Here is a 111,373-nt window from a genome sequence, read left to right on the forward strand (position 1 = left end):
CGATACGCCCCTCTGACAGGGGATGAGATGGCGCATGATTACGCCAAAGCCGAATTTCGGTAAAGTGGAATATTTTCGCGCGAGTGGGTTGACCCGCTGTTTGTGTGTTTTGCCCGTCGGGCAACGCAAGGTCATGTAGCCCGGATGGAGCGAAGCGTAGTCCGGGCTACGACAGCGCCGTTCCATGCAGCTCGACACGAAACACAGTTGCGTGCAAAAAAGCGGAATATCGCCGCCGTGAGGCTGGCGGAAGTCGAGTGACCACAGGGATCGACCATGGACCATATCGCTCTGACGACCTTCAGGGAAATCACGGACACCGATTTCGAGAACATGGCCGATGCGCTGATCGAGATGCAGGCTCACTATCGTGTCGCCTGTCCCGCGCGGGACGTGATCATTGACGGGCTGAGGTCGAGACCCGTGGGGGCGCGAATCCTGCTCGCATGCGAGAACGACGGCATCGCCGGTCTTGCATGTTTCAGCGCGATCTATCCCGGACCCGGCTTGACGTCAGGCTTCTTCTTGAAGGAGCTCTACGTTCGCCGCAACCGGCGCGGGACCGGATTGGGCAAACGGCTTATGGCGCGTCTGGCCGAACTGGCTCGCCGGGAGGGGCACGATCGCATCGATTGGACTGTCGATGCGGAGGACCAGCGGCTTCAGCACTTCTACGAGATGCTTGGAGGGCGGGCGTTACCCGCGAAACGTTTCTTCCGTATTGCCGGCGCCGGGCTGCGAGAACTGGCTGAGATGTAAATGACAGGCCGCGCAATTGTCGCCCGCGTCAGCGCGGCGATCGCGGCGGCCTGCGCTTGACGGCATGCCGGCGCGGCGAGCGGGTCACGCGGGGACGCAGGCGCGTTGCGGCGGCGGCGCGGCGCGGCTTGGTTTGGGCCTGAGGGCCGCGGGCAAGGTCCATCAGCATGCGCAGCGCCTCGACCACGGAACGGGCGCGCACGGCGGTGCGGCCGATCGCGCCGAAACGGTGCTCGCGATGGATGATGCGGCCATCGCGCGCGGCGGCGGCGAAATGCACGAGGCCGACCGGCTTGCCGGGCGTCGCACCGCCCGGGCCGGCGATGCCGGTGATGGCGACCGCGAGGTCGACGCCGGCACGCTCCAGCGCACCGATCGCCATGGCAGTCGCGGTCTCCTTGCTGACCGCACCGAAATTCGCCAGCGTGCTCGCCTCGACCCCGAGCATCGCGCGCTTGGCGTCGTTGGAATAAGTGACGAAGCCGCGGTCGATCACGTCGGAGGAGCCGGGGATGTCGGTCAGCGCGCCGGCAACGAGGCCGCCGGTGCAGGACTCGGCCGTGGCAATCGTCAGCTTGCGCATCCGGCACAGATCGAGCAGCGAGCGGGAGAGGGCGCGTGCGTCGCTGCCGCCCATGATCCTACACGCTCCAGGGAAGACGGATGGTGGCGCTCGCGGTCGCTGCGATGCCTTCTTCGCGGCCGGTGAAGCCGAGCCGCTCGCTGGTCGTCGCCTTCACCGCGACGCGCGCGATGTCGACGCCGGAGATCTCTGCGATGCGGGCGCGCATGGTGTCGCGCAGCGGGCCGATCTTCGGCCGCTCGCAGATCATGGTGACCTCGAGATTGGCAACACGGCCGCCGCGCGCCGTGACGCGCTCGATGGCGTATTTCAGGAACTGGTCGGAGGAGGCGCCCTTCCACTTGGCGTCGCTCGGCGGGAAGTGTGAGCCGATGTCGCCGTCGGCCAGGGCCCCGAGGATGGCATCCACCAGTGCGTGCAGGCCGACATCGCCGTCCGAATGCGCCAGAAAACCCTTGCTGTGCGGCACGCGCACGCCGCAGATCATGAGATGGTCGCCTTCGCCGAAGGCATGCACGTCGTAGCCCGTGCCGGTCCTGATGTCGCCGAGCTGGGCAGCCAGGCGCGCTTCCTCGCGCACGAAGTCTTCGGGGGTGGTGAGCTTCATGTTGGCAACATCGCCTTCAAAGGTTGCAACCGTCAATCCCGCCCATTCGGCAATCGCGGCATCGTCGGTGAAATCGCTGCGCCCGTCCTTCGCCGCGCGACGATGCGCCTCGAGGATGACGTCGAAACGAAAGGATTGCGGCGTCTGCGCGATTCGCAAACGCGCGCGGTCCGGCGTGCCCTCGACGTCGCCGGCATCGCCGGTGAGCTTGATGGTGTCGGTGACGGGGACGACGGGGATCGCAGCACCGGTGCGGCTCGCCGCACCGATCGCGCGCGAGATCACGCCTTCCGAGACGAACGGCCGCGCCGCGTCGTGGATCAGCACGATGTCGGGCTTGTGCTTGGCGAGCGCTTCGAGACCGGCAAGCACCGAGGCCTGGCGTGTGGCACCGCCATTGGTCGGCGGCTCGTGCTTCAATCCTGCGACCGCTGCCGTGAACATGGCGCTGTCGTCGGGGTTGACCACGGGCTGCACTGCAAACACGTCGGGGTGGCGGCTGAAGGCTTCCATGGCGCGATAGATCACGGGCACACCGCCGATCTCGCGATATTGCTTCGGCCCGCCGGCGCCCGCCCGCAGGCCGCGACCGGCCGCAACGAGAACGACTGCGGTGCGCTGTGATTTCGCCATATGACTCAAATACTCAGTTGCTATTGATGGAGTCGGGAATTGGGTGATTGCCGGCATGCCTCTAGCACGGCAGGCCCGCAAAAAAAGGGGGTTTCCCCGGATTGTGGGAAACAGCAATTTGCTGCACTGCACTTGAAAGATTTGCAGAACTGTCTAAACTGTAGGCATGACGCTTGACTGCACAAGAATTGTGCGCAAGATAGGTCATGGCAGGCGCGATGAGGCCCTGCCTAGTTGACGAGATCATTGTGACCGGCCCGGCAGGATCAGGCTCCAAGCCCTTGAAAATAGGCGACATTGAGGTCGCCACCCCGGTCTTCCTGGCGCCGATGTCGGGGGTCACGGACTCGCCCGTCCGCCGGCTGGTTGCCGAGCTCGGGGCCGGCATGGTCGTATCGGAAATGACCGCCAGCGATGAGCTCGCCAACGGCCACCGGATGTCGCGGTTGCGATGCGAAGCGACCGGAATCGGCCCACACGTGGTCCAGCTCGCGGGCTGCGAGGCGCACTGGATGGCCGAAGGCGCCCGGATTGCCGAAGCTGAAGGCGCCGACATCATCGATATCAACATGGGCTGTCCGGCCCGTCACGTCACCGGTGGCCAGTCCGGCTCGGCCCTGATGCGCGATCTCGACCATGCCGTCAGCCTGATCGATGCGACGATCGCGGCGGTGAAGGTGCCGGTGACGCTGAAGATGCGGCTCGGCTGGGATGACCGCAGCCGCAATGCACCGGAGCTGGCGCGGCGCGCGGAAGCCGCCGGCATCAAGCTCGTCACCGTGCATGGCCGCACCCGCTGCCAGTTCTACAAGGGCGAAGCCGATTGGGATGCGATCCGCGCCGTGCGCGAGGCGATCTCGATTCCGCTCATCGTCAATGGCGACATCACCTCCTACGAGACGGCGCTCGCAGCGCTCGAATCCTCCGGCGCCGACGCCGTGATGATCGGCCGCGGCGCACAGGGCCAGCCCTGGCTGCCCGGCCAGATCGGCCGCCGCCTCAAGGGCGGGGCGCCGGAAGCCACGCCGCCGCTCGAGACGCAGCTCCATTATGTCCGCACGCTCTACGAGGGTGTCTGCGCGCTCTATGGCCTGCGTGTCGGCCTCAGGCATGCGCGCAAGCATCTGGGCTGGGCGCTCGACGTCGCGGCCGATGTGAGCCGCGCCCCGGCCGAAAAGCTGAAATCCTGGCGCCAGACGATTCTGACTTCCGAAGATCCGCGTCTCGTTCACCGTTCACTGCAAGATGCCTTCGACGACTTCGCATGGAGCGCTGCTGCATGAGCTCAGCCGCTGAACATCGTCGGCCGCTTCCGTCCGACAGCGACGCGATTTTGGATGCCTTGCCCAATCCCGTGCTCCTGATCGGGCCGGACGGCAAGATCGTGGCCGCCAACATCGCAACCGAAGCCTTCTTCGAGATATCGACCCAATTCTTGAAGCGGCAGTCGCTGAAAGAGCTGGTGCCGTTCGGCAGCCCCCTGCTGGCGCTGATCGACCAGGTGCGCTCGTCGAACTCGCCGGTCAACGAATACAAGGTCGATCTTGGCACGCCGCGCATGGGTGGCGACCGCCAGGTCGATTTGCATGTCGCGCCGCTCACCGAGCGGCCGGGCCATATCGTGGTGATGCTCCAGGAGCGCACCATCGCCGACAAGATGGATCGCCAGCTTACCCATCGCAGCGCTGCGCGCTCGGTGATAGCGCTAGCAGCCATGCTCGCGCACGAGATCAAGAACCCGCTCTCGGGCATTCGCGGCGCGGCGCAATTGCTGGAGCAGCAGGCCTCCTCGGAAGACCGCATGCTGACGCGGCTGATCTGCGACGAGGCCGACCGCATCGTGACGCTGGTCGACCGCATGGAGGTGTTCGGCGACGAGCGCCCCGTGGTGCGCGGTCCCGTCAACATCCATTCCGTGCTCGATCACGTGAAGCGGCTGGCGCAGTCCGGCTTTGCCCGCAACATCCGCTTCATCGAGGATTACGATCCCTCGCTGCCGCCGGTGCTGGCGAACCAGGACCAGCTCATCCAGGTGTTTCTCAACCTCGTGAAGAACGCCGCCGAAGCCCTGATCGACGTTCCCGACGCCGAGATCCAGCTCACCACCGCATTCCGCCCCGGCGTGCGCCTGTCAGTCCCCGGTCAAAAATCCCGGGTATCCCTGCCGCTCGAATTCTGCGTGAGGGACAACGGACCAGGCGTGCCGGACGATCTTCTGCCCAACCTGTTCGATCCCTTCGTGACCACCAAGCAGACCGGCTCCGGTTTGGGCCTCGCGCTTGTCGCAAAGATCGTCGGCGATCACGGGGGCATCATCGAATGCGAGTCTCAGCCGCGCAAAACCACCTTCCGCGTGCTGATGCCGATGTACTCCACATCGGTCAAACATGCCGATCACAGCAGTCGCGACGGCTCTGCCGGGAAGTCGTCGTCTGCATCACAGGGGGCAAAATGAGGATTAACAATGCCCGCAGGTAGCATTCTCGTTGCAGATGACGACACCGCCATCCGCACGGTTCTCAATCAGGCTTTGTCCCGCGCCGGCTATGAGGTCAGACTCACCGGCAACGCCGCAACGCTATGGCGCTGGGTCAGCCAGGGGGAGGGCGACCTCGTCATCACCGACGTGGTGATGCCGGATGAAAACGCCTTCGACCTGCTGCCGCGGATCAAGAAGATGCGGCCGAATTTGCCCGTCATCGTCATGAGTGCGCAAAACACCTTCATGACGGCGATCCGCGCCTCCGAGCGCGGGGCGTACGAATATCTGCCAAAGCCCTTCGACCTGAAGGAGCTGATCGCCATCGTCGGCCGCGCGCTTGCCGAGCCGAAGGAGCGAACCACGACGCCGGACGAGGACGCCGAGATGGAGGCGATCCCGCTGGTCGGCCGTTCGCCGGCGATGCAGGAAATCTACCGCGTGCTGGCGCGCCTGATGCAGACCGACCTCACCGTGATGATCACGGGCGAGTCCGGCACGGGCAAGGAACTGGTGGCCCGCGCGCTGCACGATTACGGCAAACGCCGTAACGGCCCGTTCGTGGCCGTCAACATGGCGGCAATTCCGCGCGACCTGATCGAGTCCGAGCTGTTCGGTCACGAGCGCGGTGCTTTCACCGGCGCCAACACCCGCGCCTCGGGCCGGTTCGAGCAGGCCGAGGGCGGCACGCTGTTCCTCGACGAAATCGGCGACATGCCGATGGAGGCGCAGACCCGCCTGCTGCGCGTGCTCCAGCAGGGCGAATACACCACCGTCGGCGGCCGCACCCCGATCAAGACCGACGTGCGGATCGTCGCGGCCTCCAACAAGGACCTGCGTGTCCTGATCCAGCAGGGATTGTTCCGCGAAGACCTGTTCTTCCGCCTCAACGTCGTGCCACTGCGGCTGCCTCCCTTGCGCGAGCGCATCGAGGATCTGCCCGATCTCGTGCGCCACTTCTTCACGCTCGCCGAGAAGGACGGCCTGCCGCCGAAGAAGCTCGATGCGCTGGCGCTGGAACGGCTGAAGCAGCACCGCTGGCCCGGCAACGTGCGCGAGCTCGAAAATCTCGCCCGGCGTCTCGCCGCGCTCTATCCGCAGGACGTGATCACGGCCTCCGTCATCGACGGCGAGCTCGCGCCGCCCTCGGTCAGCCCGGGTGCCGCCGTCCAGCAGGGCGTCGATAATCTCGGAGGCGCCGTGGAGGCGTATCTGTCCTCGCACTTCCAGGGCTTTCCGAACGGCATGCCGCCGCCCGGCCTTTATCACCGCATCCTCAAGGAGATCGAGGTCCCGCTGCTGACGGCCGCGCTCGCCGCCACCCGCGGCAACCAGATCCGCGCAGCAGACCTGCTCGGCCTCAACCGCAACACGCTGCGGAAGAAGATCCGGGATCTGGATATCCAGGTCTATCGGAGCGGGGGCTAGTCCTCGCGACAAACGCTAAACGCGTTTGCGCGGACGACAAACGCTAACGCGTTTGCGCCGAGGTGGCTCAGCTCCCCCTACCAAAGCGGAGCTGAGCCTGTCCGGATCGCGCTGGCCTTGATGGCTGACGCGGTGAGCACAAGTCCGAATCGGTCTGAAATGTTCCGCCGGAACATTCAGATTCGTCATTCGCCCGCAGGGCGCGGCGTCGCATTTATCTGACCAGGCGGCCTGATGCCGGCAGCATGGCGACGTCCGCCGGTGCCTGCATGACCGGGCCATTGACCAGCAGGTCAGACGCCACGATCAGCAGCAGCACAGCCGAAACCATCATTGCGAGGAAGAATCTGTCCATGCCGGTCAAGCCGGAACGGCCGGATTCCGTTCCCGTCGACCGGGCATACCCCTGTGGATGTGCCGGTGCGTTGCGGCGGGGGCGCCGCGGAATTGTCGCAATTCGGCAACAATGTGGTACGAATACATCAGTATCCGCCGCCGCCGCGGACCCCGTTTTCAGCACCCATTGCCGGAATGACCAGCGCAGACACCTCGGCCGCATCTTTTGACACGGCCCCAGCTGAAGAACCCCGACGCTGGTCGCCGCGACGCTGGCTGGCGCCCTTTGCCGTGGCCCTGGCGCTGCTGTCGGGCCTGCTGACCTTCCTCGTGCTGACCGGCCTCACCCGAATCGATCCGACGCCGGAGGTGGTCCGCACGTTCTATCTGATCAATGCGGGCACGATCCTGCTGCTGGTCGGAATCATCGTCCGCGAGCTCTGGCAGCTCATCCTGGCGCGCCGGCGGGGAAGGGCGGCGGCACGACTCCATGTCCAGATCGTCAGCCTGTTCTCGATCGTGGCGGTGCTACCGGCGGTGCTGGTCTCCGTCGTCGCCAACGTCACCCTCGAGCGCGGCCTCGACCGGCTGTTCTCGGGGCCGACCAGGGAGGTCATCCAGAACTCGCTGAACATCGCACGGGCCTACATGCAGGACCACGCGCAGCTGATCCGCGGCGACATTCTCGGCATGGCCAACGACATCGCGCATGCCCGGCCGCTCTACGACCAGGATCGGCGCTCGTTTCGCGAGATGCTGACCGCCAGTGCCAGCTCCCGCAACCTGCCGGGCGCGATGATCATCGACAAGAACACCAACATCCTGGAATCCGCCGACACCGGCATGCGGCTGGCCTATTCGCCGCCGGCACCGGATTTCCTCAGCAACGTCAACGAGTCCGAGCCCGAGATCGCGGTGCTGCCGGATGCGAGCTTCGTCGCCGCGGTGATCCGCCTGCGCGCCTTCAGCGACACCTTCCTCTATGTCGCCCGGCCCCTTGATCCGAATGTCGTCAATCAGCTCAAGCAGACCGAGGTCAGCGTCGCCGAATATGCCCAGATCGAGTCGCGGCGGCTCGGCATCCAGGTCGCGTTTGCGCTGATGTTCGCGGTGATCGCGCTGACCATCCTGATGGCCTCGGTGCTGATCGGCCTCAACTTCGCCAACTCGCTGGTGTCGCCGATCCGGCGGCTGATGAATGCGGCCCACACCGTCTCGACCGGCGACCTCCATGTGAAGGTGCCGGTGCATCAGTCGGAGGGCGATCTCGCGCAGCTGGGCGAGACCTTCAACAAGATGACGCAGGAATTGCGCAGCCAGCGCGACGAGCTCGTCAACGCCAGCGATCTCATCGACAGCCGCCGCCGCTTCATCGAGGCCGTGCTGTCCTCGGCGAGCGCCGGCATCATCGGCGTCGATAGTTCGGGAAGCGTCGGCATCCTCAACCGCTCCGCCGAGAAGCTGATCGGGCACTCCGAAGCGGAGACGCTCGGCCATGCGCTCTCCGATGTCCTGCCGGAGCTCGACGAGATGATGAAGACGGCGCGGGAAGGCACCCAGCGCCTGGTGCAGGGGCAGATCACGATCACCCGCGACGGACAGGAGCGCAACCTCTCGGTCCGCGTCAGCGCCGAGAAGAACCAGCCGCACGACAGCTACATCATCACGCTCGACGACATCACCGAGCTGGTGTCGGCACAGCGCACCTCGGCCTGGGGCGACGTCGCGCGCCGCATCGCCCATGAGATCAAGAACCCGCTGACCCCGATCCAGCTCTCGGCCGAGCGCATCCGCCGCAAGTTCGGCAAGGACATCACCGAGGCCAAGGACAAGCAGATCTTCGAGCAGTGCACCGACACCATCGTGCGCCAGGTCGACGACATCAGGCGCATGGTCGACGAATTCTCGCGCTTCGCGCGGATGCCGAAACCGGTGATGGAGGGCGAGGACGTCGCCGACACCGTGCGGCAGGCGGTGTTCCTGATGAAGGTCGCCCATCCCGAGCTCGATATCGAGGCCGAGTTCAGGGAAGATCCGCTGCGCGCCCAGTTCGACCGACGGCTGATCTCGCAGGCGGTCACCAACATCATCAAGAACGCCACCGAGGCGATCGAGCAGGTCCCGCCGGAGGAGCTCGGCAAAGGCCGCATCGACGTCGTGGTGTCGCGCGAGGGTGAGGACGTGCTGATCGACGTCATCGACAACGGCATCGGCCTGCCCAAGGTGGCGCGCTCGCGGTTGCTCGAGCCGTATGTCACGACGCGCGCCAAGGGCACCGGCCTCGGGCTTGCGATCGTCGGCCGCGTGCTGGAGGACCATGGCGGGCGCATCGAGCTGAAGGACGCCTCCGACTTCCGTGAAGGCCAGCGCGGCGCCTGGATGCGGATGCGCTTTGCGATCTCCGGCGCCCCCGCGAAGACGGAGGGGACCGAGCAGCCGCCGGCCGCCAAAAAGACGACTGCGGAAACGGTCAAGGATGTGGCGAAGGAAGCGAAAGCCGCAACAGAATCCGTCAGGGACACTGAAACAAAAGGGCCGGCTGCCGAAACCAAAGAGCCGGCTGAAAAGACCAATGATTCAACGAAGATCGAAGCCTCAACAGGCAACTGAGAAGACAGGCGCGACCCATGGCAAGTGAAATTCTGATTGTCGATGATGAGGCCGATATTCGGGATCTCGTTGCAGGCATCCTCGAGGACGAGGGCTTCGTCACCCGGACCGCACGCGACAGCGACTCTGCATTGGCCGAAATCGCCAACCGCAGGCCGCACCTGGTGTTCCTCGACATCTGGCTCCAGGGCTCCAAGCTCGACGGCTTGCAGCTGCTGGAACAGGTCAAGAAGGACAATGCCGATCTGCCGGTCGTGATGATCTCCGGCCACGGCAACATCGAGACCGCGGTCGCCGCGATCAAGCGCGGCGCGTACGACTTCATCGAAAAGCCGTTCAAGGCCGACCGGCTGATCCTGGTCGCCAACCGTGCGCTCGAGAATTCGCGGCTCAAGCGCGAGGTCAAGGAGCTGAAGCAGCTCGCGCCGAGCGCAAGCTCGCTCGTCGGCCGCTCGCCCAGCATGAACCAGCTGCGCCAGACCATCGATCGCGCGGCCAAGGCCAACAGCCGCATCCTGATCGTCGGTCCCGCCGGTGCCGGCAAGGAGCTGGCTGCGCGCACGCTGCATATGGCCTCGGGCCGCGCTGATGGTCCCTTCGTCGTCATCAACGCCGCCGCGATCACGCCCGAGCGCATGGAGCACGAACTGTTCGGCATCGAGCAGTCCAATGGCGAGCAGCCTCGCAAACCGGGTGCGCTCGAAGAGGCGCATGGCGGCACGCTGTTCATCGACGAGATCGCGGACATGCCGCGCGAGACCCAGAACAAGATCCTGCGGGTGCTGGTCGAGCAGTCGTTCCAACGCGTCGGCGGCACCGCCAGGGTGCAGGTCGACGTGCGCATCATCTCCTCGACCGCGCGCAATCTCGAAGAGGAGATCGCGGCCGGCCATTTCCGCGAGGACCTCTATCATCGCCTCTCGGTGGTGCCGATCCGCGTACCCGCGTTGTCGGAGCGGCGCGAGGACATTCCGGAGCTCATCGATTACTTCATGGAGCAGATCTCGGCCGGCAGCGGCCTGCCCAAGCGGCAGATCGGGCAGGACGCGATGGCGGTGCTGCAATCGCATGTCTGGCCGGGCAATGTGCGCCAGCTTCGCAACAACGTTGAGAGAGTCATGATTCTCGCCGCGGGCGGACCCGAGGTGATCATCACCGCCGATATGCTGCCGCAGGACGTCGGCTCGATGGTGCCGGCGATGCCGACCAGCAACAATGGCGAGCACATCATGGGCCTGCCGCTGCGCGAGGCCCGCGAAGTGTTCGAGCGCGACTATTTGATTGCACAGATTAGCCGTTTTTCAGGAAATATTTCTCGTACAGCCGAGTTCGTTGGCATGGAACGCTCTGCGCTGCATCGAAAGTTGAAGGCGCTCGGCGTCGGCTGACGCTGCGACGTCGCGGTTGCAGCTCAGGAATAGGCGAGGAAAATCATCGATTTCCGTAGTTTTTCGGGGCAATACGGCGTGGGCTGGCGCGCGAAGCAGCTTGCCTAATAACCCGACCTGTCCTCTAATCGAACAGCTGTTCCTCCGAGGGGGATCTCATGAGGAGCGGCAACCGGACGAGACCCCGCATTTTCAAAAGCGGGGCTCATCCGGCGCAATAAAAAGAAACTCAAAGCGAGAAAAAAACAATGGCGGCAGACCGCGCACAAAACCTGCAGGACACCTTCCTTAATCACGTTCGCAAAACCAAGACGCCACTGACGATCTTTCTGGTCAACGGAGTAAAGCTCCAGGGCATCGTGACCTGGTTCGACAATTTCTGTTTGCTGCTTCGGCGCGACGGTCACTCGCAGCTCGTCTACAAGCATGCGATCTCGACCATCATGCCGGGCGCTCCGATCCAGCTGTTCGAAGGCGGCGAGGATCAGCCGGCTTGAGAGTGATCTGATTGGAACCCCGGAATTTCGACGGGGATGCCGACCGTCCGCGGTCAGCAGGGGCTAAGCAAACGGGGCGGGTGCTTGTCATCGGCCCCTACTTGCGTGTGCGCGCGGGCGGTGCCGACGCACAATCGGAAAGCCATGTCGTGCGAAACGCCGAGGCCCGGCTCGACGAAGCCGCCGGCCTCGCGCGCGCGATCGACCTCGTCATTGCCGATGCCATCATCGCGCCGATCAGCCAGATCCGTCCCGCCACCTATGTCGGCAAAGGCAAGGTCGAGGAGATCGCCGCGCTGGCCAAGAGCCTCGACGTCGAGCTCGTCGTGATGGATTGCGCGCTGGCGCCGATCCAGCAGCGCAATCTCGAGAAGGAGCTGCACGCCAAGGTGCTCGACCGCACCGGGCTCATCCTCGAAATCTTCGGCCGCCGCGCCAAGACCAGGGAAGGCTCACTCCAGGTCGAGCTTGCGCATCTCAACTACCAGCGCTCGCGCCTCGTGCGATCCTGGACCCATCTGGAACGCCAGCGCGGCGGTTTCGGCTTCATGGGCGGTCCCGGCGAGACGCAGATCGAGGCCGACCGTCGCCTGATCCAGGAGCGCATCTCCAAGCTCGAGGGCGAGTTGAAGAAGGTGCAGGCGACGCGGCGGCTGCACCGCGCCGGACGCCAGCGCGTGCCGTATCGCGTGGTGGCGCTGGTCGGCTACACCAATGCCGGCAAGTCGACGCTGTTCAACCGCCTGACGCGCGCCGACGTGCAGGCGGCCGACATGCTGTTTGCCACGCTCGATCCGACCCTACGCGCGCTCACTTTGCCGCATGGCGGCAAGGCAATGCTGTCGGACACCGTCGGCTTCATCTCCAACCTGCCGACCCAGCTCGTCGCCGCCTTCCGCGCCACGCTGGAAGAGGTGCTGGAGGCCGACGTCATCCTGCATGTCCGCGACATCTCGCACGAGGACGCCGAGGCCCAGCAGAGCGACGTCGACGCCGTGCTGCGCCAGCTCGGCATCAACCCTGATGATTCCGGCCGCATCATCGAGGTCTGGAACAAGATCGACCGTTACGATTCCGAGCAGCGCGAAGAGCTCCTGAACATCGCCGCGCGCCGGCCGGAGGATCATCCGGCCATGCTGGTGTCCGCCGTGACGGGCGAGGGGGTCGACGCACTGCTCGCCGCGATCGAGGAGCGGCTTGCCGCCAAACGCACCACGCTCGATCTCTCCATCGACGCCGCCGACGGCGCCGGCATCTCCTGGCTGCATCGCAATTCCGAGGTGCTGGCCAAAGAGCTCCACGACGGCCGCTTCGACATGACCGTGCGGGTGGACGAGACCAAGCGGGATATTGTGGTCAACCGCTTCGACGCGGTGCCGCATCCGATCTAGCCCGTCTGGCGGGTCAGTCGTAGTCCTCCACCCACAAGCACCCTCCGTTGGCAGGACCAATTACGAGGACACCGAGATCAATGGTGGCGTCAGTCGCGGGACTAAATTGGCAAAAGTCTGATGATCGGCAGTTTGTCAGAAATTGTACGGGTTCGTCGAACAACGCCGCGAATTGTTGCCAGAGTTCGGCTGCACGTGAGGGTTTCATCTCTTCTCCGCCAAAGGTAAGCGATGTAGTCAACACGTAGGTTACGAGAGCCGCAGCTTCATCGCTCGTGACAGCAGTATAGATTTCAACATCGTCTGAAAGTCCGAAAGCCCGTGCGACTTCCAGTGGCGTAACCGGCCCTGGAATCACGCCGCATCTTGTCTTGCCAAAGGGCCGCTCGGTCGCGATCTGGCGACAAACTTCAGGCTCAGGCACAACCATAAGAAGTTTTCCTCAACCCGGAGCGACCGGCTTCTCGTCCGCCTTCGCCGCATTCCAAAGCGCATCCATCTCCGCCAGCGAGGCCTCCTCCAGCGTCCGGCCCTGCGCAGTCAGGGCGCGTTCGATGAACGCGAACCGTCGCTCGAATTTTGCATTGGTCGCGCGTAGCGCGGCTTCCGGGTCCGCGTCGAAATGGCGCGCGAGGTTGACGAGTGCGAACATCAGGTCACCGGTTTCCTCTGCGATCTCCTGCTTGTCGTTGCGATCCAGCGCGGCCTCGATCTCGTCGGCTTCCTCGCGGATCTTTTGCAGCACCGCGCGCGGGTCGTTCCAGTCGAAGCCGACGGTCGAGGCCTTGCGCTGCAGCTCCATCGCGCGCGTCAGCGCAGGCTGGCCGGCCTTTACGCCCGACAGCAGCGATTTGTGCGGTGGCGCTTCTTCCGGCGGCCGGCGCGCGGCGCGCTCGGCCTTCTCCTCGGCCTTGATGCGGTCCCAGACTTCCTTGACGTGGGAAGAGGCGAGGTTGCCGTTCTTGTCGGCGAAGACATGGGGATGGCGCCGGATCATTTTTCGCGTGATGGCTTCCACGACATCGCCGAATGCAAAGGCGTTCTGCTCCGACGCCATCTGGGCATGGAACACGACCTGTAACAGGAGGTCTCCAAGTTCCTCGCGGAGATCATCGAGATCGCCGCGATCGATGGCGTCGACCACCTCATAGGCTTCCTCGATCGTGTAGGGCGCGATCGTCGCAAAATTCTGCTCGAGGTCCCAGGGGCAGCCGGTCACCGGCGTGCGCAGCGCCGCCATGATCTCGATCAGGTGGGAAATGTCGCGGGAAGGGGTCATTGCGGGCTGTTCTCCGGGGTCCTCCGCCTTATGCCAAAAGCGGGCCACCGATCCCAGCGTAACGGTGCGGAACGGGCCGATTTCCACCGATTGGCGGGCCTGCTCCACAGTGCTAAAGCGCGGGCCATGAGTGATGCATTTTCCTCCGAAACCGCGCTGGTGCTGTTCTCCGGCGGCCAGGATTCCACCACCTGCCTTGCCTGGGCGCTCAGCCGTTTCGCGCGCGTGGAGACGCTGGGGTTCGACTACGGCCAGCGCCACGCGGTCGAGCTGGCCTGCCGCGACCGGCTGTTCGACGGCCTCAAGGGCCTGCATAAGGACTGGGCCGCAAAGCTCGGCGAGAGCCATACGCTGTCGATCCCGACGCTGGCGGCGGTATCAGAGACGGCGCTGACCCGCGACGTCGCCATCGCGATGGGCGCCGATGGGCTACCGAACACGTTCGTGCCCGGCCGCAATCTGGTGTTCCTGACCTTCGCCGCCGCGCTGGCCTACCGGCGCGGCATCACCCACATCGTCGGCGGCATGTGCGAGACCGACTATTCCGGCTATCCCGATTGCCGCGACGACACCATCCGCGCCATGCAGGCCGCGCTCTCGCTCGGCATGGCCAGGCAATTCGAGCTGCACACGCCGCTGATGTGGATCGACAAGGCGGCGACGTGGAGGCTCGCCCATGACCTCGGCGGCGATGGCCTCGTCGATCTCATCCGCGAGCAGTCGCACACCTGTTATCTCGGCGAACGCGGCGCACAGCATGAGTGGGGATACGGGTGCGGGGAGTGCCCGGCATGCAGTCTGCGGGCGAAGGGGTGGCGGGAGTATGTGGCGGGGCGGTGAGGCGCCTGGTCAAGCCGGGCGACGATGGAGGAAAGGGCCGCGCTCTTTCAACCGTCATTGCGAGGAGCGAAGCGACGAAGCAATCCAGACTGTCGCCGCGGAAATATTCTGGATTGCTTCGCTGCGCTCGCAATGACGAGCTTGTGGCGCGAGCTTGGCTTACCGAAAATCCTCGTTCCGCAGCTCAATCGGCTTGCCGTGCGGGGTGCGATCCGCCGCGTGGTCCCAGGCGTCGCGGTAGCGGTGCAGCGTCTCCAGTGACGCCACGCCCTTGCGCGCAACGAGGCCCTCCAGCGTGGCGAGCCAGTGCAGATAGTAGGTCTCGCCCGTATCAGGATCGCCCGCCGCCTGCGCGCGCTTGATTTCGGAGGCCAGCGCGGCGGCCCACTCGGGCCAGGTGAACACGCCGCGCTCGTGAAGCGTCAGCGCCATCGCGAACGCATGCGCCTCCCAGGGCGCACGGAACACCGGGCCGTCGTCATCGCGCGGAATGCTCGGAATGGCCGCGGTCGCGGCGGCAGCAGCGCTGCTCATCACACCGGATCCAGATACGGTTCGAACGCGTCGATCGACACCTTCGAGGTCGGATCGCCATCGGCGCCCCAGAGATCGCGGCCCTCGAACACGACCGTGTAGAGCCATTGCGGATTCTCGCCGAGCTCCATCGCCGCCGAATCTGGAAACACGTGACAGCCGTGATTCAGCTCGATCACACCGACATGGCCGCGGACATAGCGCGGCAGCCGCGTGTGGGTCGCGGGATGAATATTCTTCGCGCGCACGCGGTCGCCGATCTTGAACCTGGCAGGCGCCGGAGCAGGGCGGGCGAACTTGCCGCGCACCATGATGCGCTCGACCTGGCCGAGATCGAACTTGCCGTGCTTGAGCGCCTTGGCCGGCTGCATGGCGTGGCCGGCGGCGACTTCCTCCCGGGTGAGGTAGCCCTTCTCGATCAGCATCTCCTCGAGCCCGAGGAACCATTTCTTGTAGTAGGAGCTCGACAAATAGACGTGCGGTGGGATCGTCTCGCGATAGAAGCGCGAGGTGTCGATGTTGAAGGCGCCGGCCGCGCCCATCGCGCGCACCATGGCCATCACGCGCGCTTCCCAATCTGCATGGAACACCGGCTCGTTGGGCTCGGGCTCGACCTTGCCGAACCCGTCCATGCCGCCCATGTCGTGCACGCCGTTCACGACGGCGCTCCCGGCGTTTTGGGGAAGCCGGTCCCGATCATGGAGTCACGCGTGACCAGCTCGGCGAGCTGCTCCTCGTTCCAGCCTTCGGTGCCCGCGGGCCGCATTGGCAGCACGAGGAAGCGCGTCTCGGCGGTGGAATCCCAGACCCGGATCTCCATGTTCTTCGGCAGCGTGACGTCGAAATCGGCGAGCACGCCACGCGGATCCTTCACGGCGCGCGAGCGATAGGGCGCGGCCTTGTACCAGACCGGCGGCAGTCCCAGCATTTCCCAAGGGTAGCAGGAGCACAGCGTGCACACGACCATGTTGTGGCGCTCCGGCGTGTTCTCGACCACGACGAGATGGTCACCGACCCGGCTGACATGGCCGAGCGTGCCGATGGCTTTCGAGCCATCCTCCAACAGAGCCTGCTTGAACGCCGGATCGGTCCAGGCCTTGGCAACGACGCGTGCGCCGTTGTGCGGGCCGATCTTGGTCTCGTAGGCCTGGATGATGGCGTCGAGCGCGGCCGGCTCGACATAGCCTTTCTCCGTCAAAATCGTCTCGAGCGCGCGCACGCGCAGCTCGGTCTCGGACAGCTCGGAATGGTCGTGATCGTCGTGATGATGATGCTCACTCATGGGTCAAGGATAGTCCCAGAATCCGGGCGTTGTCGAGGCGAAGACTCTGCTAACATCAGGGCATGGGATGGGCTGCACGAACCGGAATAACGACCGCAATCGCGGTCTTTGTCGCATTCGCCGCGCAGGATGCGCGCGCCGCGAATGGCGCCTATGCGGTGGATGCCGCCGATATCTCCGAGGTCGGCTCCTGCAAGGTCGAAAGCTGGATGTCGACTGCTTCCAACAAGGATTTCTCCGCTGTCGCCAATCCCTCCTGCGTCGTCGATCCCTTCCGGCCGATCGAGCTGAGCTTGCAAACCGTCCGGGCCCGCAGCGAAGGTGACTGGAGCACGACCTTGGCTCCGAAAGCCAAGATGAATTTCATCCCGACCGGGGTCGGCCGGTGGGGATTATCGGCCTATGGCGGTGGATCATTCGACGCGGCGACCGGCGAGGCGCTGTCCGCCTTTGCCGTCATCCCCGCAACTTTCCGCCTGTCCGAAACCATGCGCATCAACGTCAATGGTGGCTGGCTCTGGGATCGGACCGTGGATCGCCATTACCTGACCTATGGCATCGGCTTCGACTGGAAATTCACCGATACCTTGCAATGGACCATCGAAGCGTACGGCCAGGCCGGCGCCTCCGAGATCGCCAGCGTCGTGCAGCCGCGTTTCCAGACCGGAATCCGCTACCGGCCGAACGAAATATTTTCCGTCGATGTGATCTACGGCCGCAACATCACCGGCGAAAACGCCAACTGGATCACGCTGGGCACCACGATCCGGTTTCCGGTCCAGGGCAGTGAGCCTGAGCATCGGCGCACCGGGCATTTGTGAGCCTGCGGTCGCAAGGACAAAAGCAGCCCGGCCAACGGGCAGCACGACGCAACGACAATCGAGGGGGAGGGCCCATGGCCGCTAGTTCGCAGCCGCCTGAGGGACAAGGGTTTCGCTGGAAGCTGATCGCACCGCTCGCGGTGTGGCTGGCGATCTATCTGTGGCCGGTGCCGACGGGGCTCAACGTCAATCAGTGGCATTATTTCGCCGTGTTCGCGGCCGTCATCACCGGGCTCATCCTGGAATCGATGCCGGTCGGCGCGGTCGGGCTGATCGGGCTCACGGTTGCCGGCGTCGGCGGCTATATCGACCCCGATCCGACCAAGTCGCTGCGCTGGATGCTGGCGGGTTTTGCCGAGAGCACAGTGTGGCCGCGGCCATCGTGCCGCTGACGATCGCATCGACGCCGTTCATCGCGCGCCTCGTCGAGGCTGCGATCCGCGAAGTCGATGGCGGACTGATCGAGACCGCATCCTCGTTCGGGGCCTCTCCGATCCAGATCGTGTTCAAGGTGCTGATCCCCGAGGCGCTGCCCGGCCTGCTGCTGGCGCTGACACTCGCGGTGGTCAGCCTGCTCGGCTACTCCGCCATGGTCGGCGCCGTCGGCGGCGGGGGCTTGGGGGATCTCGGCATCCGCTACGGCTATCAGCGCTTCATGCCGGAGATGATGCTGGCCGTCGTCGTCGTGCTGATTGCCCTCGTGCAGCTCGTGCAGAGCGCGGGCGATTATCTGGCGCGGCGGGTCAATCGCCGGCTGCGGCATCGCTGACAGGCGTCAGGCCGCCAGCCTGGCGCGCCGCACCCGGTTCAGACGCATCGCGCGCGCCACAAGAGCTAGCCAGCCGGCGGGTAGTAGAGAAACTCGATCATCAGGCAGCCGTCGCGGGTGAAGAACGGCCCATGCTCGACATGGGCCGGCCGCACGGCATAGGTGCCGGCCTCCAATAGCCGCGTTTCCTGCGACGGCGTGCCGATCGACAGCGTGCCCGAAATCAGAAAGACCTCCTCGCACCAATCGTGCGAGACCGGGCGCTCCACGGATGCACCCGCGGCCCAGCGTGACAGGCGGGTCACGGCGCCCGATTGCGTCGGGTGATCGAAGCGGCCGGACAGGATCTTCTCCTCGACTCCGACATAGCCGGGAACTGCCCGCCAGCCGTCATCGGCCAGCGCGTTGAAAAATTCCCGGTGGTCCTTCATGAACCGACCGAAACCGGGCTCCGGCATGTGACTCATCTCCCGCGCCGACACTGACACGGGACGATCTTACAGCAGGTGAACAGCGTTTCCCACTTGGACCTGTCGGGCAGGGATATCCCGGAAGGACTTCACCCCACCAGTTCAGAGCCGCTTGCGGGCTCTCCGATCGACGCCGGGCCTGCAACGAGGCCGTCGAGGTCGACCAGCAACAGGTCGGCAATGTGTGTGAGCTGGTGCAGAGGGATGCTGGTCTCGCCGCGCTCGGCACGCGACACGAACTCGGGCGAGACGCCGAGATGGTTCGCGATCTGCGTCTCGGTATAGCCGCGCGCCTCGCGCGCGCTTCTGACCTGCGCGCCAATGTGCCGGCGGTGCAGAGCCTGCTCCGCTTCGGTCATCATGAGGGCCTGTTCGTCCAGGCTCGCTATGCCATCCGCGAACGCGACGCCGAGCAGTCTGCGCTTCTGCCACGCCACACGACAGGACTTTCGCAGCCCGTCGGCGAAGATCAGCGTGGCCTGTTTCGGAAACGCCAGCGACCAGTCGAGCTTCAGTCTTGCGCCCGTGCCTGATACGTCCGAGATCGTGCAGGGGATGCTGACGATGCCCCTGGCACCGTCAAACTCGATGATGCCCGTCCTTGCCGTGGATTGCCTGGTCGCAGCGCGCAATTCGCTCATGGACGTCGACCCCTGGGTGCCCCGCATGCGCCGGCACCGAACGTTGCGGTGCGTTCCGCAAAATCAATGAAGTATCTCGCCACTGATTTTACCTCCGGGGTTCCTCGGGCTCAATCGAGCTTGGCCGCCATGGTAAAGGATTCGTTCTCCGCACTTCCTTTCGACGTCGCCGGCCGTCCCGCTCGGTCGACCGTCGTTGTCCGTCTAGAAAGATTCCAGATTCGAGGACACGCACGCCGGATCGCGCATGAGCGCATTCGTCGCACATGCTGCGCACATCTCTGGAGAGATTCTAACGCTGTTCCTATCGCACTCCGAAATGGCCTGCGTTAGGGCGAGCTATCGGGCCATCGGCAAGCTGCCCTTGCCGCTGGTGAGTTCAACTGAAGTCGGTCCGGCAATGGGGGCCGGAGCTGCTTGATGAGATTCGGACGATGAGAGCGATATTCGGTCGGCTGCATCGCTGGGCGGGCCTGCTGACAGCCGGATTCCTGTTCTTCTCCGGCATTACCGGCGCGATCATCTCGTGGGACCACGAGCTCGACGACGTCCTGAACGGTCATCTGTTCGACGTCGCCAGCAAAGGCCCGGCCATTCCCTCGATCGAGCTCGCCAAGCTGATCGAGCAACGCGATCCCCGTGCGCGCGTCGTCTATCTCTTCATGACGCCGGAGGAGGGCCACTCGCTGTGGTTCTTCGTCATGCCGCGGATCGATCCTGCGACCGGTAAGCGCTATCCGCTCGACTATAATCAGATCTTCCTCGATCCCAACACCGGCGTCGAGCTCGGGCGACGCTACTGGGGCGCGGTGTGGCCGGTGACGCGGGAGAACTTCGTCTCGTTCCTCTACAAGCTTCACTACACCATGCACATCCCGGAGTTCTGGGGCAGCGACCGCTGGGGCATGCGTCTGCTCGGCATCATCGCCATCGTCTGGACCATCGACTGTTTCGTCGGATTCTATCTGACGATGCCGTCCCGGCGTGGCGCGAAGGCCGCGCGGGCGCCGCAAGTCACGCGCCAGCTCGAGCGCGGCTTCCGGGCGCGCTGGGCGCCGGCCTGGACCATCAAGACCTCGGGCAGCGCCTACCGGATCAATTTCGACATCCACCGCGCCTTCAGCCTGTGGACCTGGGGGCTTCTGTTCGTCATCGCCTTCACCGCGTTCTCGCTGAACCTGTATTTCGAGGTGTTCTCGCCGCTGATGAAGATGGTGTCGAACTACACCCCGACGCCCTATGAGCAGCGGCCCTATCGCGATCTCGACGATCCCATCGAGCCCAAGGTGACCTTTGCCGACATCGCCGCGCGCGCGGCGGCCGACGGCAAGGCGCGCGGGTGGACCACGCCGGTCGGCGCGCTCAGCTACGGCCCGGCCCACGGGGTCTATGCCGCCGCCTATTTCCATCCCGGCGACGATCACGGCGCCGGCGGCGTCGGCCCGGCGCAGCTTTACTACGACAGCGAGGATGGCCGTCCGCTCGGCGAGCGTCTGCCCTGGGTCGGCACCGCCGCCGACATCTTCGTGCAGGCGCAGTTTCCGCTGCATTCGGGCCGCATCGTCGGGCTGTTCGGCCGGATCCTGATCTCGATCATGGGGCTGGTGGTGGCGGCGCTCTCGGTCACCGGCGTCGTGATCTGGTGGCGCAAGCGCCGGGCGCGTGTCCGCGTGCGGGAGACTGCGGCGATGCGCCTGAACCGGCAACTGACACCGGCGGAGTAGGGCCGATGGCGACCCCGCCGGTGATCGCCACTTGATCGGAATCAAATACGCCTTGGGGAACCTTCGCTAGCCTCTCAGCGTGTTTAACTCGATTTGCGTCCCCAGGGCTTGATGGCTCCTGTTTGCTTTCCTCTCCGATAGGTTGGCCAAGCACGCCAGGACAGATGGACGCGAGAGGATACTGATGCTCCGCACATACTATTTCGACATGAAGGATGGCGTTCCAGCTCGGGATAAGTCAGGCTTGGCGTTTGGAAGTGATGGCGCCGCCATTGCCCACAGCAAGAGCCTTGCGGAAGAGGTTCGCACGAAAAGGCCGGGAGGCCATCCTGATCTCCGGATCGTCGTCATCGACGAGAACGGCCGGGAAGTCCATCGCCAACCGGTGTATACTAAGAACAATTGACCATCGCTGTCCGCGTGCGCCGGCGGAGCAGGGTCCCATGAAGGCGCGCGCCCACCACGGATGAACCTTTCCGCGAACGAGGGGCACAAACACCGAAGACAGCCCTTGCTTCGTGGAATCGCTATGAAGTGCCTTGCCTTGCTCTGCCTGCTCGTTTTCGCGATGCCCGCCCACGCGGCCACGCCCGAGCAGCACTATCTCGACCTGCGCGATCGCGGCATCGCAAAATTCTCCAAAGCCAAGGAGAACGACGAAACCTACAAGCAGCACGATGCGGCGCTCAACGAGCTGACCGGCGCGCTGCGCGCGCTGGTGGGGCCGGTCACGATCAAGGGACTGCCGGCAGAGGGCAAGTCGAACGCCGATACGCTGTTCAAGAGCGACGTCGGCTTCGGCCATCTCGACGGACTGAGCTTCGCCTCGGAAGGCTACAAGACGCAGGCCGTGGTGACCACGACGTCGCTGCTCAAGCACTGGCTGCGCGAGCACCGCGAGGACGGCATGCCACAGGAGATCGGCGCCGCCTTCAAGTCGGACCGGTTCTACTACAATGCGATCCAGGACGCCGCCTTCGCCATCTATGCCGAGCTGCCGATCACCAAGCCCGCAGGCGCGGGCGCCGCAGTCGCCGTGCTGGGCCTGCGCGGCAATGGCGGCCTGAAGGGGCCACCCGATGAGATCGACGTCGTCGCGCTACAGGGCGACAAGGTCTACTTCATCGCCTCGTCGGACGCCGTGAAGACGACGGAGATTCCGGCCTGCGAAAGGGTCTGGAAACAGATGATGGCCAGGAAGACCCCGCAGGATGCCGTGGCCAAGGAAGACCAGGCCATGGGCGCCTACACCAAGTGCTTCGCCAAGGAAGCGCCACGCCAGAGCTGGTTCGCGGCCGCCGTCAAGAAGGCACAGGGCCAGCTGGAGTTGCTACCGCTGCGCTAAAGCGCACTGCCGCCGGGATTCCAGCCGCGCCCACCTTCACCAAATATCTCATATCCCGTCGCGGTCACCACGACCGTGTCCTCGAGCTTGATGAAGCCGCGCCTCGGATGCTTCATCGTGGTCTCGATTGACACCACCATGCCGGGCTCGAGCGGCAATCTTGCATCGATATCATCATAGGGGACTGGCCCCGTGGCGGTCAGGCGAGGGGCCTCGTGGCTGACGAGGCCCATACCGTGGGCGAGAAAATCCGTGCAGTCGCGCTGGGTGATCTGGGTCAACCGGCGCTCAGCCGCAACGTAGATATCGCCGCCCATGGCGCCCGGCCGGACTGCGGCGAAGGCGGCGCGCTGCACCGCTTCGATCTCGGCCAGGCAATCCTTCAATTCGCCGTCGGGCTCGCCGAGCACGGCCATGCGCGCGAGGTCGCCGATATAGCCGTGATAATTGCCGCCGGAGTCGAGCGACAGCACGTCGCCTTGCTCCCAGCGCTGCGCCGACGGCGCCCGGTTGTGGCTGCTGCCGCAGGCGAGCAGGCAGTATTCGAAGGTCAGGCCGCGATTGGCTTCGGCGACGCGCAAGGCGTCCGACAATTGCTGCTTGCTGGTGCCCGGACCATGCCCCGCAATCACCTCCAGCATGGATGCGATGACGAGCTCGGATGCCGTCTTGAGTTTTGCCAGTTCTTCCGCCGACTTCACCGCGCGCAGCCGCTCCAGCACCAGCAGCGCGTCCTTGAGCTCGGCGCCGGGCAGGGCATCGGCAAGCGCCCTCCCTGCGTCCATCGGCAGGAACGCCATCTCGACCCCGACCCGCTTCATCGGCACGCCGACGTCCTTCAAGGCAGCGACGGCCCGCGTGATGGCGTCGACCGAGCCGTTGGATTCGGTCCGGACCTGCGGCACCCACGGCGGCGCCACGGCGCGCTGATGGGTCTCCAGGCGATGGCCGATATAGATCGCCTTTTCCGGCACGCCCTTGGGATAGACCAGGACTGGCAGATAGCGGCTGACGCCCATGGCATCCATGTAGTCGAAGAATATCGCGCGCTCGGCCCCGAGCAGGTACTGCACGTTGTGCTTGGAGGTCACCACGAGGACGTCGAGGCCGGCGGCCTCCATGAGACGGTCGAGCTTGGCGGCGTCGAACGGAATGGCGCGTGAGCCGCTCGCGCGGGCAACGTTCTCCTGCATGACGAAACTCCCGATTAAGACGCGGCCTCTATGTCCGCTGTCTGGCGCTTGATTGTGGGCCGGGAGAGGGGTCCTGGATAGTCCCGGAGTTGGCGACCATGACGTCCTCACCAAGGCGTGAAGCCACGATAAGGCGAACGCTCGTGCGGTTCCGCTACGCATCTGCGGCAGCGCCGCGCTCGCCTCGGATGTCACCGCACACAAAGTGAAATCAGGACATACCGTTTTGTTTTCAAATCATGCCGATAAGGCATTAGTGCTCGCGGTCGCGCTCGTCCAATGTAGCCGGCAAAAGTTGGCTCGGACTGCAATGAGTCGACAGTTTCAATGGGAAGGAACGGATGATGAAGCGCACCGGAATGCTGTCCGTTGTGGCTCTGGCAGGATTGATCGTTTCGTCCGCAATGGCCCAGACATCCGATTCCTCGATCACGGTGGAAGGCGGCAAGATCCGCGGCATCGCGTCCGATGTTGCCGATGTCACCGTCTACAAGGCGGTGCCGTTCGCCGCGCCGCCGATCGGCGCCAACAGGTGGAAAGCACCTCAGCCCGTCGTGCCATGGTCCCGCGTCAGGGACAGCAACGCGTGGCCGAACCGGTGCTACCAGCTCGCCAGCGCCAATCCGCCGGGAACGTTCTACTTCGACGAATATTATTGGGACCCATCGAAGGATCCCAAGAACAGCGAAGACTGCCTCTATCTCAACATCTGGGTCCCGGCGAAACCTGCCGGCGCGTCGCTCCCGGTGATGGTCTACTACCACGGCGGCGGTAACCGCCACGGCAACAATTCCGAGGTCGAGTTCAACGCAGCCAAGCTCGCCGCCAAGGGCATCATCGTCGTCTCGGCGGCCTATCGGCTGAACATCATGGGCTTTCTCGCTCTGCCTGGAATGACGGAGGAGGGCGCCGGAAATTTTGCGATCCTGGACGCGGTGGAAGCGCTGAAATGGGTGAACAGGAACATCGGGGCGTTCGGTGGTGATCCGGGTAAGGTGACGATTACCGGCCAGTCGGCCGGGTCGCGCAATGTCAGGAGCGTTCTGTCCACGCCGCTGGCCAAGGGCCTGTTCCAGCGCGCGATCATGCACTCCAGCCCCACCGTGATGGCGCAGCCGGGAAAGCCGAACTACGTGACGCTCGAGGCAAAGACGGCCGCGGCCGGTCCGGTGTTCCAGAAGTATTTTCCCGGCAAGACGCTGGACGATCTGAGGAAGCTTCCGGCGGAGGAGTTTTACAAGGATCCGGCAAAGATCGACGACATGTATGCCGTGACCAGCAACATGTATGCGGTCATCGACGGCAAGGTTCTGACCGCGGACTCGGTCGATCTGCTGAAAGAGGGCGCACTCAACGGCGTTGACGTCATCATCGGCACGGTCGCCGACGAGCGGACGGCGCTGGACGGCGCCCCCGACAAGGTCATGGAAATCCCGGCCTTCCATGCCTATTGGAAGAAGCTCCTCGGCGACGAGCTCTATGCCAAATATGCGTTCGAGAAGCTCTATCCGGCCTCGACCACGCGCGATGCCTACCGCCAGCACCTCAAGGCGCAGGCCGACCTGCTGCTCGAGCAAAACCGGATCGCGGGTTCACAGCTCGCCGCGAGAAACCCGTCGAGCAAGGTCTACGTGTATTACTTCGATCACCCCACGCCCGGACGCGATCGCGAGTACTACGGCGCCTGGCATTCATCGGACCTCTGGTACACCTTCAACTCGCTTCGCAACGAACCCGGTCAACGCGCGTGGACGCCCTATGATTTCGAGCTGGCGGAACAGGCCTCGTCGATGTGGGCCAATTTCGTGAGGACAGGCGACCCCAATGGAGAGGGCTTGCCGGCCTGGCCGCGGAGCAGCCGGTCCAACAACGGCACGTACTTGTCGTTCGGTGAGAAGTCGACGAGCGCGACCAGCGCCTCGCCTTATCTGGGCACGACCGCCGAGCGCCGGAACGCGCTGTTCCACGATTACCAGATGACGTTCTACGGGGTCAGCGAGTGAGCTGAAGCCCGCATGACGCCTTTCCCCGCGCCGCGCGGCTTGAGAGGCGGGATTTCCTCGGCACATCTCGGTTCGGCGAGCGGGCAGCGCGTGCGGAACCGGCAGCCGGAGAAGGGCGCCCAATTCCGTCATGAGGCCATGTCCAGTTCCGCCAGCGGGCGGTCTCGGCGAAGAGCCCGTCCATGTAGCGGATGAACTCCGCACGGCGCGTCACCGCGCGGGAATATTGCGAGCCAGTCACTTCCGAGGCCCATTCGAAGCGCGTGCGCGCATAGGGCGTAAGCTGGCTGAAGGTCGCTTCATCGCGCAGATCGGCGCCGAAGTCGGTGATGAGCTCGGCGGCGGCGCGTACCGTGCGCAGCACGTCCCGTGCCATCGGCCCGACCGCGGTACAGAACACCGCAGAGCCCAACCCGCCATGCCGCGGCACACGCCCGAAGCTCGGCAGAAAGCCGAAGATGCCGCATTGAGCCGACGGCAGACGGATCGAACCCCCGGAGTCACTGCCGATGGCCAGCGGCCCGAAGCCCGAGGCCAGGAGCGCGGCGAGGGCAGGATGTTGCGCTGGCCGCGACAGCAGCGCACGAATGCCGACCGCTCGAATGACCTGAGCTCGAACAGGGCACATGGCTGCTTCAGATCCAACCCGAGCCGACAGCCGTCTCAGGCTGCCCCATATCCATGATTCGCATAAGGTATATTATGGAATATATTTATATACAATCAGATCAGATATTTAGCTGAAATTCCTGCCACCACACCTTCGCCCCTCCGGCATTTTCGGTTCGCGCCTCGAACGTCCTCCCAGCTCTTGACGGCTACTGTGCATGGGGTTGTTTTCCGCATTTTTGAATCCGGCCCATGTGGCGAAAGCCGATATTGCCGTGGCGTTGTCCGGCTGCAATAAGCGAGGCTTCGCGAGATCGCAGATGACCTGCTGGCCGTCCGTCCGTATAGGTTTGCATCTCACAACAAAAACAAACCTTCCGAGGAAGCAGACCCATGGTCTTTTCGACGCGCTTTTCCCGACGCACGCTTCTCAAGGCCTCCGCCGCGACCGCGGTCCTGGGCGGCATTGGCGCGCCCCATGTGGCCCGCGCCCAGAGCGCCGAGTTCACCTACAAATATGCCAACAACCTGCCGGACACCCATCCGCTGAACGTGCGCGCCAAGGAGATGGCGGCGGCGATCAAGGCCGAGACCAACGGTAAGTTCGACCTCCAGATCTTCCCGAACAACCAGCTCGGTTCCGACACCGACATGCTGAGCCAGATCCGTTCCGGCGGCGTCGAGTTCTTCACGCTGTCGGGCCTGATCCTGTCGACCCTGGTGCCCGCGGCCTCCATCAACGGCATCGGCTTTGCGTTCCCGGACTATGACACGGTCTGGAAGGCCATGGACGGCGACCTCGGCGCCCATGTCCGCGGCGAGATCAAGAAGGCCGGTCTCGAGGTCATGGACAAGATCTGGGACAACGGCTTCCGTCAGACCACGTCCTCGTCCAAGCCGATCACCGGTCCTGACGATCTCAAGGGCTTCAAGATCCGCGTGCCGGTGTCGCCGCTGTGGACCTCGATGTTCAAGGCGTTCGACGCCGCGCCCGCCTCGATCAATTTCAGCGAGGTCTATTCCGCGCTCCAGACCAAGATCGTCGAGGGCCAGGAGAACCCGCTGGCGATCATCTCGACCGCAAAGCTCTACGAGGTGCAGAAATACTGCTCTTTGACCAACCACATGTGGGACGGCTTCTGGTTCCTGGCCAACCGCCGCGCCTGGAGCGCGCTGCCTGAGGACGTGCGCACCATCGTCGCCAAGAACATCAACGCCGCCGCCGTCAAGGAGCGCGAGGACACCGCCAAGCTCAATGCCAACCTCCAGCAGGAGCTCGCGGCCAAGGGCCTGACCTTCAACCAGCCCACGGTGGCGCCGTTCCGCGACAAGCTGCGGACCGCCGGCTTCTATGCCGAGTGGAAGGGCAAATATGGCGATCAGGCCTGGGACCTGCTGGAGAAGGCCGTCGGCAAGCTGTCGTAACGCGTTGGGGCCGTCATGGCTCATGTCGAGGTTGAGGTGACCGAAGTGGCGGGCGAGGTGGCTGTTCAGCCCCCTCGCCGATCCTCATTGCTGGCTTCGCTCGAACGCCTCCTCGGCCTCGCCGTCGAAATCCCCGCCGCGGCCCTGGTGGTCGCCGAGATCGTGATCCTGTTTGCCGGCGTGGTCGCGCGCTACGGCCTGCACCGGCCGCTGATCTGGTCGGACGAGCTCGCCTCGATCCTGTTCCTGTGGCTGGCCATGCTGGGCGCGGCGGTCGCATTCCGCCGCTCCGAGCACATGCGCATGACCGCGGTCGTCGCGAGTGCCAGGCCTGCGATGCGGGCCTATCTCGATCTGGTCGCCACCGCTGCGGCACTGGCGTTCCTGGCGCTGATCGTCTGGCCGTCCTGCGACTACGCCTATGAGGAAAGCTTCATCACCACGCCGGCGCTCCAGATTCCGAACATCTGGCGCGCAGCGGCGCTGCCGGCCGGCATCTGCCTGATGGCGGCATTCGCGCTGTTGCGACTGCTGCGCGCCGCCGATGTCCGGATGGTGCTGACGGCGGTGATGACGGTTGCCGTCATCGTCGGCCTGTTCTGGCTGGCGCAGCCTTATCTGCGGCCGCTCGGCAATCTCAACCTCGTCATCTTCTTCGTCGGCGTCGCCGGATTCTGCGTCTTTGCCGGCGTTCCCATTGCGTTCGGCTTTGGCCTTGCGATCTACGGCTATCTGGCGCTGACCACGCGCACGCCCGTCATGGTGCTGATCGGGCGGATGGACGAGGGCATGAGCCACCTCATCCTGCTCTCGGTGCCGCTGTTCGTGTTTTTGGGGCTATTGATTGAAATGACCGGCATGGCGCGGGCCATGGTGGCGTTCCTGGCGAGCCTGCTCGGGCATGTCCGCGGCGGCCTGCATTACGTGCTGGTCGGTGCCATGTATCTCGTCTCCGGCATCTCAGGCGCCAAGGCGGCGGATATGGCGGCCGTCGCGCCAGTGCTGTTTCCGGAGATGAAGCAGCGCGGCGCCAAGCCCGGCGACCTCGTCGCGCTGCTTGCCGCGACGGGAGCCCAGACCGAGACAATTCCGCCGAGCCTCGTGCTGATCACGATCGGCTCGGTCACCGGCGTCTCGATCGCCGCGCTGTTCACCGGCGGCCTGCTGCCTGGCGTGGTGCTCGCGATTACGCTCTGCATGCTGGTGTGGTGGCGCTACCGCCACGAGGACATGAGCCATGTCCGCCGCGCCACGGGCGGCGAGATCGGCAAGACCCTCGTCGTCGCCCTGCCCGCGCTCGCGCTGCCTTTCGTGATCCGCTACGCCGTGGTCGAGGGCATCGCCACCGCCACCGAAGTCTCCACCATCGGCATCGTCTATGGCGCCCTGGTCGGCCTCCTCGTCTACCGCCGCTTCGACTGGCGCCGCCTGTTTCCGATGCTGGTCGAGACCGCGGCGCTGTCGGGTGCGATCCTGCTGATCATCGGCACGGCCACCGGCATGGCCTGGGGCCTGACGCAATCCGGCTTCTCGCGCTCGCTGGCGGCGGCCATGACGGGATTGCCGGGCGGCTCGGCGACCTTCATCGCCGTGTCCATCCTGGCCTTCACCATTCTCGGCAGCGTGCTGGAGGGCATTCCGGCGATCGTGCTGTTCGGGCCGCTGCTGTTTCCGATCGCGCGTGCCGTCGGCGTGCACGAGGTGCACTATGCCATGGTGATCATTCTGGCCATGGGCATCGGATTATTCGCCCCGCCCTTCGGCGTCGGCTATTATGCCGCCTGCGCCATCGGACGCGTCGACCCGGCCGAAGGCATCAGGCCGATCTGGGGCTATCTGCTGGCGCTGCTGGTGGGATTGATCATCGTCGCGATCTTCCCGTGGATCTCGATCGGATTTCTTTGACGCGGTTTAAGGAGGGTGTCGATGAGCGAGCGGCAGAACCCGTACAATATCGGCCTCGACAAGACCCCCGCCAACTACGTGCCGCTGTCGCCGCTGAGCTTCCTCGCGCGCAGCGCCGCGGTCTATCCCGATCATGTCAGCACGGTCTATGAGGGCCGCAGCTTCACCTGGGCGCAGACCTACGAGCGCTGCCGGCGCTTTGCGTCCTGGCTTGCCGGCAAGGGCATCGGCGTTGGCGACACCGTTGCGGCGATGCTGCCGAACATCCCGGCGATGAACGAGGCGCACTTCGCGGTGCCGATGACCGGCGCCGTGCTCAACGCGCTCAACATCCGCCTCGATGCGCCCTCCATCGCGTTCCAGCTCGATCATGGCGGGGCGAAGATCATCCTGGTCGACCCCGAGTTTTCGGGCGTCATCACCGACGCACTGGCGCAGATGACCGGACCAAAGCCGTTCGTGATCGATGTCGACGATGCCGCCTTCAAGGGTGGCAAGCGCATCGGCGAGATCGAATATGAGGCGGCGCTCGCGCTAGGCGATCCTGATTTCACCGCGATCCCGCCGAAGGACGAATGGGACGCGATCGCGCTGAGCTACACCTCGGGCACCACAGGCAATCCCAAGGGCGTCGTCACCCATCATCGCGGCGCGTATCTCAACGCCGTCAGCAACATCCTTGCAGGCCAACTCGGTCAGCATCCGGTCTATCTCTGGACGCTGCCGATGTTCCACTGCAACGGCTGGTGCTTCCCCTGGACCATCGCGGCCGCAGCCGGCATCAATGTCTGCCTGCGCAAGGTCGAGCCGACCAAGATCTTCGAGCTGATCAAGACCCACGGCGTCACCCACATGTGCGGCGCGCCGATCGTCTACAACACGCTGATCAACGCGCCCGACGCGCCGAAGGGTAACGCCGCGCGCCGCGTCGTCGGCCTGATCGCCGGCGCGGCGCCGCCGGTCGCCGTGCTGGAAGGCGCGGAAAACATCGGCATCAAGCTGACGCATGTCTACGGCCTGACCGAGGTCTATGGCCCCGCCTCCGTCTGCGCCGAACAGCCCGGCTGGGACGAGCTGCCTGCGGCCGAACGCGCGCGCATGAAGCGCCGGCAGGGCGTGCCCTACCCGCTCGAGGAAGGCGTCACCGTCATCAATTCGCAGACCATGCAGGAGGTGCCGCGCGACGGCGAGACCATCGGCGAAGTCATGTTCCGCGGCAACATCGTGATGAAGGGTTATTTGAAGAACGAGAAGGCGACGAAGGAAGCCTTCGCGGGCGGCTGGTTTCACACCGGCGATCTGGGCGTGCTCGACGAGCACGGCTACGTCATCATCAAGGACCGCTCCAAGGATATCATCATCTCCGGCGGCGAGAACATTTCCTCGGTCGAAGTCGAGGACATCCTCTACAAGCACCCGGCCGTGCTGTTCGCCGCCGTGGTCGCAAAACCCGATCCGAAATGGGGCGAAGTGCCCTGCGCCTTCGTGGAGCTGAAGGACGGCGCCAGCGCGACCGAAGCCGAGATCATCGCCTTCTGCCGGTCGCATATGAGCGGCTTCAAGACGCCGAAGGCGGTCGTGTTCGGACCGATCCCGAAGACATCCACGGGCAAGATCCAGAAATTCCTGCTGCGCAACGAGGTCGGCTCGGCCAAGGCGATTTCGGCCTAGGCTGGCACCGGCGTTAGTCACGTAGAGACGCGGATTGACGTGTGTGGCCGCGCTCACCCTGATTCGTCCTGAAACCATTCGTGCATGCGCGATGACATCAGGACACGCCAAGAAAAGATTGGAAAACATTAGAGACACATTTACGATTCTGCGTCGTCGGATTCGCTGCTTTCACCTGATTCGCCGCGCGGGCTGCGCGGCAGGTGTCCGGCGCGGTTGGGGCGCTTCATGCGGTTTGTGTCTTGAGCGCAGACGTAGGTGTGCGTCTGGCGCTGCTGCTATTGACGGCCGGATTGCTGCTGCCGCGCGCCGCTGACGCGCAGGTCATGCGCGAGTTCGGCGCATTCGGAGGCGCCGAGAACGTTGGCCCTCCGGGCCCGAACGCGCCGGGCAACGGTTTCAATAATTTGGGCGGCGGCAACAATTTTGGCGCCATGGGTGGCCCCATGTTCGGCGGCCCGCAGACATCCGGCCTTGGTGGCGCGCCGATCGGCAGTGGCGGTGCCGGCGGCATGCAACCGAACTATGGCTGGAACAACACCGGGCCGCCGGGACTCGCCGGCGCGGCGCGGTTCGGCATGCAGCAGGCCTTTGGCGGCGGCTCCAATAGCGCATCGCAGGGCGAGACGGCGCAGGCGACGTTCCTGGCGATGACACAGTTCACGCAGACCCTGCTCGATCCCGCCGTCGACGGCCGCGGGATCGGCCCCGCCGCGCTCGACGCAGAGCTGACGGCCTACGCCGATATCGGCAATGATCCGACGCATGGCGGCATCGGCCGCGAGGCCTATGGAGCGATCTACGGCAGGCCCTCGCTGGCAGCCGAGCACTGGAACGTCTGGGCGGCCGGCTTCGGCGGTTCGCAGGTGTCGACCGGCGGCACCGGCTCGGCCAGCCGCAGTTTTGGCACCGTCGTCGGGGCCGATTATTCGCTCTCGCCGGAGACCCGCATGGGCTTTGCGCTGGCCGGCGGCGGCACCGGCTTCGCCAACAATTTTTCAAGCGGCCGCGCCGATCTCTTCCAGGCCGGCGCCTTCGTCAGGCACACGGTCGGATCAGCCTATGTTGCGACCAGTCTGGCTTACGGCTGGCAAGCCATCAGCAACGATCATCCGGTGACGCCGGCCGGCTCCGGCCAGTTCGCGGCGGCGATCAACGCCAACGCCTATTCCGGCCGCCTCGAAGGCGGCTATCGTCTTGCCACGCCCTGGCTCGGCATCACGCCCTATGCAGCGGCGCAGGTCACCACCTTCCGCCTACCCTCCTCCTATGCGCCGCAGCCACCCGACGGAGCCAATGCGGTTTCGGCCTCGCCCGGCGGCGACAGCTTCACCGACAGCCGTACCGAGCTCGGCTTGCGCACGAGCGCGTCGCTTGCCTTGCCGGGAAGCGCGGTGAACCTGCGCGGGCGACTCGCCTGGGCGCATGATTTCAGCGCAGGGCAATCGATCCCGGCAGCGTTCCAGTCCTTGCCCGGTCAAGGATCTATCGTAGGCGGCACGGCATTGGCGCCGAACGCCGTGCTGACAGGCGTTGCAATCGAGCTGCGCGCGATGAACGGCTGGTCCGCCTCGGCAAACTTCGACAGCGAAGTGTCTAGCCTGATGCGCTCCTATACCGGCAAGACCGTGCTGCGCTACGCTTGGTGACCAGGCGCACCGATGACGGCGCGCGGGCGCCCTCACCGGTTCACGCACATGGCCGTCACATCTTCTTGTAGGCGTCGACCAAGGCCTGGCCGTCGGCGCCGGCCTTCTTGAGCCAGTCGGCCGTGAGCTGCTCGCCGATCTTCTGGAAACCGGTCTTGAGCGCCGGGCTGGGCGGCTCGACGGTCATGCCCTTGGCCTTGAGCTGATCGATGTACCAATTGGCCTTCTCCTCCCAGGCCTTCCAGCCGCGCGTCTCCGCGGTGGCCGCAGCCTTGAGGATGGCCTCCTGCGTCGGCTTGTCGAGCGCCTCGAACGCGGCCTTGTTGACGAAAGTGTAGTCCTTGGGGATCCAGGCCTGCACATCGTAGAAGTACTTCAGCGACTCCCAGGCCTTGGAATCGTAGCCGGTTCCGCCCGACGACATGAACGAGTTCACCACGCCGGTCGCGAGCGCCTGCGGCAGCTCGGCCGCCTGGATGGTGACCGACTGGGCGCCGACCAGTTCGCCGATGCGCGCCGTCCCGACATTGTAGGCGCGCCACTTCAAGCCCTTCATGTCCTCGATCGAGGCCAGCGGCTTGTTGACGTAGACGCCTTGCGGCGCCCACGGCACCGCAAACAGGAGCTTGAGACCCTGCGCCTCGAGCTTCTTTGTGATCAGCGGCTTGGAGGCCTGATAGAGCTTCTTCGAGTCCGGAAAGCTGGTCGCAAGGAACGGCACGACGTCGACACCGAACACCGGGTCCTCGTTCTCGTGGATCGACAGCAGCACCTCGCCCATTTGCGCCTGTCCGGTCATGACCGCGCGCTTGATGTCGGGCGCCTTGAACAGCGAGGCCCCCGGATGAACCGTGATCTGAAGCTTGCCGGACGTGGCAGCATCGACGTCCTTGGCGAAAGCGACCAGATTCTCCGAGTGCGGATTGTCGGCAGGGTACGCCGCCGGCAGATTCCATTTGGTCTGGGCCAGGGCCGGCGTTGCGGCCAGCATGGCGCCGGCGATCAGGCCTGCGTGGATGAAACGGGACTTCATCGGACGTCTCCTCATGGTCGAATTGAGATCAGTCGGGGAAAGCGAGCTTTGGCAGCAGCAAAACGATCTGCGGATATTCCGTGATGATGAACACGGCAGCCAGCAGCAGGACGAAAAACGGGAATGCCGCCCGCGCGACGGTCAACGTATCGCGGCCGCTCATGTTCTGGAGCACGAACAGATTGAAGCCAACCGGCGGCGTGATCTGCGCCATCTCGACATGGATAATGAGATAGACGCCGAACCAGACCAGATCGAGCCCGGCCTGCTTGACCATCGGCAGCACGATGACCGCCGTCAGCACGATCATCGAGATGCCGTCGATCAGGCATCCCAGGATGATGTACATGATGCTCAGATACAGCGCGAGCATGCCCGGCGTGAGCTGCTGGCCCTGAACCCAGGTAGCAAGCGCCGCCGGAATGCCGGTATAGGCCATCGCCGCCGTGGTATAGGCCGCGCCCGCCAGGATCAGCATGATCATGCAGGTCAGGCGCGTCGCGCTCATGATGCTCTCAAGGAAGTTCTTGCGCGTCAGCGTGCCGCTCCACCACGCCAGCAGCAGTGCGCCGGCAACACCCCATGCGGCGCATTCGGTCGCGGTCGCAAAGCCGAGCACGAGCGAGAGGAACACCGCCAGGATCAGCAACAGGCAAGGCGCGAGCCTTGCCGACTCGCGCAGCTTCGCCCGGAACGGCATCGGCGGATCGCGCGGCGGAACCTTGCCCGGGTTCAGCAGCGACCAGATGATGATGTAGCCGGAATAGAGCACCATCACGAGCACGCCCGGCAGGAAGCCGCCGAGGAAGACCTGGAGCACGGAGACGTTGGCAGTGACCGCGTAGACGACCATCGGAATCGAAGGCGGGATCAACAGACCAAGCGTGCCGGAGCCCGCGAGCGAGCCGAGGCTCAAGCCCTTGTCGTAGCCGCGCTTGTCGAGTTCGGGCAGCGCGATCTTGCCGATGGTCGCGCAGGTCGCCGCCGAAGAGCCCGACACCGCCGCGAAGATGCCGCAGCCGATCACGTTCACATGCGTAAGGCGCCCGGGAAGCCACTGGACCCAGGGCGACAGGCCGCGGAACATCTCCTCGGACAATTTGGTGCGGAAGAGGATCTCGCCCATCCAGATGAACAGCGGCAGCGCGGCCAGCGTCCAGGACGAGCTTGCGCTCCAGGTGGTGGTCGCGAGCACCGAGCCGAGCGGCAGGCTCGTGGTCAGCGCCATCGCCACGAAACCGACGAGCCCGAGCGAAACCGCGATCCAGACCCCGCTTCCCAGCAGCAGGATCATGACGCCGAGCAGGATGAACGACAGCTCGATCATGCCGAGATTGGCCATGGTCAACCTCCGCCGCCCTGCGAGATGCGCTCGATGAACTCGTCCGGCGTCTCGTCGGGCGAGCCCTTCTCGTAGCTCGGCCGGTTGCCTCCGACGACGCTGATCATCTCGTCGATCAGCGCGATCGACAGGATCACAAGACCGCCGGCAAAGCCGAGCTGTGGAATCCAGAGCGGAAGCGCAACGACCCCTTGCGCCACGTCGTTGAAGCGCCAGGAATCGTACGCCATCTGCAACGCGTGTCGGGTGAAATAGAGAATGAAAGCGGTCGCAATCCCGAGCGCGACGACCTCCGCGACCTGCTTGGTACGACCGTGCAGACGCTCCAGCAGCAGGCCGACGCGGATCATCTCGCCGCGTTTGAATGTGTGGGCGAGACCCAGAAACGCCATCGCTGCCATGCACCAGGATGCGAAATCATCTCCGGCCGGAATGTTGAGTGCAAACTGCCGCCCGACCGACATCACCATCATGATGGCGAAGATCGCGACCAGGAAGGCGCCCGCGGCAAAGCCTGCGGATAGATAAAGCAGATCCAAAGTGCGTCGGACCATTCCGACAGCCTGTACATCGTCGCCGTGCCCTGCCACGCGGCCCCCATCCTCATACTGCGGCGCAATCAAACCCGGCGATAAGCTGGCCTTGCCTGATTATCGCCTCCCGCCAACGCCTGTCTTTGAGACGTTAGACCAACACGATGCGGCTCGCGAAAGCAAGGAGCATGCCGGCCCGCGGCCGATTTCCACGGGATACGCTCAGTGCGTCTCCAGCCGCAGGCCATCATACGCCGGCACCACGCCCGATGGCAGCGACTGCCGGATGACTTCGTAATCGACGTCGGCCGTCATGTTGGTGATGACCGCACGCTTCGGCTTGAAACGCTCGATCCAGGACAGCGCGTCGTTGATGCTGAAATGGCTGACATGGTTGGTGTAGCGCAGTCCGTCGACGATCCAGAGGTCGAGATTTTCCAGCGCGCCCCAGCTCTCGCGCGGGATGTCGTTGAGGTCGGGCGTGTAGGCGGCGTCCCCGATGCGATAGCCGAGCGCGGGAATGTTGCCGTGCTGAACCAGGAAGGCCGTCATGGTCACGGCGCCGCCCTTCCCCAGAACAGTCTGGCTTTCGCCCGCCTCGATCGAATGCCGCGTCAGGATCGGCGGGTAGTCGCTGCCCTCCGGCGAGATGAAGCAATAGGAGAACCGCGCCATGATGTCCTTGGCAGTCGACTGGTTGAAATAGGTCGGGATACGCCGGCGCATGTGCATGACGACCGAACGCAGATCATCCATGCCGTGGGTCTGGTCGGCGTGCTCGTGGGTCAGGAACACCGCATCGATGTGATCGACATTGGTCGAGAGCAATTGCTCGCGCAAATCCGGCGAGGTGTCGATCACGATCCGCGTGGTGCCATGCTCGGACGTCCGTTCGACCAGCAATGAGCAGCGTCGCCGGCGGTTCTTCGGATTACTCGGATCGCAGGCGCCCCAGCCGAGCGCCGGGCGCGGCACGCCGGCGGAGGAGCCGCAGCCCAGGATCGTCAGCGTCAGCGTCATGCGGATCCCAACCTCAAGCTTTCACCTTGGAGAACAGGCGGAAGAAGTTTTCTGTGGTCTGGCGTGAGATCTCGTCGAACGACACGCCGCGGGCTTCGGCAAGCACCCTGGCAACCTCGACCACATAGGCCGGCTCGTTGCGCTTGCCCCGGAACTTGCCGGGCGCAAGGTAGGGCGAGTCTGTTTCAACCAGAATACGGTCGGGCGGCAACTCCGCCGCCAGGGCGCGCAGGGCCTCCGACTTCTTGAAGGTCAGGATGCCCGTGAAGCCGATATACAGGCCGAGCGACACCGCCTTCAGCGCCAGCTCGCGCCCGCCGGTGTAGCAATGCAGCACGGCCCGAAACGATCCCTTGGCCGCCTCCTCCTCCAGGATGCGACCGCAATCCTCGTCCGCCTCGCGGGTGTGGATCACCAGCGGCAGGCCGGTCGCGCGCGCGGCCGCGATGTGGGCGCGGAAGCCCCTCGCCTGCGCCTCCGGCGAGCCGTCGTCGTAGAAATAGTCGAGCCCGGCCTCGCCGAGCGCCACGACCCTGGGATGCTGCGTCAACGCGATCAGCTCGTCCGGCGAGATGCCATCCTCCTCATCCGCGTTGTGCGGATGGGTGCCGACCGAGCAATAGACATCGTCGAAGCGCTCGGCGATGGCCAGAAGCTGCTTCAGCTTTCGCACCCGCGTCGAGATCGTGACCATGCGCCCGATGCCGGCCGCACGCGCACGCGACACGATCCCGTCGAGATCCTCCGCAAAGTCCGGAAAATCCAGGTGGCAGTGACTGTCGACCAGCATCGTGCGAACGCCTCTAGGCCGCCGGCTCGATGTAGCGCGGGAACGCCGGCGTCGGCGCAGGCAGCGTCGAGCCGGGCACGATGCGCTTGTCGCCGCCGAGCGTTGCAAAATTGCGCTCGGCTTCGGGGACACCGAGGCTGTCGAGCAGCAATCGCGAAGCGGTCGGCATCGCCGGCTGAGCCAGGATCGCGATCTGGCGCACGACCTCGGCGGTGACATAAAGCACCGTCTTCTGCCTGGCAGGATCGGTCTTGGCGAGCGCCCAGGGCGCCTCACCAGCGAAATAGCGGTTGGCTTCCGCGACCACGGCCCACACGGTGTTGAGCCAGTGATGGATCTGCTGCGTCGCCATCGCCTCGCGGCTTGCGACGAGCATACCGTCGGCCATCGCCAGAATGGCCTTGTCGTTGTCGCTGAATTCGCCCGGCTCCGGCAGCACGCCGCCGAGTTGCTTGGCGATCATCGACAGCGAGCGCTGCGCGAGATTGCCGAGATCGTTGGCGAGGTCGGCATTGATGCGCGCGACGATGGCCTCGTGGTTGTAGTTGCCGTCCTGGCCGAACGGCACCTCGCGCAGGAAGAAATAGCGCATCTGGTCGACGCCATACTGATCGGCGAGGTTGAAGGGATCGACGACATTGCCGACCGACTTCGACATCTTCTCGCCCCTGTTGAACAGGAAGCCATGGGCATAGACCCGCTTCGGCACGGGAATGCCGGCCGACATCAGGAACGCCGGCCAGTGCACCGCGTGAAAACGGATGATGTCCTTGCCGATGATGTGCACGTCCGCCGGCCAATAACGCCAATTGGCATCGGTCTCGTCCGGGAAGCCCAGGCCGGTAATATAGTTGGTGAGCGCGTCGACCCAGACATACATCACGTGCTCTTCGTCGTCCGGCACCTTGACGCCCCAGTCGAACGTCGTGCGGGAGATCGAGAGATCACGCAGGCCGCTTTTCACGAAACTCATCACCTCGTTGCGGCGCGAGTCCGGGCCGATGAAATCGGGATTATCGGTATACAGCTTGAGCAGCTTGTCCTGATAGGCGGACAGGCGGAAGAAATAGCTCTTCTCCTCGACCCATTCGACCGGCGTGCCCTGCGGACCGAGGCGCACGCCGTCGTCATTCAGGCGTGTCTCATCCTCGGCGTAATAGGCCTCGTCGCGCACCGAATACCAGCCGGAATAGCTGTCGAGATAGATGTCCCCATTGGCGGCCATGCGCCGCCAGATTTCCTGGGTGGAGCGGTGGTGCTGCTCTTCGGTCGTGCGGATGAAACGGTCGAACGACACGTTGAGCCGCTCGTCCATCGCCTTGAAGCGGGCGGCGTTGCGGGTCGCGAGCGCAGACGGCGTCAGGCCCTCATTCTGCGCGGTCTGGATCATCTTCAGACCGTGCTCGTCGGTGCCGGTCAGGAAGAACACGTCCTTGCCGTCGAGCCGTGCAAAGCGCGCCAGCGTGTCGGTGGCGATCGCCTCATAGGCGTGGCCGATATGCGGACTGCCGTTGGGATAGGCGATCGCGGTCGTGATGTAGAAGACATTGTCGCGCGCCGGCGTCGCAGCGGGCGCAGCGGCTTGCGGAGCTGCAACCGGCTTCGGCGCGCGGGGCGCCTTCGGTTTCGATACCTTGGACTTCACAGCCTTCGGCGGCGTGGCAACAGGAGCCGGCGCGGTGATCACGGCAGGCGCAGTCGCCTTTGCCTTCCTGGCCACCTTCTTCGCCGGAGCTTTGGCTAGTTTCTTGGCCGCTTTCTTCGCCGGCTTCTTGGCGACGACCTGCTTCTTCGCAGTCTTCTTGCCGGCCTTCTTTGTCGTCTTCGCAGCGCTCTTCTTCAGGCCCTTCTTGGCGGCGGCCTTCTTGGTCTTCTTGACCTTCTTGGCAGCTTTGTGCGCGAGCGCCTTCACGGCCTTCTTGGTGGCCTTCTTCGCAGCCTTCTTGCCGCTTTTGCGCTTGACGGATTTTTTAGCTCGCGTTGCCACGACGAATTCCTTTACCGGCTTCTCAAAATTTGGAAACGAACCTGCGTTAGGCTGTTGTTTTGAGCATAATCCTCTCGGAAAACCGCTACATACTTTTCCGGATCATGCCCTAGCGCGTTGCGTCCGCCAGCCAGCCGAACACCGAGAAAACCAAGGGCTTACGCTCCAGATTGTAGGTTTCGGTGTCGCGCGCGGCGCGGACGATCTTTTCCCATACCTCGGCTAGGCGCGCAAGGCGCGGCAGGTTCTGGTTGGCATTGGCCTCGTCCGCATGCAGGCGTTCCGCGATCCAGCGATCGATGCCGTCGATGAAGGCCGCAAGCGCGACGCGGTCGCTGGTGCCGAGCGAATCGCCGAGCGTGTGCAGTTCACGCGGATCGACCTGCGGCAGGCGCGCCAGCAGCGCCGCCGTGCGCTGCTGGAGTTTCAGCGCGTCACCGCCGAGCAAGGTCAGTGCCCGCGCGACGCTGCCCTCCGAGGCCTCCGCCGCTTCGCGCAATGCCAGATCGGTCGGAGCAAGACCGGCCGCTTCGGCGGCCGCACTGATCACCTCGTCCGTGCCGAGCGGCCGCAGGCGCAGCTTGCGACAGCGTGACTGAATTGTGGCGAGCACGCGCGCAGGCGCGTGGCTCACCAACAGAAACAGCGATTGCTGCGGCGGTTCCTCGAGGATCTTCAGCAGCGCGTTGGCCGCATTCGGATTGAGCTCGTCGACAGTATCGACGATGCAGACGCGCCAGCCTTCGGCGGCTGCCGTCGAGCCGAAGAACGAGATCGTCTCGCGCGTCTCGTCCACGGTGATCACGGTGCGCATCACGCCACGGTCGTTTGCCGTGCGCTCCAGTGTCAGCAGCCCGCCATGTGACTCTGCGGCAACCTGGCGCGCCACGGTGTTCTCAGGGTCGACTGCAAGGCTCTCGGCACGCTGCACGGCAGGCGAGAGCGGCTGACCGTGGGCGAGCACGAAGCGCGCCATGCGGTAGGCCAGCGTCGCCTTGCCGATCCCCTGCGGGCCGCCAATCAGCCAGGCATGCGGAATGCGCCCGCTGCGATAGGCCGCAAGCAGCGCCGTCTCGGCCTCGCAATGGCCGAACAGACGGCTGGTCTCGCGCGGGTGCGGAATGGCGCTCTCGCGCTCGGCCTGACGCGGGCTCATACCGACACCGCCGAGGCCGGCGTCGGAAGGAGACGCTCGCGCAGTGCCGTCCAGATGCGCCCTGCGACCGTATCCGGATCGGAATTGGCATCGATCAGCACGCAGCGCTCGGGCTCGTCCGCCGCGATCTTGAGATAGGCATCGCGCAGACCCTGGTGGAAGCTGAGCTGCTCGCCTTCGAACCTGTCTGGCGTGCCGCTGCCGCGACGGACGGCGGCGCGCTGGAGGCCGATCTCGACCGGCAGGTCGAGGATGATGGTGAGGTCCGGCTTGAGATCGCCGATCGTGACGCGTTGCATCGCGTTGATCAGAGCCGGCGAAACCCTGCCGAGGCTGCCCTGATAGGCGCGCGTGGAGTCGGCGAAACGGTCGCACAGCACCCAGGCGCCCTGGTTGAGCGCGGGCTGGATCACAGTGCGGACATGATCGTCGCGGGCGGCGGCGAACAACAGCGTCTCGGCCTCGGGTCCAAGCAGCTTGCCCATGCCCGACAGCACCAGATGGCGCATGATCTCGGCCCCCGGCGAGCCCCCGGGCTCACGCGTCACGAGGGTGCGCATCCTGGCAGCCTTGAGCCGATCGGCAAGCTTCTTGATCTGGGTCGACTTGCCCGCTGCCGCACCACCCTCGAAAGTAACAAACTTGCCTCGCAAGCTGCAGGGACCATATTGCGTAATACCGAGTTTGCTCATGAGCGTGTTGGTCGAGGCCCTTTCAGCAATTTGGGATAGTTCGAGGTGGTCACAACAACCAAGAACCTGTACGTATTGCTCGGAACTCTTTGCGTGAAGCGTACAAAATGGGAACGGAACGATGTTGCATGGTGGCGAGTCGGTTGCTGAGCTTCAAGCCCATATGGAGAATGTCTATAGGAAAGCCAATGGCGAGTTGGGGATAGAGGCGATTTTGGCGCGGTTGGTCGAAGCAGTATCCGACACGACCTCACCGTTCGAGATGAACGACTATCATTCGACCTTCGTGAAGGCCCTCTCTTGGTATTTCGCTTTTTGTAACCGGACCAGCATTGACGTCCAATCGTGCGTAATTGGTCGTTACCCGCAACTATGTCCCACTTGCTTGGCAGGCGTCTGCGTATGTGAGCGGACGCACAAGTTGCCCCAAAGAGCCAGCTACCTTGCCGGCAATCGGGAAGAAACACTTCGCGGTCGAGCCGACAGTCTCATTCTCAGCCAGAAGCTTGACGAGGGCAAAAGCCATCCGTTTGATCTTAATCGCTTTGCTCATATTTTTTCAGACATCTATCCCGTAAACCTAGCCCGGTGGCGCGTAAACAGATTCTTCTTCCCGGCAAAATTACTGCGCGAAACCGGAAAGCTGGCAAACGGATTTAGAAAATATCGAAATGCCAGCGAGGCGAACGCAAGCGGAGCCAAAAAGAGACTAGAAAACGACTCCGCGGACTTCTTTGCATGGCTCGTTGGATATTGGAGCTTGGTGGGATTTGAGCGCCGAGACGATGATTTGCAGCAAAAATTCACTGAAAGGTATAGGCTCGGTTGTCCTTACTGCGACCAAATTCCTTGCGCCTGTCCGCGTGAACGGAGGCTCGGCAATAGGGCTGAATTCGTCTCTTTCAACCTTTTAAATGAGTCCCCTGATCTGGCTCGAGAACTCAAAAAACGGCTAGATCAAGTGATCGACTCTTTGGGGCCACACCCCGAGCTTGCAGAAAAGTATGGACAGGAGCTGAAGAAGGAAGCAGCAGCCGGAGCTGACCCTAGAAAGACCCTCTCGAAGATCGCAGAAAAAGCCAGACAACTCGATGCCACAACCGGCAACGCCGAAAACATTGCGCGGCGAGTTAGCAGCGTTATGGAGTTGATTGAGCGGAGTATTTCTTTTTTAGGCTGAAGCGCGCGACGACGCTCTCTTCGATGGTCTGCCAAGTAAGGTCTATTCCCTTGGTCGCGTCTACAAGGTGACATCGAGAAGGCTGGAGATTTGCGATTTCTGTGAAGCCTCTACGAGCCCTTTCGTGGAATTCGGTTACAAGTTTTTCGTACCGATTTTCCAAGCCGCCGCGTTGGAGAGCACGTGTAACACCGAGATCGCTAGGAGCGTCTAAAATAAAGGTGAGATCCGGCTCAAGACCGAAAGTCACACGTTTGTTTAAGATGTCTAGAAAATCTCGATCCACGCCGTGCCCAAAGCCTTGGTACGCAACTGTCGAATCATAAAAGCGATCACAGACTACCCAAAGCCCAGCCTTCAACGCAGGCAGGATTGTTCGGTTTACATGATCTCTGCGAGCAGCAAATAATAAAAGAGTCTCGGAAAGCGAATCCCACCTATCCTCGTCTCCGGTGACGAGTAATTGCCTAATCTGATCAGCTCCATCGGAGCCGCCTGGCTCCCTCGTTACGACTGCTTCGATTCCCGCGGATCTTAAGAATTCTACGAGAAGTCCGCACTGCGTGGATTTACCCACTCCCTCCCCGCCCTCCATCGTAATGAAGCGACCGCGATCTGAAGCGGCGGGCACGAAGATGGAATCATTCTCACTCATGGTCAGAGCTTCTCGGCGCCTGCGCGGAACGTGCCGATCACGAGCTCGCTGGCGCCGTCGATGGCGCGGCGCATGGTCGAGCCGGTGCCGACCGCTTCAGCCGCATAGACCGGCGTCTCCACCGCGATATTGCCGCTGCGCCAGACCTTGACCACGCCGACCTTCTGGCCGGCTTCGACCGGGGCCCGCACCGGACCGCTATAGACGACACGCGCGATCAGCTTGTCGCTGCCGTTCTTATGCACCATCACCTTCACGGGCGTCTTGGCGACCAGCTTCACCGAACGGCTCTCGCCGCCGAACACCTTGGCATAGCCGACCTGCTGCTCAGCCGCGATCAGCGTACGGGTCTCGAAATTGCGAAAACCCCATTCCAGCATCTTCTTGGCTTCCGTGGCGCGATCGTCGGGATCTTCGAGCCCGTTGACGACGACGATCAGCCGCGTGCCGTTCTGCACCGCCGAGCCGACCATGCCGTAGCCGCCCTCCTTGGTGTAGCCGGTCTTCAGGCCGTCAGCGCCGTCCATCGAATTGAGCAGCGGATTGCGGTTGGGCTGGCGGATCTTGTTCCAGGTATACTCCTTCTCGCCGAACAGTTTGTAGAACTCCGGAAAGTCCAGAATGATGTGGCGGGCGAGGATACCGAGCTCCCGCACCGTCATCTTGTTGCCGGGGTCGGGCAAGCCGTTGGAGTTGCCGAAAGTCGACTTGGTCATGCCGAGCTCGCGGGCGCGCTTGGTCATGAAGTCGGCGGCAAAGATCTTTTCATTGCCGGCGATGCCTTCGGCCAGCGCGATGCAGGCATCGTTGCCGCTCTGGATGATCGCGCCGTGCAGGAGATCGTCGACCGAGACCTTGCTGTTGATGGCGGCGAACATGGTCGAGCCGCCCGACGGCGCCCCACCCTTGCGCCAGGCATTCTCGCTGATCCGGTATTCGTCGGTCAGCTTCATGTCGCCCTTCTTGATGGCGTTGAACACGACCTCCGCCGTCATCAGCTTCATCATGCTGGAGGGTGCGCGCAGCTCGTCGGCGTTCTTCTCGAACAGCACGCTGCCGCTGGAGGCCTCGATCAGGATCGCGGTGGGGGCATCGCCGTCAAAGCCGGAATCTTCCGCCTTCTTGGCGCCCTGGATGCTCTGGTTGGCGGCGTTGAGCGCCCCGCCCCAGCCGATGCCCGCGACCAGAGCCGCAGCGATCAGCCCGCGCACCAGCGCCCCGGCGGTGAACCGGTTGCGGTGGAGCGGAAAAAGACGAAATGCCATGGCCAAGCCCTGAGAGCGGCGTTCTAACAGTTGGAACCGGCGCGAACAACACGAGGCTGGTCGCCGCCCCCGAGATTGCACGATTCTCGTCACGCCCCTATCGTGGCACCTCATATTTCGCGACCAAACCCCTGAAACAAGGCGGAAAAGCGATGCCTTCCACCCGCGTGATCAAGGCCAACGGGATCGATCTGTTCATCCGCGAAGCCGGCCAGGGCCCCCTGGTGGTGCTGTGCCATGGCTGGCCGGAATTGTCCTATTCCTGGCGCCACCAGATTCCGGCGCTGGCAGCCGCCGGCTTTCATGTCGTCGCCCCCGACATGCGCGGTTACGGTCAGAGCGCCGCGCCGGCTGATGCGAGCGCCTATTCGATCTTCGACACGGTCGGTGACATCGTGGGCCTCGTCCAGGCGCTCGGCGAGAGCAAGGCGATGGTGGTCGGCCATGATTGGGGGGCGCCGGTTGCCTGGCATGCGGCGCTGTTTCGGCCCGACATCTTCACGGCGGTGGCGGGCTTGAGCGTGCCGCCGCCATTTCGCGGCCGCGGCAAGCCGCTCGACCTGCTGCGCCAGGGCGGCGTGACCAACTTCTACTGGCAGTATTTCCAGGCACCGGGAGTCGCCGAGGCCGAGTTCGAGCAAGACGTCGCCCGCACCATGCGCATCGTGCTCGGCGGACGCGGCCTTGCCGATCCCTCCGCGGCGATGTTCGTGCCGGAGGGCAAGGGCTTTCTCGGCCACGCGACCGTCGAGGAGCCCCTGCCCGCCTGGCTCAGCGAAGCTGACCTTGCCTATTTCACCGAGACCTTCCGCAAGTCCGGCTTCCGCGGCGGGCTGAACTGGTATCGCAACCTCGACCGCAATTGGGAACTGACGGCGCCCTGGCAGGATGCGCAGATCCACCAGCCCGCGCTGTTCATCGCCGGTTCGAAGGACGCGGTCATCACCGGCCTGATCGGCGCCAAGCGCGTCAACGAACTCGAACGCGTACTCCCAAATCTCACGCGAAGACTGATCATCGACGGCGCCGGCCATTGGGTCCAGCAGGAGCGCCCCGACGAGGTCAACGCCGCGCTGCTGAAGTTCCTGCGCGAGACGGCTGCGCGCTAGGCGAGATCTTTCCTCATTGCAATGTGGGAGCTCCCCGGCTGCCCGACCTCGGCAAATCCCTGCCGCAGGTAGAACCAGCGCGCCGGCACATTGGTCGCGAGCACCGAGAGTGTCAGCGCCACGACGTTCCGCTGCCGTGCGCCCGCTTCGAGAGCTTCGATGATCTGGGTTCCAACGCCGCGACCGCACGCGTCCGGCAGCAGCGCGATATCGACGATGTGCCAGCGCTGGCTTGCGCAATCAAGCAGCAGCCGGCCGATATCGCCCCCGTCTCGTGTGACGATCGACGAGATCGCGCCTGGAAATTGCGCGGCATAGCCGGCCGTCTGGCTGCGGAATTGTTGTTCGAGGATCTGCTCGAGGATCGGCCCAGACAACCCTGCCGCGATGAATTGTTCGCCCCTGACCTCGCGGAAGAGCCGCCACGTGAACGACGCGTCAGAGGAATTGCTTGGCCGCAGTCGCAAATCCGGATCGTTCGGAATAATGTGGAGCGACGCGCTGCCGTCAATCATGCCTACGCGTTATTGAAGCTCGGAAAGATACCGCCGGTGGCGATGCACCAGACCAAGGCCTGAGTCGGCTGCATGTTGTCGTGAGGCAGGCCCTGCCCGGTGAATGTGACGGCGTTGCCCGAAAAGGTGAGATTGCCGGGCGGATCCACGAAGCCGTTGAACACCGGATTGAGCGCGACCATGTTCATGCCCGTCCCAGGACCGGGCGCGGCATTTTGCGCGGAATTGCTGCCGAGTTGCAGCGCGTGCGTATGCATCGCCATGTTGTCGGTGGTCAAACTGACCTGGGCGCTGCCGACGGTCTCGCCGACCACGCGCGGCTGCAATCCCGGCCCGGTGCCCTGACTGACCGTGACCGAGCCGTTCAGATTTGGCAAAGCGAAGTTGGTCGTGCCGTTGCCGCCAAAGTTGGTGCCGATGAGCGCATACAGCGGGGTGAAGCCTTGAATGGCGACGAGCTGCCCGAAGCAAGGCAGCCATATATTGTTGAAGCCGCCAACCGCAAAGGCAAACGGAAACGCCTGGATTTCGCCAATGAAGGGATCTGACATGTTGCTTTCCTCGGGACGAGCGCGATACGCGGGCGGCCTAGCCCTGCGACGGAAAAATTCCGGCGAAGCAGATACAGTAGTTGGCGACGACGGTCGGCATCATGTTGTTATGTCCGATGCTGTTGCCTGCCGTGGTGACACAAGGAGCCATCGTGGAGTAGGGAGCGGCATTCATGACCGGAGCATAGAGGTTGCCGGCTGAAGACGTTGCCAGGTGCACCGTCGATCCTGGGGTTGCCGTGTCGGCGGTGGCCGTGGACGACATCAGCGAATGGCTGTGCACGGGCATTTCCGCCTCGATCAGCGTATGATTTTCCTCTCCCGCCATTTGGCCAAGCGCATAGGTGGGGAGGCCCTGTCCAGTGCCCTGGCCGATCGGAACGCGACCGCGCAGATCAGGAAGATTGAAGGTCTGCACTCCGTCGCCGCCGTAAGTCGTGCCGATTATCGTGTAAAGGACGTCGTATTGCGAGATCGGCAGCGACTGCCCGCTGCAAGCCAACCAGCCGTCCGGGACTCGCGGAAAGCCGAACAGACGTATCTCGCCGACAAACGGATCTGCCATCGCGAAACTCCCCTCTCTCTGTGCGCGCCAGGCTGATTGTGCCGATGGACAAGACGCGCGATTGGTTTGACATGTTGAAGTTTGATCTGGTCGGTGGAGACCGATCTGGGGAGTTGCTAGTTTCGCGACGGGTAGGTGCCCTGCATCGCGATCAGATAGCTGATGACGAGATAGGGTTGCATGTTGTTGTGCGGCTGGCCGCCGCCCTCGTTCACCAAATTCGTGCCGGTCGCCAGCGGGGTCTCGGCATTGCCTGCGGCCAGGAAGATGTTCTTGCCGACCGGCGCTGTGCTCGTCGCAAAAATGTTGTTGTCGGGAGTCGCACCTCGTCCCTGGCCGTTCGCAGCAGTTGCCTGGATGAGATGATTGTGCTGCGGCAGCTGGAGACCGGTCATGTTGACCGACACCGATCCGCTGATCATGCCGACCGGATATGCGCCGGTGCCGCTCGAACCAAGAATAGCGCGGCCACGCAGATCGGGAAGCGCAAACGTCCTGACTCCGTCACCGCCATAGTAGGTGCCGAGCAACGAGAACAGGGCCTGATTGTTCTGGATCGCAAGCAACGCTCCGTTGCAGAGCGCCCAATTCCTCGGAATTATCGCGCCGGCGAAAGGCATGATCTGCCCCATGACAGGCTGGTACGGCATAACCCCTCCCCCAAAAAACCAAGTGACCTGTCGTGTGACGATGCTAACGACGACGGCACGACTTAAATTAAAGAATGAATTTTGATAGGCGCACTCGCCTAGATTGTTGATCAGCCTGCGTTGACAGTCAAGCACGAGCACAACCATAAATCGCCATTCTGGCAATTGTCATGGAAGCACGCATTTGTTGCCGCAATGCAACGGTTCGCCGGAAAGTAGTGCTGATGGGTGAGGTTTCGGAGCGTTCCGGCCTGCACGTGCTTGCATTTGCTTGCGGCGTCCGATCCTTAATACACGCAAGAATATACGCGAATATTTACACAATCAGGGATTTCAGCGCGGCCGCTCGCTTGTCGAGAGCCGCCGCAGGGGGGGCCGGTGAGTCACGCGATTGCTGTGGCCGTGCCAGAAATAGCCGGGGAATGGACGGGCCCGGCTTACAGCCGCCGAAGCTGGCAGCGCCTATTGCGGGCCGTTGGGAGCGCAGCTCAACGCATTTGCCTCGCAACCATCTTGATGCTCGGCGCCATGGCGGCGGCGAATGCGGCGTGCAATTTCACGACCGGCTCGGCAAGCGGTGCAACCATCACAATCAACGGCACCGGCGGGGGTAACACGGTCGGTCTTTGCGTCACCGACAATAGCGTGGCGTGGGGTCTTTACGGCTCATCGAACGGCGCCAACCCCAACGTTGATGCCTTCAACAACTATCCGATGACCGCTGGTGGCCTCAGCCCTACGAATCTGAGCTACACGTCGAGCAAGGGAACTTACACGCTCGTTCCCGTACCGGATGGCGGTTTCACGTCGTTCCCTGAGTACGACATCACGCTCAACACGCAATCGGGCGGGGGAACCGACACGATTGTGATCTGGTACGCAAGCGCCTGCACGGTGGCCAATCAGTGCAATTTCAATCCTGAGTTTACCGACACGTCTTTTACGATCACCGTCAACCTTCCGACGCCATCTGTAACGGCTGTCTCTCCGACCTCGGGCCCGACCGCGGGCGGCAACAGCGTCGTCATCACCGGCGCGAATTTTACCGGGACGACCGGGGCCGCCGGCGTGAAGTTCGGCGCCACCAACGCAACAAGCTACACGGTCAATTCCAACACGCAGATTACCGCGGTCGCGCCGGCTGGCTCCGCCGGTACCGTCGATGTCACCGTCACCAACAATGGCGTGACGTCTGCGACATCGGCAGCCGATCAGTACACCTATGTCAGCCCACCGACGGTAACCTCGATTTCGCCGACGGCCGGTCCGCAGACGGGCGGCACCACGGTGATCATCACCGGCACGAACCTTTCCGGCGCGACCGCGGTGACGTTTGGCGCGACGGCAGCAACAGGCTTCACGGTCAATTCGGCGACCCAGATCACCGCTACATCGCCGGCCGGCACCGGCACGGTCGATGTCAGGGTCACGACCGCTGGCGGGACGTCTGCGACTTCGGCATCCGACCAATTCACCTACATTGCCGCACCGACCGTCACCTCGATTTCTCCGACCTCGGGTCCGGGCACCGGTGGCACCTCCGTGACCATCACCGGCACCAACTTCTCCGGCGCAACGGCCGTGACTTTCGGTGCGACGGCGGCGACGGGCTTCATCGTCAATTCGGCGACCCAGATCACCGCTACATCGCCGGCCGGCACCGGCACGGTCGATGTCAGGGTCACGACAACAGGCGGCACCTCGGCGACCTCGGCGGCGGACCAGTTCACCTATATCGCCGCCCCCACCGTGACCTCGATCTCGCCCACGGCGGGGCCCACGGCCGGCGGCACCTCGGTGACCATCACCGGCACCAATTTCACCGGCGTCACGGCCGTGACGTTTGGCGCAACAGCCGCGGCCGGCTTCACGTTCAATTCAGCGACGTCGATCACGGCGACAGCGCCGGCCGGGACCGGCGTCGTGGACGTCAGGGTAACAACCCCCGGCGGCACGTCCGGAACCTCAGCGGCGGACCAGTTCACCTATGTCGGCCCGCCGACCGTCACCTCGATCTCACCGACGGCAGGTCCGCAGACTGGCGGCACAACCGTCGTCGTCACGGGTACGAATTTCTCAGGCGCGACCGCGGTCACGTTCGGCGCGACGGCGGCAACCGGTTTCACCGTCAATTCGGCAACCCAGATCACCGCGACCTCGCCCGCCGGCACCGGCACGGTCGACGTCACGGTGACAACCGTGGGCGGAACATCGGCAACCTCGGCTGCCGATCAATTCACTTACGTCGCGGCACCGACCGTCACCTCGGTTTCACCGACGTCAGGTCCGGGGAACGGCGGCACCTCCGTGACCATCACCGGCACCAATCTCACGGGCGCGACGGCCGTGACGTTCGGCGCGACGGCCGCGACCGGCTTCACCGTCAATTCGGCAACCCAGATCACGGCCACTTCGCCGGCCGGAGCCGGCACGGTCGATATCAGGGTGACGACAACAGGTGGCACCTCGGCGACATCAGCGGCGGACCAGTTCACCTATATCCCCTCGCCGACCGTCACCTCGATCTCGCCGACATCGGGGCCGGCGGCGGGCGGCACCTCGGTGACCATCACAGGCACCAATTTCACCGGCGCCACCGCCGTGACGTTCGGGGCAACGGCAGCGACAGGCTTCACGGTCAATTCCGCAACGTCGATCACCGCGACATCGCCGGCCGGCGTCGGCACCGTTGACGTCAGGGTGACGACAACGGGCGGCACCTCGGCGACATCAGCGGCTGACCAGTTCACTTATTTCGGCACGCCGACCGTGACATCAATCTCGCCGACAGGCGGCCCGCTCGCCGGCGGCACGTCGGTGACAATCACCGGCACCAATTTCACCGGCGCGACGGCCGTGGTGTTCGGAGTAGCGTCGGCGACAGGCATTACGGTCGTCAACGCGACAACGATCACCGCGACCTCTCCGGCCGGGACCGGCACGGTGGACGTCACGGTCACGACACCTGGCGGAACGACGGCCACATCCGCGGCGGATCAGTTCACCTACGCCGCGACGCCGGCGGTGACATCGGTTTCGCCGAACGCGGGCCCGACGACGGGCGGAACGTCGGTCACCATCACCGGCACCGCATTGTCCGGCGCGACGACAGTCAAGTTCGGCGCGACCAACGCGACCAGCTTCACGGTCAATTCGGCGACCTCGATCACGGCAACCTCGCCGCCCGGCGCCGGCACGGTCGATATCACCGTGACCACACCGGGCGGAACATCCGCCACATCGGCATCGGATCAATTCAGCTATGTTCCCACCCCCACCGTCACTTCGATCTCGCCGACGACAGGCCCGAGCGGCGGCGGCACCAATGTCACCATCACCGGCACCAATTTCACCGGCGCGACGGCCGTTGTGTTCGGGGTGGCGTCGGCGACAGGCATTACGGTCGTCAACGCGACAACGATCACCGCGACCTCACCAGCCGGAGCCGGCACAGTTGATGTCAAGGTCACGACACCCGGCGGAACGTCCGCCACATCGGCGTCGGATCAATTCAGCTACACGCCCACAACGTCCGTCACCTCGATCTCGCCGACCTCCGGAACGGCGGTCGGCGGCACGTCCGTAGCGATCACGGGGACCGGATTTACCGGCGCCACCGCAGTGAAATTCGGCACCAACAATGCGACGAGCTTCACGGTGAACTCGGCAACATCGATCACGGCGACATCGCCGGCTGGCGCCGGCACGGTCGACGTGACCGTGACGTCGGTCGGGGGCACGTCGCCCACTTCGGCTGCAGACAGGTTCACCTATCTGTCCGCCACGACGACGACGCTCACCTCCTCGAAGAATCCGAGCAGCTACGGCGAGTCGGTGACGTTCACGGCCAATGTGCACAGCACCGGCGGGACGCCGACGGGTACGGTGACATTCTTCGACGGCACGACGCCGATCGGCACATCGACGCTTTCGGCGGGCGTCGCCACCTTTGCGATGACGACGCTCGCCGTCGGCAGCCACACGATCACGGCGACCTATAGCGGCAGCCCCTCCTTCAACGCCTCGACCTCCCCGGCCCTTAACCAGACAGTCGACATTCCCGCCGACAGCGCCAAGCTGCGCGCGCTCCAGGTCAACGTCACCAAGATCGTGGCGCAGAGCTCGGGACAGGCGATCTCCGGATCGATCGACACCGCGATCTCCGAGGGTTTTAGCGACGGCGGGCAATACATCACGCCCGGCGCGGGCGGGCTGCGCGTCAATTTCGCCGCCGCGCCCGACGGCGATGAGGACGACAAGCCCAAATCCGATCAGCAATCCGCATCTCAAGGCTCCAACGCCTATTCCGGGGGCCGCGGGCGCGGCTCCTCGCGGATCAACGAGGCCTTTGCCGCGATCGACCGGGCGGCGCCGACCAAGGCACCGGCGGCGCGCTTCAAGGAGCAAAAGGACTGGTTGTTCTGGATCGACGTGCGCGGCACCGGCATCGACCGCTGGGGCTCGTCCGGCAATATCGGTCAGGGTGCGAACCAGGCCACGCTCTACGGCCAGCAGATCAATCTCCTGTCGGGCCTGACCTACCGGGCCCGACCGGACCTGCTGGTCGGCGTCGTCGGCGGCTACGAGAATTTCAGCTATACCCAGACCGACATCAACGGAAAGCTGAAGGGCGACGGCTGGACCGTCGGCGCCTATCTCGGCTGGAAGATGATCCCGACGCTGCGCTACGACGTGGCGGTCACCTATTCCGGCATCGGCTATGACGGCACCGCCGGCACGGCCCAGGGCAATTTCAACGGCAATCGCTGGATGCTCGCGACCGGCTTCACCGGAAGCTACAATTGGGCAAACTTCAATATCGAGCCGTCGGCCAAGGTCTACGCGCTGTGGGAGCGTGAGAACGCCTATGTCGACTCGCTCGGCACTTCGCAGGCCGCCCGCACCTTCTCCAGCGGCCGCGCCTCGGCCGGCAGCAGGGTCTCCTATCCCATCCCGTGGCTCGATAGCGTGCTGCTGATGCCCTATGCCGGCGTCTATGCCGATTACTACTTCACCCAGGACGACGCAGCCGCGATCGTTGCCGCCGGCGCCGTGCCGCTCGCTTCGACGCCATTGCTCCAGGGCTGGTCGGCGCGGGTCACCGGCGGCATCGGCGCCCGGCTCGCAGGTGGCTCCACGGTCGGCTTCGGCGCCGAGCTCGGCGGCATCGGCGGCAACACGCAGATCTGGACCTTTACGGGACGCGCGCGCATCCCGTTCTGATCCGCCACCCGGCGCCGATGCGCCACTGCCAGGTTGCCTGCTGAGTTTAGTACAGGCCGCGGCCGCTCAGGATGCTGCGGGCCTCGGCGGCGCCGTCGGCCGACGGACCGCGCTCGGCGGCATAGCGGCCGTCCTCGTCATAGGACACCGCGCGCGCGTTCTGCAGCGCCCGGCCCCGGCTGCGGCTCGAGGCCGACATCTCCGAGGTCGCATTCAGCGAAGCCATGTCGGCGGAGGTGTTGCCGAGATTGAAGGGCCGCCCTTCCGGCATCGGCACCTCGCCGCGGATGGCGCCGCGGTTCGACGAAGGCAGCTCCGGCACGAAGGGCCTCGCCGAAGCGACCCGGACCATCGAGGGCGACGGCGCCGGAATGCCGGTGCGCAGCGTCGCCATCAGCTGGCGGTCGTCGGAACCTTCGAGCGGCGCCCGGCCGACATATTCGACGCGGACCTTGGCGACGCCATTGCCTTTGAATTCAAGGAGTTCGGCGGCTTTGTTCGAGACGTCGATGAGCCGGTTGCCATGATAGGGACCGCGGTCATTGACGCGGACGATCAGCGATTTGCCGTTGGAGATGTTGGTCACCCGCGCATAGGACGGCATCGGCAGGGTCGGATGTGCCGCCGTCAGCGAGGTCATGTCGAACACCTCGCCATTGGCGGTCAGCCGGCCATGAAAATCATCGCCGTACCAGGACGCCATGCCTTCGGCACGGTAGTTGACGTCCTCTTCCGGCACATAGGTCCGGCCGGCCACGACATAGGGCTTGCCGACGCGGTAGGTGCCGCCGCCCTTGGGGACCGGGTCCCCCAAAGCCACGACACGGGGGCTTGAGGACACGCCGTATTTCGGATCGACGCGGCTGGCGAATTTGCTGGAGGACGCGCAATTGGCGAGCGCGAGGCAGGTCGCGGCCGCCGCAACACCACGCGCGGCCCGCAAAACCGAATCTGACCGTCGGATCCCCATTCGCCCCAAATACCATTCCGCCGGAGGCGTGCCCAACCCGCTTAGGTTACGGGGAGCCCTATCCGGTCATCCAATCCGAGGCGGCCCACCACCGCGTCGGACGTAGTAAGGATAACGCAACCCGAACACGGCGGAAATGGGGAGCCCACAGCGAACCCGGTGGGATGGTAAACGGCGCGTTCGCTTCCCCCGTTGATCTACGGAGCGTGAGCCCCGGCTCTGTGCCACTCCCGGACTTTCTGTTGCGCCAAATCCTCACTCCACCCCCATTGTCGCGCCACGCACTGGAATTCTTTTGACTGTGCAAGGCCGCACGCGTTCTCTCGCATGCAAGGGCGGGATTTGGAATTTAACGATGATCGAGACGGTTTCGGCACTGATGGGTCTGGTAAGCGCGGGGATCTTCCTGGCCCATGCGTTTGAAGGTTACCGTACGAGGGCCTGAAGGCACTCAAGCGGACGGCAAGCATCACCTCTTTCAAGGCGGCACGTTCGGACAATTTTAATCGATCCGATCGAGCATCGAAGACGAGAGCGGCAGGTGTCCCATGCGCAACCATGACCTCGTATCCGATGGCTTCCTGGCATTGACCGCAGGCGGTCTGGTGCTGTTGTGCTCGAGCCTGGTGGCGTTGGCCTTCGCCTGATCGCAGGCAAACTCATCCCCGCTTTTCCGACCACGACCGCACCGCGCCGCAACACCGGCGTTCGCCCGGAATTGTCCTGCTCCCGTTTAGTTGATTGAATTTCCGCGTTCGGCGCCTCGACCCATTTCAAGAGGCCATCACCAACGAAGGTGACGCACATGCTTGCCGAGAAGTTCTTCCTGGTCCTGGAATCGCTGATCCGCGGCGGCCGGACCTATCCGGACGGAAGCCCCCGGGTCATCAGCACCTCCCCGCACGTCCCGGTGACGCTGCCCGACCGGAAATAGGCCGGATCGTTGTCGCCTCCCGTCACGCGCCGCTCAGCGCAGACCCAATAGCGAGCGACGATAAGAGCTGTCGCGGGCCTCGCTCAGGCAGACGAAGCTGCCGTCAAAGCCCTGGCCATATCGCTTCTGACCCTTGCGGTAATAGACGCCCTTGCTGAAATCCAGCCAGACCACCTGGTCCTGCGGACAGTGGCGCTGCGCCTGTGCCTCGTAACGAAACGGCGTGAGCGGCGTAGCCGACACTTCGCCGGCGCCAAGCATGATCGCGGCGACCAGCGCGATCCCGCCTGACAGGTTGCCAAAGCCGCTCCGCACGTCCCGCCTCCCGATCCGTGTGCCGTCGCGCGACGGCCGCTCGCAACGCTAGCACGAATCCGCCCGATGCCTGGAAGGCGGCAAGTGCACCTCGCGTCTTCCACCGGCCATCTTGTCGGGCTACATCAAGGCGAGATCGTCTCGATGCGAGGATGCTGCCCGAATGTCGGTTGAGCCTGCGCCCACGACCGAAACCCGCCCGCCCCCGCCGCGCCTCGGCCTGCTGCCGATGATCATCTTCGGCTCGCGCTGGCTGCAATTGCCGCTCTATCTCGGACTGATCGTGGCGCAGTGCGTCTATATCGCGCTGTTCCTCAAGGAACTCTGGCATCTGTCCTGGCACGCGCTCGATCTCACCGAACAGCAGATCATGATGAGCGTGCTGGCGCTGATCGACGTCGTGATGATCTCCAATCTGCTGGTGATGGTCATCGTCGGCGGCTACGAGACGTTCGTCTCGCGGCTCGATCTCCAGGGACATCCCGACGAGCCGGAATGGCTCGGCCACGTCAATGCGAGCGTCCTGAAGATCAAGCTCGCCATGGCCATCATCGGCATCTCCTCGATCGCGCTGCTGCGCACCTTCATCGAGGCCGGCAATCTCGGCTCGAACCGCGCCGGCTACAGCGAGACCGGCGTGATGTGGCAGGTGCTGATCCACCTCACCTTCGTCGTCTCGGCCATCGGGATCGCCTACGTCGACAAGCTCAGCGACTCCGGAATGCGCAAGCATGCCGAGTAGGCCCTGCCCGCTGACCTTGCGACCCGCCGCCCGGCCCGCGAGGTACCATCTCCACCACAAGCCGCGCGCCGCTCAGGCTTTTGCTTCGAGTTGCTGAACGGCCTGATGCAGGCATTCCTGAAACTTGGCGGCGACCTGCGCGCGCGCCACGCCCTTGGCGGCGAGATCGCCTGACACCTTGTCCAGCACCTCGTCGATCGTCCGGCTCTCCAGATGGTCCGTCGCCAGCGCCGTCGCATAGCTCGTCGCGGCATCGCCGCTGAGTCCGAGCTGGCCAGCGGCCCAGAGCCCGAGCAGCTTGTTGGACCGGGCCGTGGCCTTGAACATGAGCTCCTCGTCATGGGCGAATTTGGCCTCAAAGCCCTGCTCGCGCTTGTCGAACGTGGTCATGGTCGGCTCCATTGCGTTGCGCTGATGGGATGGGATTTGCCGGGAGCGAACGTCTCCGTCATTCACGTCAGTTGAGGATCATTTGAATCTTCGTCCCGGAAGGCAAACGCCGTCAAGCCTGCCGCGCGTGGCCGGCCCGGCACCGTCGCGGCAGCCATCAGCTCCGCGCCAGCCAGACCGGCTAGGGAAAGATGTTTACCCTTTGTTAAGCAGACTCGGCGCCGCATGGTGCGGGGATATCGAGAGCTGACGCATGAACAGAGAGCTGCGGGAGTTTCGACGGCTTGAACGGGTCTGCCTGGAGCAGGCCGCCCTCTCCACCATGGACCTCGCGCGAAGCGGATTGCTCGAGGTCGCCGAGGATTGCCGCATCGCAGCGGAAGCAATCGAGGCCCAATCGCCCCGGGGCGCATTGGCAGGCGCCGTCCAGACGCTCAGACTGGCGCTGAGCGCGACGCGGATCTCCAACCGGTACTAGCGCCGGCACCGCCGAACCATCGACCCAGGAGATGTTGGCGCGCCGACCGGGCTCGGTCAGCCTTTCGCCGCGGCCGCCTCACGTGCGAGCCGCTCGGCCCTCAGCCGTTCCTTGTTGGCGTAGAACTGCTTCTGCGCCTCTTCGTGGTCGCGCATGGCCTTTTCGGCCTCAATCCGGCGTGCCGCATCGCGCGCCTGGCGCTGCTCGGGGGTCAGGGGTTTGCGTCGGAAGGAAAGGTCTTCAGTCATGGCAAGACAACGCCGCAGTGAGGAAAAGGTTCCACCGGACGGACATCGAAGGAACGTGCCGAGGCAGACGGAAATGCTCGTCGGCTCAGGCTTTTAGCTCCGCGACCGCCGGGACTTCAACACCAGGTCCCGTCGCCCGGTTTCGCGCGAGCCCCTTCAAATGACCGAAAACAACCCCATGCACAGTAGCCCGAGCGTGTCGGATCAATACCTTACGCGTTCGGGCCCCCCGGCCCCGCAAAGGGGTTGATACGTCGGGCAAATCACCGGCAACATGCGATTATTCCGAACTCCATCAACGACCCGCTCGCGAAAAGGTTGCAGAAGCGGCGGTGATCGGCGCGGCTGCTGCGGTGCGGAAAAGGGAAAGCGCCGCGCCCCTGGCTGCCTTTCGGATATCGCCGCCGCCCGCAAGACATGTCGATCCCCTTGCCCCGACACTTTGCCCACCGACAGTGTGAGCAAGGTCGCTGAACTTTTTGCCCGGAAGTGCCGACCATTGCAGGTGACTTCGATCTGAAGCATGAGACGATGTGGAGCAATCCAGGATTGCAATGATCGCAGTCGAAATGGCCGCCGGGCGACCGCATCACCTGCCCTCGACGCCACCTTCGCGCGGCCAGGCGAACTGGGTAGCTCTGTCGCTTAACGAGAGCACCGACCATGGCTGCAGAGTTTTGCCCGACGGAACGACCGCTTCCTCACCGTTGCGCGGCGCGCCAGATTTTCTGTATCCTCCCGCAAAATTGCTCGCGTGCCGTTCGCTAATTTCATCGCATTAGGACATGCAACAGGATGGCGAATAATTTCGACCTCGATGCCTATCTCAGCCGTATCGACTACGTCGGTCCGCACACGCCGACCTACGAAACCCTCGCTGGAATCCTCGCGGCCCACGTCGCGAGCATCCCGTTCGAAATCTTCGACGTCCTTCTCCGCCGCCCCATCAGGCTGGATCCCGAAGGACTGCACGCCAAGCTCATCACTGCCCGGCGCGGCGGACATTGCGTCGAACACGCAACTCTCATGTACCACGCCCTGCATGCGATCGGCTTTCATCCCGTCAGGCACTCGTCCCGCGTCGTCTTCTTCAAGCCACGTCATGAGAGTGTGCGGGAACACATGTTTCTCTCGGTGACCGTTGATGGCGCCGCTTACGTGGTGGATCCCGGATTCGGCCCCTTTGCCTGCCCTCACCCGATCCCCGTTGACGGCAGGCCTGTGCCGGCCGGCGCCCCGACCCACCGGCTTGCCCACGAAGGCACCGATTGGATTCTCTACCTGCTCCGTGCCGGCGGGGAAACACGAGGATGGATCTCCAAGATGGAGGAGGAATACCCGGTCGATTTCGAGATGATGCACTACTACCTCGTCAGTCATCCGCACTCTTTCTACACGCACAACCTCGTCGCCAGCGCCGTGACGAAGGAAGGCCGGGTCAACATCACGAACCAGGACGTCAACTTCATTCGCGACGGCGTGGCTCAGCCCGCACAATTGTCCGACCGCAAGGCGTTGCGTCGGCTCGTCGCAGAGCATTTCGGGTTCGACCTTCCCGAACTGGAAATGATGAGGGTCGATGGCGTACGGGGGTGGCTCTAGAATTACGGTGACGCTGCCGCCGCGCGCGTTCCCCGATCCGTTCAGCTTCCTTTGGGAGCGGTCCGCGACTGCGCCTCGCCAAGGCCGGGATTGATGGCCAGCGACGCGCCGGCAGCGCCGCCGGCTTCATAGGCCGTCATCGACACCATCCGGCTGGCGCTGCGCTGGGTCCGGAGGTTGAGGTCGAGCTTGCCGAACTCCGCATCGACCACCGAAGTCTTGAGGACGACCAGCCCGCGGCCGGTGCTTTCGTTGACCTGGTCGCGACCGGCCTTGATTGCCACCAGCCTGTCCGCGATTGACGCCACCATGCCGAGCGCGAAGGAGGCATTGGCCAGATGCCGCTGCTGGTGCCGGAACTTGCCGTAGTCGGCCGAGGTCTTGAAGCGGCCCAGCTCGGCGCGCACGGCGCCGTCGATCAACTCGGCGAGGTAATGCGCGACCTCGACATCCGCCCCGAGACCGAAGAACACATAGATGTTTTCGCCGGCGGCGTTCTTCTCGCGCCAGACCCGGCAATCGCAGAAATGCGCGATCGCGCCGATGCAGTCGTCCAGGGGAATTCGCTTCTTGCGATGGGTCTCAAAGACCCTCCGTTCGCACGCCGAGGCGCGCAGCTCGACGTCGGAGAGCGACAGATCGTGGCGATCCAGCAGCTCGGCGACCTTGGCGGCGGCCGACAGCGCCTCGTCCTCGGTGCAGCCATTGGCGATCGTCTTGGCGCGCAACGCCTGAATGCGGAGCTTCAGCTTGTCGAGCGCGGCCGGATTGGACGTCTGGTTCATTGATCACCTGCCTGCGAAAGCCTGACCGAAAGGATGGCGGAAGGGATGTCTGTCAAACCGCGCCCATTGATGCCGCAATTGGCGCGCTGTTATGCTCGTCGCAGAACCGGGAGTTTTCTCAATGCGCAAAATCGTCGTCGCTGTCATGTTTGCCCTGATCGCACCGACCGCACTGGCGCAGGACCATGTTCCAATGTATGGCGAACAGTCCCAGGACAAATCGGAGACGCAGAAGGCGGACGACATTCGGGCTGAGCGCGCCTATCAACGCTCCCTCGGCAACGTTCCTGACCAAAAGGCCGTCGATCCGTGGGGAACTGCCCGCGGCGACGAGGCGTCGAAGAAGCAGGCTGCACCGCCTAAATCAGTAGTGAAACATTCGTCCAAGGCCAAGAGCGGCAGCACCCCCAACTAGCGAATTTTAAAGGAGGCCCGCCGGCGTGAACCGGCCGCCCTATGTTCGACCCTGCACGTTTCGGTCGAAACTGGCGGAAGGGGTGGGATTCGAACCCACGGTACCCTTGCGGGCACGCCGGTTTTCAAGACCGGTGCCTTAAACCACTCGGCCACCCTTCCAAACCCGGAACGGCTGTCGCTTAACGTAGTCGGTGGCGCAAGGCAACGCGAAGTTGGCGCCCTATCCCAAACACCCGATCTGTCAGGCGGGCGTCAGCCTGTTCCCTTACCCTATGCCCCCTCAGCAATCCCGGATACTGGCGACATCTCCCAGGGCGTCGCTGGTTGCGAGGCCCGGTTGGAGTCGCCTCCATGTCCGGGCCTCGTTTGCCGGCTGCAACGAAAAACGGCGCCCCGTGAGGAGCGCCGCTTGGAATTTGTCGTAGCTGCGCTGGCTCAGTAGCCGCAGCTCGCGCAGCCCATCTGCACCGGGGCGTAATAGGAATAGCCGGGCGAGACCATCTCGACGCGCTGGCGCGTGGCGTATTGCGGCGGGATGCGCTGGTACTGGACGCTGGGCGGAGCCACCATCACGGTCTGCGGCACCATCACGGTGCGGTACTGCGCGGGCGTGCGGTGCGCAACGGTGGCACCCGGCGACACCATCACGGTCTCGTCGACGGTGCGGTATTGCGGAGCGACGTATTGCTGCTGATAGCAGGTCGTGCACGGCGGCGGTGTGTAGCAATTGTAGCAGCCGGCGGAGGCTGCGCCCGTCATGGAAATCGCGGCGACGGCAGTCGAGAAAACGACAGCAAGAGTACGAGACATTGTGTGTGGTGCCCCAGTTGCCCGAAATGGATTTGCGAAGGTCGGCGCATCATACGCCGCAAAATCCAACTCTGCCGAAGTTCGTCGGGGCATCCTTAATGCGAACGGCCAGCTTTCGCCGGCCGTTCAGCACTTGTTGACCATGCGCGGAATCGCGCCCCGACGAAGCGAGCCGCGACCTGCCCCGTGGCCATCCTTCGAGACGCCCGCCTTCGGCGGGCCCTCAGGATGAGGTCACAGTTCGCGGCGAGACTCCGGCGCGCCTACTTCGAGCGACGCTTCACCTCGCGCACCGCGCCGCGCGCGGCGCTGGTGGTAAGCGCGGCGTAGGCCTGCAGCGCGGTCGAGACGTTGCGCTTGCGGCCGATCGCCTGCCAGGCCGTGTCGCCCTTCGCCTCTTCCGCGACGCGGCGGTTGGCGAGATCCTCGTCGGAGACCTCCAGCGTGATGCTGCGGTTCGGGATGTCGATGGCGATGATATCGCCGGTCTGCACGAGGCCGATGTTGCCGCCCTCGGCCGCTTCCGGCGACAGATGGCCGATCGACAGGCCGGACGAGCCGCCGGAGAAGCGTCCGTCGGTGACGAGCGCGCAGGCTTTGCCGAGTCCCATCGATTTCAGATAGCTGGTCGGATACAGCATCTCCTGCATGCCGGGGCCGCCGCGCGGGCCTTCATAGATGATGACCACGACCTCACCGGCGACGACCTTGCCGCCCAGGATGCCCTCGACCGCTGCGTCCTGGCTTTCGAACACGCGCGCCGGGCCGGAGAATTTCAGGATCGAGGCATCGACGCCGGCGGTCTTCACGATGCAGCCGTCCTGCGCGAGGTTGCCGTAGAGCACGGCAAGCCCGCCGTCCTTGCTGAAGGCGTGCGCGAGATTGCGGACCACGCCCTTCTCGCGATCGGTATCGAGCTCGTCGTAACGGCGCTCCTGGCTGAAGGCGACCTGGGTCGGGATGCCGCCGGGCGAGGCACGGAAGAAGGTTCTGATAGCCTCGCTCTTGGAGCGCTTGATGTCCCAGCGCTCCAGCGCGTCGTTCATGGTCGGCGCGTGCACGGTCGAGACCGAAGTGTCGATCAGGCCGGCGCGATCGAGCTCGCCCAGGATGCCCATGATGCCGCCGGCGCGATGCACGTCCTCGACATGCACGTCGGCAACTGATGGTGCGACCTTGCAGAGCACGGGCACGCGGCGTGACAGGCGGTCGATGTCCTGCATGGTGAACTTGACCTCGCCTTCATGGGCGGCGGCAAGCAGATGCAGCACCGTGTTGGTCGAGCCGCCCATGGCGATGTCGAGCGTCATCGCGTTCTCGAACGCCTTGAAGTTGGCGACGTTGCGCGGCAGCACCGAGGCATCGTCCTGCTCGTAATAGCGGCGGACGAGATCGACGATGGTGTGGCCGGCCTCGACGAACAGGCGCTTGCGATCGGCGTGGGTCGCGACCACGGTGCCGTTGCCGGGCAGCGCAAGGCCGAGCGCCTCTGTCAGGCAGTTCATGGAGTTGGCGGTGAACATGCCCGAGCAGGAGCCGCAGGTCGGGCACGCCGAGCGCTCGATCACCTTGACGTCCTCGTCGCTGACCTTGGAGTCGGCCGCGGCCACCATGGCGTCGATGAGGTCGACGGCCTTGGTCTTGCCCTGGAGCTTGACCTTGCCGGCCTCCATCGGGCCGCCCGAGACGAACACGGCGGGGATGTTGAGCCGCAGCGCGGCCATCAGCATGCCGGGCGTGATCTTGTCGCAGTTGGAGATGCAGACCATGCCGTCGGCGCAATGCGCATTGACCATGTACTCGACGCTGTCGGCGATCAGCTCGCGCGACGGCAGGCTGTAGAGCATGCCGTCATGGCCCATGGCGATGCCGTCGTCGACCGCGATGGTGTTGAACTCCTTCGCGACGCCGCCAGCCTGCTCGATCTCGCGGGCGACGAGCTGGCCGAGGTCCTTCAGATGGACATGGCCGGGCACGAACTGGGTGAAGGAGTTGACGACCGCGATGATCGGCTTGCCGAAATCGCCATCCTTCATGCCCGTCGCGCGCCAGAGGCCGCGGGCGCCCGCCATGTTGCGGCCGTGGGTGGTGGTGCGGGAGCGATAGGCTGGCATGGCGGTTTCCGTCCTCGGTTTGGCTGCCTGAGCGGGGAAATATGGTGCCGCCTCAGGCCTTTGTGGCCGGATAGCGCACGGGGTCGGCGGGTGCAACGGGAACTTGGGCCGGACAGGCCTCCCCTGCTCCCGGCGCGGGCTCTTGGCAGCCCTTCGTAGCCCGGATGGAGCGAAGCGCAATCCGGGATTCGCGCCGCGGATAAAGCGGCCCCGGATTTCGCTTCCGCTCCATCCGGGCTACGGGAGCTCACTCTGCCGCTATTGCAAGGTCGGGTCCAGCCGGTCGCGCAGCCAGTCGCCGATCACGGAAACCGCCAGCGTGGTCACGACGATCGTGGTCGCCGGTGCCAGCATGATCCAGGGGGCGCGGGTCAGGTACTCGCGGCCATAGCCGACCATGTTGCCGAGGCTGGTCATCGGCGGCTGCACGCCGAGGCCGAGGAAGGACAGGCCCGATTCCATCAGGATCACCTCGGGGAAGACCAGCGTGGTCGAGACGATCAGGGTCGAGGCGATGTTGGGCAGGATGTGCCTGAGGTAAATCCGCGACGGTGTCGCTCCCAACTGGCGGACCGCGGCGGCATAGCCTTGCGCATTGGCGGAGATGGCAAGGCCGCGCGCGATGCGGGCATAGCGCTCCCAGCCGAAAAATCCCATCAGGCCGATCAGCAGCGGCAGCGAATTGCCGAAGAAGGCGAGCACCGCGAGCGCCATGATCAGGAAGGGCATGCTGGCCTGGAAGTCGGACAGCATCAGCACCAGCTGCTCGACGGACCCGCGAAAATGCGCGGCGAGGAAGCCGAGCGTGGTGCCGACGATCGCGGAAATGGCCGTCGCGCCGAAGGCGATCAGCAGCGAGATGCGGATCGAGACGAGCAGCCGCGACAGCACGTCGCGGCCGAGCTCGTCGGTGCCGAGCCAGTGTGCGACGTTGCCGGGCGCCGAAAGCCGGTTACGCAGGTCGAGTTGGGTGTAGCCATAGGGCGCGATCTTCTCGGCGAGAGCGGCGATCACCAGCATCGCGACGATCCAGGTGACGGCGAGTGCGACCGAGACCGGAATTGCGGGAAGGCCAATGCGGCGACGGACAGTCGTGTCCTTCAATGTCGCATCGGTCATGCATGCGCTCCTTTGGCGCGCAGGCGCGGATCGAGGAAGCCGTAGAGGAAGTCGACGATCAGGTTCGACGTCACCATGGTCAGCGCCACCAGCAGCAGGATGCATTGCACGACGGCGAGGTCACGATTGGCAACCGCAACGACAAGAAGCCGCCCTACCCCCGGCCACGAAAACACGCTCTCGACCACGACGGCGCCCGCGATCAGCGTGCCCGCCATGAAGCCCAGAATCGTGACGGTCGGGATCGCCGCGTTCGGCAGCGCATGCGAGGTCACGACCTTGCGCCAGGGCACGCCTTTGGCGGAGGCGGTGCGGATATAGGGTTGGCCCAGCACCTCCAGCATCGCGCTGCGGGTGAAGCGCGCCAGCACGGCGGCGCCGCCGAGGCTCAACGTCGCGATCGGCAGGATGGCGTGACGCCAGCTGTCCTGCCCGCCCGACGGCAGCCATCCCAGTTGCACGGCGAAGACGAGCACGAGCAGCAGCGCGAGCACGAAGCTCGGCACGGTGAAGCCGGCGACCGCCGTCATCATCACGGCTCGGTCGATTCCCGAGCCCCGGTGCAGCGCGGCGTAGATGCCGGCGGGAACGCCGAGGGCGACCTTGAAGACAAAGGCCGGCAGCGTCAGCGCCAGCGTGGCCGGAATCCGTTCCAGCACGAGCTGGATCGCGGGCCTTCCGTCGCGCATGGAGCGGCCGAGCTCGCCCTTGGCGATGGCATGGAAGTAATCGAGATACTGGAACCAGATGGGATCATCGAGGCCCCACGCCTTGCGGAAGGCGGCGATGACCTCCGGCGGCGCCTCCGGTCCCAAAATCATCAACGCGGGGTCGCCTGAGAGCCGCAGCACGACGAAAGCGAAGGTGACGACGAGCACGATCGTCAGGGCCGCGCGTCCGATCCGAATGGCGAGATAACGCCCCATCACGCGGCGTCCCGCGTTGCGGCCTGCGGACCCGTCACCAGATGGCACGCCACCTGCCGGTCACCGCCAACGGCAGACAGCGCCGGCACCTCGCTCGCGCAGCGCGCGATCGCGCGCGGGCAACGCGGATGAAAGGCACAGCCTTTCGGGCGCGCGGCCGGGTTCGGCGGATCGCCTGCCAGCACGATGCGGCCGGCGCTGCGGCGGCCCGGCGCCGGCGAGGCCGAGACCAGCGCCTGCGTATAGGGATGCTCCGGCCGCGCGAACAGATCGTCGGCACTGCCGATCTCGACGATGCGGCCGAGATACATCACGGCCACGATGGTGCTGATCTGCCTGACAACGCGCAAATCGTGGCTGATGAAGAGCAGCGTGAGACCAAGCTGCGCCTGGAGATCGGCGAGCAAATTCACCACCTGCGCCTGGATCGAGACGTCGAGCGCGCTGACCGGCTCGTCGCAGACCAGAAAATCGGGCTTCGTCGCCAGCGCCCGCGCCAGCACGATGCGCTGGCGCTGGCCGCCCGAGAGCGCGCCGGGATAGCGCACGCCATGCGCCGGTGTCAGCTCGACCGCCCGCAGCAATTCGCGGACACGCTCTTCGCGCTCGACCGGCGTGCCGAGACCGTGAATGTCCAGGGGCTCGCGGATCTGGGTCGCGACCGGCAAACGTCGGTCCAGTGCGCCAAGCGGATCCTGAAAGATCATCTGCATCCGCGCCCGCTGCGCACGCCACGCGGCCGTTGCGGGCGCGGCCATCGGCCTGCCGTCAAAGCGCACCTCGCCCCGATCGGGCGGCTCGAGGCCGAGCACGATGCGGCCCGTGGTCGACTTGCCCGAACCGGACTCGCCGACGAGGCCGAGCGTTTCGCCCTTGGGGATGGCCAGCGACACGCCGTCGACGGCATGCACGGCCGCAGCTCGGCCGAACATCCCGGAGCGCATGGAATAGCTGCGTGCGATCGCGGAGACCTCGACGAGCGGCGCGCTCATTCGGCGGCGATCCCGAGCAGCGCGCGGCGCGAGGCCTCGGCGCGGATGCAGGCAACCATGCGGTCATCCGCGATCGGCGCCAGGCTCGGCGCTGCCCGGCCGCACGGCTCAGCCGCCAACGCACAGCGCGGCGCGAAGGCGCATCCATCAGGCATGCGCGCGGGATCGGGCACCGTCCCGGGAATGGCGGTGAGACGGCGGCGCGGACCATCGAGCGGCGGCAGCGCGCCGATCAGGCCCTGCGCATAGGGATGCACGGGATCGGCGAACAGCTGGTTGCTGGGTGCCTGCTCGACGATGCGGCCGGCATACATCACCGCGACGCGGTCGCAGTTTTCGGCGACGACGCCGAGATCGTGGCTGATCAGGACCATCGCCATGCCCATCTCGCGGCGGATCGACGAGAGCAGCTCCAAAATCTGCGCCTGGATGGTGGCGTCGAGCGCCGTCGTCGGCTCGTCCGCGATCAGCAGATCGGGGTTTCCGGCGAGCGCCATCGCGATCATGATGCGCTGGACCTGGCCGCCGGAGAATTCGTGCGGATAGGCCGACAGCCGCCGACCTGCGTCGGGAATGCCGACGAGATCGAGCAGCCGCTTTGCCTCGGTCCTCACCGCCTCGCCCTGGAGATCGCGATGCAGCGCCAGCGCCTCGCAAAGCTGCTTGCGGATGGTCAGCACCGGGTTGAGTGCACTCGCGGGATCCTGGAAGATCATGGCGATCCGCCCGCCCCTGACCCGGTCGAGATCGGCGGCGGGCGCGCCCAGGATTTCACGTCCGCCAAGCCGCACCGAGCCCGAGACCTTTGCATGCCGCGGCAACAGGCCGAGCGCGGCAAGCCAGGTCACCGACTTGCCGGAGCCGGACTCGCCGACGAGGCCGAGGGCCTCGCCCTTGCGCAGGGCGAGATCGACGCCGCGCAGCACCGGCACGCCGCCAAAGGCGACGCTCAGGCCTTCAATGCTGACCAGCGGCGACACCTCAGACCTCGAAATTGCCGGCGCGGAAATCCATCGCGAAGGCGGGCGCAGCCTTCCACTTGATCGATTTCGGCTTGGCCGTGAAGGTCGCGTTCTGATGCAGCACGGTGTAGGCGGGGTCCTCGCGCTCGGCGATCTCCAGCATGCGGCGGAACGCCTTCTTGCGGGCAGCACGGTCGGTCGAGGTCTCCAGGAACTCCGAGAGCGTGTTCAGCTCGGCGTTGGTCCATTCGCCGATCTGCTGCTGCTGGCCGTTCGGGCCGTGCTGGGCGACCAGCGACGACACGGGATCGTTGAAGGCGGCCGAGTTCGACCAGTCGCGAACGGCGCGGGTCGGGGCACGTTCCATGATCTGCGACCAGTTCTCCTTGGTCTCGATCTGGACGTTGAGGCCGACCGACTTCCACATCTCGACCAGCACCTGCGCGGTCGCGACCTGGTTGGTGTAGTAGTTGTTGAGCAGACGATACGGAATCGGATCGCCCTTGTAATTGGCCTGCTTCAGCAGGTCCTGCGCAACCTTCGGATCATAGGCCGGCACGCTCCAGTCGGCGTTGAACATGTCGCCATAGAATTCCCACTGAAGCCCCTTCGGCACGCGGGTGCGGCCGGCCCACAGGCTGTCGACGATGGCCTGGCGGTCGATCGCATGGGTGAAGGCGCGGCGCACCAGCGGATTGGCGAGCACGGCATGGTTCTTGTCGAACACCGTCAGGCGGTGATTGAGGATGGTGCCGCCCTGGACCTCGAACGCCGCATTCTTCTCGATGCCGGCGATCTGGTCCGGCGGGATGTCGCAGGCGAACTGGTATTCGCCCGACAAGAGGCCGTTGATGCGGCTCGCGACTTCAGGCACTTCGAGGAAGCGGATGCGCTTGAGCGGCGGACGGCCGCCCCAATAATCGTCGTGGGCTTCCAGCGTCAGCGACACGTCGGGCTTGAGCTCGACGACCTTGTAGGGACCGGTCGTCACCGGCTTGCGGGCCCAGTCGAGATAGCTTGCGGATTCGTCCCAGGCGCGGCGGTTCATGATGTCGGAGCCGTAGCGCGACAGGCGGCCCTCGATGGTGACGTCGGGCGTCGCGTTGTAGAAGCGCACGGTGTACTTGTCGACGGCGTCGACGCGCACGAGGTCCGGCCAGATGCGCCGTGCGACCGCGGGCACGTCAGGCGGCAATTCCTTGCCCGGACGCGGCGTCGGAATCTTCTCGAAGGCCTGGATGGTGGAGCGGCTCTTGGCCTCGGTCTCGCCGAACATGCGTTCGCGGCTGAAGCTGAAGACCACGTCCTCGGCGGTGAGCTCGTCACCATTGTGGAACTTGACGCCCTGGCGCAGCTTCACCTCGACGGTCTGGTCGTCGATGCGGCGCCACTCGGTGGCAAGCCCGGGCACGGCCTCGAGGCTGCCGCGCCAGTTCTTGGAGATCAGGCCTTCCCAGATCGAGGAGAAGAACACGCGCTCGCCGACATTGGACTGCTCGCGCAGCACGTCGAGCACGTTCGAATTCGTCACCTTCTGCACGGCGATGGTGACTGAGGGACGGTTATCGGCCTGTCCGATCGCAAAGCGCGGCAGCAGCAGCGTGCCCGCGGCCGCGGTGCCGGATTTCAGGATGGTACGACGGGTGAATTTGCTCATGGCGATAAGCCCTGCCCTTGATGAGGTCGGTTATTCAGCGAGGCCGAGCGCGGCGAGATGGGCTGCGCCGGCGCGGACGTGGTCGTGGTTGCGCAGTTCGAGGATCAGCCGCGGGTTCGAGGTCAGCCGGCCCAGCGCGCGGAACACGGCGACCCACGGGATATTGCCTTCGCCCGGCGCCCAGTGCCGGTCGGCGAAACCGTCGGTGTCCTGGAGATGCACATGCGTCAGCATGTCGCCGGCAGTCTCGACGTAGTAGTCGACCGGCGGCGCACCGGTGGAGATGTGGGCGTAATTGGCGTGACCGGTGTCGAGAGAAACGCGGACCTTATTGCTTTCGAGCGCCCTGGCGAGGCGCACGCGGTCGCGCGGATCCTTGTCCTCGATGTTCTCGATGACGATCTCGCAGCCGATCGTCTCGGCGCGTGCGATGACCTCGGCCAGCGTCGCCTTGACGCGCTCGACGATATTGCCGCGATTATCCGGATAGAGATCGAGATTGTTGTGGTCCCAGGTCGTAAACGGCGAATGGATCACCATCTGCGTCGCGCCGAGAAACTCGGCCGCTTCGAGGCCTTGGAGCAGGCGCTTGGTCACCGCCTGGCGGATCATGGGATCATGGCTGTCGATCTTGAAGCCCCAGAACGGCCCGTGAATGCCGAGGCGACCGGTGTGGCCCGCGAGCATCTGCTTGATCTCGCCGGCCGCACTGCGCCAGTCGCCGTCGAGCAGATCGGCGCGAAAGAAATCCTGGATCTCCAGATCGCGCTGCCGTTCCAGAAGCCAGTCACGATGCGCGGGGATCGATTTGATGGACAATGCGGCGCCCAACACCGGCTTCGACATGGCTTGCTCCTTGACCGTCAACGATGACGGGAGCAGCGCTAGACCAGTTCAATGACAGGCCGGTGAAATCGAAGTTTCGCAGCACTGAAGAGATGTGGACATCTTCCCGATCGCGTGCTGCGGATCGGGCGACAGTGATCCTGCGGCTGATGCCGAACGAACACATGGCAAGCGGTATTCGTGTCCGTAGTGATCCGGAATGGAATCCTATTCTGATGTCGCGTACATCGCTGGACATCGATCGGCGGCCACTTCCACGGGCATCACCCTCTGATCGCGCTACCCTTGGGGTTGGGGGACCACATGGGGCGGGGGATTGAAGGCTGGGGCAAGGTGACGAGGTCCGGACTCCTAGGCACTCCGGACCTCGAAACTTTCTAGATTGAACGCAACTTCGCGCCGTCCGGCTGGGGCATCCGGGCGGCGCGTTGTCGTTTCAGCCCTATCGTCGATCGAGGCTCTCAGCGCGCTTGCGGCTTGCCTTGCGACCGCGCGCGGACAGACCGCGCCGCGCTCACATCGCGTCCTTCAGCGTCAGCCGTGCCGTGAACGTCACGCTGATCTTGCCGACCAGCGCCATGCCTTCGACTTCCGCGCCGCCGGGGAAATAATCGCCGGAAAAGCCGCAGGTGACCTCCCTGCCCCCGAACACCAGAGTCCGGCCGACCGCTTCCGTGTGCTGATTGACGATCATGTCGCCGCGCCACTTCCCGTTCCGGAACGTGTAGCTGCCGGTGTAGTAGAAATAGCTGTCGCCGCCCATGATGCGACCATCGCTGAGCACGACCACGCCCCTCGCCTGCCCGCGCTTGCCGTCCCGCATTTCGATGTCGAAGATATAGAGGCCGTTGACGACGCTGGCCTCTTCACCCGCTTCTGAACCTTCCCCGGCCGACATCAGATCGTCTCCCCGGCAACGTCGATCCGCCGCGCCAATCAGTTTGGTACGTTCCGCTCGAGATCCTCGAGCCATGCTGCGGCGCTCGAATCCGACGGCGCGCGCCAGTCGCCGCGCGGCGACAATGAGCCGCCGGCCGAAACCTTCGGGCCGTTCGGCATCGCCGAGCGCTTGAACTGGCTGAAGGCGAAGAAGCGGCGCAGGAACACCTCGAGCCAGCGCCGAATCTCCTTGAGATCATAGGCCCTGCGCTTGTCGGGCGGGAACGCCGGCGGCCATTCGCCCTTGGCGACGTCCTTCCACGCCTGGAGCGCCATGAAGGCGATCTTGGACGGCCGCATGCCGAAGCGGAGCGTATAGAACAGGTTGAAATCCTGCAGCTCGTAGGGGCCGACGGACGCTTCCGTGCTCTGCGGCTTCTCGCCGGGCTTGACGGGAACCAGCTCGGGCGAGATTTCGGCCGACAGGATCGAGGCCAGCGTCCGGTTGACGTCGTCGCTGAATTGTTTAGAGGCGATCACCCAGCGGATCAGGTGCTGGATCAGCGTCTTCGGCACGCCGGCATTGACGTTGTAATGCGCCATCTGGTCGCCGACGCCGTAGGTGCACCAGCCCAGCGCGAGCTCGGAGAGATCTCCGGTTCCGATGACGATGCCGCCGTGATGATTGGCAAGGCGGAACAGGTAGTCCGTGCGCAGACCCGCTTGCACGTTCTCGAAGGTGACGTCGTAGACCTTCTCACCCTTGCCGAAGGGATGGCCGATATCCTTCAGCATCTGGGTTGCCGTGGTGCGGATATCGAGTTCCTGCCAATTCGTCTGCAACGCCTTCATCAGCGCCAGCGCATTGGTCTTGCTCTCGCTGCCGGTGGCAAAGCCCGGCATCGTGTAGGCGAGGATGTTTTCACGGGGCAGGCCGAGCAGGTCGACGGCCTTGGCGGCGACGATCAGCGCGTGGGTGGAATCGAGCCCGCCCGAGACGCCGATGACGACGCGCTTGGTGCCGGTGGCGCGCATGCGCTGCACGAGGCCGGCGACCTGGATATTGTAGGCCTCGTAGCAATCCTGCTCGAGCAGGCTCTCGTCGCTGGGCACGAACGGAAAACGCTCGACCTTGCGCAGGAAGCCGATGTCGGCGGCCGGCGGCTTCAGGGCGAACGTCACCTTGCGGAAGAACGCCTCGCGCTGCCGGCGGTTGTCGTCGAACGTCCCCATCAAGGCGCGCTCCTGCCTGAGCAGGTCGAGATCGATGTCGGCGAACGTGATCTGGCCACCCTGGCGGAATCGCTCGCCCTCAGCCAGCAACACGCCGTTTTCGTAGATCGAGGTCTGGCCGTCCCAGGCCAGATCCGTGGTCGATTCCCCTGCCCCGGCGGCCGAATAGACGTAGGCCGCGAGGCACCGCGCCGAGGTCGATTGGCACAGCAGCGCGCGCGAACGGGCGCGGCCAATCGTGATCGGGCTGCCCGAGAGGTTGATCAGCACGCCGGCGCCTGCGAGCGCGAGCTCCGAGGCCGGCGTCACCGGGATCCACATGTCCTCGCAGATCTCTACGCCGATGGTCAGGCCCGGAACATCCTCTGCGGCAAACAGCAGATCGGTGCCGAACGGCGCGTGGAGCCCACCGAACGCGATCGTCTCCCCGGCGATCCCGGCACCGGAGGCGAAATGGCGTCCCTCGTAGAACTCGCGATAGGTCGGCAGGTAGCTCTTGGGCACCACGCCCAGCACGTGGCCGCGATGGACGACGACGGCGCAATTGTAGATTCGATGGCCAAAGCGCAGCGGCGCACCGACGATCAGGACGGTCATCAGCGCCGAAGAGGCCTCGACGATCGCGCCCAGCCCCCGCTCGACCGCATCGAGCAGCGGGTCCTGTTTCACCAGATCCTCGATCGCATAGCCGGACAGGCACAGCTCGGGAAACACGGCGACCGCCGCCGACTGCTCGTGACAGGCACTGGCCGCCGCCAGGATGGCCTTGGCATTGGCCGAGGGATCGGCAACGTGGGAGGTGGTCACGCAAGCGGCCACGCGCGCAAATCCGTGGGCGTAGATCGAGTGGAAAGTCATCGCGCGCAGTACCTCTAGTCTCGTCCCGGCCGGCCGCAGCCGTCAGCTCCCCACCTATGTAGCCCATCGATCCGGCCCCGTGCAGGCCATCCGCCGTCATGCATAACGGATTTGCGCTTTGCCCGGGACGGGTAGCTCAGGCGCTGCGGGCCAGGACGCCGGTCAGATCGTCCCGCAGCCACTCGGCGATCCGGGGCCAGGCATGCGCGTGGGTCCGCGCACCCATGAACAGGCCGAGATGATTGCTCGGCTCGGAGGCCGCCGCAATGAAGGCGGGCGGCGTGCCGACTAGCCTGGCCGTCGCAAGCGCCTGTGTTGCCGGCACGACATCGTCGTCGAGCCCAGCCAGCAGGAAGATCGGCGCCTTGACGTCCTTCAGGTCGATCCGGCGGCCGAGTGCGACGAAATTGCCGCCGGCAATCCGGTTCTCCCGGAAAATCCGGTTGACGATTTCGAGATAGTAAGTGCCGGGCAGATCGAGCGTCTCCACATTCCACTGGTCGAAGCGCGCGAGCAGCGCCGCGCCCTCGTCGTCTGAGAGCTCCTTCTGCAGGGCGGCTGCGATATCCTCCCGGCTTGGCGTCTTCGACCAGAAGCGCAGCATCTCCCCGCCGCTGACATTGCCGCCGCCGCGCGCGACGAGCTGGTCATAAACCATCTCGGGCGCATTGCGGGCCAGCCGGGAGAGCGAGGAATCAATCGACAGATCCACGGGAGCGCCTACCAGCACAAGCCGCCGCACCTTGTCCGGAAAGCGCGCCGCGTAGAGCAGCGACAGCCAACCGCCCTGGCACAGGCCGACGAGATCGACCGGCGCACCGATCTCGTCGATCGCGACGTTGAGATCGGACAGATAGCTGTCGATCGAGAGATAGCGCATGTCCGGGGAGGCTGAGCGCCAGTCAGTGAGATAGACCCGGTCCACGCCGCCATTTTGCAGCGACTGCACCACGCTGTGACCGGACGCGAAGTCGGCGATCAAGGCCCGATGCAGCGCATAGGGCGCGCAGACCAGCGCCGGCTGGCCGGACCGCGTCCGAGAACAATCGCGCAGGCGCATGGTCGCAAGCTCCAGCGCGACCGTGCTCGGCGTCGTCCACGGCAGGCTGCTGTCAGCCGGCTCGGCCGGCGCGCGCTCCATCCACCAGAAGCAGGCGTCCATGGCGAGGCGCGCCGCCGCGAACGGCCACAGCAGCGGGTCGTCAGCGTGATCCGCTCCGCGCGGCGGTTTGCCTGTCCGCTCCACCATGGCTATCTCGCGGTTCTCACAGGAATGCCTCGAAGCTGATCACGGAAATGCCGAGCTCGCCAAAACTCTTGTGGGCCGCGGCCACCGAGCCCTCAAGGTCAATGCCACGGCAGGCGTCCTCGATCACCACGACATCGAACCCCGCCTTGCGGGCATCCTCCGCCGAGAAGCGGACACAGAAGTCCAGCGCCAGACCGGCGACGAACACGGTCCGCAACTCGCGCTCGCGCAAATAGCCGAGCAGGCCGGTCGGCGTCCTGTGGTCGTTCTCGAACAGCGCCGAATAGGAATCGATACCGCGCCGGAAGCCCTTGCGCACCACAAGGCTCGCGCGGGTGATATCCAGCTCCGCGTGGAATTCGGCGCCTGCCATGCCCTGCACGCAATGCGTCGGCCAGAGCACCTGGGTGCCGTAGTCCAGTTCGATGGACTGGAACGGCTGCCTGCCCGGATGGTTCGGCGCGAAGGAGACGTGGTCCATCGGATGCCAGTCCTGGGTCAGCACCACATTGGCGAATTTTTGGGCGATCCGGTTGATGGCCGGCACGACCTTCTCGCCACCGGGCACGGCCAGCGCCCCGCCGGTGCAGAAGTCGTTCTGCACGTCGATCACCAGCAGCACGTCGTGGTCGGAAATCTTCATCGTAAGGCCCTATTCCATCCACCCGGCGCGACCGGCGCCGAACGCTCCCCTCCAATGTCGATCTTCCGGCGCGGCTTCGCAACCGCCGACCGCGTGCGGCGGTGTCGCGCTGGCACCAGGATCGTCCCCAGGATGCAACGGTTTGGCTCCGTCCGTGTTGACTAGGCACAACCAAGCGAGGATTCTCAAGCCGTCCGCGAACTGCGGATCGGACCAGGAGCGGAGGCAAAGGTTCCCGAAGGCCGGCGAGGCCGCGGCAACCAAAGGGCCATGAGTATCGGCAAGACAGGAAACATTCTTCTCGCCGATATCGGCGGCACCAATGCGCGCTTTGCGCTGAGCCCACGCGATCCAAGCAACGGCGATCAGACCGGACCGATCGACTATGTGAAGGTCGCCGACTTCCCGACCGTGCGGGAAGCCATCGCCGATGTGCTGGCGCGCCGGTCCGGCGGCGAGCCGCCGCAAAGAGCCGTGCTGGCCGTCGCGGGTCCCGTCACCAACAACCGCTGCGTCATGACCAACAGCCCCTGGGTCATCGACGGTAACGAGCTCCAGCCGGCGCTCGGCTTCGACAGCGTTCATGTGCTCAACGATTTCGAGGTGGTCGCCTGGTCCCTGCCCGCCTTGCAGCCCGCCGATCTGATTCCGCTCGGCGGACAAGACGGCCTCCCCGGAGAACCGCTGCTGGTGGTCGGACCTGGAACGGGCTTTGGCGTCTCCTGTCTGGTCGAGCGCCACGGGGCGCGGCTCGCTGTCGTCACCGAAGCGGGCCACGCGACCCTTCCGGCAGAGAATGAGCGCGAGGAACGCGTGATCGCGTCCTTGCGCCGGCGCTTCGGCCATGTCTCGATCGAGCGCGGCGCACTGTCGGGCTCCGGTTTGCAAAGCCTCTATGAAGCATTGGCGGAGATCGACGGCGCCGAGGTGCCGCATCGCGACGCCGCCGCCATCACCAAGGCAGCCCTGGACGGCAGCTGCGCGGTCAGCCACGCGACGCTGGAGATGTTTTGCGCCATCCTGGGTTCCGTCGCGGGCAACCTCGCGGTGACCTTCGGCGCCCGCGGCGGCGTCTATATCGCCGGCGGGATCGCGCCGCGCTTCCCGGAGTTCCTTGCGGCCTCGGCCTTCCGCGCGCGCTTCGAAGCCAAGGGACGCTTCCAGGACTATTTGCGCAACATCCCGACCCGGCTGGTCACGAAGCCCGATGCCAGCTTCGTCGGCCTGAAGATGTTCGCCGACCACAATCCGGATTGAGGCGCGCGAGCGCCCGGCTGCGGTTCCCGTAATTCACAGCTGATTGCAGCGCACCAACGGTTCCACGCAGGATCGTGCTTGCTCGTTGGTCCACGATGAGAAACAATCCCCTGAGTATGTGGCGTAGTTGCGGGGGCGTGACATGCGTAAGCAGGATCTGGGCTTCGACTATCACCGCTATCACCGCCTGCTGACCGAGGCGGATGATGAGGACAAGCGGCTGGCGCTGATCGAGCTCCTCATCGAGGAAAAGGCGCGAGACCGGCTGACCGCCCAGCGCGCCTCGGATCGCGCCGCCATGACCGCCCATACCATCGCCACCGTGCTGAAGAACGGTCGCAACTGAGATCTGCGGTCACGCCGCGATTCTGCGATCTGATTGCGATTTTGTTAACAATCCCTCGCAACCTCGCGTCAAACTTTTTGCTCTAAGAGTTCCCTCACCTGAGGCAATTCAGGTCAACAAAGGGGGCAATGAACATGAGCATGATTTCGCTTGCCGCGATGCCGGCCGCCGTCGAAACCCGTTTCGCCGATTCTTCGTTCAAGACCATCTTGCTGTTCTGCTGCACCGGCCTCGTCGCCTCGTTCGGCCTGATGGCGCTGGGCGTCGACCTCACCGCCAGCCTGGTCTGAGACCACCACGAATTCCTTCGCCGAATGGCCGCCCTGACCGGGCGGCCATTTTCGTTGGCGATCCCAGTGCGGCGCCTTCGCCGTCACCCAGTGCGGCGCCTTCGCCGTCACCCAGTGCGGCGCCTTCGCCGTCACTCAGTGCGGCGCCTTCGCCGTGGCTTCGGGAAACATCGTATCGATCATCGCCTTGAGCTGATCGATCGAAATCGGCTTGCGCAGGATCGGCCTGCGCCGGAGCAAGGACGGCAGCAGTTCCGGCCCATAACCGGTGGCGAACAGAAACGGCTTTCCGCGGCGCTCGATCAGGTCGGCGACCGGATCGACGTAGAGCCCCATGAGATTGATGTCGAGGATGGCGAAATCATATTGCGCGGTCATCGCAAAGGCACTCGCGTCCCGGACATTGTCCGCTTCCGCAACGACGTGGTGGCCGAGCTCTTCCACCATGTCGGCCATCATCATCCGGATCAACGCCTCGTCTTCGACCAGGAAAACGGAGAGTCCGTCCGCCATTTCAACCCCGCAGTCAGCCTTGCGAAGCTAAGCATACCCGAATTGCGGAGAGGATTCACGAATTCGTGGCGGGCGACGTTAATTCGTACGCGCCCAATCCGTTGCAAGTTGATCAATCCAGTCCGCGCTCGTGGCTGAGGCGCACCATCTCCTGAATGAAGACCTGCTTCTGCTTGTCGTCGAGGCTCGAATAAAGCGGTTCGGCGGCATCGGCGACATTGCGCTGGTCGGCGGCACGGTCGATCAGGAACTGCGCCTCGTTGCGCATCTGCTCGATGATGTCGTCGGGCGGATCCCGCTTGGCACGCGCCACCCGCAGGTTGAGTCGCTCTGCACCATTGTGCCCCAGGTAGTGCATGGAGCTGGAAAAGCCGTACCAGTGCTTCTCCTGATCGGGCGTGAGATTCAGTTCGGTCTTGATCCGCTCGATGTAGGAATCGCTATTGGCGACGATCTGTTCAGCGGTCTGTTGCGGCGCTCCGGTCTGGGTGAGGACCGTGACATCCTTGTCCTTGTTGTCCTGCGGCGCATTCTTGGCTTCCTTGCTCGCCTTGCCGCCCTTGCCCGTCTTGGCGTTCTCTTTGGCGCTCTTGGCGTCCTTGTCCTTGCCGGCGCCCTGCTGCTTGGCATCCTTGCCCGGGTCCTTGGCCGCCGGCGCCTGATTGCCACTGTTGTTATTCCCGACGCCGAGCACGCCGGTGAAAACGCCGACCACGCCGCCGATCGCGCCGCCGAGCACGCCACCGACCGGACCCGCCGCCTTGTTCCCGGCGGCTGCGCCCTCCTGAACGCCTTTGACCAATCCTTGAGCGTTCGCGACCGCGGCTGCGCCGAGCAGCAACGCGAGCACGGACCCCAGCGCGAGCCATCGTCGCAGGTAGAGCCGCGCAGGCAGCGCCGGATTGATCATTCTCGTCTCCATCGTCGAACTTGCTGGCCTGTCCGGGTGGGGGAGCCACCCGCTGGTTGCAACACTATCGTTTCCGCCGCTTCGAGGTCCAGACGCGGCCTCGTGCTGTCCACGCCCGAAAAGTCTTTCGCGCGAAGCGGTTATGCAGGCTTATTCGAAACTGCGGCGTAATTGCGCACGGATCGTTCCAGGCCGGTTTGCGCCACGTGTGCGTCGCAAAAGGAGGAGCCGCGGTTCGCGTCCGGCGCCTCGCATTGCGGGCGCTGCCGCGCTTTCAGGCACAACGTTAGTTCTAGACGATCGCCATTCGGGCTTTCTCGACAGACGCGATCAATCATGATCTGATCGCGCTACCAATCGGCCGCGCCTCGCGTGATTTGCGATCGAAGCTGACGGCATCAACAAGAAACGTCGAACAAGAAACGCGAACAAGAAAATCAAAAGCAAAACTCGGAAGAGTTCAGAGGAAACACCAGAACAATAAAACACCCAAGCGAGGAAACGAGATGTCACGCAAGACACTGACGCGACGTCAATTTGTGGCTGCCACTGCGATGTCCTCCGCGGCGCTGATCTCGGCGCCCTATGTCCGGGGCGCTTACGCCGCCGGCAAGATCTCGATCGGCTTCTGGGACCACTGGGTGCCCGGCGCCAACAATGCCTCCACCGCGCTCGTCAACGAATGGGCGGCGAAGGAGAAGGTCGAAGTCTCGATCGACTACATCACCAGCAACAACAACAAGATCCAGCTCACGGTCGCGGCCGAAGCCCAGGCCAAATCCGGCCACGACATCCTGCAGATGCCGACCTGGTGGCCGCATGCCTATGCGGAAAATCTCGAGCCGCTCAACGACGTCATGGAGCCGCTCATCAAGCAGAACGGCGAGGTCAACGGGACCGTCAAATATCTCGGCCAGGCCGGCGGCAAATGGCTCGCCATACCTGCAACCCCGGGCAGCCAGATCAAGGGACCCTGCTCGCGTATCGATCTGATGAAGAAGCACGCCGGCATCGACGTCCAGGAAATGTACCCTGTAGGGGGGCCGCCGAAAGCCGACAACTGGACCCTGGACACGTTCCTGAAGGCGGCCGAGGCCTGCCAGAAGGGCGGCTTTCCATTCGGCATCGGGCTCGGCGAAACCACCGACAGCGTCGACACCGCGGGCGCCATCTTCCAGTCGTTCGGGGCGGAGCTCGTCAACGCCAAGGGCGACGTCACGGTGAAGACCGACGCGGTTCGCCAGGCCCTCGAATACTACAAGAAGCTGATTGCCTTCCTGCCGCCGGACGCGCCGTCCTGGGATGACGCCTCGAACAACAAATGGCTGATCTCCGGCCGCGGCGCGATGATCCTGAATCCGCCGAGCGCCTGGGCCGTCGCCAAGCGCGACGCACCTCAGGTCGCCGAGCAATGCTGGACCCACGGCTTCCCCGCCGGGCCGAAGGGCCGCTTCGCGCCCTACCTTCCCTACTTCTGGGGTCTCTGGAGCTTCAGCAAGAACAAGGAGGCCGCCAAGAGCCTGCTCACCTACCTGTCACAGCCGTCATCCATCGAAAAGTTCGTCGCGGCGAGCGGCGGATACGATCTGCCCGCCTACGCCAACATGACGACGCTGAAGACCTGGCAGGAAGAAGGGCCGCCGAAAGGCACGCTCTATCATTACCCGAACCCGTACAACCATCAGACGCTGTCGATTGCAGCGTCGCCGGCGCCGCCCAAGATCGCGCAGCAGATCTACTTCCAGGCGACGCTGACGAAGATGGCGCTGCGTTTCTCGCAGGGCGAGAAGATGGAGACCACGCTCGCCTGGGCAGAGGGCGAGTGCGAAGGCTTCATGCGGAGTTAGCCGGGGGTGTGCCATGGCGGTTCACGCCTCACGCGTGAGCCGCCGGGGCAACTCCTGGTTCCAGACCTCCCGCCGCGGGGACGCCGACCGACAGGGCCGGCGTCCCGTCCGACATCAAGGAAGCTGTCTTCAAGGAAGCAATGCCATGGCCGACGTCGTCGTTGAGCAAGGTCGCGTGGTTCGTGCGACAAGCGCCCGCAAACGCACCGGTCTCCGCAACGCCATGGGACGAAAATCGACGGTGGCGTTCTTTCTGACGCTGCCGCTGATCCTGCTGATTGCGCTGCTCGTGCTCTATCCCGCCGTCTATTCCATCCACCTCGCCTCCCTGAACAAGTCGATGCAGAAATTCGTCGGCTTGGGCAACTTCACCTTCCTGTTCAATCGCGACACGTTCTGGATGGTGGTGAAGCAATCCTGCATCTTCGCGGTCACCGCCGTGTTCTTCAAGGCGCTGATGGGATTCATCGTCGCGCATTTCGTGCACAACATTCCGGCCAAGGGCCAGCGCAAATGGCGCGGCATGCTGCTGGTGCCCTGGGTGATCCCGCCGGCGATGAGCACGCTGGCCTGGCTGTGGCTGTTCGATCCCTCCTACAGCGCCTTCAACTACACACTCTCCTTCTTCGGCATCGGCCCCATCAACTGGCTCGGCGACACCGCGTGGGCACGTTTTTCCGTCATCCTCGTCAACGTCTGGTATGGCGCGCCGTTCTTCATGATCATGTATCTGGCGGCGCTGAAATCGGTGCCGGACCAGCTCTACGAGGCCGCCGCAATCGACGGTGCCAATTGGTGGCAGAAGATCTGGTTCATCACCCTTCCGATGATGCGCAACATCATCGCCATCACCACCCTGTTCTCGCTCATCGTCACCTTCGCCAATTTCGATATCGTCCGGATCCTGACCTCGGGCGGTCCGCTGGATCGAACCCACATCTTTGCGACCTGGGCCTTCAAGGTCGGCATCGAGGGCAGCGACATTCCGCTCGGCGCCAGCGTCTCGCTGTTCATGGTGCCGATCCTCGCCGTCGCGGCGATCTTCATCCTTCGCGATGTCTCCAAACGCGGGAACGAAGCCTGATGAGCACGCTGGCAATCGACAAGGCTGGACCGACGCGCAAGCTCGGAAGCATGAGCCGCGACCGCGCCTGGGCGCTGCGCTGGTCCTACTTCTTCCTCGCGCTGTTCGCGATCTTCTCGCTGACGCCGCCGCTCTACATGCTGATCACGTCGCTCAAGAGCAGCGCGGAGATATCGGCGGCGACCAATCCCTGGTGGGTGTTCCACCCCACGCTGTCGAACTACGTCGAGCTCTTGACCTCGAACCAGTTCCTGCGGTTTTTCTGGAATTCGTCGATGGTCTCGATCGTCGTCGTGATCATCACCATGCTGATCAGCATCCCGTCGGCCTTTGCGCTGGCGCGGATGAAGTTCTGGGGCTCGACGACGCTCGCCACCGGCGTGTTTCTCACCTACCTGATTCCGGACAGCCTGCTGTTCATTCCGCTGTTCAAGATGCTCGCTGCCGTCCAGGACATCACCGGCATCACGCTGCTCAACCGATGGTACGTGCTGCTGTTCGTCTATCCGACGCTGACGGTGCCGTTCTGCACCTGGATCATGATCGGCTATTTCGCCTCGATCCCGAAGGAGCTCGATGAAGCCGCGATCATCGACGGCGCCTCCTGGCTACAGACCCTGACGCGGATCTTCATTCCCGTCGCGCTGCCCGGGCTGATCGCCGCCACGATCTTCGCCTTCACGGTGTCATGGGCGCAGTTCCTCTATCCCCTGGTGTTCACGACGTCGATCGACCAGCTGGTGCTGCCGGTCGGCATCACCACGACGCTGATCAAGGGCGACGTCTTCAACTGGGGTCAGATCATGACCGGTGCGCTGCTCGGCGCAGCCCCGCCGCTGATCATCTACGCGTTCCTGATGGACTATTACATTGCCGGCCTGACCGCCGGTGCGACAAAGGGTTGATGTCGAAAGGTTGAGGTTTTCATGGCTGACGTTGCATTGCGGAAGGTCGTCAAGCGTTACGATGATGTCGAAGCCGTGCGCGGCATCGACCTCGATATCGCCGATCATGAGTTCATCGTGCTGGTCGGCCCCTCCGGCTGCGGCAAGTCGACGACGCTGCGCATGATCGCAGGGCTCGAGGACATCAGCGACGGCGACATCATGATCGGCGGCGACGTCGTCAATGACGTGCCGCCGAAGGACCGCGACATCGCGATGGTGTTCCAGAACTACGCGCTCTACCCGCACATGACGGTCGCCGAGAACATGTCGTTCGGGCTGCGCCTGAAGCACTATCCCAAGGCCGAGATCAAGGCGCGGGTGACGGAGGCCGCCCGGCTCCTCGACATCACCGACCTGATCGACCGCAAGCCGAAGCAGCTCTCCGGCGGCCAGCGCCAGCGCGTGGCGATGGGCCGCGCCATCGTGCGCAATCCGAAGGTTTTCCTGTTCGACGAACCGCTGTCCAATCTCGACGCCAAGCTGCGCGTGCAGATGCGGATCGAGATCAAGAAGGTGCACCAGAAGGTGCGCACCACGACCGTCTACGTCACCCACGACCAGGTCGAGGCAATGACGCTGGCCGATCGCGTGGTGGTGATGAACAAGGGGCGCATCGAGCAGATCGGCACGCCGAACGAGCTCTACCACAAGCCGGCGACGCGCTTCGTCGCGGGCTTCATCGGCTCGCCGGCGATGAATTTCATTCCGTGCCGGCTGGAGGACGTCGGCGGCGCGCTCCAGATCCGCCTGACCGATCGCATCGCCTTTGTGATGCCGCCGGCCCGCGCCGCGCGCTACAACGCGCTGCCGCGTACCGACAGGTTGCTGCTCGGCATCCGGCCCGAGCACCTCACCGAGTCGCATGCGCATCTGGCACCGGGCGTCGAGACCTTCGACACCGTGCTCGACGTCACCGAGCCGATGGGGATGGAGACCCTGGTCTATTTCGGGCTCGAAGGCACGCCGGTCTGCGGCCGGGTCGATCCCAATGCCGGCGCCAAGGACGGGGCACCCATGCGTTTGGCGATGGACCTCAACAATATGCACCTGCTAAACGAAGACACCGGCGTCGTGCTGTGACGCCGGTCCAAGAAACGCGAGCAGGCGGGGAGCGATGGCGACCAACAAGAAGAAGATTTTCGTTACACAAACTTTGTCGCAAGGGGCCCGCGCCCTCCTCACCCAGCGAGACGATATCGAACTCGTCGAATTTCCGAACCTGATCTCGGCGAAGGATTTCGAGGCGCTGTTGAAGAGCCATGCCCCGGTCCATGGCGTGGCGTTAGGTGCCACCGCGTTCGGCGAGACCGAGCTCGAGGCCTCCAGGGACATGAAGGTCGTGACCCGCATCGGCGTCGGCTACGACGCCGTCGACGTGCCCGCCCTCTCCCGCCGCAAGGTGCCGCTGATGGTGGCCGGCAGCGCCAACTCGCCCTCGGTCGCGGAAGCGGCGGTGTTCATGATGCTGACGCTGGCAAAACGCGCCCAGGAGATGCATTCCTGCGTCAAGGACGGCAAATGGGCCGACCGGCTCGGCATGCTGCCGTTCGATCTCTACGGCAAGACCGTGCTGATCGTCGGCTTCGGCCGTATCGGCAGCCGCACCGCCAAGCGCTGCCTGGCGATGGAAATGAAGGTGCAGGTCTACGATCCCTACAAGCCCGCCGCCGATATCAAGGCGGCCGGGTGCGAGCCCGTCGCCGATCTCGACGCTGCGTTGCCCCATGCCGACTTCGTCACCATCCATTGCCCGAAAACACCGGAGACGGTCGGCCTGTTCGATGCTGACAGGATCGGCCGGATGAAGCCAAAGTCCTATCTCATCAACACCGCGCGCGGCGGCATCGTGAAGGAAGCGGCGTTGTACGACGCGCTCACGTCCGGAAAGCTCGCCGGCGCCGGCATCGACGTCTTCGAGGTGGAGCCGCCGCCGGTCAGCAATGCGCTGTTCGCGCTGCCCAACGTCATCATGGCGCCGCACGTCGCCGGCGTCACGGTCGAGGCGGTCCAGCGCATGAGCGAGCAGACCGCGCGCAACATCCTGAGTGTGCTGGACGGCGATCCCATCCGACAGAACATCATCAATCAGGATGTGCTGGGCTGAAAAACCGAAGGGCGGGCGGCGTGTCTGCCCGCCTTCGGAACGCCAGAAAGCGTCCCATTTTGGTGCAGATCGGGCCCCAACTCAGCCTTAATCAAACCCGCGTAATAAGTCCGGCCGCGGCGGCAGTGGGACAGACTTGCCGGCCGCGTCGAGCTGGAGGATGGACCTTGTCAGAAATCGACCCGACCGACCACGCGCTGGCGACCATCGCCAGCATCCTGGAGCACCCCGAGCCGGCTCTCGTCGTCCGCGACGCCGAGACGGAAGCCGCCGACGAGGATTCGGTCGCCAAGGAGCATCCTGCCGCCGCCGATGAGCATCTGGCCGCCGAGGAGCATCTGGCCGCCGAGGAGCATCCGGTAGTCGATGAGCAGCCGCTGGTGCCCGACCATACCGATGCCGACGGCTACAGCAAGGTCGGCCCCGGGCCGATGGTGGCGATCCGCCTGAAATGGACGGTCCATCGCGGCGACGACGGCCAGTATTACGTTCACGAGACCATCGGCGAGCAGTCGGCACCCGTGGTCAGCGGCCCCATGACGAGCGAGGCCGCCGTGCACTTCGTCGACGCACATGAGGACGAGGCGAACCGGCGTTTCGAGCTGCTGCGCAGCGAGATCGCCGGCCGCAGCTCGCTTGCCGAGTACGAGCGCAAGGGCGAAGCGTAAGAGCATCTCTGGCCGGATGTCTCCGTGCACCTCTCCCCGCTGGGGAGAGGTAAACACCAAGCCCCTACTTCCTACCCAAAAAGTCCTTCTTCGCGAGTTCGACGCCGGCGTGCCGCAACAGGTCGTAGGCCGTCGTGACGTGGAAGAAGAACTGCGGGACGCTGAACGTCAGCAGCAGCGTCCGCCCGGTGAAGGGCAGCTCGGTCCCGTTCTTCAGCCTGAAGAAGACATTCAGGTCGGCAGCCGCATCGATCTCGGCGCGCGGCAGGCTTTCGATGAATTCGATCGACGTCGCAATGCGCGCCTGGAGCCCGGCCATGTCGTGCTCCAGCACCGGCAGCACCACGGGCTCGCGGCTCGCCAGCAAGGCCGGGGCGACCGTGGCGTGGCGACAGGCCTCACCGACCTGCTGCGCCAGGTCGTACATGTTGGGCGCAAGGCGCATGCCGAGCAGGACCGCCGGATTGAACTTGCGGGTCTCGGCGTAGGCAACGCCCTTGTCGAGCAGCGCCGACAGGTTGCGCAAAGACGGCACGAAGAGGCCGACCGAGGCCTCGTACATCGATATCGTCACCCCAGGATTCCCTTCAATTTCTGTCTCGCCAACGACCGGCATCTGGACTAAATCCGCCTCTCGAGAGCACAATGACAGCTCACGCGGGGGTGGAAAAGAGATGTTCGTTCGAATCCTGGCCGTTCTGGCCGTAGCGTTGCTGGCAAACCTTTCGGCGCACGCGCAACAGGCTGCTCCCTCGCGCCTCGACGAGATCATCAAGCGCGGCACGCTGCGCGTCGGCATGACCGGCGACTACAAGCCGTTCACCTATCTGGACAAGGCCACCCAGCAGTTCAGCGGCTTCGACGTCGACATGGCGGAGGCGCTCGGCAAGTCGCTCGGCGTCAAGGTCGAATTCGTGCCGACGGCCTGGCCGAAGCTGATGAAGGATTTCGAGGCCGATCAGTTCGACATCGCGATGGGCGGCGTCTCGGTCACGCTCGACCGGCAGAAGAAGGGCATGTTCTCGATCCCGATCATGCGCGAGGGCAAGACGCCGATCGCCCGCTGCGCCGACGTCGGCAAGTACCAGACGCTTTCCGACATCGACAAGAAGGGCACCCGCGTCATCGTCAATCCCGGCGGCACCAACGAGCGCTTCGCGCGCGCCAACATCAAGGACGCCGAGATCACCGTCTTCCCCGACAACACCGTGATCTTCGACGAGATCGCCAAAGGCCATGCCGACTTGATGATGACGGACGCTTCCGAGACGCGTTACCAGCAGAAGCAGCATGCTGGCGTCTTGTGCGCGGTGCATCCTGAAAAACCGTTCGACTTTTCCGAGAAGGCCTATTGGCTCCAACGCGACATGGCGCTGAAGGCCTTCGTCGACCAATGGCTGCACATCTCCATGGAAGACGGCAGCTACCGGAAGATCTACGCCGCCTGGTTCGACTAGAGCATTTTCGAGCGAAGCGGGTATCGGCTCGCGTCGAGAAAACGCGTCGATACCAGAATCTGGAGCCCGTTCCGATTCCGTCGGAACGGAGCCCTTGACCCGCGTCCACCTGTCGCTGCTTCGGCCAAATTGTGGACGGGTTCCGGGCGCATTGAACCCGAACCTGCCGGAGCACGACTCATACGGACAACAGTGATCTGGATCACTTTTTGCGATCGAACCGGGGCGTAAGCGTCGGTCCGGGGACCTTCTGCTCAGGAGATGCGAAATGAGGAAGCTGTTGGCCACGGCCGCATTCCTTTTGGCGAGCACCGCCGCGCAAGCGCAATACACCTTCGAATATGGCGGGCGCACCATCCGCATCGATCCCGACCGCGGCACGGTGCAGATTCCCGGCGTCTACGACAACACCGGCCAGGGCAAGGCGAAGAAGGCCAAGAAGAACGAGACGAGCCCGGGCCAGCAGGCGCCGCAAGAGGCCAAGACCGATCCGCAAGCTCCCGCTGCTCCCGCGCCGGCCCCTGCTCCCGTTGCAGCACCTTCCGCAGCGGCACCTCCCGCGCCGCCACCGGCTCCGCCGCCGACCACCACCGCCAATACCGCACCAGCCGAAGATGCGCTGGTACCGCCGCCTCAACCGGCGCCAAGCGCTGCCCCAACCGCAGCCGCGGTCCCACCCGCACCGCCCGCCCCCCCTGCTCCGCCAGCTCCGACCGAAGCGGCCGCGCCCCCGGCACCACCTCCGCCGCCCGCGCCTGCCCCCGCCGCCCCCGTTCAGTCGGCCGCCGTCGCACCACCGGCTCCCGCGGCCGCACCGACGCGCGACCTCAACTCGCCGCTCGGTATCTGGCTCACCGAGGAGAAGGAAGGCAAGGTCCGCATCGAGCAATGCGGCAACAACCTCTGTGGCTATTCGGTCGACAACAAGTCGAACCAGAACGGCGAGCAGGTCCTGATCAACATGAAGCCCGGCAAGGACCAGAAATGGTCCGGCCGCATCCTCGATCCCAACACCGGCTCGACCTACGACTCGACGATCGCCATGAAGGGCACAGACCGTCTGCGCGTGCAGGGCTGCGCCTTCGGCGGCATGTTCTGCGGCGGCCAGACCTGGACGCGGGTGAACTGAGTTCGGCTTCGACGCTTCCGACGCAGGCAAGGGGCCCGTGATCCGGGCCCCTTTGCTTTTGCCTGCGATGCCACTGCAAGGTGCGCTCGTTCACAGAGCCTGTAGCGGGCGTGACAGCCCTCACATCGCCGGTTCCGCAACCCGTGCCACGATCCCCGCAGGTCAACCCAAGGGGCATGTCATGAACGGAATTCGCAAAGGTCTCTTCGCAGCCATTGTCGCCATCGCCGTCCCGCTCACGCCGGCAGGCGCAGCGACAAACACCTTCGACGGCGCCTGGAATGTCCGTATCTCATCGTCGAGCGAAACCTGCGGTAACGGCTCGACCGTCGCGATCGGTATCAGCAACGGTCAGATCGCCTCGAGCAGCGCCGCGGTGACGGCGTCGGGCCGCGTCGCCGACGCCGGCAGCATCAATGTCACCTTGAGCACCGGCATCAAGCGCGCGGTCGGCTTCGGCCGGCTGAGCGGCACATCCGGCTCCGGCACCTGGCGCGGCGCTTTGTGCACGGGCACGTGGACGGCGGAGCGGATGTGAACTCTGGGCCCGGGAGGCGACGCATCGCCATGGGGCGATGCGTCTTGTCCGGGGCACGAGGGACTACCCGAGCGCCGCGCCGTACTCGGCGTCGGTGACCGGCTCCAGCCAGGTCGAGTAGACGCCGTCGAGCGCTTCCTGCATGGCGATGTGGCACATGCCATTGGTCGGAGATGCGCCGTGCCAGTGCAGCTCGCCTGGCGGAATCCAGACGGTGTCGCCGGGACGGATCTCCCTGACAGGGCCGCCTTTGGTCTGAACGCGCCCGACGCCTGAGATGACGTAGAGCGTCTGCCCGAGCGGATGGTGGTGCCAGTTGGTGCGCGCACCGGGCTCGAACGCAACGCGCGAGCAGTTCAGCCGTGCCGGCGCGGGCGCCATGATCACGGGGTCCTGCCACACGGTGCCGGTGAAGTTTTCCTTGGGCGCGCGGCGGGTCGGCCGCGTGCCTGCGACGGTGATCTCCATGGGGTAACCTCGCTTGCTGTCTTGTTACTTCTTGCTGGCGGCGTAGCGCGCCTTGGTCTCGGCGTTCATGGGATAGAGACCCGGCAAGACCGCGCCGTTGTTCACCTCGTTGACGATCCAGGCTTCCATGCGTTCCTGCTCGACGCCCTCGTTGAGCACGTGCTCGAGCATCGCCTGCGGGATCAGCACGCAGCCGTCCTGGTCGGCGACGACGATGTCGTTCGGGAACACCGCGACGCCGCCGCAGCCGATCGGCTCACCCCAGCCGACGAAGGTCAGGCCCGCGACCGACGGCGGCGCGGCATAGCCGTCGCACCACACCGGCAGATTGGTGCCGAGCACGCCCTCGACGTCACGCACCACACCGTCGGTGACGAGCGCGGTGACGCCGCGCTTCATCATGCGCGCGCAGAGGATGTCGCCGAAGATGCCGGCATCGGTGATGCCCATGGCATCGACCACGGCGATGCAGCCCTCCGGCATCGCCTCGATCGCGGTGCGGGTCGAGATCGGCGACGACCAGGATTCCGGCGTCGCCAGGTCCTCGCGCGCCGGCACGAAGCGCAGCGTGAAGGCAGGTCCCACCAGCCGCGGCAGGCCCGGGCGCAGCGGACGCGCGCCGCGCATCCACACATTGCGCAGGCCCTTCTTCAGCAGGACCGTGGTGATGGTGGCAGTGGTGATGCCGGCGAGGGTCTTGCGGGCTTCGGGGGACAGCGACATGGAAACAGACGAGCTCCGGATGGGCGGGAAAAGAACGCGCGCATCTTGCGAGCCGGGCGCTTTCCGTCAAGGGCCAAAGACCTGACAAGAACGCAGGGCCGCAGGGCGGTTATGCGACGCGATAACAAGGCTTTATCGCGGACCCCTGCATTAATTTATTGGACTTGCGGGCGCATTTACGCGAAGCAGGGAGCAGCGGAACTCAAGGCTGAGCCCGCGTTTCCCGAGAAGCCCGATTTCGACAGCGCTTTGACAGCTCAATGGCCGCGACGCTTCCCCCGCCCCGTCTTCTGCCCAGTGGCGACAGCGCCGTCACGGTCGAGTTCAGCCGCACCATCGACGAGGACGCCAACCAGCGCGTGCTGGCACTCGACAAGGCGCTCGCAGCAAACCCCATCGACGGCATCACCGAAACCGTGCCGACCTATCGCTCGCTGCTGGTGCATTACGATCCCGGCACGATCGGCTTCGACACACTCGGCGAAAAGCTTCTCCCGATTGCCACCCAGCCGCTGCCGCCGGTCACCAAGGCGCGGCGCTGGCGCATCCCCGTCGCCTATGGCGGCGAGCATGGCATCGACCTCGAGGATGTCGCCAAGGCACTGAACACCACGCCCGACGACATCGTCGCCCGGCACGTGGCCGGCGACTACAAGGTTGCCATGATCGGATTCACGCCGGGCTGGTCCTATCTCAGCGGCCTGGACAAATCCCTGCATATGTCACGGCGTCAGAATCCGCGGTTGCTGACCCCCGCCGGCACGATCTCGATCGGCGGCATCCAGGCTGGCATTCAGTGCCTGGCCGCCCCGAGCGGCTGGCACCTGCTCGGCCGCACCCCCGTGCGGACCTATCAGCTCCACCGCAATCCGACCTTCCTCACCGAACCCGGTGATCGCGTGACGTTTTTCGCCATCGACCACAAGACGTTCGAGGAACAGGACCGCGCCGCCGAGGCCGGTGAGATCATCGCCGAGCAGGTGACGGCATGAGCCGGCTCGTCGTCGCCAGCATCGGCCCCGCGAGCTCCGTCCAGGATGGCGGGCGTCACGGCGCGCAGCGCTACGGCTTGACGGTGAGCGGGGCGATGGACCGCCTGTCGCTCGCGGCCGCGAACACGCTGGTCGGCAACGAGGCGTTGGCGGCCGCTGTCGAGATCGGCCCGTTCGGGGCCACCTTCACCGCCCGTGACGGCGCCGTGCGCGTGGCGATGTCAGGCGGGCCGCGCAATGCCGACGTCGCGGGGCGACCGCTCGCCATGGACACGTCGGTGACGCTGAAGGACGGCGAGACGCTGACGCTGGGCTTTGCCCGCGGCGGCGCGTTCACTTATCTGGCCATCGAAGGCGGCATCAAGGGCGAGCCGGTGTTCGGCAGCCTCGCGGTCAATGCCCGCGCCGGCCTCGGCAGCCCCTACCCGCGCCCGCTCCAGGCCGGCGACGAATTCACAGTCGATGCCGCAAGCGGGGCACCGGAGCTGCGCATCGAACTACCGAAACCTGCCGCAGGCCCGATCCGCGTCGTGCTTGGCCCGCAGGACGACGAGTTCGACGACGCCAACAAGGCGCTGTTCCTGAACAGCGAGTGGAAGATCTCGGCGACGTCGGATCGCATGGGCTACCGGCTCGAAGGCCCCGCCATCAAGCATCTGCACGGCCACAACATCGTCTCCGACGGCACCGTCAACGGCAGCATCCAGGTGCCCGGCAACGGTTCGCCGATCGCGCTGATGATGGACCGCGGCACCTCCGGCGGCTACCCGAAGATCGCGACCGTGATCACGGCCGATGTCGGCCGCCTCGCGCAGACCTCGGCGGGAACGGCGTTCCGCTTCAAGGCCGTCGGCATGGCCGAGGCGCAGGACGAGGCGCGCAAATTCGCGCAACTGATCCGGACCCTGCCCGACCGGTTGCGCTCGTCCGACACCGTCGAGCTCAACATCGAGGCGCTCAGCGATGCCAACGTTGCCGGCTATGCGGTGAGCGCCATGGACGCCGGAACCTGGCAGGTCACGGCGGAGCCGTAACGACAGGACGACCAGAGGCGGAGAGCAGCCATGAAGACGATCGATCTCAATTGCGACCTCGGCGAAGGTTTTGGCGCGTGGGAAATGGGCAACGACGCCGCGATGATTGACCTCGCAAGCTCCGTCAACGTCGCCTGCGGCTTTCATGCCGGCGATCCCGACATCATGCGCCGGACGGTCGAACTGGCGAAGGCGCGCGGCGTCTCGGTCGGCGCCCATCCCGGCTATCGCGACCTGCACGGCTTCGGCCGCCATCCGATCGCGGGCCTGAGGGCTTCCGAGATCGAGAACCTCGTCGCCTACCAGATTGGCGCGCTGCAGGCGATCGCCACCGCGGCCGGGCACAAGGTCACGCATGTGAAGGCGCATGGCGCGCTCTCCAACGTCGCCTGCGAGGACGACATGACGGCGAACGCGATCGCCGCCGGCATCAAGGCGGTCGACCCCGGCCTGATCTTCGTCGTGCTCGCCAATTCGAAGCTGGTGAAGGCCGGCGAAGCCGCCAATTTGCCGATGGTGCACGAGGTGTTCGCCGACCGCGCCTATGAGGACGACGGCAACCTCGTCTCGCGCAAGAAGCCCGGCGCAGTGCTGCACGATGCCAAGGCGATCGCCGACCGCGTGGTGCGGATGGTGCAGGACGGTGCGGTGGTCTCGGTGACCGGCAAGGTCATCAAGATGCGCACCGACACGGTGTGCATCCATGGCGATACGCACGGTGCTGTCGAGATCGCGCGCACGCTGCGTCAGGCATTGAAGGATGCGGGGATCGAAGTCGCGCCGTTCAAGCGCGGGGCGTGAGGTACAGGTCCCGTACGGTGGGCAAAGCGAAGCGTGCCCACCACGTCGATCTCATGTGTTGAAGGATGGTGGGCACGACGCGCGAAGAGTGCGTCTTTGCCCACCCTACGAGAGCTGTGAAGCTCTCTAGAACGGATGCACCGAGAGCGTCCCGAACACGATCGCGGCGATGACCGCGAAGGCGCTGTAGAGCCCAACATGGTGCAGGCTCGCCCCGGTCCGACGCGAGAGCGAGCGCGCGTAGAAGTGCAGCCTGGCTTCCGCCGATAGTTCGCGCATGGTCGATCTCCAACGCCCCATTTGCGGGAGTATGAAGGATCAACCCTGGCGGGAGGCAAGATGGGCGCGGAAATAGCGATGGGGGTTCTCTGAAAGCGCCCTGTCGCAGGTGCAAATTCTCTTCACCCGGGGGTTCCGAGAATCTTATTCGTTAAGATCCGAGCCAGTTGGAACCGGCCCGGATGACGCTGGGACGACAGCCTGACTCAGGGCCCTGGACCCGGTCCAACTAAAACGTCGAAAACAACCCCATGCACAGTAGGCGATGATCGCCGGCACGTTGCGCCGCGCCGGCGATTCATCGAGGCCTCACAGCGCCTTAGTAAACGTCAGCCTGGAAGCGACCCGTCTTCTTCAGCTCGGCGACGAAACTGACCGCTTCATCGGTCGAGCGCGCCCCGAACTGGGCGACGATGTCGACCAGCGCACGTTCGACGTCCTTGGCCATCCGCTTGGCATCGCCGCAGATGTAGAGATGCGCGCCCTCGGCGAGCCAGGTCCACAATTCGCGGCCGACCTCGCGCATGCGGTCCTGCACGTAGAACTTCTTCTCGCCGTCGCGCGACCAGGCCAGCGACAAACGCGTCAGTTGACCCGACGTCTTCATCGCATTGAGCTCGTCCTGGTAGAAGAAGTCGCAATCGCTGCGCTGATGGCCGAAGAACAGCCAGTTCTTGCCGGGCGCGCCGGTCGCCTTGCGGTCGAGCAGAAAGGCGCGGAACGGCGCGATGCCGGTGCCGGGGCCGATCATGATGATCGGAGTCTTCGGATCCTGCGGCAGGCCGAAATTGTGCGCCTTCTGCACATAGACCTTGAGCTTCTCGCCGTCATTGATGCGCTCGCCGAGGAAGGTCGAGGCAACGCCGATGCGCTTGCGCTTGCCGATGACGTAGCGAACGGAATCGACCGTCAGCGACAGTTTTCCCGGTGTCGCATTGTGCGAGGACGAGATCGAATAGAGCCGCGGCTGGAGCGGCTCCAGCGCCTCGACAAAGGCTTCGGGATGCGGACGCGTGCCCGAAAACTTCTGGAGCGCCGCCATCACGTCGAGGGTGGCGGCATCGCCATCGGGATCCTCGCCCTGCGCCAGCGCCCGCGCCTTCTCGCGCGCCGCACCGCCGGTGATGAAGGAGATCAGCTCGAACAGCGAGTCGGGCGCCGGCGACAGCGAGACGTCGTCGATCAGCACCTCGCGCAGCGTCTTGCCGTTCACCTTGGTGGTGTGGGAGGCGCCGAGCAGCGCGATGATCTGGTCGACGAGGCCGACATCGTTGCGCGCGAACACGCCGAAGGAATCGCCGACCACGTAGTCGAGCTTGCTCGCCGAGAGATCGAACTCGACGTGGTAGGTCTCCTTCTCCGACTTCCCCTTGTTGAGAAGGCGCCGCGACAGGAATGTCGCCTCGGCCGGGCTGTCGCGCGAACGGCCCGGCTCTGCGATCGTGACGGTCACGGCAGGAGCTGCCACCGCACCCGCCTTGTCGGGCGCTTTTGCCGCCGGCGCCTTGTCCAGCTCCTCGTACAGCGACTTCAGCATCCGCGCGGTTTCCTTGCCGCCGGGAACGCAGAGATTGAGCCGCGCTTCGCTTTTACCCGCAATGGCCTCCGAATAGTCGTTGCAATTGTAGCCGCACTGGCCGCAATCCTGCTGCGCCATCGCCGCCATCATCTTGCGGCGCACGGGGCGGCCTTCGGCGAGCTTCATCCGATCGGCAATCGGCATGGTCTGGTCGTGCCAGGGGGCTTCGCCATCATCACCGTCTCCGGCCTGCATGACAGCGGCGCCCTGCTCCGCCGACAAGGGCGTCGCCACATCAGGCGACAGCAGCCCGGCAAAGAAGCCGTTCAGCCAGGAGCGCTGCGCGTCGGAGAACGGCGCGCTGGCGGGAATGATGTCGAGTTTCGGCGGAGGCGTGATCTGGTTCATGCGGACACCTGTGCATCGGCAAGCTTGCGCAGCGTTTCGCAGTCATGGCGGCGCGCAAAGGACAGGAAGGTTTCATCGGCAGACGAACGATGGGCGATGTAGGCCTTGAGCAGCGCTTCGACCGTCTTCGGCGCGTCCTCGGCCTTGAGGTCGTGGTAGACCTCCTGCCCGACGTCGGCGTCGGGCCCGAACCCGCCGCCGGTGAAGAGGTGATAACCCTCGACCGTGTCTTCCTCATTGATCGGAACGCGCGCCCCGATCAGTCCGATGTCGCTGATGTAATGCTGCGCGCAGGAATGGTGACAGCCGGTGACGTGGATGTTGACCGGCTTGTCCATGTCGACGCGCGGCTCGCACCAGTCGCCGATCTCGGCGGCATGGCGCTTGGTGTTGGAAGCCGCGAAGCGGCAGCCGGCATTGCCGGTGCAGGCGATCAGGCCGGCGCGGATATGCGAGGCCTCGACCGCGAGCCCGATCTGCTTGATTGCCGCAATGGCGAGCTCGACATTCTCGTCGCGCACGCCCGGGATCAGCAGGTTCTGCCAGACCGTCAGGCGGATCTCGCCGTCTCCGAGGTCCTGGGCGACTTTGGCGAGGCCCCGCATCTGGTCGCAGGTGAGCTTGCCGAGCGGCAGCGACACGCCGATCCAGTTGAGGCCGTCCTGCTTCTGCTTGTGCACGCCGATATGGGCCATGCGGTCCGACGCGGGCCGCGGCGCGAACGCCTCTTCCGGCACGCGCGTGAACGGCGTCTTCAGCCGTTCCTCGACGAGCTTGAGGAAGCCGTCATGGCCCATCGCGTCGAGCACGTATTTCAGCCGCGCCTTGTTGCGGTTGGTGCGATCGCCGTGCTCGATGAAGACGCGCACGATGGCGTCGGCGACGGCGGTCGCCTGCTCCGGCTTGACGATGATGCCGGTGTATTTTGCAAAGTCCTTGTGGCCGGTGATGCCGCCAAGCCCGAGGCGGAACCAGACCCCGGGCTCGACGCCGAAACCGTCCTTCACCTCATACGCCGTGAACGCGATGTCGTTGGTCTCCTCCAGCACCGCGATCCTGCCGGCGCCGTCGAAAGCGACGTTGAACTTGCGTGGCAGGCCGTAGAGCGAGCGGTCGTTGAGGATGTGGTAATGCCACTCGCGCGCATAGGGCCGGGTGTCGATCAGCTCCTGCGGATCGATGCCGGCGGTCGGCGTGCCCGTCACGTTGCGGATGTTGTCGGCGCCGGAGCCGCGCGAGCACAGGCCGAGATCCTGGATGCCCTCGATCAGCTTGATCGCATTCTTCGGTGGAATCTCGCGAAGCTGGAGGTTGGCGCGCGTGGTGGCGTGGCTGTAGGGACCGCAGAGATCGTCGGCGAGATCGGCAAGGCCCGACAGCTGCCAGTGCTTCATGATGCCGTTCGGGATGCGCAGCCGGCACATGTAGGAGTCCTGCGTCGGCGCGACGTAGAAGATGCCGTAATAGCGCCAGCGGAAATTATCCGCCGGGCTCGGCGGTGCGTTGTCGAGCGCCTGCTGGCGAAGGCGCGGATAGGCATCGAAGGGATGCTCGTCGCGCTTGAATTTTTCCTGGTCGGCGAGCTTCTTGCCTGCCGCGATGACCTTGTCCTGCGCCTTGATATGCACGGCGTCAGGACCAACAGGCTCGGCATTCGCCTTGCCGGCGCCACCACCGAGGCCGCGACCGACGCGACTGATCTGCAAACCGGTCGTGAAGCCTTCGAGATAGCGTTTCTGCTCGTCGGTAAAATCGACGGAGACTGTTTCGAGTTTCATGGGCGGTAACGAAGCTCCTGCGGCCACCTCAGTGGGATCGACGGAATGAGTACGACCCGCGAGAAACCCAGCTGGCCCAAGGCCTGCCTTGCTTCCCGACGGTCCAATCAGCTTCGTTGCTGTGGGACTTGGCTCAGCAGGCGTCTGTGACAAGCTGGCCGCACTGCAACATACAAGTTGCGTGCCAGCTTCAATGAAATGAAAACTGCTGTAATTTCAAATGAATAGAAATGTTCCGGGAGATCCCGGCCGGGGAACTCTCATGAAATTCGAGCAGCCAGCTCAAAATTTAGCCGAGGATCCCGAGCGCTCAAAAACGGTGCAGGCTCGAATCAGGCCTTCCAACGTCCGACCTCGAAGGCCTCCAGATGCCCCCTGATATTGTCGGGATCGAAGGCGGGGCCGGCGAATGCCCCGAATGCCGCGGGGGCCTCGGCGGGCGGCTGGCGACCGAGGGCGGCATCGTAGAGATCGGGCCTGAACACGGCCATCGCCGTCTTGACGCCGTCGGGCGTCAGCGCGGTCTGCCCCCAGCGCACCATCTGCGCGTAGAGCCAGGCGGCCTGGACCGGATCCGGGCGCCCTGCTCCTTCGCGTCCGACCAGCAGGTAGCGGCCGCTTTCGCGGAAGGTGCCGTCCGGGGAGATCTTCAGGCGCCCGCTGAGCGTGCGCTGGATGACCTCGGCATCGACCCCGATCCGCTCCGGCTGCGCCAGGATGCGCGCGGCCTCGATGCGGTTCTCCGGATGCTCGATGAACTCGGCGGCCTTCACGGCCGCGCGCACCAGGCTGGCGACCACGTCGGGATTCTTGTCGGCCCAGGTCTGGCGAACCGCCAGCACCTTTTCCGCCGCGCGCACGAGGATGTCGGAAACGAAATGCAGGATGTGGCCAATGCCAAGATCGACCGCGACCGAATTCCAGGGCGCGCCGACGCAGAACGCATCGACATGGCCATTGGCGAGGCTGTCCACCATGTAGGGCGGCGGCAGCACCACGAGGCGCACGTCCTCGTCCGGATCGACGCCGGCCGCCGCCATCCAGAACCGCAGCTGATAATTGTGGGTCGAGAACGGAAAGGTCATGCCGAAGGTCAAGGGATCGGCGCCGGCCTTGCGCCGCCTGGCGACCACTTTCGCCAGCGCTTTCGCCGTGACAAGCGGATCGAAACGGTCGCCGTCGATCTCCTCCATCAGCGCGGCATGGAGTGCCGGCGAGACCGTGATCGCGTTGCCGTTGATGCCGAGGTTGAAGGGCGCCGCGATCGGCACCTTGACGTGGCCGAGCCCGAGCGAGGACGCAATCGCGACGGGCGCCAGCAGATGCGCGGCGTCGAACAGGCCGATATTGAGCTTGTCGCGGACGTTGGACCAGGAGACCTCGCGCACCAGCTCGACCTCGAGGCCTTCGGCGGCGATGAAGCCCTTGTCGACGGCGACGATCAGCGCGGCGGCGTCGACCAGCGGGATGAATCCGATGCGGAGCGGTCCAGTCATTTCAGCATCTCCGACGCGGTGATGATCGACTGGGCGATCTCGCCGATTTTCTTCTTCTCGCGCATCGCGGTGGAGCGCAGCAGCACATAGGCCTCGTCCTCGGTGAGGCCCTTCACCTTCATCAGGATGCCCTTGGCGCGTTCGATGATCTTGCGGTCCTCGAGCTGCGACTTGGTGCGCTCCAGCTCCTCCTGGAGTTTTGCGAAGGCGTTGAAGCGGGACACGCAGAGGTCGAGGATCGGCTTGATGCGTTCCTTCTTCAGCCCGTCGACGATATAGGCGGACACTCCTGCTTCCACGGACGCCTGGATCGAGGATGAATCGCTCTGGTCGACGAACATCGCGATCGGCCGGCGTACGGCGCGGCTGACCTGGAACATCGCCTCCAGCACGTCGCGGCTGGGGTTCTCCAGGTCGATCAGGATGATATCGGGGTCGACCGCATAAATACGGGCGAGCAGGCTCTGCATTTCGCTGATATGGACGATCTGCGTGAATCCGGCCTCCCGCAACCCCTCCTCGAGGATCGCGGCCCGGATCGGGCTTTCGTCGACGATCACGATTTTGGGCGACTGTTCGGCGCTCATAGCTCACTCACGGCAGGCGATTCATCCATAGCATGCCGGAGGGCGATGCAAAGGGTTGTAATTATGGGCAATTGGGACTAGCTCAGGCGCGTCAATCAGGCAGATTTGGATATGGATCAGACGGCTGCGCCCAAGGTCAGCTTCGTGTCGCTCGGATGTCCCAAGGCATTGGTGGATTCCGAGCGCATCATCACGCGCCTGCGCGCCGAGGGCTACGAGCTCGCCCGCAAGCATGACGGGGCCGACATCGTCATCGTTAACACTTGCGGCTTCCTCGACAGCGCCAAGCAGGAGTCGCTCTCGGCGATCGGCGAGGCCATGGCCGAGAACGGCAAGGTGATCGTGACCGGCTGCATGGGCGCGGAACCCGAGCAGATCGAGCAGGCCTATCCCGGCGTGCTCTCCATCACCGGCCCGCAGCAATATGAGAGCGTGCTGGACGCGGTGCACCGCGCCCTGCCGCCGGCCCACAATCCGCATCTCGATCTGGTGCCGCCGCAGGGCATCAAGCTGACGCCGCGGCACTACGCTTACTTGAAGATCTCCGAGGGCTGCAACAACCGCTGCACTTTCTGCATCATTCCGAAGCTGCGCGGCGACCTCGTCTCGCGCCCGGCCAACGACGTGCTGCGCGAGGCCGAGCGCCTGGTCGGCGCCGGCGTCAAGGAACTGCTGGTGATCTCGCAGGACACCTCGGCCTATGGCGTCGATCTGAAATATGCCGAGAGCCCGTGGAAGGACCGCCAGGTCCGCGCCAGATTCCTCGACCTCGCGCGCGAGCTCGGCGAGTTAGGCGCCTGGGTCCGGCTGCAATATGTCTACCCCTACCCGCATGTCGACGAGGTCATCGCGCTGATGAACGAGGGCAAGGTGCTGCCCTATCTCGACATCCCGTTCCAGCATGCGAGCCCCGAGGTGCTGAAGGCGATGAAGCGCCCGGCGGCACAGGACAAGACGCTGGCGCGGATCAAACGCTGGCGCGAGGAATGTCCCGATCTCGCTCTGCGCTCGACCTTCATCGTCGGCTTCCCCGGCGAGACCGATGCCGACTTCGCCTATCTGCTCGACTGGCTCGATGAAGCCGAGATCGACCGCCTCGGCTGCTTCAAATACGAGCCGGTTGCGGGCGCCACCTCGAATGCGATCGAAAATCCGGTGCCGGAAGAGATCAAGCAGGAGCGCTACAACGCGCTGATGGCCCGCCAGCAGAAGATCTCCGCGCGCAGGCTGAAGCGCAAGGTCGGCACGCGCCAGCAGATCATCATCGATGAGGTCGGCCCGACCGTGGCCAAGGGCCGCTCAAAGGCGGACGCGCCGGAGATCGACGGTGCGGTCTATCTGACGAGCCGCCGCCCGTTGCGCGTCGGCGAGATCGTCACCGCGAAGATCGAGCGCGCGGACCAGTACGATCTGCACGGCACCGTCGCGGGGTTCTGAGGCACTCCGCCGACAGCCTCAACTCACTGTGGCCCGATAGACCCCGTCTTTACCCAAATGGTACAGGTGCTTGCCGCGGCCCTGCAACCGGCCGGATGGTCTGGGGGAGCCGTCGGGCATCAACAGGCGCACCTGCCTGACATCAACGATCTCGTCCGCGGCCAATCGTCCGAGATGCGCTGTATCAGAGGACTCCCGATATTGCGACGAGAATAGGATTTCCGTCTCGGACGTCGCGAACGCGTGGCAGCCTTGCAGCTCCGTTCGCCACCAGCTCAATTGGAAGTCAGCACCAATCTTGCAGACCGGGAAACTCGAGTAGAAGAAAATGGCAGCCTCTGCGCCTGTCACGTTGAGCGCGTAGCAGTCGTCAATCGCGTAATCTGCATCTGTCGGAAACTCCCAGATTTTCTCACCATAAGACGAGAAGCAGACCAGCCCGGCCTGCCCGACCGAATTTCCAAAAATGCCCTCGTCGAAATACGCAACCCAGATCCGGCCGCGTTCGTCGATCTGGAGATCGCTGATGCCATGACCGAGGCGAATGTGGTCCATTTGCCCGGTGCGGGGATCGAATATGATTCCGTTGCAGTCGTAGTCTGTCTCGCCTTGCCATGCGCTCCAGGCATCCGTCAGCAGGACCCGGCCGTCAGGAAAGAGATCGACGCGAGGAGAGCTGAGCTCCAGCTCAGGCAGATCGATCAAGCGCTCCGATGCGGCATCCGCCCAAAGTAGACGATGGGGCTTCAAATTGCCCATCTTCGGATGGGACAATACGTCCTCGGTCTCGGCGCGACCTTCCGACGACCCGAACAGAAACAGCAGCGACTGATCGCCGGCAACCCCGCTCGCAGCGAGCGAGAAGCCGGCAAGCATCGGCACCGTCCCAATCTTCTCGAATTGCACCGATCTGATCAATTGCGCCTCAGATACCACCAAGTTGCCAAACGCAGCATCACCAAGTGCACGTGAGACGCAAGGGCGAAACAGCAATGATCAGGCATCCGCCGGGGCAAGCCACGTGCGGAAAGCTGCAATGCCCAGGCTGCCGAGCAAAAAGAGAACTTGGCGCAGGTTCGTCACGTCGCTTCTCCCGACGCCTGCCGTCCGTCATGCGCGGAAAACACCTCCTTGGCTGCGAACAGCCCGTTCAGCGCCGCCGGGAAGCCCGCATAGACGGCCATCTGCATGATGATCTCCACGATCTCGTCGCGCGAGAGCCCGACATTCAGACCCGCCTCGATATGCACTTTGAGCTGAGGCGCGGCATTTCCGAGCGCCGTCAGTGCGGCGATCGTCGCGATCTCTCGATCGCGCAGGCCGAGGCCCGGGCGGCAATAGATGTCGCCGAACGGAAACTCGATCACGTAACGTGCGAAATCCGGAGCGATGTCGGCGAGTGAGGCGATGACTTTTTCGCCGGCGCTGCCGTCAATGCGTGACAGGGCCCGCTGGCCGCGATCGAAGCGGCTTTCGGCTCGTGTTTGGGCGTGCGTCATTTTCCTTCATCCTCTGTTCGTCGCCGGCGTAACCGGCGATCTTGGTATCGAGGACGAGCAGGCATTCCTGAAGTTCGGCAATCCGCATGCGAACCTGTTCCCGGTGGATTTCCAGCATCTGCTGGCGGGCTGGCCCGGTGGTATCGCCTTCGTCACGAAGCGCCGCGTAACGCAACATGTCCCGGATCGGCATTCCCGTGGTCTTGAGCCGATCGAGGAATGCGATCCATGTGAGGATCGATGCGTCATAATCACGCTGGCCGGAGCGATCCCGGTCAGCGTATGGCAGCAGCCCGATGCGCTCATAATAACGCAGCGTGTGAGTCGACAAGCCGGTTCGTTTTGCGAGGTCGCCGATCTTCATGTGTGCCCGTTCTCGTACTGACGCACATACAGATACCCCTTCGAGCGCGCTCTAAGTCAAGGGGGATCGAAGGTGCTATTCCCGCAGGGTCAAGATGGCACGACAGCAGAAGATTTCGGCGCGCCGATTGCCAGCAAGTCTCCGCGAAAGTAAAGCTATCGCCTTTCCAGCAGGAGATTTTCATGCGCGCAGTTGCTCTAGCCGTTGTCCTTGGCGTGGCCGTCAGCAGCCCGGCGTTCGCCCAGGAAAAAGCATCGCAGCCAAAAACAAAGGGCAGAACCTGCACTTACGATCAGTGTGTCTCCGTAAACAAGGCCCGTGGCTGGGATAGCTCTGCGGTCAGCCGCTGGTGCAGCGCCAACCCCGGCAAGTGCGACAATTAGGAACGTCCTGAGCGCACAGTTTGTGCGCTTCTTCCCGTCAGGCCAGCCATTTCGGCACCCAGCGTTCCGGGCGCGGAGCGCGGGCGAGATCGGCTTTTGCTTCGGAGAGCTCCGCCGGTTCGCCGTCGATGGTCGGGCGCAGATCGTATTCGAAGTTGGGCATGACGCGGCCGTCGGCGTAGAGCCCGAAATTCATCGCGTACCACAGCCCGAGCTCGGGCTGCGACCGCCGCATCTCCTCGCGCAGTTCACGCAGCAGGGATTCGATCGAGGCAGCCTCCTCGAAAGGCTGAGGCCCTCGCGTGAGAATGCGCGCCTCGTACTGCGCGCCGACGATCGCGACCTCGAAGCGGGTCTTGTCCCAGGCGTTCTTGCCCTTCGGCAGATGCGCGGCCAAGCGCCAGCCGAGCTCGGCCATCATCCGGTGATTGGCCCAATAGTCTTCGCGATCCCGGCTCCATTTTTCCACGAAGCCGCGAAAGTCGGGAAGCTCCGCCACGCCGTCGTCGCACGCCGTGCTGTCGCCGATCGGCTGCCCGGCGAGCCATTGCGCAAGCTCGACGGTCTGGCACTCGACCTCGTCATGCGGCTTGAGATCGCTCCAGGCCTTGTCGAACGCTTGCGACGTCAGTTTTGCAAGCAGCCCATCGAGGCTCGGCGCCAGCAGCTCGTAGTCGCCCTCCGACCCCAGACCGACGATCGGCGGATTGTCGCGATCAAGACCGGCGCCATACCAGCCGCCGACGGCCGAGCCGTCCGGCAGGCGCATGAACAGCGAAAACCTGTCGCGCAGGGGACTGCCGTCGACGATCGGCGCATGATCGGCGAACTGGCCTTGCAGGGAGAAGCAGCCGACGCTGCCCCAGGGGCGCCCGTCCAGCCAATCGGCAAAGTCGACCAGCAGCGGCGGCGCCTCGATGCCCGGCGGAAATGCGCCGCGAATGCTGTCGAGATCGATCGGGTAAGGGGTATCGGACAAGGCTGAAACTATCTGGTTGGTCCCGCCCGATTGGTCTCAACCACCAGGCGTTCGGTTCGAACCAATTGGCGTCCTTCGATCACAAACGCGCCAGAGGCTCAATGGTTTCGGCGCGGCTTTCGATGAAATACAATCACAAGGTTGGTATCCGGGTCGGGCTGGGCACAATCGGCACGGCATTGATCCTGCTGGCGCTTCCCGCGGCCGCACACTCCCCCTCACCCGCGCAAGCACGGCAATGGTGCTTCGGCTCGGGCAAGGTCGGCGACGACCAGCGCATGGCCGGCTGCTCGGCGGTGCTGCAAGCCAATCCATCCGATGCGCTGGCGCTTGCCAACCGCGGCGAGATCTTCCGGCGCAAGGGCGACGCTGAGCGGGCCGTGGCCGATCTCAACCGCGCCATCGATCTCAATCCGACGGATGTCTTCGCCTGGTACAATCGCGGCATTGCCCATGACGATCTCGGCGACCGCGACCACGCCATCACCGACTATACGCGCGCGATCCGGCTCAAGCCGGATGACGCGCGCTACTACAACAACCGCGCCAATTCCTACATCGGCAAGACAGATTACCAACATGCGATGGCCGACTACGATCGGGCCATCAAGCTCGATCCGAAATTCGCGCTCGCCTATTTCAACCGTGGTACCGCCTTGCGCGAGCATGGCGAGGCCGATCGGGCACTTGCGGATTTCGACATGTCGATCAAGCTGGATCCCAATTACGGCCCGGCCTATGGCAACCGTGCCCGCATCTTCCGCGACAAGGGCGAGCGGATTCGGGCACTGGACGATTTCGCCAAGTCGCTCGCGCTCAATCCGAACAACGACCGCGACGCCTATGCGCGCGCGAACATGTATTTCGACGACCACGATTATGCACGCGCGCAGGAGGATTACGACCGCGCCATCAAGGCCAATGCGGGTTATGCCGGCGTGTTCAATGCCCGCTGCATGACGCGCGCGATCCTCGGCCGCTTGCAGGAGGCGCTGGACGATTGCGAGCAGTCGCTGCGGATGCGCCCTGACGATCCCTCTACGCTGGACAGCCGCGCCCTGGTCCAGCTCAAGCTCGGCAATCCCGACGCGGCGATTGCGGACTACGACGCGGCATTGAGCGCGAAGCCCGAGCTCGACAGCGCGCTCTACGGCCGCGGACTTGCGAAACGCAGGAAAGGCGATGCCGACGGTGCGGAACGCGACATCGCGGCGGCCAAGTCGATCAACGCCGGCATTGCCGACGTCTTCGCCCGTTATGGCGTGCAGTAGGCCGGCCAAGCCGCGCCCCCGGCCCGACCGATGCACGCTCGGCGGGTGTCCCGCAAAACGGCTGCTTGACAAGCCCGGCCATTCGGCTGTAGGGACGCGACCCATGATCAACTCTCGGACCCATCTGCGCCAGGCCATGCGTCGTCGCTCCCGCGACGATGACGGGTTGCGCCATGTCCGACGACGCCGCTGAAACTACTTAATTCAGCCAGTTTTCGAGAAGGCCGCACCCGCAAAGTGCGGCCTTCTTGCTTTTCGCGTCCGTTTTTCCACCCGCCTCCAGAGGAGTTCGACATGACCACCGCCACCCATCCGTATGACGCGCTGATGGACATCACTGCCCGGCCGAACACCGTGTTCGTCCGCGGCGCCGGCTCCTACCTCTGGGATGACGGCCGCAAGCGCTATCTCGATTTCGTGCAGGGCTGGGCCGTCAACTGCCTCGGCCACTCCCCGCCTGCGATTGCCGACGCGCTCGCCGCGCAGGCCAGGCGGCTGCTGACGCCGAGCCCGGCGTTCTACAACGAGCCGAGCCTGAAGCTCGCGCAGGCGCTGGTCGACAACAGCGCCTTCGACCAGGTGTTCTTTGCCAATTCAGGCGCGGAAGCCAATGAGGGCGCCATCAAGCTCGCGCGCAAATATGGCAGCCTGCACAGGAACGGCGCCTTCGAGATCATCAGCTTCGAAGGCGGCTTCCATGGCCGGACGCTGGCGACGATGTCGGCCTCGGGCAAGAAGGCGTTCGAGCCGCTGTTCGAGCCGAAGGTCGCCGGCTTCAAGAAGGCCAAGCTGAACGACATCGCCTCGGTCGAAAAGCTGATCAACGGCAACACCGTCGCGGTCATGCTCGAACCGATCCAGGGCGAATCCGGCGTATGGCCTGCGACCGATCAGTTCTTGCAGGAGCTGCGCGCGCTGACCGAGGCGCACGGCCTGCTGCTCATTTTTGACGAGATCCAGACCGGCATGGGCCGGACCGGAAAACTGTTCCACTACGAGCACGCAGGCATTGCGCCCGACATCATGACGCTCGGCAAGGGCATCGGCGGCGGCGTGCCGCTCGCCGCCCTGCTCGCGACCGAACACGCTTCCTGCTTCGAGCACGGCGACCAGGGCGGCACGTTCAACGGCAACCCTATCATGTGCGCGGCGGGGCTCGCGGTGCTCGAGGAGGTCTCTAAACCCGACTTCCTGAAGTCGGTCACCGAGACCGGCCTCTTGCTCGAAAGCGAGTTGCAGAAGGTCTCGGCGCGGCATGGCCTCGGCGGCGTGCGGGGACGCGGTCTGTTGCTGGCGCTCGACCTCAAGCTGCCGATCGCGCCCGGTATCGTCGCGCAAGCGTTCGAGGCCGGCGTGCTGCTGAACGCGCCGCAGGTCGACAGCCTGCGCTTCATGCCGGCGCTGAACGTCGCGAAGGCGGAGATCGCGGAGATGGTGGATTGTCTCGATACGATCCTGACGAAGGCTGGCGCGGCACGACGGGTGGCGTAAGGCCGGTCTCGTGCCCCGGACGCAGCGCAGCGCCCCCTCGCGGTGCGCTGCAGAGCCGGGGCCCATCTCTCTGCACGGGTGCCGCATCTAGGTCCCGGCTCTGCGCCGCAACGCTGACGCGCTGCAGCTTGTCCGGGACACGGATGATGACGGCAGACCTACGGCTTCAGGATCGATGCGCCGGTCGTCTTGCGGCTTTCGAGATCGATATGCGCCTTCGCGGCGTCCTTGAGCGCGTAGGCGTGGTTGATCTGGACATGCAGCTTGCCGCTGATGATGGCGGAGAACAGCGTATCGGCGCCTTCCAGCAGCTCCGAGCGCTTGCCGATATAGTCGTTGAGCTTGGGCCTCGTCGCAAACAGCGAGCCGTGATTGTTGAGCTCGGCGATCGAGAATGGCGGTACGGGACCCGAGGCATTGCCGAAGGAGACGAACATGCCGCGCGGCTTCAGGCACGACAGCGAGCCCGGGAAGGTCGCCTTGCCAACGCCGTCATAGACGACGTCGCAGCCCTCGTTGCGACTGATCTGTTTGACGCGCGCGACGAAATCCTCCTCGTTGTAGAGGATGACATGGTCGCAGCCATTGGCCTCGGCAAGCTCGGCCTTCTCGCGCGAGCCGACCGTGCCGATGACGTGCGCGCCGAGCGCCCTCGCCCATTGGCAGGCGAGCAGGCCGATGCCGCCGGCCGCGGCATGGATCAGCACGCGATGATGCGGCTCGACCTTGAAGGTCTTGTGCAGGAGATACCAGACCGTCAGCCCCTTCAGCATCAGCACGGCGCCCTGCTCGTGGGTGATGTGGTCGGGCAGCTTGACCAGCTTCTCCCAGGGGATGTTGCGCTCGCCGGCATAGGCGCCGAGATTGTGGTAGTAGGCGACGCGGTCGCCGGGATGGAAATGCGTCACGCCGGGCCCGACCGCGATGACCTCGCCCGAGGCCTCGTTGCCGGCGATGAAGGGCAGCCCCGGCGCCTTGTAGAGGCCGGTGCGATAATAGACGTCGATGAAGTTCAACCCGACCGCATGCTGGCGGATGCGCACCTCGCCTGGGCCCGGCGCCGGGACGTCGACGCTCTCGTAGACCAGGGCCTCGGGGCCTCCGACCTTGTGCACACGGACCGCTTTGGTCATCGCCTGACCTCCTCTTCTCGCGGCAAAGCGAAAGCCATCGCGCCCGCCTTGTCAACTCGACGCGGGATGGAACGAACCAAACGCGACTATTTGCCGGCCTTCTTGCGGTTGCGCTTGGCCAGCACGTTGAAGAATTCCACCGCCGCCGAGAACGCAATTGCGAAATAGATGTAGCCGCGCGGGATGTGGAATTGGAATCCGTCCGCTACCAGCGCGACGCCGATCAGCACCAGGAACGCCAGCGCCAGCATTTTCGTGGTCGGATGCTCCGCGACGAATCGCGACACCGGCCCGGACGAAATGTACATGATCAGGCAGGCGATCACGACGGCCGCGATCATGATCTCGATGTCCTGCGCCATGCCGATCGCGGTGATGATCGAGTCCAGCGAGAACACGATGTCGATGATGACGATCTGGACGATCACCCAGAAGAAGGCGTTGCGGCCGGAGGCCTGATCGCCCTCGCCGTCATCGGCTTCGACCTCGGCGTGGATCTCGTGCGTCGCCTTTGCGATCAGGAACAGGCCGCCGCCGATCAGGATGAGGTCGCGCCAGGAGAAGTCGTACCCCTTCATCGAGAAAACCGGCGCGGTCAGGCCGATCAGCCAGACCAGAAGGCTCAGCAGGATGATGCGGAAGATCAGCGCCAGTGCGAGCCCGACCTGGCGGGCACGGTGCGCCTGCTTCTCGGGGATGCGCGAGACGATCACCGACAGGAAGATGACGTTGTCGATGCCGAGCACGATCTCGAGCGCGGTCAGGGTCAGCAGCGCGGCCCAGGCTTCGGGGCTTGTGAGGAGATGCATCATGCGAAGGATCTTGCCAGGCGGATCAATGCGTCGCTGAAGCTGACCCAGAGCGCGATGGCGCACAGCGCGAGCGTCACGCCGGTACCGACGTGAAAATCCTTGTCCAGCGTGTAAAGGGAGAGCACCGCCCAGATCGCGATCAGCGACATCGTCAGCCAGCGCAGCCGCACGACGCGGACCGGATGCAGCACGTGGAACGGCACGAAGGTCAGCACCACGAGGGCGGCGACCAGCAGCGTCGACCACAACGGCGGCCAGTGCAGCAGGAACAAATAGAACGCGGCCGCATTCCACAGCGCCGGGAAGCCGCGGAAATGATTGTCGTCGGCCTTCATGCGCAGATCGGCGAAATATAATGCGCTGGTGACGATGATGGCGACGCCGAGCAAGGGAGCCGCGACCGGCAGCAGCAGCCCGCTCGCCACGATCGCGTAGGCCGGCACGAACACATAGGTGACGAAATCGACCACGAGGTCGAGCACGTCGCCCGACCAGTTCGGCTGCACGTTCTTGACGTCGAGCCGGCGCGCGATCGGCCCGTCGATCGCGTCGATGATCAGGGCGACGCCCAGCCATTGAAACATCGCCGCCCAGTGCTCGCGCACGGCCTCGAGCATCGCCAGCAGCGCAATGGCCGCGCCGAAGGCAGTGAAGATGTGCACCGAGAACGCCGCAGCGCGGATCGCGGGGGTCGGTTTCAGGGAATCCTGCTGGGTATCCATGGCTTCTGCTACCAGAATGGGACCGCTTTGCACATCCGCCATTGCGGCCCTCGGTCGCACAATTCGCCATAAAATCAGGGAAAAATAGGTGGGCTTGAATTTGCCGCCGGGCGTGTCAAATGTCGTTCCCATGACAGACGCATCGACACTCTTTGACACAGCCGTGATCGGCGGTGGACCGGCGGGACTTGCGGCGGCCATCGCGCTGGCGCAGACGGGTGCACGGACCGCACTGGTGGCGCGCCGCGTGCCCTATGCCGACAACCGCACCACCGCGCTGCTCGGTGCCTCCGTCGAACTCCTGGAGAACCTCGACGTCTGGCGACGCTGCAAGGACAAGGCGGCCGCGCTCGAAATCATGCGCCTCGTGGACGACACCGGGCGGCTGTTCCGCGCACCGGAGGTCCGCTTCTCCTGCCACGAGATCGCACTCGACGCCTTCGGCTACAACATCGCCAACCGCTCGCTGATGCTGGCGCTGGAGGAACGCGCGGGCGAGCTGCCCGGAATCGTCCGTTTCGACGACGAGGCCGAAAGCGTCGTCGTCGAGGCCGACGACGTCGCGATCCGCACGGCGTCCGGACAATTCCTGTCGGCCCGGCTCGTGGTCGGCGCCGACGGCCGGCATTCGCTGTGCCGGGAGGCGGCCGGCATCGAGGTGACGCGGCGCGAGCTGACGCAGACCGCGCTCACCTTCAACGTCAGCCACGCGCGGCCGCATCGCAACGTCTCGACCGAGTTCCACACGTCGCACGGGCCCTGCGTGTTCGTGCCCCTGCCCGGCGATCGCTCCAGCATCGTCTGGGTCGCAGCTCCCGCGGAAGCCGAGCGGCTTCGCGGCTTGAGCGACGAGGAATTGTCCGCCGCAATCGAGAAGCAGTCGCATTCGATCTTGGGAGGCATGACGGTCGAGCCGGGCCGCAACCTGTTTCCGCTGGCGATCGAACGTCCGAAATCGTTCGGCCGCGACCGCATCGCGCTGGTCGGCGAAGCCGCCCATGTGGTTCCCCCGATCGGCGCCCAGGGCCTCAATCTCGGCCTGCGCGATGCCGCCGACATTGCCCAGCTCGCGGGCGAGGCCGTCGCATCAGGCCGGGATCCCGGCGCGCCCGACGTGCTCAAGCGCTACGACCGGGCGCGGCGTCCGGACATCCTGAGCCGCACATTCGTGATCGACATGGCCAACCGCTCCCTGCTCAACGATTTCCTGCCGCTCCAACCGGTCCGCGCCGTCGGCATGCACCTGCTCGGCGCCGTAGGACCGCTCAGGCGTTTTGCCATGCGCGAGGGCCTGACGCCGACCTGGCGGCGGTAGCCTGCCCGGAACTTGCCGCGCGACCGGATCAAAACACGCAAACGCTTCGCTCTAAGCCCCTGTTCGAAAATCGATTTTCAAGCCACCGATGGCACGCGCGTCATCAGCCCGCGACGCGCAGGATTGAGCGATCGATGGTGCTGAGCGGCCGGCAGCCGGTTTCGGTGACGATGACCGTCTCGCTGACGCCGACCGTGAACTGGCCGAAATCCCGCATCGCGACCGGCAGGTGGAACGTCATCCCCGGGCGCAATTCGGTGGTCACTCCCGTGTACAGGCTGAGCACGCCGCCCTCGCCCCAATCGGGCGCAAAGGCGATGCCGATGCTGTAGCCGACGCGCTTCTTGAAGTTCTCGGTATAGCCTGCGCGATCGATGATCCGCTGACAGGCCAGGTGCGGCGCCTCGCAGGGCGCCCCCGGCTTGATCGCCTCGAGCGCCGCGGCAAGTCCGTCCTGACAGGCCTTCTCCATATCGATCGCGCGCTGCGGCATGGCGCCAATCCAGGCGCTGCGCATCAGCGCGGCGTGATAGCGATCATGGCTGGCGGCCATTTCCAGGAACGCGGGATCGTCGGCTCCGATCCGTCCGCGCCGCCAGGTGCCGTGCGGCACGCCGCTGCGGCGGCCGACGGAGACCAGCGGCTCCATGCCGACATATTCGGAGCCCGCGGCGATCGACGTGCCCACCATCGCGGAGACGAGGTCGTTTTCGCTCGCCCCATACTTCACCGCGGCAAGGCCCGCGCGCATACCAGCCTCGACATAGGACGCGGCGGTGGTGATCTTCTCGAGCTCGGCCGCCGACTTCACGATACGGAGCTGCTCAATGATCCCTGCGCCGTCGTAGACCGTCCCAAGCCTGTCCTGGAGCGCTTCGTAGGTCGCGACGGGCAAGAACCAGCCGCGCTTGTCGATCGCGATGCGCTTTGACGCCCAGCCGCGGTCCCTGATGACATCAACCAGGAAATTCACCGGCTGGTCGCCGTCCTGGTAGACCTGCGCATTGGCGATGAAGGTGTTCGCGATGAAGTTGAAATATTCGAGCTGTCGGACCACGAAGGCCGGCTCGCCTTCGACCGGCAGCACCAGCGCCTGGAAGGTGTAGTAGCCCGGCGTCTGCTGGCCGGTGAGGTAGAAGATGTTCTCCGGACCGGTGACGACCATGACGTCGATGTCGGCCTTGGCGAGCAGCGCGCGCGCACGTGCGACACGCCCGTCATACTCCCGTTTCGGGAACGCAGATTCAGATCCCTGCTGCACGCTGTCGCTAGTCATATCCGTAGTCTCCGATGAGCTTGGTGGTGGCGGCATCGAACGTGACGCCGAGGCCGAGCGCGCCGTCTGTCCGGACCGCTCCGGCTGTGTAGGAGGTGCCCGAGGCCGGATCGTCGAGGAGCCCGTCGGCGCCGTAGAGCTCGGCGAATTCAGGCCTGGTAGCACAGGCGACGTGCAGCGCCGCCGCGGTCGCCGCGGCTCCTTCGTTCATCTGGCCGATCATGAAGGGCACGCCGGCCTCCGACAGCTTCCGCGCCGCCGCCACGGTCGGCGCAATGCCGCCAAGCTTCACCAGCTTGAGGTGCGCAAACACCCGCCCCTCGTAGGCACATATTCGTGTGACATCACCGGCCGCGGCAATGCTCTCGTCGAGCATCACCGCAATCGGGCTTCGCCGCGCGAGCTCATCGATGCCTGCCCAATCGCCGGCCGGCACCGGTTGCTCGACATAGACGAGATCGTACGCGGCGAGCGCGGCGAGCTTTGCCAGCGCCTCGTCGGCGCTCCAGCGTCCGTTTGCGTCGGCTGCAATCTTCACTCGCCCGCCAAAACGCTCCCGCAGAGCCGCGATGCGACGCAGATCCTCGGCAAAATCCGCGACGGCAATGCGCACCTTGAGGTCCGTATAGCCGCGGGCGACATATGCCTGCGCCCGCGCGAGAAAGTCCTGGTCGGAAGACCAGAACAGGGTCTGGTTCGTCCGGCAGGTTACATCCTGCCCCGCGGCGCCGAGCCAGGCGGCAACCGTCTTGTGCTCTCGACGCGCGACGAGATCATGCAACGCGCAATCGATCAACGTCCGGACCGGCGCGATGTACGGCGTCTCCCACAGCGTCATCATCGCGATCAGGTCGAGCGGATCGCGACGCCAATCGACGTCGCGTATCGCGGCGATGGCGGCCTCCACCACGGTGCTTTCGTCATAGCCGTTGAGGTAGGCGATGTTGGCCCTCACCTCGCCGACGCCGACCGTCTCGCCATCGTCGAGCCGCAGGTAGACTTCCTTCAGGGAAGGAATGCTGCCCGACGACGCCGTGTGCAGGACGAGCCCGCCGCCGTAATGCAAGTCTGCCAAGTGCAGTGAAACCCGCAAACGCTTGGATCCTAGTTGCGCAGCATGGCTTTCGCCACGTCGCGATAAATCAGGCTGGCGGTGATGAACTCATCGGCCGGCACGAATTCGTCGGGCTTGTGCGCGACGCCGAGATCG

The 111,373-nt window shown here is 64.6% G+C and carries 108 protein-coding genes, 1 tRNA gene and 2 pseudogenes (1 of these 111 cut by a window edge); 47 read left to right on the forward strand and 64 right to left on the reverse strand.

The window, feature by feature from the left end:
• The first annotated feature begins 276 nt into the window (after positions 1-276).
• The gene (locus AC1RUR_RS30850; protein WP_492851082.1) at positions 277-759 is read left to right on the forward strand and encodes a GNAT family N-acetyltransferase; all 483 of its coding nucleotides are present in this window, start codon (positions 277-279) and stop codon (positions 757-759) included.
• Positions 760-787: 28 nt separating this feature from the next.
• On the opposite strand, the gene AC1RUR_RS30855 is transcribed toward AC1RUR_RS30850, so the two are convergent.
• Positions 788-1,396, reverse strand: coding sequence for a CinA family protein (locus AC1RUR_RS30855; protein ID WP_492851084.1), 609 nt, complete (start codon positions 1,394-1,396; stop codon positions 788-790).
• A 4-nt stretch (positions 1,397-1,400) separates the two neighbouring features.
• The gene (locus AC1RUR_RS30860) at positions 1,401-2,582 is read right to left on the reverse strand and encodes a bifunctional 2-C-methyl-D-erythritol 4-phosphate cytidylyltransferase/2-C-methyl-D-erythritol 2,4-cyclodiphosphate synthase (RefSeq protein WP_492851086.1); all 1,182 of its coding nucleotides are present in this window, start codon (positions 2,580-2,582) and stop codon (positions 1,401-1,403) included.
• Positions 2,583-2,863: 281 nt separating this feature from the next.
• Here AC1RUR_RS30860 and dusB point away from each other — a divergent pair, with 281 nt between their 5' ends.
• Genes dusB through ntrC form a run of 3 tightly spaced genes read left to right on the forward strand, consistent with a single transcriptional unit; the run spans position 2,864 to position 6,489 of the window.
• Entirely contained in the window at positions 2,864-3,865 is a 1,002-nt protein-coding gene (gene dusB, locus AC1RUR_RS30865; RefSeq protein WP_492851088.1) for a tRNA dihydrouridine synthase DusB, read from the forward strand.
• Positions 3,862-5,037, forward strand: coding sequence for a two-component system sensor histidine kinase NtrB (locus AC1RUR_RS30870; RefSeq protein WP_271569588.1), 1,176 nt, complete (start codon positions 3,862-3,864; stop codon positions 5,035-5,037). The genes dusB and AC1RUR_RS30870 overlap by 4 nt, the downstream gene beginning before the upstream one ends.
• Positions 5,038-5,046: 9 nt before the next feature.
• Positions 5,047-6,489: a nitrogen regulation protein NR(I) gene (gene ntrC / locus AC1RUR_RS30875; RefSeq protein ID WP_492851090.1), complete on the forward strand. Its 1,443-nt coding sequence runs from the start codon at positions 5,047-5,049 to the stop codon at positions 6,487-6,489.
• Between the two features lie 214 nt (positions 6,490-6,703).
• On the opposite strand, the gene AC1RUR_RS30880 is transcribed toward ntrC, so the two are convergent.
• Positions 6,704-6,844 carry a hypothetical protein gene (locus tag AC1RUR_RS30880; RefSeq protein ID WP_492851092.1) on the reverse strand — a complete coding sequence of 47 codons (141 nt, stop codon included), beginning with the start codon at positions 6,842-6,844 and terminating at the stop codon, positions 6,704-6,706.
• Positions 6,845-7,020: 176 nt separating this feature from the next.
• Between AC1RUR_RS30880 and AC1RUR_RS30885 the strand changes: the two genes are divergently transcribed.
• From AC1RUR_RS30885 to hflX, 4 genes are all read left to right on the forward strand, one after another.
• On the forward strand, positions 7,021-9,435 hold the full coding sequence (locus AC1RUR_RS30885) for a sensor histidine kinase NtrY-like (RefSeq protein WP_492851094.1): 2,415 nt from the start codon (positions 7,021-7,023) through the stop codon (positions 9,433-9,435).
• 17 nt (positions 9,436-9,452) lie between these two features.
• The gene (ntrX, locus tag AC1RUR_RS30890; protein ID WP_492851096.1) at positions 9,453-10,823 is read left to right on the forward strand and encodes a nitrogen assimilation response regulator NtrX; all 1,371 of its coding nucleotides are present in this window, start codon (positions 9,453-9,455) and stop codon (positions 10,821-10,823) included.
• 248 nt (positions 10,824-11,071) lie between these two features.
• On the forward strand, positions 11,072-11,320 hold the full coding sequence (gene hfq, locus AC1RUR_RS30895) for an RNA chaperone Hfq (protein WP_007591126.1): 249 nt from the start codon (positions 11,072-11,074) through the stop codon (positions 11,318-11,320).
• 11 nt (positions 11,321-11,331) lie between these two features.
• Positions 11,332-12,711 (forward strand): GTPase HflX, encoded by a 1,380-nt coding sequence (hflX, locus tag AC1RUR_RS30900; RefSeq protein WP_492851098.1) that lies wholly within the window; start codon positions 11,332-11,334, stop codon positions 12,709-12,711.
• A gap of 13 nt (positions 12,712-12,724) precedes the next feature.
• Here hflX and AC1RUR_RS30905 read toward each other — a convergent pair whose 3' ends face one another.
• Positions 12,725-13,141 carry a hypothetical protein gene (locus tag AC1RUR_RS30905; protein WP_492851100.1) on the reverse strand — a complete coding sequence of 139 codons (417 nt, stop codon included), beginning with the start codon at positions 13,139-13,141 and terminating at the stop codon, positions 12,725-12,727.
• Between the two features lie 12 nt (positions 13,142-13,153).
• Positions 13,154-13,990, reverse strand: a complete 837-nt coding sequence (mazG, locus tag AC1RUR_RS30910) for a nucleoside triphosphate pyrophosphohydrolase (protein WP_492851102.1) — start codon at positions 13,988-13,990, stop codon at positions 13,154-13,156.
• 126 nt (positions 13,991-14,116) lie between these two features.
• On the opposite strand from mazG, the gene queC reads away from it, so the two are divergent.
• Positions 14,117-14,830, forward strand: coding sequence for a 7-cyano-7-deazaguanine synthase QueC (gene queC, locus AC1RUR_RS30915; RefSeq protein WP_492851104.1), 714 nt, complete (start codon positions 14,117-14,119; stop codon positions 14,828-14,830).
• A 159-nt stretch (positions 14,831-14,989) separates the two neighbouring features.
• Here queC and AC1RUR_RS30920 read toward each other — a convergent pair whose 3' ends face one another.
• The 3 genes from AC1RUR_RS30920 to nthA are packed head-to-tail and all read right to left on the reverse strand — an operon-like array spanning position 14,990 to position 16,646.
• Positions 14,990-15,367 (reverse strand): nitrile hydratase accessory protein, encoded by a 378-nt coding sequence (locus AC1RUR_RS30920; RefSeq protein WP_492851106.1) that lies wholly within the window; start codon positions 15,365-15,367, stop codon positions 14,990-14,992.
• Positions 15,364-16,023, reverse strand: coding sequence for a nitrile hydratase subunit beta (gene nthB, locus AC1RUR_RS30925; RefSeq protein WP_492851108.1), 660 nt, complete (start codon positions 16,021-16,023; stop codon positions 15,364-15,366). Before nthB ends, AC1RUR_RS30920 begins: the two co-directional genes overlap by 4 nt.
• Positions 16,020-16,646, reverse strand: a complete 627-nt coding sequence (gene nthA, locus AC1RUR_RS30930; protein ID WP_492851110.1) for a nitrile hydratase subunit alpha — start codon at positions 16,644-16,646, stop codon at positions 16,020-16,022. Before nthA ends, nthB begins: the two co-directional genes overlap by 4 nt.
• Positions 16,647-16,708: 62 nt before the next feature.
• On the opposite strand from nthA, the gene AC1RUR_RS30935 reads away from it, so the two are divergent.
• The 3 genes and pseudogenes from AC1RUR_RS30935 to AC1RUR_RS30945 all read left to right on the forward strand — a co-directional run.
• Positions 16,709-17,467, forward strand: coding sequence for a PA4824 family protein (locus AC1RUR_RS30935; RefSeq protein ID WP_492851112.1), 759 nt, complete (start codon positions 16,709-16,711; stop codon positions 17,465-17,467).
• Positions 17,468-17,541: 74 nt separating this feature from the next.
• Positions 17,542-17,838 (forward strand): annotated as a pseudogene (locus AC1RUR_RS30940) (anion permease); the annotation flags it as partial.
• Positions 17,839-17,840: 2 nt separating this feature from the next.
• A pseudogene (locus AC1RUR_RS30945) lies at positions 17,841-18,236 on the forward strand (ABC transporter permease subunit); the annotation flags it as partial.
• 65 nt (positions 18,237-18,301) lie between these two features.
• On the opposite strand, the gene AC1RUR_RS30950 reads toward AC1RUR_RS30945, so the two are convergent.
• Positions 18,302-18,694, reverse strand: a complete 393-nt coding sequence (locus AC1RUR_RS30950) for a cupin domain-containing protein (RefSeq protein ID WP_492851114.1) — start codon at positions 18,692-18,694, stop codon at positions 18,302-18,304.
• Between the two features lie 101 nt (positions 18,695-18,795).
• The gene (locus tag AC1RUR_RS30955; protein WP_492851116.1) at positions 18,796-19,347 is read right to left on the reverse strand and encodes a helix-turn-helix domain-containing protein; all 552 of its coding nucleotides are present in this window, start codon (positions 19,345-19,347) and stop codon (positions 18,796-18,798) included.
• 434 nt (positions 19,348-19,781) lie between these two features.
• Here AC1RUR_RS30955 and fsrB point away from each other — a divergent pair, with 434 nt between their 5' ends.
• From fsrB to AC1RUR_RS30970, 3 genes are all read left to right on the forward strand, one after another.
• Positions 19,782-21,071, forward strand: a complete 1,290-nt coding sequence (gene fsrB, locus AC1RUR_RS30960) for a siderophore utilization protein FsrB (RefSeq protein WP_492851118.1) — start codon at positions 19,782-19,784, stop codon at positions 21,069-21,071.
• Positions 21,072-21,255: 184 nt separating this feature from the next.
• Positions 21,256-21,477 carry a DUF6894 family protein gene (locus tag AC1RUR_RS30965; protein WP_492851120.1) on the forward strand — a complete coding sequence of 74 codons (222 nt, stop codon included), beginning with the start codon at positions 21,256-21,258 and terminating at the stop codon, positions 21,475-21,477.
• Positions 21,478-21,600: 123 nt separating this feature from the next.
• The gene (locus tag AC1RUR_RS30970) at positions 21,601-22,416 is read left to right on the forward strand and encodes a hypothetical protein (RefSeq protein ID WP_492851122.1); all 816 of its coding nucleotides are present in this window, start codon (positions 21,601-21,603) and stop codon (positions 22,414-22,416) included.
• Here the strand turns inward: AC1RUR_RS30970 and AC1RUR_RS30975 are convergent.
• Positions 22,413-23,609, reverse strand: a complete 1,197-nt coding sequence (locus tag AC1RUR_RS30975; RefSeq protein WP_492851124.1) for a M24 family metallopeptidase — start codon at positions 23,607-23,609, stop codon at positions 22,413-22,415. The genes AC1RUR_RS30970 and AC1RUR_RS30975 overlap by 4 nt on opposite strands.
• A gap of 341 nt (positions 23,610-23,950) precedes the next feature.
• On the opposite strand from AC1RUR_RS30975, the gene AC1RUR_RS30980 reads away from it, so the two are divergent.
• The gene (locus AC1RUR_RS30980; protein ID WP_492851126.1) at positions 23,951-25,612 is read left to right on the forward strand and encodes a carboxylesterase/lipase family protein; all 1,662 of its coding nucleotides are present in this window, start codon (positions 23,951-23,953) and stop codon (positions 25,610-25,612) included.
• Here the strand turns inward: AC1RUR_RS30980 and AC1RUR_RS30985 are convergent.
• Entirely contained in the window at positions 25,602-26,240 is a 639-nt protein-coding gene (locus tag AC1RUR_RS30985; RefSeq protein WP_492851128.1) for an amidase family protein, read from the reverse strand. The two genes, AC1RUR_RS30980 and AC1RUR_RS30985, sit on opposite strands and share 11 nt — an antisense overlap.
• Positions 26,241-26,614: 374 nt before the next feature.
• Here AC1RUR_RS30985 and AC1RUR_RS30990 point away from each other — a divergent pair, with 374 nt between their 5' ends.
• The 4 genes from AC1RUR_RS30990 (at position 26,615) to AC1RUR_RS31005 (ending at position 32,871) form a co-directional block, all read left to right on the forward strand.
• Complete coding sequence (locus AC1RUR_RS30990) at positions 26,615-27,646, forward strand: TRAP transporter substrate-binding protein (protein ID WP_492851130.1); 1,032 nt, start codon at positions 26,615-26,617, stop codon at positions 27,644-27,646.
• Between the two features lie 15 nt (positions 27,647-27,661).
• Positions 27,662-29,551: a TRAP transporter large permease gene (locus AC1RUR_RS30995; RefSeq protein WP_492851132.1), complete on the forward strand. Its 1,890-nt coding sequence runs from the start codon at positions 27,662-27,664 to the stop codon at positions 29,549-29,551.
• A gap of 21 nt (positions 29,552-29,572) precedes the next feature.
• Complete coding sequence (locus tag AC1RUR_RS31000; RefSeq protein WP_492851134.1) at positions 29,573-31,222, forward strand: acyl-CoA synthetase; 1,650 nt, start codon at positions 29,573-29,575, stop codon at positions 31,220-31,222.
• A 242-nt stretch (positions 31,223-31,464) separates the two neighbouring features.
• Positions 31,465-32,871: an autotransporter outer membrane beta-barrel domain-containing protein gene (locus AC1RUR_RS31005; protein WP_492851136.1), complete on the forward strand. Its 1,407-nt coding sequence runs from the start codon at positions 31,465-31,467 to the stop codon at positions 32,869-32,871.
• 55 nt (positions 32,872-32,926) lie between these two features.
• Here AC1RUR_RS31005 and AC1RUR_RS31010 read toward each other — a convergent pair whose 3' ends face one another.
• The 8 genes from AC1RUR_RS31010 to tmk (AC1RUR_RS31045) form a co-directional block, all read right to left on the reverse strand.
• Complete coding sequence (locus AC1RUR_RS31010; protein WP_492851138.1) at positions 32,927-33,904, reverse strand: TRAP transporter substrate-binding protein; 978 nt, start codon at positions 33,902-33,904, stop codon at positions 32,927-32,929.
• A gap of 28 nt (positions 33,905-33,932) precedes the next feature.
• Entirely contained in the window at positions 33,933-35,246 is a 1,314-nt protein-coding gene (locus AC1RUR_RS31015; protein WP_492851140.1) for a TRAP transporter large permease, read from the reverse strand.
• A gap of 2 nt (positions 35,247-35,248) precedes the next feature.
• Complete coding sequence (locus AC1RUR_RS31020) at positions 35,249-35,800, reverse strand: TRAP transporter small permease (RefSeq protein ID WP_492851142.1); 552 nt, start codon at positions 35,798-35,800, stop codon at positions 35,249-35,251.
• Between the two features lie 201 nt (positions 35,801-36,001).
• Positions 36,002-36,799 carry an MBL fold metallo-hydrolase gene (locus AC1RUR_RS31025; RefSeq protein ID WP_492851144.1) on the reverse strand — a complete coding sequence of 266 codons (798 nt, stop codon included), beginning with the start codon at positions 36,797-36,799 and terminating at the stop codon, positions 36,002-36,004.
• A gap of 13 nt (positions 36,800-36,812) precedes the next feature.
• Positions 36,813-37,589 carry a TatD family hydrolase gene (locus AC1RUR_RS31030; protein WP_492851146.1) on the reverse strand — a complete coding sequence of 259 codons (777 nt, stop codon included), beginning with the start codon at positions 37,587-37,589 and terminating at the stop codon, positions 36,813-36,815.
• A 13-nt stretch (positions 37,590-37,602) separates the two neighbouring features.
• Positions 37,603-39,576 carry a methionine--tRNA ligase gene (metG, locus tag AC1RUR_RS31035; RefSeq protein ID WP_492851148.1) on the reverse strand — a complete coding sequence of 658 codons (1,974 nt, stop codon included), beginning with the start codon at positions 39,574-39,576 and terminating at the stop codon, positions 37,603-37,605.
• A 109-nt stretch (positions 39,577-39,685) separates the two neighbouring features.
• The gene (locus AC1RUR_RS31040) at positions 39,686-40,732 is read right to left on the reverse strand and encodes a DNA polymerase III subunit delta' (RefSeq protein ID WP_492851150.1); all 1,047 of its coding nucleotides are present in this window, start codon (positions 40,730-40,732) and stop codon (positions 39,686-39,688) included.
• Positions 40,729-41,424, reverse strand: a complete 696-nt coding sequence (tmk, locus tag AC1RUR_RS31045; RefSeq protein WP_492851152.1) for a dTMP kinase — start codon at positions 41,422-41,424, stop codon at positions 40,729-40,731. Before tmk (AC1RUR_RS31045) ends, AC1RUR_RS31040 begins: the two co-directional genes overlap by 4 nt.
• Positions 41,425-41,545: 121 nt before the next feature.
• Between tmk (AC1RUR_RS31045) and AC1RUR_RS31050 the strand changes: the two genes are divergently transcribed.
• Positions 41,546-42,604, forward strand: coding sequence for a hypothetical protein (locus tag AC1RUR_RS31050; protein ID WP_492851154.1), 1,059 nt, complete (start codon positions 41,546-41,548; stop codon positions 42,602-42,604).
• On the opposite strand, the gene tmk (AC1RUR_RS31055) is transcribed toward AC1RUR_RS31050, so the two are convergent.
• Both tmk (AC1RUR_RS31055) and AC1RUR_RS31060 read right to left on the reverse strand, forming a co-directional pair.
• Positions 42,564-43,259, reverse strand: a complete 696-nt coding sequence (tmk, locus tag AC1RUR_RS31055; RefSeq protein WP_492851156.1) for a dTMP kinase — start codon at positions 43,257-43,259, stop codon at positions 42,564-42,566. The genes AC1RUR_RS31050 and tmk (AC1RUR_RS31055) overlap by 41 nt on opposite strands.
• A gap of 2 nt (positions 43,260-43,261) precedes the next feature.
• Positions 43,262-44,524, reverse strand: coding sequence for a D-alanyl-D-alanine carboxypeptidase family protein (locus AC1RUR_RS31060; RefSeq protein WP_492851158.1), 1,263 nt, complete (start codon positions 44,522-44,524; stop codon positions 43,262-43,264).
• Positions 44,525-44,676: 152 nt separating this feature from the next.
• Between AC1RUR_RS31060 and AC1RUR_RS31065 the strand changes: the two genes are divergently transcribed.
• Positions 44,677-45,633: an alpha/beta fold hydrolase gene (locus tag AC1RUR_RS31065; protein WP_492851160.1), complete on the forward strand. Its 957-nt coding sequence runs from the start codon at positions 44,677-44,679 to the stop codon at positions 45,631-45,633.
• On the opposite strand, the gene AC1RUR_RS31070 is transcribed toward AC1RUR_RS31065, so the two are convergent.
• The 4 genes from AC1RUR_RS31070 to AC1RUR_RS31085 form a co-directional block, all read right to left on the reverse strand.
• A complete protein-coding gene (locus AC1RUR_RS31070; RefSeq protein ID WP_492851162.1) occupies positions 45,630-46,148 on the reverse strand; it encodes a GNAT family N-acetyltransferase in 519 nt (172 codons plus the stop codon). The genes AC1RUR_RS31065 and AC1RUR_RS31070 overlap by 4 nt on opposite strands.
• Positions 46,149-46,150: 2 nt before the next feature.
• On the reverse strand, positions 46,151-46,699 hold the full coding sequence (locus tag AC1RUR_RS31075) for a phage tail protein (RefSeq protein ID WP_492851164.1): 549 nt from the start codon (positions 46,697-46,699) through the stop codon (positions 46,151-46,153).
• A gap of 37 nt (positions 46,700-46,736) precedes the next feature.
• Complete coding sequence (locus tag AC1RUR_RS31080) at positions 46,737-47,264, reverse strand: phage tail protein (RefSeq protein WP_492851166.1); 528 nt, start codon at positions 47,262-47,264, stop codon at positions 46,737-46,739.
• Between the two features lie 116 nt (positions 47,265-47,380).
• Positions 47,381-48,061 (reverse strand): phage tail protein, encoded by a 681-nt coding sequence (locus tag AC1RUR_RS31085; protein ID WP_492851168.1) that lies wholly within the window; start codon positions 48,059-48,061, stop codon positions 47,381-47,383.
• A 369-nt stretch (positions 48,062-48,430) separates the two neighbouring features.
• On the opposite strand from AC1RUR_RS31085, the gene AC1RUR_RS31090 reads away from it, so the two are divergent.
• Entirely contained in the window at positions 48,431-53,137 is a 4,707-nt protein-coding gene (locus tag AC1RUR_RS31090) for a beta strand repeat-containing protein (RefSeq protein ID WP_492851170.1), read from the forward strand.
• Positions 53,138-53,183: 46 nt separating this feature from the next.
• On the opposite strand, the gene AC1RUR_RS31095 is transcribed toward AC1RUR_RS31090, so the two are convergent.
• Positions 53,184-54,107, reverse strand: coding sequence for a septal ring lytic transglycosylase RlpA family protein (locus AC1RUR_RS31095; protein ID WP_492851172.1), 924 nt, complete (start codon positions 54,105-54,107; stop codon positions 53,184-53,186).
• A gap of 805 nt (positions 54,108-54,912) precedes the next feature.
• Between AC1RUR_RS31095 and AC1RUR_RS31100 the strand changes: the two genes are divergently transcribed.
• On the forward strand, positions 54,913-55,041 hold the full coding sequence (locus tag AC1RUR_RS31100; RefSeq protein ID WP_492851174.1) for a hypothetical protein: 129 nt from the start codon (positions 54,913-54,915) through the stop codon (positions 55,039-55,041).
• A 33-nt stretch (positions 55,042-55,074) separates the two neighbouring features.
• Here the strand turns inward: AC1RUR_RS31100 and AC1RUR_RS31105 are convergent, their stop codons facing one another.
• A complete protein-coding gene (locus tag AC1RUR_RS31105) occupies positions 55,075-55,302 on the reverse strand; it encodes a hypothetical protein (RefSeq protein WP_492851356.1) in 228 nt (75 codons plus the stop codon).
• 217 nt (positions 55,303-55,519) lie between these two features.
• On the opposite strand from AC1RUR_RS31105, the gene AC1RUR_RS31110 reads away from it, so the two are divergent.
• On the forward strand, positions 55,520-56,098 hold the full coding sequence (locus AC1RUR_RS31110) for a TIGR00645 family protein (RefSeq protein ID WP_492851176.1): 579 nt from the start codon (positions 55,520-55,522) through the stop codon (positions 56,096-56,098).
• A gap of 72 nt (positions 56,099-56,170) precedes the next feature.
• Here AC1RUR_RS31110 and AC1RUR_RS31115 read toward each other — a convergent pair whose 3' ends face one another.
• Positions 56,171-56,488 carry a DUF1476 domain-containing protein gene (locus tag AC1RUR_RS31115; RefSeq protein WP_492851178.1) on the reverse strand — a complete coding sequence of 106 codons (318 nt, stop codon included), beginning with the start codon at positions 56,486-56,488 and terminating at the stop codon, positions 56,171-56,173.
• Between the two features lie 253 nt (positions 56,489-56,741).
• On the opposite strand from AC1RUR_RS31115, the gene AC1RUR_RS31120 reads away from it, so the two are divergent.
• The gene (locus tag AC1RUR_RS31120; protein ID WP_492851180.1) at positions 56,742-56,966 is read left to right on the forward strand and encodes a hypothetical protein; all 225 of its coding nucleotides are present in this window, start codon (positions 56,742-56,744) and stop codon (positions 56,964-56,966) included.
• A gap of 56 nt (positions 56,967-57,022) precedes the next feature.
• On the opposite strand, the gene AC1RUR_RS31125 is transcribed toward AC1RUR_RS31120, so the two are convergent.
• The gene (locus AC1RUR_RS31125; protein ID WP_492851182.1) at positions 57,023-57,214 is read right to left on the reverse strand and encodes a hypothetical protein; all 192 of its coding nucleotides are present in this window, start codon (positions 57,212-57,214) and stop codon (positions 57,023-57,025) included.
• Positions 57,215-58,009: 795 nt separating this feature from the next.
• Here AC1RUR_RS31125 and AC1RUR_RS31130 point away from each other — a divergent pair.
• Positions 58,010-58,816: an arylamine N-acetyltransferase family protein gene (locus AC1RUR_RS31130; RefSeq protein WP_492851184.1), complete on the forward strand. Its 807-nt coding sequence runs from the start codon at positions 58,010-58,012 to the stop codon at positions 58,814-58,816.
• 41 nt (positions 58,817-58,857) lie between these two features.
• Here the strand turns inward: AC1RUR_RS31130 and AC1RUR_RS31135 are convergent, their stop codons facing one another.
• Complete coding sequence (locus tag AC1RUR_RS31135) at positions 58,858-59,601, reverse strand: DUF7168 domain-containing protein (RefSeq protein ID WP_492851186.1); 744 nt, start codon at positions 59,599-59,601, stop codon at positions 58,858-58,860.
• Between the two features lie 121 nt (positions 59,602-59,722).
• On the opposite strand from AC1RUR_RS31135, the gene AC1RUR_RS31140 reads away from it, so the two are divergent.
• A complete protein-coding gene (locus AC1RUR_RS31140) occupies positions 59,723-60,016 on the forward strand; it encodes a hypothetical protein (RefSeq protein WP_492851188.1) in 294 nt (97 codons plus the stop codon).
• Positions 60,017-60,087: 71 nt separating this feature from the next.
• Here AC1RUR_RS31140 and AC1RUR_RS31145 read toward each other — a convergent pair.
• The 13 genes from AC1RUR_RS31145 to pncA all read right to left on the reverse strand — a co-directional run bounded on the left by AC1RUR_RS31145 (position 60,088) and on the right by pncA (position 74,306).
• Positions 60,088-60,177: transfer RNA gene (locus AC1RUR_RS31145), tRNA-Ser, on the reverse strand.
• Positions 60,178-60,453: 276 nt separating this feature from the next.
• Positions 60,454-60,777: a hypothetical protein gene (locus AC1RUR_RS31150; RefSeq protein WP_492851190.1), complete on the reverse strand. Its 324-nt coding sequence runs from the start codon at positions 60,775-60,777 to the stop codon at positions 60,454-60,456.
• Between the two features lie 314 nt (positions 60,778-61,091).
• Complete coding sequence (gene ilvD, locus AC1RUR_RS31155) at positions 61,092-62,942, reverse strand: dihydroxy-acid dehydratase (protein ID WP_492851192.1); 1,851 nt, start codon at positions 62,940-62,942, stop codon at positions 61,092-61,094.
• 258 nt (positions 62,943-63,200) lie between these two features.
• Entirely contained in the window at positions 63,201-64,061 is an 861-nt protein-coding gene (locus tag AC1RUR_RS31160; protein WP_492851194.1) for an ABC transporter permease, read from the reverse strand.
• On the reverse strand, positions 64,058-64,987 hold the full coding sequence (locus AC1RUR_RS31165) for an ABC transporter permease (protein WP_492851196.1): 930 nt from the start codon (positions 64,985-64,987) through the stop codon (positions 64,058-64,060). Before AC1RUR_RS31165 ends, AC1RUR_RS31160 begins: the two co-directional genes overlap by 4 nt.
• Entirely contained in the window at positions 64,987-65,979 is a 993-nt protein-coding gene (locus AC1RUR_RS31170) for an ABC transporter ATP-binding protein (RefSeq protein WP_492851198.1), read from the reverse strand. Before AC1RUR_RS31170 ends, AC1RUR_RS31165 begins: the two co-directional genes overlap by 1 nt.
• Entirely contained in the window at positions 65,976-66,959 is a 984-nt protein-coding gene (locus AC1RUR_RS31175; RefSeq protein WP_492851200.1) for an ABC transporter ATP-binding protein, read from the reverse strand. The genes AC1RUR_RS31170 and AC1RUR_RS31175 overlap by 4 nt, the downstream gene beginning before the upstream one ends.
• Before the next feature lies 1 nt (position 66,960).
• Positions 66,961-68,598 carry an ABC transporter substrate-binding protein gene (locus AC1RUR_RS31180; RefSeq protein ID WP_492851202.1) on the reverse strand — a complete coding sequence of 546 codons (1,638 nt, stop codon included), beginning with the start codon at positions 68,596-68,598 and terminating at the stop codon, positions 66,961-66,963.
• Between the two features lie 30 nt (positions 68,599-68,628).
• Complete coding sequence (locus AC1RUR_RS31185; RefSeq protein WP_492851204.1) at positions 68,629-69,444, reverse strand: sugar phosphate isomerase/epimerase family protein; 816 nt, start codon at positions 69,442-69,444, stop codon at positions 68,629-68,631.
• 514 nt (positions 69,445-69,958) lie between these two features.
• Positions 69,959-70,342 (reverse strand): GrlR family regulatory protein, encoded by a 384-nt coding sequence (locus AC1RUR_RS31190; RefSeq protein WP_492851206.1) that lies wholly within the window; start codon positions 70,340-70,342, stop codon positions 69,959-69,961.
• A gap of 38 nt (positions 70,343-70,380) precedes the next feature.
• A complete protein-coding gene (locus tag AC1RUR_RS31195; protein ID WP_492851208.1) occupies positions 70,381-72,414 on the reverse strand; it encodes an NAD(+) synthase in 2,034 nt (677 codons plus the stop codon).
• 136 nt (positions 72,415-72,550) lie between these two features.
• On the reverse strand, positions 72,551-73,663 hold the full coding sequence (locus tag AC1RUR_RS31200; RefSeq protein ID WP_492851210.1) for an alpha/beta fold hydrolase: 1,113 nt from the start codon (positions 73,661-73,663) through the stop codon (positions 72,551-72,553).
• A gap of 16 nt (positions 73,664-73,679) precedes the next feature.
• Positions 73,680-74,306 carry a bifunctional nicotinamidase/pyrazinamidase gene (pncA, locus tag AC1RUR_RS31205; protein ID WP_492851212.1) on the reverse strand — a complete coding sequence of 209 codons (627 nt, stop codon included), beginning with the start codon at positions 74,304-74,306 and terminating at the stop codon, positions 73,680-73,682.
• A 270-nt stretch (positions 74,307-74,576) separates the two neighbouring features.
• On the opposite strand from pncA, the gene glk reads away from it, so the two are divergent.
• The 3 genes from glk (at position 74,577) to AC1RUR_RS31220 (ending at position 76,199) form a co-directional block, all read left to right on the forward strand.
• On the forward strand, positions 74,577-75,563 hold the full coding sequence (gene glk / locus AC1RUR_RS31210) for a glucokinase (RefSeq protein WP_492851214.1): 987 nt from the start codon (positions 74,577-74,579) through the stop codon (positions 75,561-75,563).
• A 142-nt stretch (positions 75,564-75,705) separates the two neighbouring features.
• Positions 75,706-75,909: a hypothetical protein gene (locus tag AC1RUR_RS31215; RefSeq protein WP_492851216.1), complete on the forward strand. Its 204-nt coding sequence runs from the start codon at positions 75,706-75,708 to the stop codon at positions 75,907-75,909.
• Between the two features lie 134 nt (positions 75,910-76,043).
• Positions 76,044-76,199: a hypothetical protein gene (locus AC1RUR_RS31220; RefSeq protein WP_492851218.1), complete on the forward strand. Its 156-nt coding sequence runs from the start codon at positions 76,044-76,046 to the stop codon at positions 76,197-76,199.
• 135 nt (positions 76,200-76,334) lie between these two features.
• Here the strand turns inward: AC1RUR_RS31220 and AC1RUR_RS31225 are convergent, their stop codons facing one another.
• Both AC1RUR_RS31225 and AC1RUR_RS31230 read right to left on the reverse strand, forming a co-directional pair.
• Positions 76,335-76,712, reverse strand: a complete 378-nt coding sequence (locus AC1RUR_RS31225) for a response regulator (protein ID WP_492851220.1) — start codon at positions 76,710-76,712, stop codon at positions 76,335-76,337.
• Positions 76,713-76,824: 112 nt separating this feature from the next.
• Complete coding sequence (locus tag AC1RUR_RS31230; RefSeq protein ID WP_492851222.1) at positions 76,825-77,622, reverse strand: Spy/CpxP family protein refolding chaperone; 798 nt, start codon at positions 77,620-77,622, stop codon at positions 76,825-76,827.
• A 506-nt stretch (positions 77,623-78,128) separates the two neighbouring features.
• On the opposite strand from AC1RUR_RS31230, the gene AC1RUR_RS31235 reads away from it, so the two are divergent.
• From AC1RUR_RS31235 to AC1RUR_RS31260, 6 genes are all read left to right on the forward strand, one after another.
• Entirely contained in the window at positions 78,129-79,469 is a 1,341-nt protein-coding gene (locus tag AC1RUR_RS31235) for an ABC transporter substrate-binding protein (RefSeq protein WP_492851224.1), read from the forward strand.
• Between the two features lie 145 nt (positions 79,470-79,614).
• Positions 79,615-80,553 carry a carbohydrate ABC transporter permease gene (locus tag AC1RUR_RS31240; RefSeq protein WP_492851226.1) on the forward strand — a complete coding sequence of 313 codons (939 nt, stop codon included), beginning with the start codon at positions 79,615-79,617 and terminating at the stop codon, positions 80,551-80,553.
• Positions 80,553-81,458, forward strand: a complete 906-nt coding sequence (locus AC1RUR_RS31245; protein WP_492851228.1) for a carbohydrate ABC transporter permease — start codon at positions 80,553-80,555, stop codon at positions 81,456-81,458. Before AC1RUR_RS31240 ends, AC1RUR_RS31245 begins: the two co-directional genes overlap by 1 nt.
• 21 nt (positions 81,459-81,479) lie before the next feature.
• Positions 81,480-82,580 (forward strand): ABC transporter ATP-binding protein, encoded by a 1,101-nt coding sequence (locus AC1RUR_RS31250; RefSeq protein ID WP_492851230.1) that lies wholly within the window; start codon positions 81,480-81,482, stop codon positions 82,578-82,580.
• A gap of 34 nt (positions 82,581-82,614) precedes the next feature.
• On the forward strand, positions 82,615-83,604 hold the full coding sequence (locus AC1RUR_RS31255) for a hydroxyacid dehydrogenase (RefSeq protein ID WP_492851232.1): 990 nt from the start codon (positions 82,615-82,617) through the stop codon (positions 83,602-83,604).
• Between the two features lie 167 nt (positions 83,605-83,771).
• Complete coding sequence (locus AC1RUR_RS31260) at positions 83,772-84,272, forward strand: hypothetical protein (RefSeq protein WP_492851234.1); 501 nt, start codon at positions 83,772-83,774, stop codon at positions 84,270-84,272.
• Positions 84,273-84,336: 64 nt separating this feature from the next.
• On the opposite strand, the gene AC1RUR_RS31265 is transcribed toward AC1RUR_RS31260, so the two are convergent.
• Positions 84,337-84,834 carry a DUF1993 domain-containing protein gene (locus AC1RUR_RS31265; RefSeq protein WP_492851358.1) on the reverse strand — a complete coding sequence of 166 codons (498 nt, stop codon included), beginning with the start codon at positions 84,832-84,834 and terminating at the stop codon, positions 84,337-84,339.
• A gap of 112 nt (positions 84,835-84,946) precedes the next feature.
• Between AC1RUR_RS31265 and AC1RUR_RS31270 the strand changes: the two genes are divergently transcribed.
• The 3 genes from AC1RUR_RS31270 (at position 84,947) to AC1RUR_RS31280 (ending at position 87,396) form a co-directional block, all read left to right on the forward strand.
• Positions 84,947-85,729: a transporter substrate-binding domain-containing protein gene (locus AC1RUR_RS31270; protein ID WP_492851236.1), complete on the forward strand. Its 783-nt coding sequence runs from the start codon at positions 84,947-84,949 to the stop codon at positions 85,727-85,729.
• Between the two features lie 268 nt (positions 85,730-85,997).
• A complete protein-coding gene (locus AC1RUR_RS31275) occupies positions 85,998-86,858 on the forward strand; it encodes a DUF2147 domain-containing protein (protein ID WP_492851238.1) in 861 nt (286 codons plus the stop codon).
• A gap of 181 nt (positions 86,859-87,039) precedes the next feature.
• A complete protein-coding gene (locus AC1RUR_RS31280) occupies positions 87,040-87,396 on the forward strand; it encodes a hypothetical protein (protein WP_492851240.1) in 357 nt (118 codons plus the stop codon).
• A 63-nt stretch (positions 87,397-87,459) separates the two neighbouring features.
• Here the strand turns inward: AC1RUR_RS31280 and AC1RUR_RS31285 are convergent, their stop codons facing one another.
• Both AC1RUR_RS31285 and AC1RUR_RS31290 read right to left on the reverse strand, forming a co-directional pair.
• Positions 87,460-87,864, reverse strand: coding sequence for a (R)-mandelonitrile lyase (locus AC1RUR_RS31285; protein WP_028144578.1), 405 nt, complete (start codon positions 87,862-87,864; stop codon positions 87,460-87,462).
• A gap of 24 nt (positions 87,865-87,888) precedes the next feature.
• The gene (locus AC1RUR_RS31290) at positions 87,889-88,587 is read right to left on the reverse strand and encodes a ribonuclease activity regulator RraA (RefSeq protein WP_027536148.1); all 699 of its coding nucleotides are present in this window, start codon (positions 88,585-88,587) and stop codon (positions 87,889-87,891) included.
• A 260-nt stretch (positions 88,588-88,847) separates the two neighbouring features.
• Between AC1RUR_RS31290 and pxpB the strand changes: the two genes are divergently transcribed.
• From pxpB to AC1RUR_RS31305, 3 genes are read left to right on the forward strand one after another with little or no spacing between them, the layout of a single operon-like run.
• A complete protein-coding gene (gene pxpB, locus AC1RUR_RS31295) occupies positions 88,848-89,579 on the forward strand; it encodes a 5-oxoprolinase subunit PxpB (RefSeq protein ID WP_492851243.1) in 732 nt (243 codons plus the stop codon).
• Positions 89,576-90,613, forward strand: coding sequence for a 5-oxoprolinase subunit C family protein (locus AC1RUR_RS31300; protein ID WP_492851245.1), 1,038 nt, complete (start codon positions 89,576-89,578; stop codon positions 90,611-90,613). Before pxpB ends, AC1RUR_RS31300 begins: the two co-directional genes overlap by 4 nt.
• 30 nt (positions 90,614-90,643) lie before the next feature.
• Positions 90,644-91,414, forward strand: a complete 771-nt coding sequence (locus AC1RUR_RS31305) for a LamB/YcsF family protein (protein WP_492851247.1) — start codon at positions 90,644-90,646, stop codon at positions 91,412-91,414.
• A 126-nt stretch (positions 91,415-91,540) separates the two neighbouring features.
• On the opposite strand, the gene AC1RUR_RS31310 is transcribed toward AC1RUR_RS31305, so the two are convergent.
• From AC1RUR_RS31310 to AC1RUR_RS31330, 5 genes are all read right to left on the reverse strand, one after another.
• Positions 91,541-91,693, reverse strand: coding sequence for a hypothetical protein (locus tag AC1RUR_RS31310; protein ID WP_492851249.1), 153 nt, complete (start codon positions 91,691-91,693; stop codon positions 91,541-91,543).
• 319 nt (positions 91,694-92,012) lie between these two features.
• Complete coding sequence (locus tag AC1RUR_RS31315) at positions 92,013-93,620, reverse strand: sulfite reductase subunit alpha (RefSeq protein ID WP_492851251.1); 1,608 nt, start codon at positions 93,618-93,620, stop codon at positions 92,013-92,015.
• Positions 93,617-95,398 carry a NirA family protein gene (locus AC1RUR_RS31320; protein WP_492851253.1) on the reverse strand — a complete coding sequence of 594 codons (1,782 nt, stop codon included), beginning with the start codon at positions 95,396-95,398 and terminating at the stop codon, positions 93,617-93,619. Before AC1RUR_RS31320 ends, AC1RUR_RS31315 begins: the two co-directional genes overlap by 4 nt.
• Before the next feature lie 332 nt (positions 95,399-95,730).
• Positions 95,731-96,894 carry a CmpA/NrtA family ABC transporter substrate-binding protein gene (locus AC1RUR_RS31325; RefSeq protein WP_492851255.1) on the reverse strand — a complete coding sequence of 388 codons (1,164 nt, stop codon included), beginning with the start codon at positions 96,892-96,894 and terminating at the stop codon, positions 95,731-95,733.
• Positions 96,891-97,481, reverse strand: coding sequence for an ANTAR domain-containing response regulator (locus AC1RUR_RS31330; protein ID WP_492851257.1), 591 nt, complete (start codon positions 97,479-97,481; stop codon positions 96,891-96,893). Before AC1RUR_RS31330 ends, AC1RUR_RS31325 begins: the two co-directional genes overlap by 4 nt.
• Before the next feature lie 111 nt (positions 97,482-97,592).
• On the opposite strand from AC1RUR_RS31330, the gene rimO reads away from it, so the two are divergent.
• Positions 97,593-98,918, forward strand: a complete 1,326-nt coding sequence (rimO, locus tag AC1RUR_RS31335; protein ID WP_492851259.1) for a 30S ribosomal protein S12 methylthiotransferase RimO — start codon at positions 97,593-97,595, stop codon at positions 98,916-98,918.
• 18 nt (positions 98,919-98,936) lie between these two features.
• On the opposite strand, the gene AC1RUR_RS31340 is transcribed toward rimO, so the two are convergent.
• From AC1RUR_RS31340 to AC1RUR_RS31355, 4 genes are all read right to left on the reverse strand, one after another.
• Complete coding sequence (locus tag AC1RUR_RS31340; RefSeq protein WP_492851261.1) at positions 98,937-99,824, reverse strand: YxiH-YxzG fusion protein; 888 nt, start codon at positions 99,822-99,824, stop codon at positions 98,937-98,939.
• A gap of 173 nt (positions 99,825-99,997) precedes the next feature.
• Positions 99,998-100,417, reverse strand: coding sequence for a carboxymuconolactone decarboxylase family protein (locus tag AC1RUR_RS31345; protein ID WP_492851263.1), 420 nt, complete (start codon positions 100,415-100,417; stop codon positions 99,998-100,000).
• On the reverse strand, positions 100,350-100,781 hold the full coding sequence (locus AC1RUR_RS31350; RefSeq protein ID WP_492851265.1) for a MerR family transcriptional regulator: 432 nt from the start codon (positions 100,779-100,781) through the stop codon (positions 100,350-100,352). The genes AC1RUR_RS31345 and AC1RUR_RS31350 overlap by 68 nt, the downstream gene beginning before the upstream one ends.
• 420 nt (positions 100,782-101,201) lie before the next feature.
• On the reverse strand, positions 101,202-102,143 hold the full coding sequence (locus AC1RUR_RS31355; RefSeq protein ID WP_492851267.1) for a hypothetical protein: 942 nt from the start codon (positions 102,141-102,143) through the stop codon (positions 101,202-101,204).
• A gap of 122 nt (positions 102,144-102,265) precedes the next feature.
• Between AC1RUR_RS31355 and AC1RUR_RS31360 the strand changes: the two genes are divergently transcribed.
• Positions 102,266-103,414 carry a tetratricopeptide repeat protein gene (locus AC1RUR_RS31360; protein WP_492851269.1) on the forward strand — a complete coding sequence of 383 codons (1,149 nt, stop codon included), beginning with the start codon at positions 102,266-102,268 and terminating at the stop codon, positions 103,412-103,414.
• A 294-nt stretch (positions 103,415-103,708) separates the two neighbouring features.
• Positions 103,709-104,905, forward strand: a complete 1,197-nt coding sequence (locus AC1RUR_RS31365; protein ID WP_492851271.1) for an acetylornithine transaminase — start codon at positions 103,709-103,711, stop codon at positions 104,903-104,905.
• Between the two features lie 158 nt (positions 104,906-105,063).
• Here AC1RUR_RS31365 and AC1RUR_RS31370 read toward each other — a convergent pair whose 3' ends face one another.
• The 3 genes from AC1RUR_RS31370 to pcsA all read right to left on the reverse strand — a co-directional run bounded on the left by AC1RUR_RS31370 (position 105,064) and on the right by pcsA (position 107,614).
• Complete coding sequence (locus AC1RUR_RS31370; RefSeq protein WP_492851273.1) at positions 105,064-106,038, reverse strand: quinone oxidoreductase family protein; 975 nt, start codon at positions 106,036-106,038, stop codon at positions 105,064-105,066.
• 86 nt (positions 106,039-106,124) lie between these two features.
• Positions 106,125-106,850 carry a TerC family protein gene (locus tag AC1RUR_RS31375; protein WP_492851275.1) on the reverse strand — a complete coding sequence of 242 codons (726 nt, stop codon included), beginning with the start codon at positions 106,848-106,850 and terminating at the stop codon, positions 106,125-106,127.
• Positions 106,847-107,614 carry a phosphatidylcholine synthase gene (gene pcsA / locus AC1RUR_RS31380; RefSeq protein ID WP_492851277.1) on the reverse strand — a complete coding sequence of 256 codons (768 nt, stop codon included), beginning with the start codon at positions 107,612-107,614 and terminating at the stop codon, positions 106,847-106,849. The genes AC1RUR_RS31375 and pcsA overlap by 4 nt, the downstream gene beginning before the upstream one ends.
• Before the next feature lie 88 nt (positions 107,615-107,702).
• On the opposite strand from pcsA, the gene AC1RUR_RS31385 reads away from it, so the two are divergent.
• The gene (locus tag AC1RUR_RS31385) at positions 107,703-108,887 is read left to right on the forward strand and encodes a UbiH/UbiF family hydroxylase (protein WP_492851279.1); all 1,185 of its coding nucleotides are present in this window, start codon (positions 107,703-107,705) and stop codon (positions 108,885-108,887) included.
• Between the two features lie 103 nt (positions 108,888-108,990).
• Here the strand turns inward: AC1RUR_RS31385 and AC1RUR_RS31390 are convergent, their stop codons facing one another.
• The 3 genes in view from AC1RUR_RS31390 to AC1RUR_RS31400 are tightly spaced (at most 29 nt apart) and all read right to left on the reverse strand, a layout consistent with a single transcriptional unit that may run on beyond the window.
• On the reverse strand, positions 108,991-110,163 hold the full coding sequence (locus tag AC1RUR_RS31390; protein WP_492851281.1) for a M24 family metallopeptidase: 1,173 nt from the start codon (positions 110,161-110,163) through the stop codon (positions 108,991-108,993).
• Positions 110,156-111,238: a mandelate racemase/muconate lactonizing enzyme family protein gene (locus AC1RUR_RS31395; protein WP_492851283.1), complete on the reverse strand. Its 1,083-nt coding sequence runs from the start codon at positions 111,236-111,238 to the stop codon at positions 110,156-110,158. Before AC1RUR_RS31395 ends, AC1RUR_RS31390 begins: the two co-directional genes overlap by 8 nt.
• 29 nt (positions 111,239-111,267) lie before the next feature.
• Positions 111,268-111,373, reverse strand: partial view of a M20 family metallopeptidase gene (locus tag AC1RUR_RS31400; protein ID WP_492851285.1) — the 3' end only. The gene runs 1,052 nt beyond the window's last position; the window shows 106 of its 1,158 coding nt (coding positions 1,053-1,158); its start codon lies beyond the right edge, outside the window — the gene reads right to left on this strand; its stop codon occupies positions 111,268-111,270.

This window comes from Bradyrhizobium sp. GW821-FHT12B03, assembly GCF_058807535.1.

Bases quoted from the DNA above. Each gene is read 5' to 3' on its own strand.
- AC1RUR_RS30850 (WP_492851082.1), top strand. From the start codon at position 277: ATGGACCATATCGCTCTGACGACCTTCAGGGAAATCACGGACACCGAT.
- AC1RUR_RS30855 (WP_492851084.1), bottom strand. From the start codon at position 1,396: ATGGGCGGCAGCGACGCACGCGCCCTCTCCCGCTCGCTGCTCGATCTG.
- AC1RUR_RS30860 (WP_492851086.1), bottom strand. From the start codon at position 2,582: ATGGCGAAATCACAGCGCACCGCAGTCGTTCTCGTTGCGGCCGGTCGC.
- AC1RUR_RS30870 (WP_271569588.1), top strand. From the start codon at position 3,862: ATGAGCTCAGCCGCTGAACATCGTCGGCCGCTTCCGTCCGACAGCGAC.
- ntrC (WP_492851090.1), top strand. From the start codon at position 5,047: ATGCCCGCAGGTAGCATTCTCGTTGCAGATGACGACACCGCCATCCGC.
- AC1RUR_RS30880 (WP_492851092.1), bottom strand. From the start codon at position 6,844: ATGGACAGATTCTTCCTCGCAATGATGGTTTCGGCTGTGCTGCTGCTG.
- AC1RUR_RS30885 (WP_492851094.1), top strand. From the start codon at position 7,021: ATGACCAGCGCAGACACCTCGGCCGCATCTTTTGACACGGCCCCAGCT.
- ntrX (WP_492851096.1), top strand. From the start codon at position 9,453: ATGGCAAGTGAAATTCTGATTGTCGATGATGAGGCCGATATTCGGGAT.
- hfq (WP_007591126.1), top strand. From the start codon at position 11,072: ATGGCGGCAGACCGCGCACAAAACCTGCAGGACACCTTCCTTAATCAC.
- AC1RUR_RS30905 (WP_492851100.1), bottom strand. From the start codon at position 13,141: ATGGTTGTGCCTGAGCCTGAAGTTTGTCGCCAGATCGCGACCGAGCGG.
- mazG (WP_492851102.1), bottom strand. From the start codon at position 13,990: ATGACCCCTTCCCGCGACATTTCCCACCTGATCGAGATCATGGCGGCG.
- queC (WP_492851104.1), top strand. From the start codon at position 14,117: ATGAGTGATGCATTTTCCTCCGAAACCGCGCTGGTGCTGTTCTCCGGC.
- nthA (WP_492851110.1), bottom strand. From the start codon at position 16,646: ATGAGTGAGCATCATCATCACGACGATCACGACCATTCCGAGCTGTCC.
- AC1RUR_RS30935 (WP_492851112.1), top strand. From the start codon at position 16,709: ATGGGATGGGCTGCACGAACCGGAATAACGACCGCAATCGCGGTCTTT.
- AC1RUR_RS30950 (WP_492851114.1), bottom strand. From the start codon at position 18,694: ATGCCGGAGCCCGGTTTCGGTCGGTTCATGAAGGACCACCGGGAATTT.
- AC1RUR_RS30955 (WP_492851116.1), bottom strand. From the start codon at position 19,347: ATGAGCGAATTGCGCGCTGCGACCAGGCAATCCACGGCAAGGACGGGC.
- fsrB (WP_492851118.1), top strand. From the start codon at position 19,782: ATGAGAGCGATATTCGGTCGGCTGCATCGCTGGGCGGGCCTGCTGACA.
- AC1RUR_RS30965 (WP_492851120.1), top strand. From the start codon at position 21,256: ATGCTCCGCACATACTATTTCGACATGAAGGATGGCGTTCCAGCTCGG.
- AC1RUR_RS30970 (WP_492851122.1), top strand. From the start codon at position 21,601: ATGAAGTGCCTTGCCTTGCTCTGCCTGCTCGTTTTCGCGATGCCCGCC.
- AC1RUR_RS30975 (WP_492851124.1), bottom strand. From the start codon at position 23,609: ATGCAGGAGAACGTTGCCCGCGCGAGCGGCTCACGCGCCATTCCGTTC.
- AC1RUR_RS30980 (WP_492851126.1), top strand. From the start codon at position 23,951: ATGATGAAGCGCACCGGAATGCTGTCCGTTGTGGCTCTGGCAGGATTG.
- AC1RUR_RS30985 (WP_492851128.1), bottom strand. From the start codon at position 26,240: ATGTGCCCTGTTCGAGCTCAGGTCATTCGAGCGGTCGGCATTCGTGCG.
- AC1RUR_RS30990 (WP_492851130.1), top strand. From the start codon at position 26,615: ATGGTCTTTTCGACGCGCTTTTCCCGACGCACGCTTCTCAAGGCCTCC.
- AC1RUR_RS30995 (WP_492851132.1), top strand. From the start codon at position 27,662: ATGGCTCATGTCGAGGTTGAGGTGACCGAAGTGGCGGGCGAGGTGGCT.
- AC1RUR_RS31000 (WP_492851134.1), top strand. From the start codon at position 29,573: ATGAGCGAGCGGCAGAACCCGTACAATATCGGCCTCGACAAGACCCCC.
- AC1RUR_RS31010 (WP_492851138.1), bottom strand. From the start codon at position 33,904: ATGAAGTCCCGTTTCATCCACGCAGGCCTGATCGCCGGCGCCATGCTG.
- AC1RUR_RS31015 (WP_492851140.1), bottom strand. From the start codon at position 35,246: ATGGCCAATCTCGGCATGATCGAGCTGTCGTTCATCCTGCTCGGCGTC.
- AC1RUR_RS31020 (WP_492851142.1), bottom strand. From the start codon at position 35,800: ATGGTCCGACGCACTTTGGATCTGCTTTATCTATCCGCAGGCTTTGCC.
- AC1RUR_RS31025 (WP_492851144.1), bottom strand. From the start codon at position 36,799: ATGACGCTGACGCTGACGATCCTGGGCTGCGGCTCCTCCGCCGGCGTG.
- AC1RUR_RS31030 (WP_492851146.1), bottom strand. From the start codon at position 37,589: ATGCTGGTCGACAGTCACTGCCACCTGGATTTTCCGGACTTTGCGGAG.
- AC1RUR_RS31040 (WP_492851150.1), bottom strand. From the start codon at position 40,732: ATGAGCCCGCGTCAGGCCGAGCGCGAGAGCGCCATTCCGCACCCGCGC.
- tmk (WP_492851152.1), bottom strand. From the start codon at position 41,424: ATGAGCAAACTCGGTATTACGCAATATGGTCCCTGCAGCTTGCGAGGC.
- AC1RUR_RS31050 (WP_492851154.1), top strand. From the start codon at position 41,546: ATGTTGCATGGTGGCGAGTCGGTTGCTGAGCTTCAAGCCCATATGGAG.
- tmk (WP_492851156.1), bottom strand. From the start codon at position 43,259: ATGAGTGAGAATGATTCCATCTTCGTGCCCGCCGCTTCAGATCGCGGT.
- AC1RUR_RS31060 (WP_492851158.1), bottom strand. From the start codon at position 44,524: ATGGCATTTCGTCTTTTTCCGCTCCACCGCAACCGGTTCACCGCCGGG.
- AC1RUR_RS31065 (WP_492851160.1), top strand. From the start codon at position 44,677: ATGCCTTCCACCCGCGTGATCAAGGCCAACGGGATCGATCTGTTCATC.
- AC1RUR_RS31070 (WP_492851162.1), bottom strand. From the start codon at position 46,148: ATGATTGACGGCAGCGCGTCGCTCCACATTATTCCGAACGATCCGGAT.
- AC1RUR_RS31075 (WP_492851164.1), bottom strand. From the start codon at position 46,699: ATGTCAGATCCCTTCATTGGCGAAATCCAGGCGTTTCCGTTTGCCTTT.
- AC1RUR_RS31080 (WP_492851166.1), bottom strand. From the start codon at position 47,264: ATGGCAGATCCGTTTGTCGGCGAGATACGTCTGTTCGGCTTTCCGCGA.
- AC1RUR_RS31085 (WP_492851168.1), bottom strand. From the start codon at position 48,061: ATGGTTGTGCTCGTGCTTGACTGTCAACGCAGGCTGATCAACAATCTA.
- AC1RUR_RS31090 (WP_492851170.1), top strand. From the start codon at position 48,431: ATGCTCGGCGCCATGGCGGCGGCGAATGCGGCGTGCAATTTCACGACC.
- AC1RUR_RS31095 (WP_492851172.1), bottom strand. From the start codon at position 54,107: ATGGGGATCCGACGGTCAGATTCGGTTTTGCGGGCCGCGCGTGGTGTT.
- AC1RUR_RS31100 (WP_492851174.1), top strand. From the start codon at position 54,913: ATGCTTGCCGAGAAGTTCTTCCTGGTCCTGGAATCGCTGATCCGCGGC.
- AC1RUR_RS31105 (WP_492851356.1), bottom strand. From the start codon at position 55,302: ATGCTTGGCGCCGGCGAAGTGTCGGCTACGCCGCTCACGCCGTTTCGT.
- AC1RUR_RS31110 (WP_492851176.1), top strand. From the start codon at position 55,520: ATGTCGGTTGAGCCTGCGCCCACGACCGAAACCCGCCCGCCCCCGCCG.
- AC1RUR_RS31115 (WP_492851178.1), bottom strand. From the start codon at position 56,488: ATGACCACGTTCGACAAGCGCGAGCAGGGCTTTGAGGCCAAATTCGCC.
- AC1RUR_RS31120 (WP_492851180.1), top strand. From the start codon at position 56,742: ATGAACAGAGAGCTGCGGGAGTTTCGACGGCTTGAACGGGTCTGCCTG.
- AC1RUR_RS31125 (WP_492851182.1), bottom strand. From the start codon at position 57,214: ATGACTGAAGACCTTTCCTTCCGACGCAAACCCCTGACCCCCGAGCAG.
- AC1RUR_RS31130 (WP_492851184.1), top strand. From the start codon at position 58,010: ATGGCGAATAATTTCGACCTCGATGCCTATCTCAGCCGTATCGACTAC.
- AC1RUR_RS31135 (WP_492851186.1), bottom strand. From the start codon at position 59,601: ATGAACCAGACGTCCAATCCGGCCGCGCTCGACAAGCTGAAGCTCCGC.
- AC1RUR_RS31140 (WP_492851188.1), top strand. From the start codon at position 59,723: ATGCGCAAAATCGTCGTCGCTGTCATGTTTGCCCTGATCGCACCGACC.
- AC1RUR_RS31150 (WP_492851190.1), bottom strand. From the start codon at position 60,777: ATGACGGGCGCAGCCTCCGCCGGCTGCTACAATTGCTACACACCGCCG.
- ilvD (WP_492851192.1), bottom strand. From the start codon at position 62,942: ATGCCAGCCTATCGCTCCCGCACCACCACCCACGGCCGCAACATGGCG.
- AC1RUR_RS31160 (WP_492851194.1), bottom strand. From the start codon at position 64,061: ATGACCGATGCGACATTGAAGGACACGACTGTCCGTCGCCGCATTGGC.
- AC1RUR_RS31165 (WP_492851196.1), bottom strand. From the start codon at position 64,987: ATGGGGCGTTATCTCGCCATTCGGATCGGACGCGCGGCCCTGACGATC.
- AC1RUR_RS31170 (WP_492851198.1), bottom strand. From the start codon at position 65,979: ATGAGCGCGCCGCTCGTCGAGGTCTCCGCGATCGCACGCAGCTATTCC.
- AC1RUR_RS31180 (WP_492851202.1), bottom strand. From the start codon at position 68,598: ATGAGCAAATTCACCCGTCGTACCATCCTGAAATCCGGCACCGCGGCC.
- AC1RUR_RS31185 (WP_492851204.1), bottom strand. From the start codon at position 69,444: ATGTCGAAGCCGGTGTTGGGCGCCGCATTGTCCATCAAATCGATCCCC.
- AC1RUR_RS31190 (WP_492851206.1), bottom strand. From the start codon at position 70,342: ATGTCGGCCGGGGAAGGTTCAGAAGCGGGTGAAGAGGCCAGCGTCGTC.
- AC1RUR_RS31195 (WP_492851208.1), bottom strand. From the start codon at position 72,414: ATGACTTTCCACTCGATCTACGCCCACGGATTTGCGCGCGTGGCCGCT.
- AC1RUR_RS31200 (WP_492851210.1), bottom strand. From the start codon at position 73,663: ATGGTGGAGCGGACAGGCAAACCGCCGCGCGGAGCGGATCACGCTGAC.
- pncA (WP_492851212.1), bottom strand. From the start codon at position 74,306: ATGAAGATTTCCGACCACGACGTGCTGCTGGTGATCGACGTGCAGAAC.
- glk (WP_492851214.1), top strand. From the start codon at position 74,577: ATGAGTATCGGCAAGACAGGAAACATTCTTCTCGCCGATATCGGCGGC.
- AC1RUR_RS31215 (WP_492851216.1), top strand. From the start codon at position 75,706: ATGCGTAAGCAGGATCTGGGCTTCGACTATCACCGCTATCACCGCCTG.
- AC1RUR_RS31220 (WP_492851218.1), top strand. From the start codon at position 76,044: ATGAGCATGATTTCGCTTGCCGCGATGCCGGCCGCCGTCGAAACCCGT.
- AC1RUR_RS31225 (WP_492851220.1), bottom strand. From the start codon at position 76,712: ATGGCGGACGGACTCTCCGTTTTCCTGGTCGAAGACGAGGCGTTGATC.
- AC1RUR_RS31230 (WP_492851222.1), bottom strand. From the start codon at position 77,622: ATGATCAATCCGGCGCTGCCTGCGCGGCTCTACCTGCGACGATGGCTC.
- AC1RUR_RS31235 (WP_492851224.1), top strand. From the start codon at position 78,129: ATGTCACGCAAGACACTGACGCGACGTCAATTTGTGGCTGCCACTGCG.
- AC1RUR_RS31240 (WP_492851226.1), top strand. From the start codon at position 79,615: ATGGCCGACGTCGTCGTTGAGCAAGGTCGCGTGGTTCGTGCGACAAGC.
- AC1RUR_RS31245 (WP_492851228.1), top strand. From the start codon at position 80,553: ATGAGCACGCTGGCAATCGACAAGGCTGGACCGACGCGCAAGCTCGGA.
- AC1RUR_RS31250 (WP_492851230.1), top strand. From the start codon at position 81,480: ATGGCTGACGTTGCATTGCGGAAGGTCGTCAAGCGTTACGATGATGTC.
- AC1RUR_RS31255 (WP_492851232.1), top strand. From the start codon at position 82,615: ATGGCGACCAACAAGAAGAAGATTTTCGTTACACAAACTTTGTCGCAA.
- AC1RUR_RS31265 (WP_492851358.1), bottom strand. From the start codon at position 84,834: ATGTACGAGGCCTCGGTCGGCCTCTTCGTGCCGTCTTTGCGCAACCTG.
- AC1RUR_RS31270 (WP_492851236.1), top strand. From the start codon at position 84,947: ATGTTCGTTCGAATCCTGGCCGTTCTGGCCGTAGCGTTGCTGGCAAAC.
- AC1RUR_RS31275 (WP_492851238.1), top strand. From the start codon at position 85,998: ATGAGGAAGCTGTTGGCCACGGCCGCATTCCTTTTGGCGAGCACCGCC.
- AC1RUR_RS31280 (WP_492851240.1), top strand. From the start codon at position 87,040: ATGAACGGAATTCGCAAAGGTCTCTTCGCAGCCATTGTCGCCATCGCC.
- AC1RUR_RS31285 (WP_028144578.1), bottom strand. From the start codon at position 87,864: ATGGAGATCACCGTCGCAGGCACGCGGCCGACCCGCCGCGCGCCCAAG.
- AC1RUR_RS31290 (WP_027536148.1), bottom strand. From the start codon at position 88,587: ATGTCGCTGTCCCCCGAAGCCCGCAAGACCCTCGCCGGCATCACCACT.
- pxpB (WP_492851243.1), top strand. From the start codon at position 88,848: ATGGCCGCGACGCTTCCCCCGCCCCGTCTTCTGCCCAGTGGCGACAGC.
- AC1RUR_RS31300 (WP_492851245.1), top strand. From the start codon at position 89,576: ATGAGCCGGCTCGTCGTCGCCAGCATCGGCCCCGCGAGCTCCGTCCAG.
- AC1RUR_RS31305 (WP_492851247.1), top strand. From the start codon at position 90,644: ATGAAGACGATCGATCTCAATTGCGACCTCGGCGAAGGTTTTGGCGCG.
- AC1RUR_RS31310 (WP_492851249.1), bottom strand. From the start codon at position 91,693: ATGCGCGAACTATCGGCGGAAGCCAGGCTGCACTTCTACGCGCGCTCG.
- AC1RUR_RS31315 (WP_492851251.1), bottom strand. From the start codon at position 93,620: ATGAACCAGATCACGCCTCCGCCGAAACTCGACATCATTCCCGCCAGC.
- AC1RUR_RS31320 (WP_492851253.1), bottom strand. From the start codon at position 95,398: ATGAAACTCGAAACAGTCTCCGTCGATTTTACCGACGAGCAGAAACGC.
- AC1RUR_RS31325 (WP_492851255.1), bottom strand. From the start codon at position 96,894: ATGACTGGACCGCTCCGCATCGGATTCATCCCGCTGGTCGACGCCGCC.
- AC1RUR_RS31330 (WP_492851257.1), bottom strand. From the start codon at position 97,481: ATGAGCGCCGAACAGTCGCCCAAAATCGTGATCGTCGACGAAAGCCCG.
- rimO (WP_492851259.1), top strand. From the start codon at position 97,593: ATGGATCAGACGGCTGCGCCCAAGGTCAGCTTCGTGTCGCTCGGATGT.
- AC1RUR_RS31345 (WP_492851263.1), bottom strand. From the start codon at position 100,417: ATGACGCACGCCCAAACACGAGCCGAAAGCCGCTTCGATCGCGGCCAG.
- AC1RUR_RS31350 (WP_492851265.1), bottom strand. From the start codon at position 100,781: ATGAAGATCGGCGACCTCGCAAAACGAACCGGCTTGTCGACTCACACG.
- AC1RUR_RS31360 (WP_492851269.1), top strand. From the start codon at position 102,266: ATGAAATACAATCACAAGGTTGGTATCCGGGTCGGGCTGGGCACAATC.
- AC1RUR_RS31365 (WP_492851271.1), top strand. From the start codon at position 103,709: ATGACCACCGCCACCCATCCGTATGACGCGCTGATGGACATCACTGCC.
- AC1RUR_RS31370 (WP_492851273.1), bottom strand. From the start codon at position 106,038: ATGACCAAAGCGGTCCGTGTGCACAAGGTCGGAGGCCCCGAGGCCCTG.
- AC1RUR_RS31375 (WP_492851275.1), bottom strand. From the start codon at position 106,850: ATGATGCATCTCCTCACAAGCCCCGAAGCCTGGGCCGCGCTGCTGACC.
- pcsA (WP_492851277.1), bottom strand. From the start codon at position 107,614: ATGGCGGATGTGCAAAGCGGTCCCATTCTGGTAGCAGAAGCCATGGAT.
- AC1RUR_RS31385 (WP_492851279.1), top strand. From the start codon at position 107,703: ATGACAGACGCATCGACACTCTTTGACACAGCCGTGATCGGCGGTGGA.
- AC1RUR_RS31390 (WP_492851281.1), bottom strand. From the start codon at position 110,163: ATGACTAGCGACAGCGTGCAGCAGGGATCTGAATCTGCGTTCCCGAAA.